This is a genomic window from Paenalicyclobacillus macrosporangiidus, assembly GCF_900116805.1.
Lineage (GTDB): Bacteria > Bacillota > Bacilli > Alicyclobacillales > Alicyclobacillaceae > Alicyclobacillus_H > Alicyclobacillus_H macrosporangiidus.
Window position 1 is genome coordinate 57,672 of the sequence record NZ_FPBV01000001.1, and the last position, 115,343, is coordinate 173,014.

The 115,343-nt window shown below is 65.0% G+C and carries 101 protein-coding genes, 3 pseudogenes and 1 riboswitch (1 of these 105 only partly in view); of the genes and pseudogenes, 82 read left to right on the forward strand and 22 right to left on the reverse strand.

Annotated elements, in window-relative coordinates; genetic code table 11:
- The 7 genes from gluQRS to BM357_RS00280 form a co-directional block, all read left to right on the forward strand.
- Nucleotides 1–767, forward strand: the 3' portion of a protein-coding gene (gene gluQRS, locus BM357_RS00250; protein ID WP_074948466.1) for a tRNA glutamyl-Q(34) synthetase GluQRS. The gene continues 202 nt to the left of window position 1, outside the view; 767 of the gene's 969 nt are visible here — the last part of the coding sequence; its start codon lies beyond the left edge, outside the window; its stop codon occupies nt 765–767.
- A gap of 133 nt (nt 768–900) precedes the next feature.
- Entirely contained in the window at nt 901–2,283 is a 1,383-nt protein-coding gene (locus tag BM357_RS00255; protein ID WP_074948468.1) for a cytochrome ubiquinol oxidase subunit I, read from the forward strand.
- A gap of 96 nt (nt 2,284–2,379) precedes the next feature.
- Nucleotides 2,380–3,393: a cytochrome d ubiquinol oxidase subunit II gene (gene cydB, locus BM357_RS00260; protein ID WP_074948470.1), complete on the forward strand. Its 1,014-nt coding sequence runs from the start codon at nt 2,380–2,382 to the stop codon at nt 3,391–3,393.
- Nucleotides 3,394–3,653: 260 nt separating this feature from the next.
- Nucleotides 3,654–6,578, forward strand: a complete 2,925-nt coding sequence (locus BM357_RS00265) for a 2-oxoglutarate dehydrogenase E1 component (RefSeq protein WP_074949181.1) — start codon at nt 3,654–3,656, stop codon at nt 6,576–6,578.
- Nucleotides 6,575–7,864 carry a 2-oxoglutarate dehydrogenase complex dihydrolipoyllysine-residue succinyltransferase gene (odhB, locus tag BM357_RS00270; protein WP_074948472.1) on the forward strand — a complete coding sequence of 430 codons (1,290 nt, stop codon included), beginning with the start codon at nt 6,575–6,577 and terminating at the stop codon, nt 7,862–7,864. Before BM357_RS00265 ends, odhB begins: the two co-directional genes overlap by 4 nt.
- A 202-nt stretch (nt 7,865–8,066) precedes the next feature.
- A complete protein-coding gene (locus BM357_RS00275; protein ID WP_074948474.1) occupies nt 8,067–8,750 on the forward strand; it encodes a response regulator in 684 nt (227 codons plus the stop codon).
- A 132-nt stretch (nt 8,751–8,882) separates the two neighbouring features.
- Nucleotides 8,883–9,977, forward strand: a complete 1,095-nt coding sequence (locus tag BM357_RS00280) for an ATP-binding protein (RefSeq protein WP_074948476.1) — start codon at nt 8,883–8,885, stop codon at nt 9,975–9,977.
- A 30-nt stretch (nt 9,978–10,007) separates the two neighbouring features.
- Here the strand turns inward: BM357_RS00280 and BM357_RS00285 are convergent, their stop codons facing one another.
- Nucleotides 10,008–10,541 carry a hypothetical protein gene (locus tag BM357_RS00285; RefSeq protein ID WP_139234488.1) on the reverse strand — a complete coding sequence of 178 codons (534 nt, stop codon included), beginning with the start codon at nt 10,539–10,541 and terminating at the stop codon, nt 10,008–10,010.
- A 409-nt stretch (nt 10,542–10,950) separates the two neighbouring features.
- On the opposite strand from BM357_RS00285, the gene coxB reads away from it, so the two are divergent.
- The 5 genes from coxB to BM357_RS00310 are packed head-to-tail and all read left to right on the forward strand — an operon-like array spanning nt 10,951 to nt 15,985.
- Nucleotides 10,951–11,943, forward strand: coding sequence for a cytochrome c oxidase subunit II (gene coxB / locus BM357_RS00290; protein ID WP_074948480.1), 993 nt, complete (start codon nt 10,951–10,953; stop codon nt 11,941–11,943).
- A 21-nt stretch (nt 11,944–11,964) separates the two neighbouring features.
- Complete coding sequence (gene qoxB, locus BM357_RS00295) at nt 11,965–13,935, forward strand: cytochrome aa3 quinol oxidase subunit I (RefSeq protein ID WP_074948482.1); 1,971 nt, start codon at nt 11,965–11,967, stop codon at nt 13,933–13,935.
- A 3-nt stretch (nt 13,936–13,938) separates the two neighbouring features.
- Entirely contained in the window at nt 13,939–14,583 is a 645-nt protein-coding gene (cyoC, locus tag BM357_RS00300) for a cytochrome o ubiquinol oxidase subunit III (RefSeq protein WP_074948484.1), read from the forward strand.
- 1 nt (nt 14,584) lies between these two features.
- On the forward strand, nt 14,585–14,929 hold the full coding sequence (locus BM357_RS00305) for a cytochrome o ubiquinol oxidase subunit IV (protein ID WP_074948486.1): 345 nt from the start codon (nt 14,585–14,587) through the stop codon (nt 14,927–14,929).
- 42 nt (nt 14,930–14,971) lie between these two features.
- Nucleotides 14,972–15,985 (forward strand): COX15/CtaA family protein, encoded by a 1,014-nt coding sequence (locus BM357_RS00310; RefSeq protein ID WP_074948488.1) that lies wholly within the window; start codon nt 14,972–14,974, stop codon nt 15,983–15,985.
- 155 nt (nt 15,986–16,140) lie between these two features.
- Here the strand turns inward: BM357_RS00310 and BM357_RS20415 are convergent, their stop codons facing one another.
- Nucleotides 16,141–16,275, reverse strand: coding sequence for a hypothetical protein (locus BM357_RS20415; protein ID WP_281245542.1), 135 nt, complete (start codon nt 16,273–16,275; stop codon nt 16,141–16,143).
- The gene (locus tag BM357_RS00315) at nt 16,262–16,567 is read right to left on the reverse strand and encodes a DUF2249 domain-containing protein (protein ID WP_083430033.1); all 306 of its coding nucleotides are present in this window, start codon (nt 16,565–16,567) and stop codon (nt 16,262–16,264) included. Before BM357_RS00315 ends, BM357_RS20415 begins: the two co-directional genes overlap by 14 nt.
- 173 nt (nt 16,568–16,740) lie before the next feature.
- Here BM357_RS00315 and BM357_RS00320 point away from each other — a divergent pair, with 173 nt between their 5' ends.
- From BM357_RS00320 to BM357_RS00340, 5 genes are read left to right on the forward strand one after another with little or no spacing between them, the layout of a single operon-like run.
- The gene (locus tag BM357_RS00320) at nt 16,741–17,412 is read left to right on the forward strand and encodes a Crp/Fnr family transcriptional regulator (RefSeq protein WP_083430034.1); all 672 of its coding nucleotides are present in this window, start codon (nt 16,741–16,743) and stop codon (nt 17,410–17,412) included.
- A 37-nt stretch (nt 17,413–17,449) separates the two neighbouring features.
- The gene (locus BM357_RS00325; RefSeq protein ID WP_074948490.1) at nt 17,450–18,751 is read left to right on the forward strand and encodes a hypothetical protein; all 1,302 of its coding nucleotides are present in this window, start codon (nt 17,450–17,452) and stop codon (nt 18,749–18,751) included.
- A gap of 47 nt (nt 18,752–18,798) precedes the next feature.
- Nucleotides 18,799–19,269 (forward strand): DUF2249 domain-containing protein, encoded by a 471-nt coding sequence (locus tag BM357_RS00330; protein WP_074948492.1) that lies wholly within the window; start codon nt 18,799–18,801, stop codon nt 19,267–19,269.
- A 21-nt stretch (nt 19,270–19,290) separates the two neighbouring features.
- Nucleotides 19,291–20,694 carry a hypothetical protein gene (locus tag BM357_RS00335; protein WP_074948494.1) on the forward strand — a complete coding sequence of 468 codons (1,404 nt, stop codon included), beginning with the start codon at nt 19,291–19,293 and terminating at the stop codon, nt 20,692–20,694.
- A complete protein-coding gene (locus tag BM357_RS00340; protein ID WP_074948496.1) occupies nt 20,687–20,989 on the forward strand; it encodes a metal-sulfur cluster assembly factor in 303 nt (100 codons plus the stop codon). Before BM357_RS00335 ends, BM357_RS00340 begins: the two co-directional genes overlap by 8 nt.
- 19 nt (nt 20,990–21,008) lie before the next feature.
- On the opposite strand, the gene BM357_RS00345 is transcribed toward BM357_RS00340, so the two are convergent.
- Nucleotides 21,009–22,328, reverse strand: coding sequence for a hypothetical protein (locus BM357_RS00345; protein ID WP_074948498.1), 1,320 nt, complete (start codon nt 22,326–22,328; stop codon nt 21,009–21,011).
- Nucleotides 22,329–22,455: 127 nt separating this feature from the next.
- On the opposite strand from BM357_RS00345, the pseudogene BM357_RS00350 reads away from it, so the two are divergent.
- The 19 genes and pseudogenes from BM357_RS00350 to BM357_RS00435 all read left to right on the forward strand — a co-directional run.
- A pseudogene (locus BM357_RS00350) lies at nt 22,456–26,085 on the forward strand (nitrate reductase subunit alpha); the annotation flags it as partial.
- Nucleotides 26,075–27,553 (forward strand): nitrate reductase subunit beta, encoded by a 1,479-nt coding sequence (narH, locus tag BM357_RS00355; protein ID WP_074948500.1) that lies wholly within the window; start codon nt 26,075–26,077, stop codon nt 27,551–27,553. The pseudogene BM357_RS00350 and the gene narH, both read left to right, overlap by 11 nt.
- 22 nt (nt 27,554–27,575) lie before the next feature.
- A complete protein-coding gene (narJ, locus tag BM357_RS00360; protein ID WP_074948502.1) occupies nt 27,576–28,154 on the forward strand; it encodes a nitrate reductase molybdenum cofactor assembly chaperone in 579 nt (192 codons plus the stop codon).
- A 32-nt stretch (nt 28,155–28,186) separates the two neighbouring features.
- Nucleotides 28,187–28,924, forward strand: a complete 738-nt coding sequence (gene narI / locus BM357_RS00365) for a respiratory nitrate reductase subunit gamma (RefSeq protein WP_074948504.1) — start codon at nt 28,187–28,189, stop codon at nt 28,922–28,924.
- A gap of 257 nt (nt 28,925–29,181) precedes the next feature.
- Entirely contained in the window at nt 29,182–31,431 is a 2,250-nt protein-coding gene (locus BM357_RS00370; RefSeq protein ID WP_074948506.1) for a nitric-oxide reductase large subunit, read from the forward strand.
- A gap of 56 nt (nt 31,432–31,487) precedes the next feature.
- Complete coding sequence (locus BM357_RS00375; RefSeq protein ID WP_074949185.1) at nt 31,488–32,588, forward strand: TIGR04053 family radical SAM/SPASM domain-containing protein; 1,101 nt, start codon at nt 31,488–31,490, stop codon at nt 32,586–32,588.
- Nucleotides 32,589–32,663: 75 nt separating this feature from the next.
- Nucleotides 32,664–33,758, forward strand: coding sequence for a sulfate adenylyltransferase (sat, locus tag BM357_RS00380; protein WP_245783774.1), 1,095 nt, complete (start codon nt 32,664–32,666; stop codon nt 33,756–33,758).
- 82 nt (nt 33,759–33,840) lie between these two features.
- Complete coding sequence (locus BM357_RS00385; RefSeq protein WP_074948508.1) at nt 33,841–34,536, forward strand: response regulator transcription factor; 696 nt, start codon at nt 33,841–33,843, stop codon at nt 34,534–34,536.
- A gap of 518 nt (nt 34,537–35,054) precedes the next feature.
- Nucleotides 35,055–35,159, forward strand: a pseudogene (locus BM357_RS20610) (HAMP domain-containing protein); the annotation flags it as partial.
- Nucleotides 35,157–35,939, forward strand: a pseudogene (locus BM357_RS20615) (HAMP domain-containing sensor histidine kinase); the annotation flags it as partial. The pseudogenes BM357_RS20610 and BM357_RS20615, both read left to right, overlap by 3 nt.
- 153 nt (nt 35,940–36,092) lie before the next feature.
- Complete coding sequence (locus tag BM357_RS00395) at nt 36,093–36,980, forward strand: sulfotransferase family protein (RefSeq protein ID WP_074948512.1); 888 nt, start codon at nt 36,093–36,095, stop codon at nt 36,978–36,980.
- An 87-nt stretch (nt 36,981–37,067) separates the two neighbouring features.
- Complete coding sequence (gene cysC / locus BM357_RS00400; protein ID WP_245783775.1) at nt 37,068–37,667, forward strand: adenylyl-sulfate kinase; 600 nt, start codon at nt 37,068–37,070, stop codon at nt 37,665–37,667.
- Between the two features lie 298 nt (nt 37,668–37,965).
- Nucleotides 37,966–38,391, forward strand: coding sequence for a universal stress protein (locus BM357_RS00405; RefSeq protein ID WP_074948516.1), 426 nt, complete (start codon nt 37,966–37,968; stop codon nt 38,389–38,391).
- 14 nt (nt 38,392–38,405) lie between these two features.
- Nucleotides 38,406–39,230, forward strand: a complete 825-nt coding sequence (locus BM357_RS00410) for an electron transfer flavoprotein subunit beta/FixA family protein (protein ID WP_074948518.1) — start codon at nt 38,406–38,408, stop codon at nt 39,228–39,230.
- Nucleotides 39,231–39,244: 14 nt separating this feature from the next.
- Nucleotides 39,245–40,315 carry an electron transfer flavoprotein subunit alpha/FixB family protein gene (locus BM357_RS00415; protein WP_074948520.1) on the forward strand — a complete coding sequence of 357 codons (1,071 nt, stop codon included), beginning with the start codon at nt 39,245–39,247 and terminating at the stop codon, nt 40,313–40,315.
- A gap of 9 nt (nt 40,316–40,324) precedes the next feature.
- Nucleotides 40,325–41,635 carry an FAD-dependent oxidoreductase gene (locus tag BM357_RS00420; protein ID WP_074948522.1) on the forward strand — a complete coding sequence of 437 codons (1,311 nt, stop codon included), beginning with the start codon at nt 40,325–40,327 and terminating at the stop codon, nt 41,633–41,635.
- The gene (locus tag BM357_RS00425; RefSeq protein ID WP_074948524.1) at nt 41,632–41,910 is read left to right on the forward strand and encodes a ferredoxin family protein; all 279 of its coding nucleotides are present in this window, start codon (nt 41,632–41,634) and stop codon (nt 41,908–41,910) included. The genes BM357_RS00420 and BM357_RS00425 overlap by 4 nt, the downstream gene beginning before the upstream one ends.
- 14 nt (nt 41,911–41,924) lie before the next feature.
- Nucleotides 41,925–42,323 carry a hypothetical protein gene (locus BM357_RS00430; protein ID WP_074948526.1) on the forward strand — a complete coding sequence of 133 codons (399 nt, stop codon included), beginning with the start codon at nt 41,925–41,927 and terminating at the stop codon, nt 42,321–42,323.
- A gap of 126 nt (nt 42,324–42,449) precedes the next feature.
- The gene (locus BM357_RS00435; protein WP_074948528.1) at nt 42,450–42,827 is read left to right on the forward strand and encodes a helix-turn-helix domain-containing protein; all 378 of its coding nucleotides are present in this window, start codon (nt 42,450–42,452) and stop codon (nt 42,825–42,827) included.
- 79 nt (nt 42,828–42,906) lie between these two features.
- On the opposite strand, the gene BM357_RS00440 is transcribed toward BM357_RS00435, so the two are convergent.
- Together BM357_RS00440 and BM357_RS00445 are read right to left on the reverse strand one after the other, a co-directional pair.
- Nucleotides 42,907–43,164 carry a hypothetical protein gene (locus BM357_RS00440; RefSeq protein WP_074948530.1) on the reverse strand — a complete coding sequence of 86 codons (258 nt, stop codon included), beginning with the start codon at nt 43,162–43,164 and terminating at the stop codon, nt 42,907–42,909.
- 48 nt (nt 43,165–43,212) lie between these two features.
- Nucleotides 43,213–43,539, reverse strand: a complete 327-nt coding sequence (locus tag BM357_RS00445) for a HesB/YadR/YfhF family protein (RefSeq protein WP_139234489.1) — start codon at nt 43,537–43,539, stop codon at nt 43,213–43,215.
- Nucleotides 43,540–43,824: 285 nt separating this feature from the next.
- On the opposite strand from BM357_RS00445, the gene BM357_RS00450 reads away from it, so the two are divergent.
- The 5 genes from BM357_RS00450 to BM357_RS00470 all read left to right on the forward strand — a co-directional run bounded on the left by BM357_RS00450 (nt 43,825) and on the right by BM357_RS00470 (nt 50,260).
- The gene (locus BM357_RS00450) at nt 43,825–44,244 is read left to right on the forward strand and encodes a universal stress protein (protein ID WP_074948532.1); all 420 of its coding nucleotides are present in this window, start codon (nt 43,825–43,827) and stop codon (nt 44,242–44,244) included.
- Between the two features lie 111 nt (nt 44,245–44,355).
- Complete coding sequence (locus tag BM357_RS00455; protein WP_074948534.1) at nt 44,356–45,675, forward strand: TrkH family potassium uptake protein; 1,320 nt, start codon at nt 44,356–44,358, stop codon at nt 45,673–45,675.
- Between the two features lie 12 nt (nt 45,676–45,687).
- Nucleotides 45,688–46,350: a potassium channel family protein gene (locus tag BM357_RS00460; RefSeq protein WP_139234490.1), complete on the forward strand. Its 663-nt coding sequence runs from the start codon at nt 45,688–45,690 to the stop codon at nt 46,348–46,350.
- Between the two features lie 151 nt (nt 46,351–46,501).
- Complete coding sequence (gdhA, locus tag BM357_RS00465; RefSeq protein ID WP_074948538.1) at nt 46,502–47,881, forward strand: NADP-specific glutamate dehydrogenase; 1,380 nt, start codon at nt 46,502–46,504, stop codon at nt 47,879–47,881.
- A 231-nt stretch (nt 47,882–48,112) separates the two neighbouring features.
- Nucleotides 48,113–50,260, forward strand: coding sequence for a HelD family protein (locus BM357_RS00470; RefSeq protein ID WP_083430037.1), 2,148 nt, complete (start codon nt 48,113–48,115; stop codon nt 50,258–50,260).
- 85 nt (nt 50,261–50,345) lie between these two features.
- On the opposite strand, the gene cbpB is transcribed toward BM357_RS00470, so the two are convergent.
- The gene (gene cbpB / locus BM357_RS00475; RefSeq protein WP_074948540.1) at nt 50,346–50,795 is read right to left on the reverse strand and encodes a cyclic-di-AMP-binding protein CbpB; all 450 of its coding nucleotides are present in this window, start codon (nt 50,793–50,795) and stop codon (nt 50,346–50,348) included.
- 227 nt (nt 50,796–51,022) lie between these two features.
- On the opposite strand from cbpB, the gene BM357_RS00480 reads away from it, so the two are divergent.
- The 14 genes from BM357_RS00480 (at nt 51,023) to pstA (ending at nt 67,398) form a co-directional block, all read left to right on the forward strand.
- A complete protein-coding gene (locus tag BM357_RS00480) occupies nt 51,023–52,612 on the forward strand; it encodes a methyl-accepting chemotaxis protein (protein ID WP_074948542.1) in 1,590 nt (529 codons plus the stop codon).
- Nucleotides 52,613–52,726: 114 nt separating this feature from the next.
- Entirely contained in the window at nt 52,727–54,526 is a 1,800-nt protein-coding gene (pepF, locus tag BM357_RS00485; RefSeq protein ID WP_074949193.1) for an oligoendopeptidase F, read from the forward strand.
- An 852-nt stretch (nt 54,527–55,378) separates the two neighbouring features.
- Nucleotides 55,379–55,903, forward strand: a complete 525-nt coding sequence (locus BM357_RS20620; protein ID WP_425426459.1) for a hypothetical protein — start codon at nt 55,379–55,381, stop codon at nt 55,901–55,903.
- Between the two features lie 13 nt (nt 55,904–55,916).
- Nucleotides 55,917–56,873 carry a DMT family transporter gene (locus BM357_RS00495; RefSeq protein ID WP_074949195.1) on the forward strand — a complete coding sequence of 319 codons (957 nt, stop codon included), beginning with the start codon at nt 55,917–55,919 and terminating at the stop codon, nt 56,871–56,873.
- A gap of 268 nt (nt 56,874–57,141) precedes the next feature.
- Entirely contained in the window at nt 57,142–57,807 is a 666-nt protein-coding gene (gene pcp, locus BM357_RS00500; RefSeq protein ID WP_074948546.1) for a pyroglutamyl-peptidase I, read from the forward strand.
- Between the two features lie 66 nt (nt 57,808–57,873).
- Nucleotides 57,874–59,031, forward strand: coding sequence for an amidohydrolase (locus BM357_RS00505; RefSeq protein WP_074948548.1), 1,158 nt, complete (start codon nt 57,874–57,876; stop codon nt 59,029–59,031).
- An 85-nt stretch (nt 59,032–59,116) separates the two neighbouring features.
- Complete coding sequence (locus BM357_RS00510; RefSeq protein WP_245783776.1) at nt 59,117–60,355, forward strand: MFS transporter; 1,239 nt, start codon at nt 59,117–59,119, stop codon at nt 60,353–60,355.
- 183 nt (nt 60,356–60,538) lie between these two features.
- Nucleotides 60,539–61,873 (forward strand): two-component system histidine kinase PnpS, encoded by a 1,335-nt coding sequence (gene pnpS / locus BM357_RS00515; protein WP_074949199.1) that lies wholly within the window; start codon nt 60,539–60,541, stop codon nt 61,871–61,873.
- 191 nt (nt 61,874–62,064) lie between these two features.
- Nucleotides 62,065–62,817, forward strand: coding sequence for a phosphate ABC transporter ATP-binding protein PstB (gene pstB, locus BM357_RS00520; RefSeq protein ID WP_074948550.1), 753 nt, complete (start codon nt 62,065–62,067; stop codon nt 62,815–62,817).
- Nucleotides 62,818–62,831: 14 nt separating this feature from the next.
- On the forward strand, nt 62,832–63,488 hold the full coding sequence (phoU, locus tag BM357_RS00525; RefSeq protein WP_074948552.1) for a phosphate signaling complex protein PhoU: 657 nt from the start codon (nt 62,832–62,834) through the stop codon (nt 63,486–63,488).
- Nucleotides 63,488–64,237 (forward strand): response regulator transcription factor, encoded by a 750-nt coding sequence (locus BM357_RS00530; RefSeq protein ID WP_074948554.1) that lies wholly within the window; start codon nt 63,488–63,490, stop codon nt 64,235–64,237. Before phoU ends, BM357_RS00530 begins: the two co-directional genes overlap by 1 nt.
- A gap of 153 nt (nt 64,238–64,390) precedes the next feature.
- Nucleotides 64,391–65,518, forward strand: a complete 1,128-nt coding sequence (gene pstS / locus BM357_RS00535; RefSeq protein WP_074948556.1) for a phosphate ABC transporter substrate-binding protein PstS — start codon at nt 64,391–64,393, stop codon at nt 65,516–65,518.
- 21 nt (nt 65,519–65,539) lie between these two features.
- Nucleotides 65,540–66,553, forward strand: coding sequence for a phosphate ABC transporter permease subunit PstC (gene pstC, locus BM357_RS00540; protein ID WP_074948558.1), 1,014 nt, complete (start codon nt 65,540–65,542; stop codon nt 66,551–66,553).
- Nucleotides 66,550–67,398, forward strand: a complete 849-nt coding sequence (gene pstA / locus BM357_RS00545) for a phosphate ABC transporter permease PstA (protein ID WP_245783777.1) — start codon at nt 66,550–66,552, stop codon at nt 67,396–67,398. Before pstC ends, pstA begins: the two co-directional genes overlap by 4 nt.
- Nucleotides 67,399–67,523: 125 nt before the next feature.
- Here pstA and BM357_RS00550 read toward each other — a convergent pair whose 3' ends face one another.
- Together BM357_RS00550 and moaA are read right to left on the reverse strand one after the other, a co-directional pair.
- Nucleotides 67,524–68,171, reverse strand: coding sequence for a nucleotidyltransferase family protein (locus tag BM357_RS00550; protein WP_083430042.1), 648 nt, complete (start codon nt 68,169–68,171; stop codon nt 67,524–67,526).
- 5 nt (nt 68,172–68,176) lie between these two features.
- Nucleotides 68,177–69,250, reverse strand: a complete 1,074-nt coding sequence (gene moaA / locus BM357_RS00555) for a GTP 3',8-cyclase MoaA (protein ID WP_175511385.1) — start codon at nt 69,248–69,250, stop codon at nt 68,177–68,179.
- Nucleotides 69,251–69,600: 350 nt separating this feature from the next.
- Here moaA and BM357_RS00560 point away from each other — a divergent pair, with 350 nt between their 5' ends.
- From BM357_RS00560 to BM357_RS00580, 5 genes are all read left to right on the forward strand, one after another.
- Nucleotides 69,601–70,128 carry a (2Fe-2S)-binding protein gene (locus BM357_RS00560; RefSeq protein WP_074948562.1) on the forward strand — a complete coding sequence of 176 codons (528 nt, stop codon included), beginning with the start codon at nt 69,601–69,603 and terminating at the stop codon, nt 70,126–70,128.
- Nucleotides 70,129–70,140: 12 nt separating this feature from the next.
- Nucleotides 70,141–72,489 (forward strand): xanthine dehydrogenase family protein molybdopterin-binding subunit, encoded by a 2,349-nt coding sequence (locus BM357_RS00565; RefSeq protein WP_074948565.1) that lies wholly within the window; start codon nt 70,141–70,143, stop codon nt 72,487–72,489.
- Entirely contained in the window at nt 72,486–73,343 is an 858-nt protein-coding gene (locus BM357_RS00570; protein WP_074948567.1) for an FAD binding domain-containing protein, read from the forward strand. Before BM357_RS00565 ends, BM357_RS00570 begins: the two co-directional genes overlap by 4 nt.
- A 133-nt stretch (nt 73,344–73,476) precedes the next feature.
- Nucleotides 73,477–74,412, forward strand: coding sequence for an AAA family ATPase (locus BM357_RS00575; protein WP_245783778.1), 936 nt, complete (start codon nt 73,477–73,479; stop codon nt 74,410–74,412).
- A gap of 1 nt (nt 74,413) precedes the next feature.
- Complete coding sequence (locus BM357_RS00580; protein ID WP_074948569.1) at nt 74,414–75,649, forward strand: vWA domain-containing protein; 1,236 nt, start codon at nt 74,414–74,416, stop codon at nt 75,647–75,649.
- A gap of 57 nt (nt 75,650–75,706) precedes the next feature.
- Here BM357_RS00580 and bshB2 read toward each other — a convergent pair whose 3' ends face one another.
- Nucleotides 75,707–76,363, reverse strand: a complete 657-nt coding sequence (gene bshB2 / locus BM357_RS00585) for a bacillithiol biosynthesis deacetylase BshB2 (protein WP_074948571.1) — start codon at nt 76,361–76,363, stop codon at nt 75,707–75,709.
- 16 nt (nt 76,364–76,379) lie between these two features.
- The gene (locus BM357_RS00590) at nt 76,380–76,730 is read right to left on the reverse strand and encodes a YojF family protein (protein WP_074948573.1); all 351 of its coding nucleotides are present in this window, start codon (nt 76,728–76,730) and stop codon (nt 76,380–76,382) included.
- A gap of 236 nt (nt 76,731–76,966) precedes the next feature.
- On the opposite strand from BM357_RS00590, the gene csaA reads away from it, so the two are divergent.
- The 3 genes from csaA to BM357_RS00605 all read left to right on the forward strand — a co-directional run bounded on the left by csaA (nt 76,967) and on the right by BM357_RS00605 (nt 81,116).
- Nucleotides 76,967–77,296: a chaperone CsaA gene (gene csaA / locus BM357_RS00595; protein WP_074948575.1), complete on the forward strand. Its 330-nt coding sequence runs from the start codon at nt 76,967–76,969 to the stop codon at nt 77,294–77,296.
- A gap of 94 nt (nt 77,297–77,390) precedes the next feature.
- Nucleotides 77,391–77,579 (forward strand): hypothetical protein, encoded by a 189-nt coding sequence (locus BM357_RS00600; RefSeq protein WP_074948577.1) that lies wholly within the window; start codon nt 77,391–77,393, stop codon nt 77,577–77,579.
- Between the two features lie 84 nt (nt 77,580–77,663).
- The gene (locus BM357_RS00605; protein WP_245783779.1) at nt 77,664–81,116 is read left to right on the forward strand and encodes a pyruvate carboxylase; all 3,453 of its coding nucleotides are present in this window, start codon (nt 77,664–77,666) and stop codon (nt 81,114–81,116) included.
- 98 nt (nt 81,117–81,214) lie between these two features.
- On the opposite strand, the gene BM357_RS00610 is transcribed toward BM357_RS00605, so the two are convergent.
- Complete coding sequence (locus BM357_RS00610) at nt 81,215–81,778, reverse strand: GNAT family N-acetyltransferase (RefSeq protein ID WP_074948581.1); 564 nt, start codon at nt 81,776–81,778, stop codon at nt 81,215–81,217.
- 184 nt (nt 81,779–81,962) lie between these two features.
- Here BM357_RS00610 and BM357_RS00615 point away from each other — a divergent pair, with 184 nt between their 5' ends.
- Nucleotides 81,963–82,943, forward strand: a complete 981-nt coding sequence (locus BM357_RS00615; RefSeq protein WP_083430043.1) for a cation diffusion facilitator family transporter — start codon at nt 81,963–81,965, stop codon at nt 82,941–82,943.
- Between the two features lie 9 nt (nt 82,944–82,952).
- Here the strand turns inward: BM357_RS00615 and BM357_RS00620 are convergent, their stop codons facing one another.
- The gene (locus BM357_RS00620; RefSeq protein ID WP_074948583.1) at nt 82,953–84,203 is read right to left on the reverse strand and encodes a glycosyltransferase family 39 protein; all 1,251 of its coding nucleotides are present in this window, start codon (nt 84,201–84,203) and stop codon (nt 82,953–82,955) included.
- A 294-nt stretch (nt 84,204–84,497) separates the two neighbouring features.
- On the opposite strand from BM357_RS00620, the gene BM357_RS00625 reads away from it, so the two are divergent.
- The 7 genes from BM357_RS00625 to BM357_RS00655 all read left to right on the forward strand — a co-directional run bounded on the left by BM357_RS00625 (nt 84,498) and on the right by BM357_RS00655 (nt 91,148).
- Nucleotides 84,498–85,217 carry an amino acid ABC transporter permease gene (locus BM357_RS00625; protein ID WP_083430044.1) on the forward strand — a complete coding sequence of 240 codons (720 nt, stop codon included), beginning with the start codon at nt 84,498–84,500 and terminating at the stop codon, nt 85,215–85,217.
- On the forward strand, nt 85,150–85,872 hold the full coding sequence (locus BM357_RS00630) for an amino acid ABC transporter ATP-binding protein (protein ID WP_074948585.1): 723 nt from the start codon (nt 85,150–85,152) through the stop codon (nt 85,870–85,872). The genes BM357_RS00625 and BM357_RS00630 overlap by 68 nt, the downstream gene beginning before the upstream one ends.
- A 159-nt stretch (nt 85,873–86,031) precedes the next feature.
- Nucleotides 86,032–86,151: riboswitch (ZMP/ZTP riboswitch) on the forward strand.
- 62 nt (nt 86,152–86,213) lie between these two features.
- Nucleotides 86,214–87,797 carry a phosphoglycerate dehydrogenase gene (gene serA / locus BM357_RS00635; RefSeq protein WP_074948587.1) on the forward strand — a complete coding sequence of 528 codons (1,584 nt, stop codon included), beginning with the start codon at nt 86,214–86,216 and terminating at the stop codon, nt 87,795–87,797.
- 20 nt (nt 87,798–87,817) lie between these two features.
- Nucleotides 87,818–88,936: a 3-phosphoserine/phosphohydroxythreonine transaminase gene (gene serC, locus BM357_RS00640; protein WP_074948589.1), complete on the forward strand. Its 1,119-nt coding sequence runs from the start codon at nt 87,818–87,820 to the stop codon at nt 88,934–88,936.
- A gap of 137 nt (nt 88,937–89,073) precedes the next feature.
- Nucleotides 89,074–90,228, forward strand: a complete 1,155-nt coding sequence (locus BM357_RS00645) for an HAD family hydrolase (protein ID WP_074948591.1) — start codon at nt 89,074–89,076, stop codon at nt 90,226–90,228.
- 80 nt (nt 90,229–90,308) lie between these two features.
- A complete protein-coding gene (locus BM357_RS00650) occupies nt 90,309–90,890 on the forward strand; it encodes a sulfocyanin-like copper-binding protein (protein ID WP_074948593.1) in 582 nt (193 codons plus the stop codon).
- A gap of 12 nt (nt 90,891–90,902) precedes the next feature.
- Nucleotides 90,903–91,148, forward strand: a complete 246-nt coding sequence (locus tag BM357_RS00655) for a hypothetical protein (RefSeq protein ID WP_074948595.1) — start codon at nt 90,903–90,905, stop codon at nt 91,146–91,148.
- A gap of 64 nt (nt 91,149–91,212) precedes the next feature.
- On the opposite strand, the gene BM357_RS00660 is transcribed toward BM357_RS00655, so the two are convergent.
- Genes BM357_RS00660 through BM357_RS00670 form a run of 3 tightly spaced genes read right to left on the reverse strand, consistent with a single transcriptional unit; the run spans nt 91,213 to nt 94,470 of the window.
- Complete coding sequence (locus BM357_RS00660) at nt 91,213–92,115, reverse strand: dihydrodipicolinate synthase family protein (RefSeq protein WP_074948597.1); 903 nt, start codon at nt 92,113–92,115, stop codon at nt 91,213–91,215.
- 36 nt (nt 92,116–92,151) lie between these two features.
- Nucleotides 92,152–93,438: an MFS transporter gene (locus BM357_RS00665; protein WP_074948600.1), complete on the reverse strand. Its 1,287-nt coding sequence runs from the start codon at nt 93,436–93,438 to the stop codon at nt 92,152–92,154.
- 15 nt (nt 93,439–93,453) lie between these two features.
- Nucleotides 93,454–94,470: a LacI family DNA-binding transcriptional regulator gene (locus BM357_RS00670; protein ID WP_139234491.1), complete on the reverse strand. Its 1,017-nt coding sequence runs from the start codon at nt 94,468–94,470 to the stop codon at nt 93,454–93,456.
- Nucleotides 94,471–94,694: 224 nt separating this feature from the next.
- Here BM357_RS00670 and hemQ point away from each other — a divergent pair, with 224 nt between their 5' ends.
- Both hemQ and BM357_RS00685 read left to right on the forward strand, forming a co-directional pair.
- Entirely contained in the window at nt 94,695–95,450 is a 756-nt protein-coding gene (hemQ, locus tag BM357_RS00680) for a hydrogen peroxide-dependent heme synthase (RefSeq protein ID WP_074948602.1), read from the forward strand.
- A 14-nt stretch (nt 95,451–95,464) separates the two neighbouring features.
- Nucleotides 95,465–95,839 (forward strand): DUF423 domain-containing protein, encoded by a 375-nt coding sequence (locus tag BM357_RS00685; protein ID WP_074948604.1) that lies wholly within the window; start codon nt 95,465–95,467, stop codon nt 95,837–95,839.
- A gap of 95 nt (nt 95,840–95,934) precedes the next feature.
- Here BM357_RS00685 and BM357_RS00690 read toward each other — a convergent pair whose 3' ends face one another.
- Both BM357_RS00690 and tlp read right to left on the reverse strand, forming a co-directional pair.
- Nucleotides 95,935–96,537 carry a Maf family protein gene (locus BM357_RS00690; RefSeq protein ID WP_245783780.1) on the reverse strand — a complete coding sequence of 201 codons (603 nt, stop codon included), beginning with the start codon at nt 96,535–96,537 and terminating at the stop codon, nt 95,935–95,937.
- Nucleotides 96,538–96,648: 111 nt separating this feature from the next.
- Nucleotides 96,649–96,876 carry a small acid-soluble spore protein Tlp gene (gene tlp / locus BM357_RS00695; RefSeq protein WP_074948608.1) on the reverse strand — a complete coding sequence of 76 codons (228 nt, stop codon included), beginning with the start codon at nt 96,874–96,876 and terminating at the stop codon, nt 96,649–96,651.
- A gap of 155 nt (nt 96,877–97,031) precedes the next feature.
- On the opposite strand from tlp, the gene BM357_RS00700 reads away from it, so the two are divergent.
- The 4 genes from BM357_RS00700 to BM357_RS00715 all read left to right on the forward strand — a co-directional run bounded on the left by BM357_RS00700 (nt 97,032) and on the right by BM357_RS00715 (nt 102,412).
- Nucleotides 97,032–98,336, forward strand: coding sequence for an MFS transporter (locus BM357_RS00700; protein ID WP_083430046.1), 1,305 nt, complete (start codon nt 97,032–97,034; stop codon nt 98,334–98,336).
- A gap of 213 nt (nt 98,337–98,549) precedes the next feature.
- Entirely contained in the window at nt 98,550–99,722 is a 1,173-nt protein-coding gene (locus BM357_RS00705) for a solute carrier family 23 protein (RefSeq protein ID WP_245783781.1), read from the forward strand.
- 165 nt (nt 99,723–99,887) lie between these two features.
- Nucleotides 99,888–101,243: a M20/M25/M40 family metallo-hydrolase gene (locus tag BM357_RS00710; protein WP_074948612.1), complete on the forward strand. Its 1,356-nt coding sequence runs from the start codon at nt 99,888–99,890 to the stop codon at nt 101,241–101,243.
- The gene (locus BM357_RS00715; protein ID WP_074948614.1) at nt 101,240–102,412 is read left to right on the forward strand and encodes an MFS transporter; all 1,173 of its coding nucleotides are present in this window, start codon (nt 101,240–101,242) and stop codon (nt 102,410–102,412) included. Before BM357_RS00710 ends, BM357_RS00715 begins: the two co-directional genes overlap by 4 nt.
- Before the next feature lie 19 nt (nt 102,413–102,431).
- Here BM357_RS00715 and BM357_RS00720 read toward each other — a convergent pair whose 3' ends face one another.
- Complete coding sequence (locus BM357_RS00720) at nt 102,432–103,733, reverse strand: BaiN/RdsA family NAD(P)/FAD-dependent oxidoreductase (protein ID WP_281245543.1); 1,302 nt, start codon at nt 103,731–103,733, stop codon at nt 102,432–102,434.
- A gap of 326 nt (nt 103,734–104,059) precedes the next feature.
- Between BM357_RS00720 and BM357_RS00725 the strand changes: the two genes are divergently transcribed.
- From BM357_RS00725 to BM357_RS00735, 3 genes are all read left to right on the forward strand, one after another.
- Complete coding sequence (locus tag BM357_RS00725) at nt 104,060–105,124, forward strand: LacI family DNA-binding transcriptional regulator (RefSeq protein ID WP_074948616.1); 1,065 nt, start codon at nt 104,060–104,062, stop codon at nt 105,122–105,124.
- 15 nt (nt 105,125–105,139) lie between these two features.
- On the forward strand, nt 105,140–106,426 hold the full coding sequence (locus BM357_RS00730) for an MFS transporter (RefSeq protein ID WP_074948618.1): 1,287 nt from the start codon (nt 105,140–105,142) through the stop codon (nt 106,424–106,426).
- A 136-nt stretch (nt 106,427–106,562) separates the two neighbouring features.
- Nucleotides 106,563–107,732, forward strand: coding sequence for an iron-containing alcohol dehydrogenase (locus BM357_RS00735; RefSeq protein WP_074948620.1), 1,170 nt, complete (start codon nt 106,563–106,565; stop codon nt 107,730–107,732).
- A 173-nt stretch (nt 107,733–107,905) separates the two neighbouring features.
- Here BM357_RS00735 and acnA read toward each other — a convergent pair whose 3' ends face one another.
- A complete protein-coding gene (gene acnA / locus BM357_RS00740) occupies nt 107,906–110,623 on the reverse strand; it encodes an aconitate hydratase AcnA (RefSeq protein ID WP_074948622.1) in 2,718 nt (905 codons plus the stop codon).
- A gap of 284 nt (nt 110,624–110,907) precedes the next feature.
- Here acnA and BM357_RS00745 point away from each other — a divergent pair, with 284 nt between their 5' ends.
- Nucleotides 110,908–112,137 carry an alanyl-tRNA editing protein gene (locus BM357_RS00745; RefSeq protein ID WP_074948624.1) on the forward strand — a complete coding sequence of 410 codons (1,230 nt, stop codon included), beginning with the start codon at nt 110,908–110,910 and terminating at the stop codon, nt 112,135–112,137.
- Nucleotides 112,138–112,210: 73 nt separating this feature from the next.
- Here the strand turns inward: BM357_RS00745 and BM357_RS00750 are convergent, their stop codons facing one another.
- Nucleotides 112,211–113,173 carry an MraY family glycosyltransferase gene (locus BM357_RS00750; protein WP_074948625.1) on the reverse strand — a complete coding sequence of 321 codons (963 nt, stop codon included), beginning with the start codon at nt 113,171–113,173 and terminating at the stop codon, nt 112,211–112,213.
- Nucleotides 113,174–113,185: 12 nt separating this feature from the next.
- Nucleotides 113,186–113,656, reverse strand: a complete 471-nt coding sequence (locus tag BM357_RS00755; RefSeq protein ID WP_074948626.1) for a hypothetical protein — start codon at nt 113,654–113,656, stop codon at nt 113,186–113,188.
- Between the two features lie 308 nt (nt 113,657–113,964).
- Here BM357_RS00755 and BM357_RS00760 point away from each other — a divergent pair, with 308 nt between their 5' ends.
- Nucleotides 113,965–115,167 (forward strand): MFS transporter, encoded by a 1,203-nt coding sequence (locus tag BM357_RS00760; RefSeq protein WP_245783782.1) that lies wholly within the window; start codon nt 113,965–113,967, stop codon nt 115,165–115,167.
- Nucleotides 115,168–115,343 lie beyond the last annotated feature (176 nt).

Sequence of the window (115,343 nt, forward strand, 5' to 3'; positions counted from 1 at the left end):
AGGGTCCGGACGTGGGCGGGCCGTTCGGCCCGTACCGCCAGAGCCAGCGCGGCAATCGGTACGAAGCGGCGCTGGCGCGGCTGCAGGCAGACGGGTGGCTGTACCCGTGTTACTGCAGCCGGGCGGAACTCTCCGCCATCGCCAGCGCACCGCACGGGTTGGCGTCGGAGGGTCCCGCGTATCCGGGCAGGTGCCGCCGCCTGAACGAGGCGGAACGGGCCCGCCGCGCCGCACGCAAGACCCCGGCGCTGCGCTTCGCGCTGCCGGAGGACGGCGGGGTGTCGTTCGTCGACGGGATCGCGGGGATTCAGACCTTTCCGCCGGGCGCCGGCGGAGATTTCATCGTGAAACGGGCCGACGGGGTGGTCGCGTACCAATTGGCGGTGGTGGTGGACGACGCGGACATGGCCATCACGGACGTCGTCCGCGGCTGGGACCTGCTCGATTCCACCCCGCGCCAACTGTATCTGTACCAGGCCCTCGGCCTGCGGGCGCCGCGGTTCGCGCACGTGCCGCTGTTGGTGAACCCGGACGGGACCCGGTTGGCGAAACGGGACGCCTTGTTGACTCTGGCGGGCATGCGCGCGGCGGGCGTGGCTCCGGAGACGGTTGTGGGTTGGCTGGCGCATCTGGCCGGGTGGATGGAGGAGCCGGAGCCGGTGCGTCCTGCCGAGTTGATGGGCCGCTTGCACCTCCAGAAGCTCCCCCGCGGGGAGGTCCGGTTGCCGGCGGAACTGCTCCGCCGGCTGCGTGCCGGCTCAGCATGAATTTTCCTGTGGCGGGAACCCTATTCCATGCATTTGCGGCGCACGGATGCCAACCGGGCAGCCGCGCAGCCCCGGACAGGGGCGGGCGCGGACGGGCCTGGCTGCGGCACCGCACATGGAAAGGGGTTCTCGCATGAGCAGTCTCATTCTCGCCCGCTGGCAGTTCGGCATCACCACCATCTACCACTTTTTCTTCGTGCCCATCACCATCGGACTCGCCTTTCTCATCGCCTTCATGGAGACGGCATACGCCGTCACGGGCAACCAGGCCTACCTGCGGATGACGAAGTTCTGGGGCAAGCTGTTCCTCATCAACTTCGCCGTCGGGGTCGTCACCGGCATCATGCAGGAGTTTCAGTTCGGCATGAATTGGTCGAGCTATTCCCGCTACGTCGGTGACGTGTTCGGCGCTCCGCTGGCCATCGAATCCCTGGCGGCGTTCTTCCTCGAATCGACCTTTCTCGCCGTGTGGCTGTTCGGTTGGGACAAGCTGTCCAAACGGGTGCACGTGCTGTCCATCTGGCTGGTCGCCATCGGCACCACCCTGTCGGCCTTCTGGATCCTGAGCGCCAATGCGTTCATGCAGGAGCCGGTCGGCCACGCGGTCCGGGGCGCACACGCAGAGATGGCCAGTTTTGGCCAGCTCATCACCAATCCGCAGCTGTGGCTGGAGTTTCCTCACGTCTGGCTGGGGGCGCTCAGCACCGGTGCGTTTTTCGTCGCCGGCGTCAGCGCCTACCAAATCCTCAAGCGCCGCAGCGTCGACATCTTCAAACGCTGCTTTACCATCGCCATTGTCGCCGCCACCGTCACCAGCATCCTGACGGCCGTCGTCGGGCACGACCAGGCCCAACACCTGATGCGTGCGCAGCCGATGAAGATGGCCGCGTCCGAGGCGCTCTGGGAGACCAGTCCGGAGGTGGCGCCGTGGGCGATTGTGGCGGGGATTGACTCCGCAAACCACCGCAACACCTTCGAAATTGAAATTCCCGGCCTGTTGAGCTTGCTGGCCTACAACCGCCTGCACGGCAGCGTGCCGGGCATCCACCAGCTTCAGGCCATGTACGAGGAGCAGTACGGACCGGGCAACTACATCCCGCCGGTGCGGACCACCTTCTGGAGCTTTCGCATCATGGTGGCCGCCGGCATCCTGATGATCCTGCTCGCGCTGTACGGGGTGTATCTGGCGATGCGCGATGGACTGGAGAAGCGGCCCGGGTACTTGAAGGCGATGGTGCCGGCCATCTTCCTGCCGCTCCTGGCGAACAGCGCGGGCTGGGTCATGACGGAGGTGGGCCGCCAGCCGTGGGTGGTGTTCGGCCTGCTGCGGACGGCCGACGGCGTCTCGCCCACGGTGCCGCCGAGCCTGGTGTGGACGACTCTCCTCGGATTCGGCGTGATCTACGGCGTCCTGGCGGTCATTGACCTGTACCTGTTCATGAAGGTGATCCGGGAGGGCCCCGTCCTCGAAGGGGAGCGAACCGACGACGAGGGCCTGGAGGTCGCACCGCTGTAAATGTGATGGTGTGCGGCCGGCGGATCGCCAGGCCCGTACGCTGGACGCCGCCGGTTCGCGCGGTGGCTGCGACGCTTTGGAAAGGAGATGCTGTCCATGGACTTGAACACCATCTGGTTCCTCATCATTGGCGCGCTGTTCACGGCGTTCTTCCTGTTGGAGGGATTCGATTACGGCGTCGGCATGTTGGTGCCGTTTCTCGGCCGGACCGATGAGGAGCGCCGCGTCATCATCAACACCATCGGGCCGTTCTGGGACGCCAACGAGGTCTGGTTCATCACCGCCGGCGCCTCCATGTTCGCGGCGTTCCCGAATTGGTACGCCACGCTGTTCAGCGGGTTTTACCTGGCGCTGTTCCTGTTGTTGATCGCCCTGATTGGCCGCGGGGTGTCCTTCGAGTTCCGCAGCAAGCTCACGCACGCCGGTTGGCGGCGGGGCTGGGATTGGGTCATCTTCTTCGGGAGCCTGCTGCCTCCCTTGCTCTGGGGGGTCGCCCTGGCCAACCTGATGCGCGGCGTGCCCATCGACCAGCACATGAACTACGTCGGAACCTTCTGGGACCTCATCAGCGTCTATTCGGTGGTGGGCGGGGCGAGCGTGGTCTTGCTGTTCCTGTTGCATGGGGCGCTCTTTCTCACCCTGCGCACGGAGGGCGCCATCCAGCGTCGGGCCCGCCGGCTGGCCTTGGCCATCGGCGCGTGGGCGACCGCGCTGACCTTCTTCTTTGTGATCCTCAGTTACTTCGAGACGGACATGTTCACGCGCCTCGGGGTCGATCCCGGTTCCATCCCCATCCTGGCCGGCCTCTCTCTCTTCTCCGTGCAGTTTTTCATCCGCGCCAAGCGCGACGCCTGGGCCTTCACGATGACTGCACTGACGATTGTCCTGTCGACCATCACGGTGTTCATGGACCTGTACCCGCGGGTGATGGTCAGTTCCCTCAACCCGGACTGGAGCCTCACCATCTACAACGCCGCTTCCAACCCGTATTCGCTGCGCGTGATGACCTTCATCGCCTTGACTGTGCTGCCCTTGGTGGTGCTCTATCAAATCTGGAGTTACTGGGTGTTCCGGCACCGGCTGAAGGCGTCCGAACATCTGGAGTACTGAGCAGGCGCGGCGCGGGCGCTCCCGCCCTTTTTATCCGCCCATTCTCCGCCGGCGGCCGGGGTTTGGCCGGCGGTGGACGGGGTGGGGGATGGGGTCAACTTCTTGCCAGATGATATGATCATGGTATGATGCCTTTGGCCGGGAACGTCCGGCGGGACGGCGGGGAGCCTTCCCGGCATGGCCGGGCACCGGACACACCGCCAGAGCATGCCTATCAGAGATTTCCGGATGGACCCGGAAGAAGAAAGCAGGGAGTGGACATGGCGACGAGAAGAAACAGACCTGCACCCGCCTCATGGCAGGCACTGTACGGGCCCAACCTGGGTTGGGCCCTGGAGCTGTATGAGCGGTATCAGGCCCATCCGCAATCCGTCGACGACCAGACGCGCGCCCTGTTCGAACGCCTGGGGCCGCCTCCTGCGGAGGTGCTCGCAGGTCGAGCAGCGGATGCGGACACCGATGGCCTGGCATCGGACAAGGCCGCGCAGGGACGGGCCGGGGACGCCGCGTGGCAGGCGCAACCGGGTACGGCTGCTGCGGTGGACACCCAGCGGATCGTGGCCGCGCAACGGTTGGCCCGCAACATCCGCATGTACGGCCATCTCGAGGCGCGCATCAATCCCATCGGAGAACCGCCTGCGCCGGCGGCCATCCTGGATTTGCAAAACTACGGGTTGACGGAGGAGGATCTCGCGCGCATCCCGGCCCACTGGGTGTGGGCGCACGCCCCCGCCGACGTGCGGGACGCGAAGACCGCGCTGCAACGTCTGCGGCGGGTGTACACGGGATCGCTCGCGTATGAGTTCGCACACGTGCACGACCCGGAGGAGCACGCGTGGTTGACCCGGCACGTGGAGTCCTCCGAATGGCCGCGCCCGCTGCCGGCGGAGCAGGCCAAGGCGCTGCTGCGCCGGTTGATTGAAGTCGACGAGTTCGAGAAGTTTTTGCACCGCACATTTGTCGGGCAGAAGCGCTTCTCCATCGAGGGCGTCGACATGCTGGTGCCGATGCTGGACCGGCTCATCTACCTCACCGTTCAGTCCGGGGCGAGGGATGTGATGATCGGTATGGCCCACCGCGGCCGCCTCAACGTGCTGGCACACGTCCTGGGCAAGCCGTATCAGGCCATCTTCTCGGAGTTCCACGCGGCGCCGAACAAGGAACTGGTGCCCTCCGAAGGTTCCATGGGCATCAACTATGGCTGGACGGGCGACGTCAAGTACCACCTGGGGGCCAGCCGCGACGTGGGCGATGGCCATGAGGTGCAGGCGCGTCTTCGCCTGGCCAACAATCCGAGCCATCTCGAGTTCGTCAACCCGGTGGTGGAAGGGTTCGCCCGCGCCGCCCAGGACGACCGCGGACAGGCCGGCGCACCCGGGCACGACATGGACGCCGCCGTGGCGGTGTTGGTCCACGGGGACGCCGCGTTCCCTGGCGAGGGCATCGTCGCGGAGACCCTCAACCTGTCGCGGCTGCCCGGTTACACGACGGGCGGAACGATTCACATCATCGCCAACAACCAGCTCGGGTTCACGGCCGTCCCGGAAGAGGGCCGTTCCACCCGCTACGCCAGCGACTTGGCCAAGGGCTTCGAGATCCCGATTGTCCACGTCAACGCGGACGATCCGGAGGCGTGCCTGGCCGCCATCGAGCTGGCGCACGCCTACCGGCAGGCATTTCACAAGGACTTCCTCATCGATCTCGTCGGTTACCGCCGGTGGGGGCACAACGAAGGCGACGATCCGGTGATGACCCAGCCGCGCATGTACGACGTCATTGCCCATCATCCCACCGTGCGCGAGCTGTACGCCAAGCGCCTGTTGGAAGCCGGCATGGTGCAGCCCGACGAGGTGGCGGAACTGGAGCGCCAGGTGCGGGATCGCCTGCGCCAAGCCTACAGCCAGGTCGGGGAAGAAAAGGACGAGGCGGAGCCGACGTGGAAGCACGCGGGCCCGATGCAGTCCGTGCAAGCGCAGCCGGTCCCCCGCGAACAGCTGCAGGCGCTCAACGAAGCCCTGCTGGCACGGCCGGAGGGGTTCACGGTGTATCCGAAGCTCGACCGGATCCTGCAGCGGCGGCGGACCGCGTTCACCGAACCCGACGGGCGCGTGGACTGGGCGCACGCGGAAGCGCTCGCGTTCGCCAGCGTGCTTGCGGAGGGCATTCCGGTCCGTCTGACCGGGCAGGACTCCGAGCGGGGCACCTTCAGCCAGCGCCACCTGGTCCTGCATGATCACCGGACCGGCCAGACCTACACGCCGTTGCAGCACCTTCCCCAGGCGCGCGCTTCGTTCGCTGTGCACAACTCTCCGCTGACGGAGGCGGCGGTCATCGGGTTTGAGTACGGGTACAACGTCCAGGCGCCGCAGACGTTGGTCTTGTGGGAGGCGCAGTTCGGCGACTTCGCGAATGCGGGACAGGTGTTGATTGACCAGTTCCTCTCGGCGGGCTTGGCCAAGTGGGGCCAGCCTTCGGGTCTGGTTCTCCTCCTGCCCCACGGATACGAAGGGCAGGGGCCGGAGCACTCCAGTGCGCGGCTCGAGCGGTACCTGCAGCTGTCGGCCGAGCACAATTGGCGGGTGGTGTACCCGACGACGGCGGCGCAGTACTTCCATCTGCTGCGCGACCAGGCGGCGCGCCTGACGGTCGACCCGCGGCCGCTGGTGGTGATGACGCCGAAGAGCTTGCTGCGCAATCCGCGCGCCGCTTCGACGGTGGACGAGTTGACGCAGGGCGGCTTCCAGCCGCTGTGGACGGAGCCACCGCGTCCCGGTGCCGATGCGGCAGCCGTGCGCCGTCTGATCCTGTGCACCGGGAAGGTCGGGGTCGATCTCGCGGCGGCCCTCGAGCAAGCCGGCCATCCGGAGTGGCTCGCCGTGGCGCGCGTCGAGCAACTGTATCCGTTCCCGGCCGATGCCGTGCGGCAGTGGGCGGCGTCGTTCCCGGGCGCGGCTGAACTGGTATGGCTGCAGGAGGAGCCGCAGAACATGGGGGCCTGGGGATATGTGCAGCCGCATCTGGCGGAGCTGTTCCCGGACCTGCCCATCCGCTACGTCGGCCGTCCTGCGCGGTCCAGCCCGGCCGAAGGTCTGGCGGATGCGCATGAGCAGATGCAACGACAGATCATCGCCCAGGCCGTCAGTGAGCAGGGCCTGAGCGTGCATGCGGGGAGGGAATCGCGGTGAGCGATGTAAAAGTTCCGGAGCTCGGCGAATCCATCGTCGAGGCGTCCATTCTCAACTGGTTGAAGCAAGAGGGAGATACCGTCCAGGAGGGCGACGCCCTCGCCGAGCTGGAGACGGACAAGGTGAACGTCGAGGTCATCGCCAACGAGAGCGGCGTGTTGCAGAAGATCCTCAAGGGGGCGGGGGAGACCGTCGCCGTCGGGGAGACCATCGCGGTCATCGCGGCGGCCGGGGCGGCTCCGGCACCGTCTCCTTCCCCTGCGGCAGCGCCCGCACCGGCGGCTGCACCGGCCAGCCCGGCGGCGTCCGCCGCACCGGAGCCTTCGGTCACCGGTCAGCCTGCGGCGACGCCGGCTTCCGCTAGCCCGGCCGCGGGCGGCGTTCAGGCGCCGCCGCCGGGGGCGGAGTTGATCCCGCCGCGGCCGACGCCGTCCATGCGCCGGATGCTTCGGGAACAGGGGGTCGATCCGGTGCAGATCACCGCCGCTCGCCCCGCCGCGGCACCCGTGCCTGAGGTCCGGCCGGCGCAAGCCGCCTCCGCGCCTGCGTCGTCCGTCGCGGAGGAGCAGGGTGCTCAAGACCTGCGGCCAGACGAGGAGCGCGTGCGGATGTCCCGCCGCCGTCTGACCATCGCGCGGCGACTGGTGGAGGCGCAGCACACCGCGGCGATGCTGACCACGTTCAACGAGGTCGACATGACCAAGGTGCTCGAGATCCGCAAGCGCCGCAAGGACCGGTTCAAGGAAGAACACGGGGTCAGCCTCGGATTCATGTCGTTCTTCACCAAGGCGGCGGTGGCGGCCCTCAAGGCGTTCCCGCGCCTGAACGCGGAGATTCAGGGCGAGGACATGATCCTCAAGTACCACTACGACATCGGCATCGCCGTGGCCACGGAGGGCGGACTGGTGGTGCCGGTCGTCCGGGACGCGGATCGGCTCAACTTTGCGGAGATTGAGCAGGCCATCGCCGATCTGGCGGACAAGGCACGCAACAACAAGCTGACGCTGGCAGATCTGCAGGGCGGGACGTTCACCATCACCAACGGCGGCGTGTTCGGGTCGCTGTTCTCGACGCCGTTGCTGAACGGGCCGCAGGTCGGCATCCTGGCGATGCACGGCATCCAGCAGCGTCCGGTGGCGGTGAACGGCCAGGTCGAGATCCGGCCGATGATGTACATTGCCCTGTCGTACGACCACCGGATTGTCGACGGCAGCGAGGCGGTGCGGTTCCTGGTCAAGATCAAGGAACTGATTGAGGATCCGGAGTCCTTGATGCTGGAAGGTTGAACGGCGGGCCCGCATCCTGCGGGCCCGTTTTTGACGCTGGGTTGGCGTTTTGCTCCGCTCCTGCTGCGCAAGACACTTCGCAAAACGCTCACGCACCAGGGGCGGAGCGGCGCGCCCGACCCCTCGATTTGACACGTGCACACAGGCCATCCCCTTGGTATGCTGGAGACAAACCGAAGTTGACATGAGGGGGCGAGTCAGGATGACCAACGCGAGCGGAACGCGTGGGCCGATTCGGGTGCTGGTGGTGGACGACCACGAGTTATTCCGCCAGGGTGTGTGCACTATCCTCAGCCGGGCCGGGGACCTGGAGGTGGTGGACCAGGCGGAGGACGGGCGCCAGGCGGTGGAGAAGTGCAGGCAGCACCTGCCGGATGTGGTGCTGATGGACATCAACATGCCGGTGTGCGACGGATTGGAGGCGACCCGTCAAATCAAGCGGGAGCATCCCTACGTCAAGATCCTGATCCTGACCGTGTCGGACGCGGAAGAATCGCTGTTTGAAGCGGTCAAGTCGGGAGCGTCCGGGTATGTGTTGAAGAATGCGAGTCCGACGGAAGTGATTGACAGCGTCCGCCGCGTGAGCGCCGGGGAGCCGGTGATCCCGGGCAACCTGGCGATGCAGATCATCACCGAGTTCTCCAAGCCGGTGGTTCGGCCCGTGCAGCAACAGGTCGAGCAGTTGACCGAGCGGGAGATTGAGGTGCTGCGCTATCTGAGTGCGGGCGCGACCAACAAGGACATCGCCAACGCCTTGTTCATCAGCGAGAACACCGTCCGCAACCACGTGCGCAACATCCTGGAGAAGCTTCACCTGAGCAATCGGGTGCAGGCCGCGGCCTATGCGGTGCGCGAAGGATATGTCATGAAAAAGGAGGAAAATTGAACGCAGAGGGGATTCCACGGTCCGCATGCAGGGTGTGGCAGGTGTGTGACAACCGAGTGAGCGGAATTGACGGAAGATCCCGGGGTGTGACATAGTGGTGGATGCGGTGGGGCATGTGGAGGTGAGCGGAACGTGTTCAAGGACGTGTTGAATGATCTGGAGAGCGCCCTCAAGGAGCTGTCGGACATCAACCGGGCGCTCGACGAGGCGCTCGTGGTGGCGGTCACGGATCACCGCGGCAATATCACGTTCGCCAACGAGAAGTTCTGCGAGATCTCCAAGTACTCACACGAAGAGCTTCTGGGGCAGAACCACCGCATCGTCAACTCGGGATACCACTCGAAAGAGTTCTTTCGTCAGATGTGGCGCACCATCGCGCGCGGGCAGGTGTGGCGGGGGGAGATCCGCAACCGGGCCAAGGACGGCACGTACTATTGGATGGACACCACCATCGTCCCGCTGTTGAACGAGCGCGGCAAACCGTACAAATACGTCTCCTTCCGCATCGACATCACTGAACGAAAGCGGGCGGAGGAGTTGCTCCGGCGGTCGGACAAGATTGAGGCTGCCGCCCAATTGGCTTCCAGCATCGCGCATGAGATCCGCAATCCGTTGGCCGCCATCAAGTGGTCGCTGCAGACGCTGCAGTTGGAAGGCGACGAGAACCGCAAGCAGGTGGATCTGATCCTCTCCGAGATCGATCGCATCGACGGCATTGTCGGCGACTTCTTGATGTTGGCCAAGCCGGGGGACTCCGCCGTACAGATGGGGGACATACGGACGCTGCTCGCCAGCACGGTGCAGCTTATGCAGATTCACGCGCGCAAACAAGGTGTCCGCATCGTCATGGACTTCGCGGACCCGCTCCCGTCTGTCCGCATGGCGGAGAGCCAGATGAAGCAGGTGTTCATCAATCTCATCAAGAACGCCATCGAGGCGATGCCGGGCGGCGGCCAGATCACGGTGCACGCAGAACCGCTGGAGCCCGGCCGCGTAAGGGTGCGCGTGGTGGACCAAGGGCCTGGCATCCCCGAAGATCAACTCGCGCGCCTCGGGGAACCGTTCTTCACGACGAAGGAAAAAGGAACCGGTCTGGGTCTCATGATCAGCGACAAAATTGTCAAGCAGCACGGCGGCACGCTGTCCATCCAAAGCCAGGTCGGCAAGGGGACGACGGTAGAAGTGGTGCTGCCGGCGGCGGGCGGTTCGACGTCGAGTGCATCGTGATGCTTCACACGGCAGGAGAGGGGGAAGCGCTCATTTGGCCCGGCGCTCGTGCTCCTCGCGGTCACGGGTGCGTTCTTCTTTTTCCATCTCCGTAAACAGCCGCTCCAAGCGGGACAGCTCGTCGGTGGCTCGGCGCACCTCTTGGTTACTTCCGTCCCCGTGCAGCGGAAACAGCAAAAACCGGATGGCGGCCAGGGACGTCCGCACTTCGTTCACCACGCTCCACGGCAAGACCTGCGGCTCGTGCACTTCCATCGCCAGCCGCTTCTGCCGTTCTTTCTGCTCCCGGTGGGAGTATCCGAGCCACGCGATACAGGAGTAGCCTATCATCTCCAGCAGCAGTGTGGACGGGACCACACCGGTGTGCATGGCGACGTACACGTCTACGGCGGTGAGGACGACGCCGAGCCCGATGGCGATGGTCAACCCCAAAAAGTATCCCACGGCACCCAGGATGATCATCCCCGCGGCGAAGCCGGCATGACCGGCGGACAGACCCCATACGCACAGGACCAGCGCCACCGCCGCCGCGAACAGGTGTGCGCGGTTCCGCACGAATCTCACCAGCCGCTTATCCCATTTCGAACACCAAGCGTGAATTCGGTCCACGGATTTCAACGCCATCGCCCCCTTATACCGGGCGCACGGAGCCGGTGCGCCGCTGGCCCGCGCGGGCCAGCGGACGTGCGTGGCCTGTTTGCCAGAATCTTTGCGGAAACAATCACTCGAGACCAGTGTGCACCCACGGCGGGGGGTTGCGCCAGCCCTTGCGGGACTATTCACATAGTCCGAACGGACTATTTTCAAATCCCATTGGTCCGATTGGATGATGTGTATAGTCCATCCGGACTATGTCGAATCGTGTCGAATGGTCCATGTGAGCTAGTTCCAAAATGAGCGGTCTAGGTCTGCCGAAGGGCTTGTCGACAGATGTACGGTTGTAACCGGAACTGCAGAAAGGAGTGGACCGCGCGTGAAGCGGACCCAATTGCGCAAGCCAAACCGTGTCTTGGCGCTCGCGGCGCTGACAGCGTTGCTGGTGTCGGGCTGCGGGCCTGAGTATCTGGTCCTTCATCCCGTTGGACCGGTTGGCCGGGAGGAACTGAACCTCATTGTCCTGTCCACCGTCCTGATCTTGATTGTCGTGATCCCTGTCCTCGCACTGTTGGTATACATTGTCTGGCGGTATCGCGACAAACCGGAGAACGACGCACCGTACACGCCGCAGTGGTCGGAGAGCAAACTGCTGGAGGCGGTCTGGTGGGGCATCCCGATTGTGATTGTCGCCATCTTGGGCTTCTACACCGGTAAGTCCACCTTCAAGCTGGTGGAACCGCCGCCGTCGGATGCCAAACCGTTGACCATTCAGGTCACGTCGCTCGACTGGAAGTGGCTGTTCCAGTATCCAGGGCAGAACGTGGCGACGGTCAATTACGTCGAGATCCCGGTTGGCGTTCCGATTCAATTCGAGTTGACGGCCGACGCGCCGATGAACTCGTTCTGGGTGCCGCAGTTGGGCGGCCAGGAGTACACCATGCCCGGAATGGCGATGCGGCTGTGGCTGGAAGCGGATCAGCCGGGAACGTACTACGGGCACGGCGCGAACTTCACAGGCAAAGGGTTTGCGCACATGGACTTCCAGGTCAAGGCGGTATCCCAGCAGGAATTTGACCAGTGGGTGCAACAGGTGAAGGCCAACTCGCCTGCGCTGACACTGGCGGGTTACCAGCAGCTCAAGCAGCCGAGCGTGGTCGGAACCGCTTCGTACTCGTCCTTCCCGCCCGGGTTGTTCAATGACACGGTGTGGGCGAACGGCGGCCGCTACATGCCGGAGATGATGGATGACATGACTGGTATGCAAGGCCATACGGCGGACGCCGGAAAGTCGGACCAGACGAGCGGGATGTCCTCCATGCCGGGGATGGAGATGGACGGCAAACAGACCGCTGACCATTCGGGACACTGAGCCGGAAAGGGGCGAAAGAAGATGCCGGATGCACTGCGCCAGTTCGCAGACACATACCTGATGTGGCAGGAAGGGCCCATGATCTGGATTTCGGACGTGCTCATCCTGCTCACGAGCATCGGGATCGTCGCCACCCTCACCTACTTTAAAAAATGGAAGTGGCTGTGGCGGGAGTGGCTGACCACGGTCGATCACAAGAAGATCGGCATCATGTACCTGATTGCGGCGCTCTTGATGATGTTCCGCGGCGGCGCGGACGGTCTGCTGATGCGCACGCAGTTGGCGGCGCCGGGCATGCACTTCCTGGACGCCGAGCACTACGATCAGATTTTCACCACGCACGGCACCATCATGATCCTGTTCATGGCGATGCCGTTCATCTTCGCGCTGTTCAACATCGTCGTGCCGTTGCAGATCGGCGCGCGCGACGTGGCGTTCCCGTACCTGAACGCCATCAGCTTCTGGCTGTTCTTCTTCGGGGCGCTGCTGTTGAACATCTCATTCGTGTTTGGCGGTTCGCCGGACGCCGGCTGGACCAGTTATCCACCGTTGTCCGAACTCGGGTTCGACAATGGACCCGGGGAGAACTTCTATCTCCTCGCGTTGCAGATTTCGGGTATCGGCAGCATTGCGACGGGCATCAACTTCCTGGTCACCATCTTGAGGATGCGCGCGCCGGGCATGACCTTGATGAAGATGCCGTTGTTCACCTGGTCCGTGTTGTCGGCCTGCATCATGATCATCTTCGCGTTCCCGGCGCTGACGGTGGCCTTGGCGTTGCTGATGCTGGACCGCATCGTGGGCACGCACTTTTTCACCATCCTGCAGGGCGGCAACCCGATGATGTTCATCAACCTCTTCTGGATTTGGGGTCACCCTGAGGTCTACATCGTCGTGGTTCCTGCGTTCGGCGTGTTCTCGGAAGTTGTGGCGACCTTTGCGCGCAAACGGATCTTCGGCTACACGTCGATGGTCGCTGCGCTTCTGTCCATCAGCGTGATCAGCTACTTCGTGTGGGCGCACCACTTCTTCACGATGGGCGCCGGCGCCGATGTGAACACCTTCTTCGCGGTGGCCACGATGGCTGTCGGCATTCCGACCGGCGTCAAGGTGTTCAACTGGCTCTTCACCATGTACCGCGGACGCATCCGGATGACGTTGCCGATGCTGTGGACCATCGCGTTCGTACCGTGCTTCGTCATCGGCGGCGCGACGGGCGTGATGCTGGCGGTCGCTCCGGCGGACTACCAGTACCACAACAGCTACTTCCTGATTGCACACTTCCACCAGGTGCTCATCGGCGGCGTGGTGTTCGGGATGCTGGCCGGCATGTACTACTGGTGGCCGAAGATGTTCGGTTTCAAGCTGGATGAACGGCTCGGCCGCTGGGCATTCTGGTTCTTCAACATCGGCTTTTACGTCTGCTTCATGCCGCAGTACGCGCTCGGCTTCATGGGCATGCAGCGGCGCATGTACACGTATCCGGCCGACATGGGTTGGGGCACGCTGAACTTTGTCTCGACCATCGGCGCGTACCTGATGGGCATCGGGTTCATCTTCATCGTCGCGCAGGTGCTGTACAGCATCAAGTACGGTGAACGGGACCTGACGGGCGATCCGTGGGACGGCCGCACGCTCGAGTGGTCGCTGCCGTCGCCGGTTCCGCACTACAACTTCGCGGTCATTCCGACGGTCACCAGCCGCGATTACTGGTGGACGCTGAAGGAAGAAGGCCGTACGGACGAGATCAAACCGAAACCGGAGGACATCCAGCCGATTCACATGCCGAAGAACTCCGGCCGTCCGTTCCTGATGGGCGTGTTGTTCTTCGTCGCCGGGCTCGGGTTTGTGTTCAACTGGCACGTCCTCGCCGTCCTCGGGTTGCTGGGCGTTGTGGTGACGATGTTGCGGCGGTCGTTCGAGTACGACGACGAGTACTACATCCAGCCGGAAGAGATTCAGCACGTCGAATCGGCACTGGGGAGGTTGTGAGCCATGGCGGTCGTTGAAAAGGCGCTCCGGGACGCGCACGGACACCTGTCCGGCGCGGACCCGGCCAAGCCGCTGGAGTACCAGGACCCCAATCAGTCCCTTCGCATCCTGGGATTCTGGCTGTTCCTCGCCACCGACATGCTGCTGTTCGGGTGCCTGTTCGCCACCTACCTGGTGCTGCGGACCCATACGGACGGCGGGCCGACGGCGCACGAGCTGTTCGATATCCCGGGCTTCACGGCGGAGACGTTCATTCTGTTGACGAGCAGCTTCACCGGCGGGCTCGCGACGCTGGCGATGCGCAACCGGAACCGCAAGCAGGTCCTGGCATGGCTCACCGTGACCATCCTGCTCGGACTCGCCTTCGTCGGCCTGGAAGCGCAGGAGTTCTACAAGGATGTCTTGGAAGGCGCCACGATGCAGCGCAGCGCGTTCTTGTCCGCGTTCTTCACCCTGGTCGGCACCCACGGCAGCCACGTGTCGCTCGGCATCGTGTGGATGTTCTCCATCCTGCTGCAGGTGGCGAAGCGCGGCTTGACGCAGGTGACCGCGCGCAAGGTGTTCATCGTGAACCTGTACTGGCACTTCCTCGACGTGGTGTGGGTGTTCATCTTCACGGTCGTATACCTGTTCGGGGTGGTGATGTGAGATGGCGGCACACGGACACGCGGAACAACATCACGGCGGGCCGGTGGCGGCGCACGAACACCACGGCGCGGGCAAGTACATCGTCGGCTACATCGCGTCGCTGGTGCTGACGGCCATCGCCTTCTGGCTGGCCCTCGGCCATCACATGGCGGGAGGTCCGCTGGCGCTGACGCTGCTCATCCTCGGCGGATTGCAGATCGTCGTGCAGCTGTTCTTCTTCATGCACGTGACGGAAGGGGATGGCCCTCCGTTCCACTCGGTGGGGCTGCTGTTGGGCCTGATCTTCACGTTCGCGATCGCGCTGATGTCCATCTGGATCATGAGCTTCCACTACCAGGTTCAGTGAGCCGGAGGGCCCGCACCCGGTGCAGAGAGGATGGTGAATGTCATGGGGGAGCAAGCGAATCAACCACGGACGCCGGGCCGGCTTTCCTTGACTTGCTGGCTGTCGTGGGCGACCCTCGTCGCCATGTTTCTCGGGAACACAATCGGCTTCACCGACGCTGTGACCGGGTCAGCCATGGGGTGCGGGTCCGACTGGCCGCTTTGCAACGGGCAATGGATCCCGTCTCACTGGACCATGGCGATGGTGATTGAGTACACCCACCGGGTGAGCATTCTGTTCACCAGCGTGTTTCTGCTGCCGCTGGCGGTCCTCGCCGGGTGGCGGTACGGCCGCCGCAGTGAGGTGCGCTGGCTGATTGGGTTCACGCTGGGCGGGGTCGTGGCGGAGAGCGTGCTGGGCGCGATGACGGTGCTGTTCCAGAACCCGCCCGCGGTGATCGCCGTTCACCTGGGCGTGGCCATCACCTCCTTCGTCGCCCTGTTCCTGCTCACGCTGACGATTCAACGGCTCGATCGCGCAGGAGGCCGCCCGGCTGTCCTCACGCCGCTTCGGCCGCTGGCCGCCAGCCGCCGGCTGTCGCGCTGGAGTTGGTTCGGCCTCGGATACGTGTACGTCGCCGCTTACATCGGGGCGTACGTGGCGAGCACGGGCTACGGTGCCCTGTTTGCGGGCTGGCCGTTGCCCGCGGAGCGGTACAGCGCCGTGGGTGCGGCGTTCTGGGTCGACCTGTTGCACCGGATGGCGGCGCTCGGCTTCCTCGTCCTCGCCGTGTGGTTGTACGCACTCGCCCGGCGGGAGCGCCTGCGCCGGCCGGATCTGTATCGGGCGAGCATGGTGGTCGTCGCTCTGGTCCTCCTGCAGGCGCTCAGTGGCGCGTTGCTCGTCTGGACGCACGTGAGCACACTGGCATTCCTGGTACACGTCACGCTCGTGACCGGCTTGTTCATGACGCTTGGGTATATGGCGATGCAGGTGTTGCCTGATCCCGCGGCTGTGCAGTCACAAGATCCGTCCACGCGGTGGGTGCGGACGGGCCGGCAGCGGGCCGGCGCGTGAAGCGTGTGAGGCAGGGATGAGATCGGGCCGGCCGGAGGATGTTCCTCCGGCCGGCCCGATCTCTGTTGCAGGGCCTGTAAAGATGTGGCTATGGCTGTTCGTCGCCGCTCTTGGCGCACGATTTGGCCTGATGGTATGCACCTCCCCTTTATCCCTCACGGCACCAACGGGTAGCGGCCCTGTTTCAAGGCCACCTGAAACACGTCCAGTGGCAACAGGTCCGCTTCGGACGGCATCGGCACCATCACCACCACATGGCGGAGTTCGCCGTCCTGTTCAACGACGAACACGCGCCGGTAACCGTGTGCGATGTGTCCGACCGGGAACCAGCGGACGACGGCGGTTATCCTCCACCCGTCCGATGCGGACGCGGAACGTTTCCGGCCCTCGCTCGACATACTCCCAGGCGAAGCGCCCCGGGCGTTCAAGTTCAAACTGATACCGGAGCGGCACAGGGTCATGGTCGTTGATCAGGAGCATGGCCTGGCCGGGTTGCAGCCTGTCGAAGGTTTCGAAGATGACCTGGTGTTTCATGTGTGGCGGATATTCGGTCGCGTTGACCGTATAGGCGAACTCGCTCATGCTTTCAACCTCCTGCGGCGTGTGTGAGATGGTACACACCGACTGTACCGTTTTGGTGACATCATATTCGTGATTCGACTCACACCCAGCTTTCATGCAAGGCTACACTGATCTTGGCAAGAGGTCAGGAACTCCATGGAAAACAGAGGGCCTGACGGGAAGAGGTGGTGTGGATGGACGCGCTGCAAATGCTGCGCGAAATCGAGTTGTTCCGCGGTCTCACCGCGGAAGAACTGCAACGTGTGCACGTCCTCGCGGCCGAACGAAGGTTTGAGCGCGGGGAGTACGTGTTCATGGAGGGCGATGAGCGGGAAGCGGTGTATTTCATCCGCCGCGGTCTGATCAAGATTTTCAAAGTGGACGAGCAAGGGCGGGAACACATCGTCAACATCCTCGGGGGGGGCCAGATGTTCCCGCACGTCGGCTTTTTCCAGGAGGGTCCTTATCCGGGCACCGCTCAGGCGATGGAGAGGAGCATCCTCCTGGCCATCCGTACGGCGGCGTTCGACAATCTCCTGGTCGAGTATCCGGACATCGCCCGCAAGGTCATGCGGGTGATGGGCCAGCGGATCCTCCAGCTTCAAGCAAAGTTGCAGGAGTTGGCGGTGTTCGACGCGCGCGAGCGGGTGGTCGCCCTCATCCGGCACTTCGCGGAAGAGCACGGCGAGGTGCGCCCGGACGGGGTGTATCTGAGGCTCCCGGTCACCCATGGAGAGATGGCCCGTATGGTCGGGATGACGCGGGAGTCGGTCAACCGCATCTGGAATCAGCTGCGGCGGGAAGGGGTTTTGCGCGGCCACCGGGACGAGTGGATGGTTCACCTGGACAGGCTCCGCCGCGCCTGAGCAGAGCGGCTGGCCGGGGAAGGAGGAGACGCGCGGCATGCGGTGCAAGCCTTGGATGGGGTGGTTGCCAGTGGCGTTCGTCGCGGCAGCCATCTTGAATTTTGCGGCCGGGGCCGCCCTGGGCGGGCTGATGGCCTTCGTCCCGAGGTGGTGGGCGCCCCTGGGAATGGTTCACGGAGAGATCAATCCATACGGCTGGCTGACGATGCTCATCTATGGGATGACCTATGCCGTCTTGTCGGTGTCGGCCGGACTCCGGCTGCCCTGGCCATGGCTGGGCTGGCTGCAGTGGGGGCTGGCCGAAGCGGGGGTGCTGGCGGTGGTGATGGGCTTGGCTCTGCCGGCATCCGGGTTTCTGGTGGCCGGGCTGTGGCTCCAGGCCCTCGCGCCCACGCTGTTTCTCATCAACATTCTCTCTGCGGTCGCGGCCCGCCGGAAAGGCACGGGGGCGGGTGAAACGACGGTTCCGCGGGCACTGCGCTTCATGGCCAAGTCTCCCCGATTTCAGGCCACGGATAGAATTGGACGGCGGGGGACCGACATCGCCCTGATGCTGTTCGTCCCAGCCGTGTGGTGGGCGGCCCTCGGCGCCACCGCGGGACGGCCGGCGGACGGCCGTGCGCTGATGTTGCTCGTCGGGTACGGGTGGATCGCCGGGACCGTGTTGGCCGTGGCGATTCACCTGTACCCGCGGTTCACCGATGATGCGGGGGTGCCGCCCTGGACGGTCACGACCAGCCAGGGCCTGTGGTTGGCGGGCGTGGTGCTGGCCACCGCCGGCGCAGTCGCCTGGCCGCCCGCGCTGGCGGTGGGCCAACGACTGCTCGGCGTGTCGTTCGCGCTCACAGCGGGGGTGTATCTGATACGCCTGCCACGGCGGCGCAGGGATGCGGAAGACGAGCGGCGGCTGCCGACACACGCGGCGTGGGCGTGGGCCATCGCGTGGGGGTTCGCCGGCGTGCTCGGCCTGGCGCTGTGCGCGGGCCTTCCCCCGGCATCGCTGGCGGGGCTGCACCTGCTCTTCTTGGGATGGATCACGACCCTCGTCTACGCGGTCGGATACGCGCTGTTCCCTGTCCTGCTCGAGGTGTCGCCGCCATCGCCCCGGTGGGCGTTTCCCCAGATCATGGCGGCCGCTGTCGGGGCGCTGTGCATGATCCTCGCCTTCGGCGCCGGGGAAGTGTCCCCGCGTCCGGCATGGCTCGATGCTTGGACGAACGGCCTATTTGCGGCCGGCGGCTCCTTCACCTCGCTCGCCTTTGCCGCATTTGCCGCTGTTTGGCTGCGTGCCATCGTCTGTGATACGGTTCACACTCCAGAAGGCCCCGGAACCGGATAATGGACGTGGAAACTGCGCGGGACCACCGCGCGAGGGAGGCGATCCCCATGGATCGAAAGATCACCGTGCTCGACGTGCGGGAGATGCTGCGCGCCAAACAGGAACCGTTTCAGGTCATCATGAGCACCGTGGCCACCCTCGGGCCTGCGGACGTGTTCGAACTGCACGCCACGTTCCGTCCGGACCCGCTCATCCGCGTCCTCGGGAAACAGGGGTTTCACGCGGCCGTCGTCCAGGAGACGGAGGATCACTTCATCGTGCAATTCTATAAGGAAGACATCGATATCCCCGTGTTCCACCTCGACAATCGCGGGTTGGAACCGCCGCAGCCCATGGTGCGAACCCTCGCGTTCCTCGATGGGCACGAGGGGATGAAGACCGGTGAGCTGGCGCTGGAGATCTGGAATGAACGGGTACCCGCCTTTCTCCTCCCGGAGCTCGAGGAACGAGGCTTTTCCTACGAGATCCAGGACGAAGACCATGGAACGGTCCGCGTGCGGATCCGGAGGGCCGGTTGACGGGATGAGGAGGGACCCGTGATGGAGCGAGGAATGCCCGCAGGCGGTCCGGGCGGGCCGGTGACCAGCCAAGCCCCGCCCTTCACCGTCCCGATGCGCTACATGCTGTTGGGTATGGCTGGGTTTGTCCTGTTCGCGTTCGATCTCGTGGCCCAATCCATCCACCTGAGCGGTGGAGGCGCCTTTCTGCCACAGGTGGTCGCCCTCACCCATCTGCTGACGCTCGGTTCGCTGCTGTCGTTCATCATGGGTGCGGTCTACCAACTCGTGACTGTGGCGTTTTTGGTCCCCATCGCATCCGAGCGCTGCGCGCGCTGGAACTTTTGGCTCTACGCCGCCTCTGCATTCGGCCTGATTGGCAGCATGGCCATCTGGTCCCTGACCGGGCTGTTGGTCTTTGGATCGCTGGCGACGGTGTCGTTGTACGTGTACGCCATCCTCATCATCGTGTCGGTGTCTCGCTCCAGGATCCGCGGCCCGATGCTGTGGTTCGTGATCTCTGCCCACGTCTATCTGATGGCCGCGGTGGCGGCCGCCTGGTTGATGATTGCGTCCATCTCCGGACTCAGGTTGGGCGGTGTCTTCCCACAGCTCCTGGCCACGCACATCCTGTTGGCCCTGGGCGGGTTTTTCACGTTCCTGGTGATGGGGTTCAGCTTCAAGTTGCTACCGATGTTCACCCTGTCCCACGGCTTTGCGACATGGCGCCAGAAGTGGACATGGGTGCTGGCGCACGCGGCCGTGTGTCTGGCGCTCATCGGCATTTGGGCGCAGCGCCCCGCCCTCGAATGGGCCGGCGGTGTGGCGGGCTGGATGGCGTTCGCGAGCCTTCTGTTCGATATCCGCGAGATCTTCCGGAAGCGCCTGCGCAAGAAGACCGAACCGCCCACCCGCATGGTCGTCGTCGCCGCGGTGGCGGGCATGGCCGGCGTGTTGTGGATGCTGGTGCAGCTCGGTTCTGGGCGCGAACAGGATGGATGGCAGGGCGTCGTCACGTTCTACCTGCTCGGCTGGGTGGTTCTGACCCTCATGGGCTATGCGTACAAGATCGTCCCGTTCCTCATCTGGACCCAGCGTTACAGCGCCAAGGCCGGCCGAAACGCCGGAGCGGGCGACCGCCCTGGGCCGGGGATGCGGGCGCACACGGCGGGCAGCGCGCCGGACGCCGTGACGGCATCGCCGCCGGTGAAACCGCAGAAAGTCCCGGTCATCGCGGACCTGATTCAGTTGGGCCGGTCGCGGCCCGTCCTGCAGAGTTTCGCCATCGGCGTGATGGTGCTGTCCTTCAGTGGGGTGGCCAGGTTCACGGCGGGGGCGGTCGCAGGCAGCATCATGATTGCCCTGTCCGTCCTCGGGTTCATATGGCAGTTGCAACGTGTGGTCGATCCGAAGCAAGTGGCGAAGGAGTTGAGGGGACATGATTGACCTCTGCGAGGTTCGCGAGGCCTTGCGCCAGAACGTGTATGACCCGGAGATTGGGATCAACGTGGTGGATCTCGGTTTGATCTACGACCTCCAGGAGCCCGAGGAGGGGACCCTGTACGTCAAGATGACCATGACGACGCCCGGTTGTCCGGCGCACGACAGCATCGCGGAGGCGGTGGAATGGGCGGCGGCCCAAGTGTTCGGCGTGGCTGAGGTGAAGGTCGACGTGGTCTGGGACCCGCCGTGGTCGCCGGAGAGGATGTCGGAGGAGGCCCGGCAGCAGTTGTATGGGTGAATGGCCCGCCCCCGGACGCTTACGCGCCATCCTCGGGGCGCGGCCCGCCGATGGTGAGGACGTGGCGGAGAGAGAAGAACAGCACCGCCGCGCCGCCGCTTTGAAGGATGGCGCCCCCCCACGCCAGGACCCTCAAGAACTCTTCTGTGCCCGCCCCACTCCCCTTTCCCAGGGTGCTCACCATCCCCGGGTCGGCGGCGCCCGCCGCCATCACGGCGAAGCCGACCAACACACCCAGGCCGTACAGACCCATCGCCACTTTGGCCGGCCGAGCTGGCACCATGTCGTCGATGAGGGGCGCCGTCTTACGCTCAGGGCGCTTGCTGAAGCGGTACTCGAACCACAAGAAGGGCACCATCTTCTGCATGTACGCGAACATCAACGGCAGCAGCCCGCCGAACCAGAGCAGGTAGCCGCCCGGGAGCAACCAGCGGGCGGATCCTGCGGCCAACGCCGCCATCCCCCAGGCGACTCCGATGCCGAGGACGACGTTCACCACCGCCGCCTCGTACACCGGCGGCACGACCCGCCGGCGTTTGCTGGCCTTCCAGACGGCCCGCATGTCACGGCCGAAGGAGATCACGGCGGCGACGATGGCCAGTGCGGCGAGGATGCGCACCGCCACGCGCCATGCGGAGGGTGGGATCCAGGCGTCCGCCACGAGCAGCGCGGCGCCCGGGTAGAACAGCGCCAGGGTGCGGGCGAGCGAGGCGTGGTAGCCGTGGCTGATGACGAACATGGGGAAGAGCTTGTATGAGAAAACGAGGACCAATCCCACCCAGAAGGCCAACACGCCGAAGAGGACATGCGTCTGCACGACGGGATCGCCCACCCGGCCGGGAAGCCAGGCCTGCCACAGGCCGACCAGCAACACCCCGGCGAGGCCCGCGAGCGGCAGGACGAGCGCCCGGTGCACCGCCGTCTTGTTGCGCGCCCTGCGGTAGCTGGAAAGGACAAAGCCGAGGTAAACGGCCAGCGTGGCGAACAGCGCCGAGCCGCCCCATGCGACCACGCGCCCATTCGCGGTGAGAAAGCCTGTGACCATGGTCATCACGCTGGCGACGTGCAAGGGCAGATGCCACGCGAGGACGTGGCGGCCGACGGGGGGCGCCTGGAATGCGATGGGCACGATCTGATACAACACCCCGCAGGCGATGGTCAACATGACGCCGAGAAACAGCAGGTGGATGTCGGCGAGCGACTGGGGCGTCATGGTGTCGCCCGCAGCCCAATCCGGCAGGACCACACCGCCGGCGAGGAGGGCCGGGACGGAGAGGCCGAGGCCGGTCAACAGGTAGGACACCGTGGCGGAGAGCCGTTTTTTCGTCGACGTGATCATCTTGCCGCCCCCGGAGCAGGGATGAAGTGCCTGTGGGCCACACGCCCCAACGGAAATGTAGATGCAACCCGTCAGACGCGGTGTGCGCTGGATCACATTTGTTGCCAAACGGGTGAGGGGATAGTCCAACCGGAACTGGTCTGAGCAGAGCCCGCGTTCCCGCGACTGGGAGGACCTGTACCGCAACCGCTGGCGGTTCGACAAGGTGGTCCGTTCGACCCACGGCGTCAACTGCACCGGCAGCTGCAGCTGGAAGATCCACGTCAAGGACGGCATCATCGCGTTCGAGACGCAACAGACCGACTACCCGTCGCTGGGGGCGGACGTTCCGGAGTACGAACCTCGTGGTTGCCCGCGCGGCGCCAGCTTTTCCTGGTACGAGTACAGCCCGCTGCGCGTGAAATACCCGTACGTCCGCGGTGATCTGCTTGAGTTGTGGCGGGCGGAGCGCCAGGCGGGCCGCGACCCCGTGAGCGCCTGGCGGGCGATTGTGAGCGACCCGGACAAGCGGGCGCGCTACCAGCGGGCACGCGGTAAAGGCGGCCTGGTGCGGGCCACCTGGGAAGAGGTCACCGAGCTCATCGCCGCGGCCTGTATCGACACCATCCGGACGTACGGCCCCGACCGGGTGACCGGATTCAGCCCCATCCCGGCGATGTCCCAGGTCAGCTACGCGGGGGGCGCCCGGTTCTTGTCGCTGATTGGCGGGACCCTGCTCAGTTTCTACGACTGGTACGCCGACCTGCCCCCGGCCTCGCCGCAGATCTGGGGAGATCAGACGGACGTGCCGGAGAGCGCCGACTGGTACAACGCGTCGTACTTCATCATCTGGGGCACCAACCTGCCGATGACCCGGACGCCCGACGCACACTTCATGGTGGAGGCGCGGTACAACGGCACCAAGGTGGTCGGGGTGAGCCCCGACTACGCGGAGTACGTGAAGTTCGCAGACGAGTGGCTGCCGGCCAAGGCCGGCACCGATGCCGCCTTGGCGATGGCGATGACCCACGTCATGCTGCAGGAGTTTTACGCCGACAGGCCCACCGAGTACTTCGAGCAGTATGTCAAGCAATACACGGACCTTCCGTTCCTGGTGGTGCTTGAACCGCATGGGGACGGGTTCGTCTCGGGCGCGTTCCTGCGCGCCGCCGACCTGGGATTGGCCCCGGCCGATGCCTTCGGGGAGTGGAAGACGGTGCTCTGGGACGAGGTGACCGGCGCTCCCGCCGTGCCCAAGGGCAGCATCGGCTTCCGCTACGACGGTTCCAAGCAGTGGAACCTGAAACTGGAGACGGCGGACGGCCGGCCCGTCTCGCCGCGCCTGAGCTTCCTCGGGGACGCGGACGAGGTGAAGATGGTCCAGTTCCCGTGTTTTGAAGACCAGGGAGCCAAGGTGTTGGTCCGCGGCGTGCCGGCCAAGCAGTTGCGCCGGGCGGACGGTTCGGCGGTCTGGGTGACCACCGTCTTCGACTTGATGATGGCCCACGTCGGGGTGCGGCGCGGGTTGCCGGGGGAATATCCTGCCTCCTATGACGATCCCGTGCCGTACACGCCCGCCTGGCAGGAGGCCATCACAGGCGTCGACCGCAAACAGGCCATCAAAATTGCCCGCGAGTTCGCGGACAACGCCGCGCGGACCCGGGGAAAGTCGATGATCGCGCTGGGTGCCGGCACCAACCACTGGTACCACAGCGACATGATCTACCGCTCCATCATCAATCTGGTGCTGCTCACCGGTTGCCAGGGGGTGAACGGCGGCGGCTGGGCGCACTACGTCGGCCAGGAGAAGGTGCGTCCCCTGGAAGGCTGGTCGACGGTGGCCTTCGCGACGGACTGGGTTCGCCCGCCACGGCAGCAGAACGGCACCTCGTTCTACTACTTCGCCACCGATCAGTTCCGGTATGAGGAACTGGATACCGGGACTATCGGATCGCCGCTCGGCGGCCGGTTTCATCACCTGCATCCGGCCGACATGAACGCTTTGGCGGTCCGCCTCGGTTGGTTGCCCTCGTTCCCGCAGTGGACGGAGAACTCGTTGCAGGTGGTGGCCGAGGCGAAGGCGGCAGGCATGCAGACGCCCGCGGAGATCACCGCTCACGTCGGCGAACGCCTGGCCAAGGGGGAACTGCACTTCGCTATCGAGGACCCGGACAACCCGAACAACTTCCCGCGCGTGTTCTTCGTGTGGCGCTCCAATCTGCTGGGCTCGAGCTCGAAAGGCCACGAGTACTTCCTCAAGCACCTGTTGGGGACGGACGGCCACGTGCTCGGCGAGGAGTCGGCCTGGCGGCCGAAGGACGTCCGGGTGGCGGATCCTGCGCCGAAGGGCAAGGTGGACCTGCTCGTCGACATCGACTTTCGCATGACCGGGACCGCGCTGTACTCGGACATCGTGCTGCCGGCGGCGACCTGGTACGAGAAGCACGACCTCAGCAGCACCGACATGCATCCGTTCATCCACCCGTTCAACCCGGCCATCTCGCCGCCGTGGGAGACACGGACAGACTGGAACACGTTTGTCAACATCGCCGAGGCGTTCTCCCGATTGGCGAAGGAGCACCTGCCGGCCCAGGACGACATCGTGATGGCTCCGCTCAGCCATGACTCCGTCGACGAACTGGCGCAGACGGGCGGCAAGGTGCGCGACTGGAGAGCGGGCGAGGTGGAGGCGATCCCGGGCAAGACCATGCCGAAGCTCATCCTGGTGCGGCGCGATTACCCGCACGTGATCGACATGATGACCACGATGGGCCCCCTGGCGGAGAAGGGGTACGGCGCGAAGGGCATCACCATCTCCGGCGAGCGGGCGTACCTGGAGCTGGCCGAGCGCGTCGGCGTGTCGGACCGGGAAGGGCCCGGGTTCGGGCGGCCCGAGATCCGCACGGAATTGCAGGTGGCGGAGGCCATCCTCACCCTCTCCGGGACGACCAACGGGCACCGGGCGAGCGAGGAGTGGCAGGCGTTCAGCGAAATCACCGGTCTGGACGAAGTGCGCGGCGTGATCGCCGGCCATGAGCACACCGCGTACACCTTCGACGACCTGACCGCGCAGCCCCGCCAGGCGCTTGCGACTCCGGTCTGGAGCGGTCTGGAGGGGGAAGGGCGGCGCTACTCGCCGTTCACCTCGAACGTCGAATACCGGATTCCCTGGCACACCTTGACCGGACGCCAGCACTTCTACCTGGACCACGAGGTGATGCTCGACTTCGGCGAGGGACTGCCTTTGTACCGGCCGCCGCTCGGCGTCCTGCCCTTCCACCAGGGGGACCGGCCGGTGGATGGCGGCAGCGGCCGAACCTTAATGGTGCGCTACCTGACCCCGCACCAAAAGTGGGGCATTCACTCGACGTACACGGACAACCACCGGATGCTGACCCTGTTCCGCGGCGGGCAGACCATCTGGATCAGCGAGGAGGATGCCAAGCAGCTCGGCATCCAGGACAACGACTGGGTGGAGGTGTACAACCGCAACGGCGCCATCGCCTGCCGCGCGGTGGTGAGCCACCGGTTGCCCATGGGGATCGCCATGATGTACCACGCGCAGGACCGGACCGTCGGCGTGCCGGGCAGCGCCATCACCGGCGACCGGGGTGGCACGCACAACAGCGTGACGCGCATCATTCCGAAGCCCACGCACATGATCGGCGGGTACGCGCAGCTCAGCTACGGATTCAACTATTACGGCCCGACGGGCCATCAGCGGGACGTGATGGCCTTCATCCGGCCGCTCAAAGAGGTGAACTGGCTTGAGGATTAAAGCACAGGTCGCGATGGTGATGAATCTCGACAAGTGCATCGGTTGCCACACCTGCAGCGTCACCTGCAAGAACACCTGGACCAACCGCCCCGGCGTCGAGTACGCGTGGTTCAACAACGTCGAGACCCGGCCGGGTCCCGGCTACCCGCAGCGGTGGGAGGACCAGGAGAAGTTTCGCGGCGGTTGGACCCTCGAGGACGGCCGGTTGAAGCTGCGCGCCGGGGGCGCCATCTCGAAGCTGGCGAACATTTTTCACAACCCGGATCTGCCGACCATCGACGACTACTACGAACCGTGGACGTATGACTACGAGCATTTGACCCACAGCCCGAAAAAACGGCACCAGCCTACGGCCCGGCCGCGCTCCCTGCTGACGGGGGAGTTCATCGACAAACCCGAGTGGGGGCCGAACTTCGACGACGATCTCGCCGGCGGCTCCAAGGTCGCCGCCCGCGACCCGAACCTGCGGGAGATGGAGGAGCACGTGGCGTTCACCTACCAGCAGGCGTTCCTGATGTACTTGCCGCGCATCTGCGAGCACTGCCTGAACCCGGCCTGCGTGGCGGCCTGCCCCTCGGGGGCCATCTACAAGCGGGACGAGGACGGCATCGTGCTGGTGGACCAGGACGCCTGCCGGGGTTGGCGCTTCTGCGTCAGCGCCTGCCCGTACAAGAAGGTGTATTTCAACTGGAACACCCACAAGGCCGAGAAGTGCCACTTTTGCTACCCGCGCATCGAGGCCGGCCTGCCGACGGTGTGTTCGGAGACCTGCGTCGGGCGCATCCGCTACCTCGGCGTGCTGTTCTACGACGCCGACCGGGTGCGCGAGGCGGCGTCCGTCCAAGACGAAACAGACCTCTACCCGGCGCAGCTGGACGTGTTTCTGAATCCGCACCATCCCGCGGTCATCGCCGCCGCCCGCGAGGCGGGCATCAACGATGCGTGGATCCTGGCGGCTCAGAACTCGCCCGTGTACAAGATGGCGGTGGAGTGGAAAGTGGCGCTGCCATTGCATCCTGAGTACCGCACCCTTCCAATGGTGTGGTACGTGCCGCCCCTGAGCCCGATGATGACCCACGTCCGGGACGAGGATCAGATGTCCGCCGACGCCTACCTGTCCGTCGTCGAAAAGATGCGCATCCCGGTCCAGTACCTGGCGTCCATTCTGTCGGCGGGGGACGAATCGGTCGTGCGCAGGGCGCTCATCCGTCTGACCGCCATGCGGGCGTACATGCGCGCCAAGCGCGTGGGCGATCTCGACGGCACCCGTCTGCTGGCGGAATCCGGCCTGACCGTCGAGCAAGTGGCGGACATGGCCCGCCTGTTCGGGGTGGCGAAGTACAAAGAGCGGTTCGTCATCCCAACCGCGCCGCGGGAGGCGAACCCGGATTTGGCCTATGCGCAGGGCGCCTGCAGCTTGGAGGGCATCGCGCCGCCGGAGGGCGTGCTCCCGCCGGTGCGCCGATGAAGGGGAAAGGGAGGTCATGGCGATGGATCGCGCGGATCGGCTGAAACTGGCTTCCGTCCTGTTGGCTTATCCAGGAGACGATTTTCCCGCATGGTTGGAAGAGGCGGCACGCTTGGCGGAGGAGACGGCGGACGCGGAAGTGTCCGCCGCGGTCGCTGCCCTGAGGGCGATGCCGATGGCGGAGTTGGCGCGATGTTACGTGGCGACGTTCGACATGCAGGAGACGACCGCCCTGTACCTCACTGCACATGAGCTGGGGGACAGCCGGGAGCGGGGCGCGGCGCTCCTGCGCCTGCATGCCATGCTGCGGGCTGCGGGGCTGGAACCTGTCCGCGGCGAGCTGCCCGACTATCTGCCGCTGCTGCTGGAGTTTTTGGCCGCAAAGCCCGCGGGTATGCCGACCGAGGCATTGGAGAAGCGGCTTGGTACCGTTTGCCGCGCCATCGCGGCGCGGTTGGCGGCGACACATCCGTACCGCCCCTTGTTCGTCTTGGTGGCTGCATGCCTGCCGGCGCAGGACACGGATGCGCCGTCCCTGTCGCCGGTGTGGGACCCGGACGCCGAATCGGACGCGCTGCCATATCCGTTGGTCTATGATTAAGCCCGACGATTCTGGAAAGGCGGGAATTCCCCATGTCCCTGTTCTTGTGGGTGATTTATCCTTATACCGCGTTGGCGGTCTGTATCGTGGGCACGGTGTACCGATTTGTCCACGGCGGGCGCGGCTGGGGGTCCAAGTCCAGTGAAATCCTGGAGAAGCGATGGTTGCGGGCCGGGAGCCTGCTGTTTCACTGGGGGATGCTGTTCGTCATCGGCGGACACGTGATGGGCCTTTTGATCCCATTGCGTGTCTACGAGGCCCTCGGGGTGTCGACGGAGGCGTATCACCTGTTGGCCAACGTGGCGGGCGGTCTGGCAGGTCTCTCCGCGACCGCCGGGTGCCTGATCCTGCTGCTGCGCCGGATCTTCAATAAACGGGTGCGCCGCAATTCAACGCCGTCGGACTTCGTGGCGCTGACCCTGCTGTTGCTCGTCATCGGCCTCGGGACGGCGCAGACGGTCATCTACAACAACGTCGTCGGGCCCTACGAATACCGCTTAACCGTGGGCCCCTGGACGCGCGGCCTGATTCTTTTGCATCCGGACCCGCAGCGAATGGCCGACGTGCCGTTGCTCCTGAAGATCCACGTGGCGCTGACGTTCCTGCTGTTTGCCGTGTCGCCGTTCACCCGGTTGGTACACGTGTGGAGCGCCCCGTTGCGCTATCCGACGCGGGCTCCGATTCAGTACCGAGCGCGCTGGGGTTCCTTTGTCGATGATGTGCGGATGGTGCAAGGCGGCGAGGCATCACAGTCCATCCACAGTGGGTGACACGAGTCTCTGGACCCTCAAACGGACCGGCAGAGGGGCGCAGACGGCCGAATTCGTCTGCGAGCCTCGTCACGCATCCTCCGTCCGGGGAATGAATACGAACGGGATCGACTAGTCCGAATGGACCATGCGGACGGTACGGATGGCGCATTCTGGGGAGCTCTTGTGACCGGACGCACACGGGACGTTGGCGGCGGTTGGCACCATGACGGTGATGATCCAGTCATGTTCGCCGTGTGGCAAGGGAGGAATCACCGATGGACCCGTTGACCAGAACGTTGAAACGGGTGTTTCTCGTGGTGCTGGCCGCGTGCGTGGCCATCTTCATATGGGGGACCGTCAAGACCTACCAGGGCGCGCCCCCGATTCCGGACAAGGTCGTGACCGCCAGCGGCCAGGTCTTGTTCACTGACCAGGACATCGTCGACGGCAAGGCCGGCTTCCAGGAGGCCGACCTGATGGACTACGGCACCGTGTACGGTAACGGATCGTATTTCGGGGAGGACTACACAGCGCTGCTGTTGCACCAACTGGCCACCGAAATGATGGACCGCTACGCCGAGGCCCAGTACCAGAAGCCATGGAGCCAGTTGGACAAAGGGCAGCAGACGGACATTCAGGACCGGGTGACCGCGGAGCTGCAGCATCCGAACCTGAAGGACGGGGTGCTGACGGTATCGGACACGGAGGCGGCGGCGATGCGGGACGTGCTCCAACAGACGCAGCAGGACCTGCTCAAGACGGACCCGGCGACGGGCTACAGCGCGCCGAGCGCGCTCGATGGCGCGAGAGCCGCGAAGGTGGCCGACTTCCTGATGTACACCGCATGGACGGCGGTGGCGCATCGGCCGGGCCTGGATTACTCGTACACCAACAACTGGCCGTACGATCCACTGGTCGGCAACACCCCGACAGCCGCCACGTTCACTTGGACCTGGGCGTCCATCGGCTTCCTGCTCGCCGGGATCGGGGTGACGGTGTGGTTTTACTTCGCGAAGGTCGCCGATCCGCTCGACGAGTTCGGCGAGATGGCCATCCGCGGGTTTCCCGAGCTCACGGTGAGCCAGCGCAAGACCGGCAAGTTCTTCGTAACGGTGGCGATCCTGTTCCTGATCCAGATCGGGGCCGGAGGCATCATGGCCCACTACTACTCGGACCGGGCCAGCTTTTTCGGCATCAATCTGCTGAACATCCTGCCGTTTAACGTACTCAAGGCGGTGCACATCCAGACGTCCATCTTCTGGATCGCCATCGCCTGGATTGGGGCCGGGGTGTTCCTGGCGCCATTCATCAGCGGCAAGGAGCCGCGCCACCAAGGGAAACTGGTGGACATCCTGTTCGGGGCCGTCTGGCTCGTGGGCCTGGCCACCCTGTTCGGCCTGTACGCAGGCATCAAGGGGTGGCTCCCGGGCAACAGCTGGTTCTGGTTCGGCAACCAAGGGTTGACGTACCTGCAGTTGGGCCGCTTCGACCAGCTGGCGCTGTTCGCAGGGTTGATTCTGTGGGTGTGGATCCTCGGCCGAGCCCTGTGGCCGGCGCTCAAGCGCCAACGGGGACTGGGCAGCCTGGAGCACCTGTTGCTGTACTCCGGCATCTCCATCGCGGCCATGTACGTGTTCGGGATGTTCCCGGTGACCTGGATTATGAACTCGTTCACCCTCACCGACTTCTGGCGCTGGTGGGTGGTGCACCTGTGGGTGGAAGGCACCTTTGAGTTCTTCACCGTGATCGCCGGCGCATACCTGCTGGTGGCGCTGGGGCTGGTCTCGCGCAAGACCGCGGAGCGGGCCACGTGGTTCGAGTTGATCCTAGTCTTCATGGGTGGCATCGTCGGCACCGGCCACCACATGTACTGGGTCGGCGAGCCGTGGATCTGGCTGAGCCTCGGCAGCATGTTCTCGTTCATCGAAGTGATGCCGCTGCTCTTGATGATCGTCGAGGCCATCGACAACCGGCGGCGCATTCAGGCGGCGCGCGACTTCAAGCACCGGGTGGCCCTGACGTACATCATGGGGGCTGGCGTGTGGAACTTCTTCGGTGCAGGCGTCCTGGGCGGGCTCATCAACGCCCCGCTCATCAACTACTACGAGCACGGCACCTTCCTGACCTTGGCGCACGCGCACACAGCCATGTTCGGCGCCTTCGGCCTGTTGGGCCTGGGGCTGGTGTACTTTGCCGTCCGGTACTTTGTCGGCGACGCCCATTGGTCGGACCGGCCGCCCCTGGTGGCGTTCTGGTTGTACAACATCGGGATGGTGCTGTGGTGCCTGTTGAATTTCTGGCCGATCGGCTTTGAACAACTGGCCGCCGTATACACCCACGACTACGTGTTCGCGCGCAGCATGGCGTTCTACAACACCACGACGCTGTGGCAGTGGCTGCGCTTCCCGGGCGACATCTTCTTCACGGCCGGTGCGCTTTTGATGTCCTTCGACATCGTACTTAAGCTGCGCACGGCCCGCCGGGCCCGGCAACGCGTGCCGCGAGGGAAGAACGTGGCGGCGTAAAGGAGGGAATCCGTGTGATTCCAAGCGGAACGCCGGTGGATCGAAAAACCCTGTTCATGCGTGACTTCGCGCAAAATCCGTTCATCGCCATTTGGGAAGTGACGCGCGCCTGCCAGTTGCACTGCCTGCACTGCCGCGCGAAGGCCCAGCGGCACCGGCACCCGTTGGAACTGACGACGGAGGAGGGCTGCCGGTTGATGGACCAGATTGCCGAGATGGACCGGCCGCTGCTGGTCTTCACCGGGGGCGATCCGCTGGAGCGAGAAGACCTGTTTGATTTCATCCGGTATGGGCGTGAGCGGGGGATGGAGGTGGCGATGACCCCCAGCGCGACCCCGCGCGTGACCAAGGAGGCGCTCCTGCGCGCAAAGGCAGCGGGCTTGGCCCGCTGCGCGTTCAGCCTCGACGGATCCACCCGGGAGGTGCACGACCACTTCCGGGGAACGCGCGGGAGCTACGACCTGACGGTCGGGGCGCTCGGGATGCTGCGGGAGATCGGGATGCCCATTCAGGTCAACACCACGGTGTCCCGCTACAACCTGGAGGATCTGCCGCATATTGCCGACGTGGTGGAGTCGTTCGGCGCCACGTTGTGGAGCGTCTTTTTCCTCGTGCCGACCGGGCGGGCGAGGGCGCAGGACATGATCGACGCGGACGAGGCGGAGCGGGTGATGGAATGGCTGTGGACGCAATCCCAGGTGCGTTCCTTCGACGTGAAGACCACCGCCGCGCCCCACTATCGGCGCGTGGTTTTGCAGCACCGTACACGAGGAGACGGCGGACCGCCGGGCACGGACCTGGCCCGGTGCGTTCCACCCGTTGGAGGGGTGGACTTCGCAGCGGGTGGCCCGGGACTTCGCGCTCCCAGAAGCGTCAACGACGGCAACGGGTTTGTGTTCATCTCGCACACGGGGGACGTGTACCCGAGCGGATTTCTGCCGGTGGTGGCCGGGAACGTGCGCCAGACCCGCTTGGCCGACATCTACCGGCACAGTCCGGTCTTTCGACAACTGCGCGACCCGGCCCTGCTCAAGGGCAAGTGCGGTGCCTGCGAGTTCAAGGCCGTGTGCGGTGGATCGCGCGCCCGCGCCTATGCGGTGACGGGAGATTTCCTCGAAAGCGATCCAGCGTGTGCGTACGCGGGATCGAGTTGCTGAACGGCGTTAAAACTGGTAAACCAGTCAATAGCCGATGTGGACAGTGTATGTCTGCGACGCAGGCGTGAAAGGGGCGTGCTGTGGTTGGTGAACACTTCGCTGAAGCAGGTGCACATCGATGATGTGGCGTTGTCCGATCTGCGCCAGTTGGCTATCGGCGCGTTCGCTCCCCTCAAGGGATTCATGGAGGAGGCCGATTATGATTCGGTCTGTGATCACATGCGATTACGTGACGGTTCACCGTGGCCAATCCCGGTGACGTTGCCGACCTCCTCGGACATCGCCGCCACTTTGCATCTGGATGAACGAATTGCGCTCATTGGGCCCGATGGCCGGATGCACGGTACGCTGACGGTGACCAGCATCTACAAGCCTGATTTGGAACGGGAAGCCCATCGTGTTTACCGGACCAACGACCTCCGGCATCCCGGTGTGAAGCGGTTGTTACAACGCGGTGACGTCTATCTGGGTGGTCCCGTGGAACTCCTCGTCCCGGACGATGATCCCCTGTTCGCCCCGTACCTGTTCACTCCCGAGCAGACGCGCGCCGAGTTCGCCCGGCGCGGCTGGAAAACCGTCGTCGGTTTCCAAACCCGAAATCCCGTCCACCGTGCCCACGAGTACATTCAAAAATGCGCTCTCGAAACCGTTGACGGGCTGTACTTGAACCCGTTGGTCGGCCCCACGAAACAGGACGACATCCCTGCGCCGGTACGCCTCAAGGCATACCTGGCCATCTTGGAACACTATTATCCCCGTGACAAAGTGTTCTTCGGCGTCTACAAGGCTGCGATGCGTTACGCCGGTCCGCGCGAGGCCGTGATGCACGCGCTGGTACGCAGGAACTTTGGTTGCACGCACTTTATTGTCGGGCGCGATCACGCGGGTGTGGGTGACTACTACGGTCCCTACGACGCGCAGCATATCTTCTCGGAGTTTGCTCCAGGTGAACTGGGTATCACGCCGGTCTTTTTCGAAAACGCGTTCTACTGCAAGGCGTGCAGCGGCATGGCCACGTCCAAGACGTGCCCGCATGGGGACGACCAACGGATCATCCTCTCCGGTACCAGGGTGCGCCAGATGTTATCGGAGGGAATCGCGCCGCCGCCGGAATTCAGCCGGCCAGAAGTGGTCAAGGTTCTGATGGCGTATTATGCGCAGCGCACCTGACGCAAAGCGTCTGAAACCGGAAAACATTGCGGGGGATGTTTGAAAACCAAACGATGACTCATCAAAAGGCAGGGGAAATGGGATGGCGGCAACCATCCTCATCGTCGACGATGAACCGATGGTGATTGATGTCATGCGCCCGTTCTTCGAACGGGAAGGCTTTACCGTATACACGGCAGCCAGCGGACCGGAGGCCTTGGAGCGGGCCGAGGAAGTCCATCCGGATCTGTTGATCTTGGATTGGATGCTGCCTGGGAAAAGCGGTCTCGATGTGTGCAAAGAGATTCGCGGCTCTTCCCGCAAGGTGGGAATCATCATGTTAACGGCCCGGGCGGACGAAACCGACCGAGTGTTGGGATTGGAGATGGGCGCGGATGACTACATTCCCAAACCGTTCAGCTTTCGTGAGCTACTGGCTCGGGTCCGCGCTGTGCTGCGGCGCATTGACGACAATTCGGGCGAAGAGGAGACGGGTGTCCTGTACCGCGGGGACTTGGTGATTGATCCGCAAAAATTTCAGGTCTGGAAGCGCGGTGAGGAGGTCTCCTTAACGCCCGCAGAATTTCAGATCCTGCAGACGCTTGCCGAACGTCCCGGCGTGGTCTACAGCCGGCTTCAGTTGTTGCGGGCCACGCTGGGCAACGCTTATCTGAATTACGAAAGAACGGTGGACAGCCATATCAGTCATTTGAGAAAAAAGATTGAGGACGATCCCGCCAATCCGCAGTACATTCAGACCGTACACGGAGTGGGCTATCGGTTTGGTGAATTCCGGTGAATGTTCGCAAAAAGGTGTTCCTTGCCATCGCGTCGCTGGTCATTTTGACGAGTCTCGCCTTTTTCACCCTTTCGCAGGGATACCTCTCCAACCTGTTTCGCCAGTACAGCGCCGCCGCCGCGGAGAGCGATGCCGAGCAGTGGGCGGAGATGCTGGAGTATTACTACCAGACCCACCATAACTCCTGGTGGGGTGTGGACCAGTACATCGCGACCATTCTCGGCGAGCACGCCATCACTGCGGGAGACGTTGTGTACATCATCATCTACGACCAGCACGGCGTGCCGGTGGTTCAAGTGGGCAGGAACCGGCGTAGCCGTACAGATACACCGCTGAGTGTGACCACCCAGTCCGGGATGGTGACCGTGCCCCTCGATGTCAACGGTCACCCCATCGGGTCCCTGCAGATCTGGGATCGTGCGATTGAACAACTGCACCGCCTTGAACAGACCGTCTTGCATACGGCCATGGTCGCCGCGATGTGGAGCACGGTCATCACGGCCGCCGTAGGGGTGATGATGGGCGCCTGGTTCGCACGCTGGACTACCAAACCGTTGCACAACATCATCCGTGGATTACGAAGACTCAAGGAGGGCGATTTAGAGACGCGTCTCCCGGCGTCATCCGCCGATGAGTTTGGAGAAGTGGCCCGCACCTTTAACGAAATGACGGACAGGCTGTCCAAGGCCGAACAGGCACGCAAACATCTGGTCGCCGACGTGGCGCATGAACTGCGCATGCCTTTAACCATCATACAGGGGCAGTTGGAGTTGATTCAACAAGGGGTCAAGCAGGCTCGCCCGGAAACGCTGTTGCCGATTTACGACGAGGTCGTGCGGCTGTCCCGCCTGGTGGAAGATCTGCACCAGTTGAGCTTGGCCGAAGTCGGGAAACTGTCCCTGGTCTTGCAAACGGTCGATCCCGTGGATCTGATTGAAGGGATTGCGAATCACTTCGACATGGAATTTGAGGAACGAGGGATTCGGTTTTCCCTGCTGAAGGACGTTTCGGACGGGGTTCGCATCCGCGTCGATCCGGATCGCATCACGCAGGTCGTGGTCAACCTGCTTGGCAATGCCATCCGCTACACGCCCTCCGGGGGAACTGTATCGCTGAGGCTGTATGACTCCTCGACCGAGTTCTGTTTGGAACTGGCGGATTCCGGTCCCGGCATTTCAGCGGCCCACCTGCCACACGTGTTCGACCGTTTTTACCGTGCAGATGATGATCGCTCGCGCGAGACCGGAGGCACCGGGTTGGGGTTGGCCATCGCGAAGGAATTTGTGGAGGCGCACGGCGGCCGCATATCGGCAGAGAGCGAACCTGGCAAGGGCTCGGTCTTCAAGGTCTGTCTGCCTGTCGTCGACACGGCCGAGAATCCAGGAACCCGTTCCCCCAGTTGAAGCGATTGGAAAATAATATATACTCCACAAAATCTCCAAATCCAGTCCACACCTCCTCCACCAATTTGCGTTTTGGCGCAAGTACCATAACGAACGTGGCAACCCGCAGCGCTCCCGTGCTGGCAAGGACAGACCCATAGGAGCAAAGGCTACATGATACCCAATTTCTTTATCATTGGAAGCGCTAAAGCCGGAACCAGCTCGTTACAGCAGTACTTGAGCCAACATCCTCAAGTATTCATGAGCGCCATCAAGGAGCCCCATTATCTGTGTGCGGAGCACTTTCCGCCGAAATTCACCGGTCCTGGTGACGAAGGGTTCAGTGAGCATATCACTCGCACCCGTGAACAATACCTGAGTTTGTTCGCAAAGGCGGACGGATATCGAGTGATTGGGGAAGCTTCTGTTTATTACCTGAGCTTCCCTTCCACCGCACAGCGGATCAAGGAACTCAACCCGGCGGCGAAACTGGTGGCGGTGTTGAGGAATCCCGTCGACCGTGCCTTTTCGGCATATCTGCACACGGTTCGCGATGGCCGGGAAACCCTGACGTTCGAGGAAGCCCTCGCGGCTGAACCGGATCGAAAGCAACGGGGCTATCAACCCTTGTGGTGGTATCGTGAAATCGGCCTGTACAGCAAAGGCGTGGCGGAGTACCTGCGCGTGTTCGGACCGGATCAAATCAAGGTGTATCTCTATGAAGACCTCAAGAACATCGCTCGGGTGTTGCACGAGATTTTTCACTTTATGGGAATCGAGCCGCTGACCATCGATACGTCCATTCGGTACAACGTTTCGGGAATACCGAAGTCAAGGTTCCTGTACACGTTTTTTGCCCAGCCGAATTGGTTCAAGAATGCGTTGAAACCCTTGTTCCCCACCGCTTTGCGGCAGCGTTTGGGGCATCGGGCAAAGGCGTTGACCCTGCGCAAGGTTGAGATGCGGCCCGAGACCAAAAGGGAACTGCAGGAGTACTACAGGGACGATATCCTCGCACTGCAGGAGCTTCTGCATCGCGATCTGTCGCACTGGTTAACGTAGTCTCATGTACCCGTGCCGCCGACTCCGGCCCGTGCGAATTTCATGCCATTCGAAGGGATTTGAGGCGAAGTGGGAGAGAGGTACATTGTGCCCTATCAAGGTACGATTGGCAGAACGGAACGGGAGCGACTGCATGGACACAAGGGCATGTGCATTTGGTTCACAGGATTGTCCGGGTCGGGCAAGTCCACGCTGGCCAGCCGCGTCGAGGAGGAGTTACACCGCAGGGGCGTCTCCACATATCTCCTGGATGGAGACCATTTGCGACGCGGGTTGAGCGCTGACCTTGGGTTTTCCGACCAGGACAGGCGCGAACAAATTCGGCGCGCCGCGCACGTGGCACGGTTGTTTGTCGATGCCGGCATTGTCGTTTTGTCGGCTTTCATCTCCCCATTCGAGGCAGAACGGGAAATGGCGCGGGCCCAGTTTGATCCCGACTCGTTTGTGGAGGTATTTGTGGACTGTCCGTTGGAAGTGTGCGCACAGCGTGATCCAAAGGGCCTGTACGTCAAGGCCAGACAGGGCGTGATCCCGCAATTCACCGGCATTTCTTCCCCGTATGAAAGACCGCTTTCACCGGACGTGACCGTCGAGACGGCGAAGCTGTCTGTGTGTGAATGCACGGGCCGGATTCTGGATGCGGTCATTCCGCGCCTGCGCCACGATTCCTCGTTGGGCATCACTTGAATCCGGTCGTCCGCTGGTTGCATCCCGCCCGCTCCACTAAGATGTCCGCAAAACATGCTTGATGTGCCGCGGCTTCCCGGATGTCCGGGAAGCTTTTTTGTCGTACGGGGGGACTAGTCCGTTCAGGTGACACCGGGTGGTTCAAATCACCGTGTTCAGAAAGGTCCGTTCAGATCTGCAGCCAGACGCCGAATTCTTGGATGATGAGAGCAGGAAAGCACAATGCCTTCCAAGGGCCCGAACCGGAAGGAGATCGCACCCATCCCGCAAGGGCCGTTTTGAAAGGAGGGTGACGAAGATGAAAAAGATTGTGCTGGCGACCGATGGATCCCCGTCCGCACACAAGGCGGCAGACATGGTCAACCACCTGTGCAGTGCCTGGCCGGATACGGAGGTCGTCGCCGTCTACGTGTCACCGGAGTTGCCGTATCCGTACGCCATGTCGCTGGAGGACTACCGCCGCGAGGAGAACCTGTACGCGCTCGACGTGCGGCAGGACCTGATGCAACACCTCACGCCGGCGGTGCGGCCGTCCGTCACGTTCCGCCACATGTTCGGGGATCCGTGCCGCTGCATCTGTGAGGTGGCAGAAGAGGAGACGGCGGACGTCGTGGTGATGGGATCCAACGGCAAGGGGGTACTGGATCGCCTGCTGATGGGCAGTGTCAGCCGCGGCGTGGTCGACCGATCCAAGGTGCCCGTGCTGGTGGTCCGCGCCAGTTGAGAGGAGGACGCACGATGCTGCACATGGTGGTCTGCATCAAGCAGGTGCCAGACAGCCGCGAGATCCGGATTGATCCCAAGACGAATACGCTGATTCGCCAAGGCGTCCCCGCCATCGTCAATCCGTACGATTTGAACGGTGTCGAAGCGGCCTTGCAGATTAAGGAACAGGTCGGCGGACGGGTCACCGTCATCACCATGGGTCCGCCTTCGGCGGACAAGGCGTTGAAATCGTGCGTGGCGATGGGGGCGGACGAAGGGATCCTGATCAGCGATCGCGCTTTCGCCGGCGCCGATACGCTGGCCACCTCCTACGTGTTGGCGAAAGCGATTGAGAAGGCCGGAGCGCTGTGGGGGGCACCGGGCATCGTCTTCTGCGGCAAGCAGACCCTGGACGGGGACACCGGTCAGGTGGGGCCGGGCATCGCCTGCCGTCTCGACTACGAACAGTTGACGTACGTCGAACACATCGAATCGGTGGACGTGGAGCGCGGCGTGGTGGTGGTGCATCGCCATCTGGAGGACGGGGTGGAGCGCATCCGGGCGCCGTTGCCGGTGTTGATCACGGTGGTGTCCGAGATCAACAAACCGCGCCGCGCTAGCCTGCCAGGCCTGCTGCGCGCGCAAGCCTACCAGCCCATCGTGTGGTCGACCGCAGATTTTGAGGATCTCGACCGCAGCAAGATTGGCCTGCGCGGGTCGCCCACCATCGTGTCGAAGACGTGGGTGCCCGAACCCCGGCAGGTGGATACCGAATTTTTGCGCGGCACACCCGCGGAGGTCGCGGGTCGGCTCACCCCGGTGCTGTTGGAACGCCTGCGCATGACCCAGGGCGCCTGAAGGAGGGATGGCAGATGGCAGAGACCAAACGAAAGCCGGCGGTCGGGCTGCAACCCGAGGGGGACGTGGACTGGTCGGCGTACCGCGGGGTCATGGTGGTCTTGGAACAGCGCCGCGGCAAGGTGGCCAAAGTGTCGTGGCAGCTGCTCGGGGAGTCGAGGAGGCTGGCGGACAAGTTGGACGCTCCGCTGATGGCGCTGGTCATCGGGCACGACGTCGAGGATATCGCCCGTCAGGCCATCGGGTACGGGGCGGAGCGCGTCTACCTGTGCGACGCGCCGGAGCTGGCCGACTACCGCACGCGCCCGTACAGCCGAGTGTGCCTGCACGTCATTCGCACCGTAAAACCGGAGATCGTCCTGTTCGGGGCCACCTATACGGGGCGCGATCTCGCCGGCGCCATCGCGACGCACCTTCCGACCGGGCTGACGGCGGACTGCACCCAACTGGACGTGGACGACAACCGGCTCCTTTTGGCCAGCCGCCCGGCCTTCTCCGAGAAGATGGTGGCGACCATCCTGTGCAAGCAGTTCAAGCCCCAGATGGCGACGGTCCGCCCCGGGGTGTTTCAGGCCCTCCCCTTCGACGAACGGCGGATGGGAGAGATCATCCGCGTGACGCCCCCGCTGGATCCGGGCAGCATCCGGACCGAGGTGCTGGGGTTTGTCGAAGCTGTCAACCGGGTCAACCTGGAGGACGCCGATGTCATCGTCGCCGGCGGTCGGGGCGTGGGCGGCAAGGCCGGGTTCGAGTTGCTCGCGCAGCTCGCGGCAGCGCTGGGTGGCCAGGTCGGCGCCTCCCGCGCCGCGGTGGACCTGGGTTGGATCAGCCACGACCACCAGGTCGGCCAAACCGGCACCACGGTTCGGCCCAAGGTCTACATCGCCGCCGGGATCTCCGGCGCCGTACAGCACGTCGTCGGGATGCAGAACGCGGAGTTGATTGTCAGTGTCAACAAGGACCCGGATGCGCCGATCCACCAGATCGCCCATTATGCCATCGTCGGCGATCTGTTTGAGGTGATTCCGGCGTTGACCGAAGCCGTGCGAGCGGCCCGGACGAAGGAACACGTCCCGGTCGTGTGAGGGGAGGGGATGCGCGTGAGTGCACCGCGATTCGACGCCATTGTCGTCGGCGCCGGACCTGCCGGCAGCGTCGCCGCTTACACCATGGCCAGCCAAGGCATGCGCGTCGCGTTGATTGAACGGGGGGAGTTTCCGGGCGCCAAGAACGTGTTTGGAGGCGTCCTGTATCGCAAACCGCTGGAAGACATCCTTCCGGAGTTTTGGAAAGAGGCGCCCTTGGAGCGCAAGGTCGTGGAGCAACGCCTGTGGGTGCTCGGGAAAGACAGCGTCGTGAGCCTGGGGTACCGGTCGGCGCGGTTCAAGGAACCGCCCAACGCGTGGACGGGACAGCGCGCCAAGTTCGACGCCTGGCTGGCCGGCAAGGCGGAGCGCGCGGGCGCCATCCCCATCTATGAAACGGTCGCCACGAGCCTCATCCGTGACGGGGACAAGGTGGTGGGCGTCCAGACGGACCGGGAGGAGGGCGATCTCTACGCGTCTGTGGTCATCATCGCCGACGGGGTCAACTCCCTTCTCGCCAAATCGTTAGGGGTGCACCGGGAGTGGAAACCGGACCAGGTGTCCTTGGCGGTGAAGGAGGTGCTCGCCCTTCCCAAAGACGTCATTCAAGAGCGGTTCGGTGTGGAAGAGGGCGAGGGGGTGACCATCGAGCTGATTGGCGAGACCTGCGGCATGGCCGGACTCGGGTTCCTCTACACCAATCAAGATACGCTCTCCATCGGAGTCGGCGTCATGGTGAGCGACCTGCAGAAGAAGAAGGTCAAACCGTACCAGGTGCTCGATAGCATCAAGCAGCATCCCGAGATACAGCGTCTCATCGCCGGGGGAGAGACGAAGGAGTATGCGGCGCACCTCATCCCGGAAGGCGGATTCGACGCCATGCCGCCTCTGTCAGGGGACGGCTGGATGATCTGCGGTGACGCGGCGCAGATGGTCAACGCCGCGCACCGGGAGGGGACGGACCTGGCGATGTTGTCCGGCCGCCTGGCGGGAGAGACCGCGGTGGCCTGCCACGCCACAGGCGATTGGTCCGCCGGGGGCCTCGGAGCCTACACCCAGGCGGTGAAGGAATCCATCATCCATCGCGATTTGAAAAAATACCGCGGCCTGCACAGCCTGCTGTCGGGACCTCAGGCGGAGTTGCTGTTCGGTGCGCTGCCGCAGGCGCTGAACGACGCCGCGTACGAGATGCTGTCGGTGGACGGGGAGAGCAAGCGGGACAAACAAAAACGCGCCGCTGCGCTGTTGCGCGAGGCGGCCGGAGGAACGGCCGGGCTCATCGGCATCGGCTGGCGGGGATGGAGGGCGATGAACGGATGAGTATCGAGAATCGTCTGTACGCGGTTCGCTACCGGGTCGATGACAAGAGCCACCTGACCATCCGCGACCAGGCCGTTTGTCAGACGTGCCCGACCAGGGCGTGCGAGTGGTTTTGTCCCGCGGATGTGTACGCGTGGGACGAGGGCGAGGGGCGCATTCTCGTCGCCTATGAGAACTGCCTCGAGTGCGGGACGTGCCGCATCGCCTGCGCCGAGCACAACATCGAGTGGACGTATCCGACAGGCGGCTATGGCATCGCCTACAAGTTTGGTTGATGGGAGGGGTTCCTGTGTTGTCCCGCCGTTCTCCAACTCCCGAATCCAAGGGTGTCCGGTTCCCCGCGCGGATCGAGTTTTCGAGCATCGATCACTTCATCGACGACGTGCGGCGGGAAGGGATTCGGCGCGTGCACCTCGACCTGTTCGAGGATGCGCGGCAGAGCGAATTGTCGTTCGTGTATTACGTCGGGCTGGACTGCGTGGTGACCGCGCGCGATCCCGCCGGAGACACCACCTATGAGTATATCCACCGGGTCTCTGTGGTGACGGAGACGGAACCGCACTGCACGGACCCCAACGCGATGGAGCTGGCGCGCAAACGCCTGGCGGAGCTGGAGGAGACCCTGCGTGCCGCGGGGTTCGATGTCCGGCACGGCCGCGTCGCGGAACCACGGCTGAATACACAGTGAGGCTGAATACACAGTGACGTGGGCGTCCGTCCCACCGTGACGTGTCGACCCGTCACAGAAGGATATGCCCGCCCGTCCGGCGGCCGCCGGACGGGCGGGGACCGGGGAGCCTGGAGGTGATGTACGGTGCGTGAACACCATCGAGCGGACGCAGGGCAGGAGACCCGGCCGGTGCGGCATTTTGTGCGGCACGGCCGGGTGATGTGCCCGCGCCGCGGACTGATTGACGTAGACGTGTGCTTCTACTGTTCGTATCTGCATCAGGTGGAGCTGGACAAACCGGGACCGTTCATCACGTGCACCGCGCCGCCCCCGGCCACGGAAGCGGAGCGTGTGGCGTATGAACGCCTCGGCATCCTCGAGTTGGCGGAAGCCATCGGAAATGTCAGCGAGGCGTGCCGGGAGCGCGGGATCTCGCGCAAGTGGTTCTACCAACTCAAACACCGGTTTGAGCAGGAGGGATTGCAGGGGTTGGCGGGGCGCAGCCGGCGACCGAAGAAATAGGCGAACCAACCGGCATCGGCGGCTTCCGGTTCGGTCAGGGGTCTTTCCGCGCGCCACGCCGCCGATGGTTCCGCACGGTTTACGCTTTCGAATCCGGACCGGATGTGTTCCAACACGAATCTTCCGGCCGCAACCGCCATGCAGGCCGGGAGAGATCGGCGTCCGCCAGGGACTGTGCCAAGCGCTTGCGCGCATCGGACCCAAACTCTTCCTCGTACCGGGCCAGCAGGGCCAGAACCGCGAACTCGAACAAGCGAGGCCGCGTGAGATCGGTCTTTGCGGTGACAGAGAGGGTCACCTCGTCTGTGCCGAGCAGAACGTGCTCGCGCCGCCGCATCGGGACACCTTCTTTCCTGTGCGGTGCCTGCCCCGTCGCGCGAACGTGTCACAGCGCGCGATGGTCCCCGTGGGCTTGTGCAGGGACGGCTTGGGGCACCGCTTCGTCGAGGACCGGATCGTACTGGATGTACAGGTCCATGCCATCAAAATACCACAGATCCGCCTCGTGGACGCAGATCCGCACGCCGTGGTGCTCTTCGGCCACGACCGGGCCTGCCGGCACTTCCTTGCTCATTCCGAGCGAGAATCCAGGGTGAATGTCAGATTGGCCTCCGTAGCGGGCAAATACGCGCACCGCGTCGTTTGGTCCCAAATTCAGTTCACGCTTCAGCCACTGGGCGGCCTCCGCTGAAACCATCATCCTCACGGCCATCCATCCCCTCTCGTCTGGCGGCGGGACACCCGCCCGATGACCAAGTTCAAGCGGGCCCCACTCCCATTATCGCCGCCGGCGCGGAGAAAGGTATCGTCCATTTGGATCATGCCACGGTCCTCTGTTCGGACCTGCCCGACCCTTCCGCACGGTTCACGAAAATGAGTGCTTTTTGCGCATGTGTCCAGCGTCCCGAATGCGATACGATGGAGTCGCCAAGGGAAGGACCGCTGAAAACGGGTGGGTTTCGGGCACCGGCCCATCCTTTAAGGAGGAGGAGCAAGCGTGAAAAAGGTGTTGTTTGCGACGGACGGATCGGCCCCTTCGGAAAAGGCGGGGCGCGTGGTGCGGTCGCTGCTCGATGCCAGGCCGGACGTGGAGGTCGTGATCCTGTATGTGACCCCCATTCCGCCGTACCCGGCAGAAACGATGGTCACGGAGGCGGTGTTCCGGGCGGAGGAGGAGTTCGCGCGGGAACTCGAAGCGACCAGCCGGTCCTGGTTTGCGGGGTATGAGGATCGCATCCGTTTTCGCAACCTCCGGGGTGTCCCCGTGCGCGTCATCTGCGATCTCGCGGAAGCAGAGGGGGTCGACCTGATTGTCGTGGGCCGGCGCGGACGCGGCGCCCTCAATCACCTGTTGATGGGCAGCGTCAGCCAAGGGGTTTTGGACCACGCGAAGGTACCGGTCTTGGTGGTGCCCTGACGGGTTTGCCGCAACGTCGTATGCACTTTCCCCCACGCGCGGGTATAATGAGGTCTGTATCCCGGCGTGTGCCGGTGGAACCGCCCTGCATACGGAGGCTGGCTCGCTACGGTGAACAAGCATTCGTCAGGACTCAGCCCTGCCCGGAAGATTGCGCTCGGCTATGCGGCGCTGGCCGTGGCAGGTTCTCTTTTGTTGATGATGCCGTGGTGTCGGCGCGTACCCGTGCATTACACGGACGCGCTGTTCACCGCGGCGAGCGCAAGCTATGTCACCGGGCTGACCACCGTCACTCCGGCGACGACGTGGACGCCCCTGGGGGCGGTGGTCATCGCGCTGCTCATCCAAATCGGCGGGGCGGGCATCACGTTCGTCACGACCCTGGTGTATTTGGCCCTGGGCCGCAAGATCAACCTGGGAGAACGGAAATTCATCGCGGAGGACAAAAACTTCGGGGTGCACGGGATCGTGCGGCTCATCAAGAGCGTGCTTCACTTCAGCCTGGCAATTGAAGGGATGGCGGCTGTGGTGTTCGCGCTCTATTTTCACTTTCACTACGGATATCCCTGGGTGCGCGCGGCGGGATTCGCGGCGTTTCACGCCATCTCGGCGTTCAACAACGCCGGGTTTGACCTGTGGGGAAGTTCCCTCGACGGGTTTCAGACGGACGCGGTGGTGCTCTTGCTCACCAGCGTCCTCATCATCCTCGGCGGGTTGGGCTTCGTGGTCCTGGCGGAGCTGTACTCGTATCGCCGCCACAGGACGCTGACCTTGCACACGCGCATCGTGCTGTCGGTGACCACGGTCCTGCTGTTGTCCGGGACGGCGCTGACCTTGTTGTTTGAAGCCGGCCACTCCATGGCCCATCTGAGCTGGCCATACAAGGTGCTCAATGCGTGGTTCTCGTCCGTCACATTGCGCACCTGCGGTTTCGAATCGGTGCCCATCGGCCACATGCGCGACGTGACCTGGTTCGTTTTCGTCCTGTACATGTTTATCGGTGCGTCGCCGGGATCGACCGGAGGCGGCATCAAGACGACCACCACGTACACCATGGTTAAGGCCGCCCTGGCGACCATCCGCGGCCGGGCGGACATCGTCGCCTGGGAGCGGACCATTCCGTGGGATATCGCCATCAAGTCGTTGGTGATCTTCATGCTGTCGCTGGGCGTGGTCATAGCCGGGACGCTGGTGGCGGCCGTGTTCGAGCCGAACATCGAGTTCATCCGGCTCCTGTTTGAGGTGGTCTCGGCGTTTGGGACGGTGGGGCTGACCACCGGGATCACCGGCGTCATCGGCGAACCGATGAAGTGGGTCCTGATAGTGACCATGTACATCGGGCGCATCGGGATTTTGACCTTCCTCGTCAGCTTGTCGGAACGCGTGCGTTCGCACGCGCGCTATGTCGAGGAGCGAATTCTGATTGGATAGAGGGATGACAGCGTGGCACGCAAAATGAAGACCATCGGCATCATCGGCGCGGGGCGGTTTGGGACCGGCGCGGCCAGGGAATTGATCCGATTGGGACATGAGGTGTTGGTGGTCGACCGGGATCCCGACGCGCTGGATCCGCTGGCTGAAATGTGTCACACCGCCATCGGCAACGCGGAGAGCATGGAGTTTCTGGTGGAGGTCGGATTCAAGGACGTGGACGCGGCCATCGTCGCCATCGGCGACGATCAGACCGCATCCAACTACGCCACCATCAACTGCAAAGACCTCGGGCTGTACGTGGTGGCGAAGGCCACGAATGTCACTCACGGCAAGATCCTGGAGCGTCTCGGCGCGGATCGGGTGATGTACCCCGAATACGATTCAGGCATCCGTTTGGCGCGGTTGCTGACGCGTTCGAGCATCCTGGAGATGGTGGAGCTGTACGAGGAGATCTTCACCATGGAGTTGCAGGCGGGGCCGCAGATGATCAACCATACCTTGGCAGAGCTGAACCTGACGGGGCGCTTTGGTGTGCAGGTGGTCCTGATTGTGCGCGGCAAGCACAAACTGTTCCCCGTCTCCGCTCAAGACCGCGTCCTCGAAGGCGACAAGCTGATGTGCATTGGAACATCGGACTCACTCAACCAGTTGGCGCGCCGGTACCAAAAGTGACGCTGCGGGCGCACGGGTGCCCGCCTGCGCGAGGGTGCCCGTGCGCAGCTCGCAACTTATAATGACATAAAATTGACGCAATTTGCTCCAGGAGGAGATGGGGGATCTGTCGTATCATCGCAGTAAATTCGTTTGAAAAGGGAGACGCATCATGACCATGTCTGCCGTTCGGACGGCCGAACAAGAGGTTGCACAGCAATACGCGGCGTCGGTGTTTGCAGAAGTTCAAAGGCGTAACCCCAACGAGCCCGAGTTTCTCCAAGCCGTGAAAGAGGTGTTTGATTCCCTCGTGCCCGTGCTCGCCTGCCGTCCGGAGTACATGGAGCAGGCCATCCTGGAACGGTTGGTGGAACCGGAGCGGATGGTGACCTTTCGCGTTCCGTGGACGGACGACGCGGGGCGCATCCACGTGAACCGTGGCTTTCGCGTCCAGTTCAACAGCGCGCTCGGTCCCTACAAAGGCGGGCTGCGGTTCCACCCGTCGGTCAATGCCAGCATCGTGAAGTTCCTGGGGTTTGAACAGATCTTCAAGAATGCCCTGACGGGTCAGCCCATCGGAGGCGGCAAGGGCGGAGCCGACTTCGATCCGAAGGGAAAATCGGATCAGGAGATCATGCGCTTCGCGCAGAGCTTCATGACGGAATTGTACCGTCACATCGGCCCGGACGTCGATGTCCCGGCGGGAGACATCGGCGTCGGCGCGCGAGAGATTGGCTATTTGTTCGGCCAGTACAAGCGGATTCGGGGAGCCCATGAGGCCGGGGTGCTGACCGGAAAGGGGATGGGTTACGGCGGCAGCCTGGTGCGCAAGGAGGCCACCGGTTTTGGCGTGGTGTACTTCGTCGAAGAAATGCTCCGCGACGCGGGAACCAGTTTCGACGGCAAGACGGTGGTGGTGTCCGGTTCCGGCAATGTGGCAATGTACGCCATGCAGAAGGCGGCCGAGCTGGGGGCAACGGTGGTGGCCTGCAGCGACTCCGACGGGTTCATCCACGACCGCCGCGGCATCCGTTTGGAAACGGTCAAGCGGCTGAAGGAAGTGGAACGGAAGCGAATTCAGGAGTACGTGAAGGAGCATCCCGGCGCGGAGTACCACGAGGGCTCATCGGGCATCTGGTCCATTCCGTGCGACATCGCGCTGCCCTGCGCGACGCAGAACGAATTGGACCTGGCAGCGGCGGAGACCTTGGTGCGAAACGGCGTGCTGGCCGTCGGCGAAGGGGCCAACATGCCCTGCACCCTGGAGGCGGCGCGTCTGTTTCAGGCGCACGGCGTGCACTTTGCGCCCGCCAAGGCGGCCAACGCCGGCGGTGTGGCGGTATCCGCGCTGGAGATGGCGCAAAACCGTATGGGCGCCAGTTGGAGTTTTGCGGAAGTGGACGCCAAACTGCGCGCCATCATGCAGGACATCTACCGCCAGAGCGTGCAGGCCGCAGAAGCGTTCGGCCGCGCCGGCGACCTGGGGGCGGGGGCGAACATCGCTGCGTTCCTCCGGGTGGCCGACGCCATGGTGGCGCAAGGATTGGTGTGAGCTTCTAAGTCTCCGCTCCGATTGCCGGCCAGGGGACGGCCACGCGGAACCCGGCCCGTGGCGCACCATTTGCATTCCCTCGCAACATTGGTAAAATAATAGTCTGCCCAAAAGCTCCGCGGTGGGGCTCCCGCGTGCCGGACGCCCACCGCGGATCGTTTTGAAATCGCCAAGGGCTGGAGGGATGCCGGCGTGCCTCCCCATGCTTCGAATATCAGGCTGGGAGATCCGATGCACGAGGAAAACGAGCATCTGCGCCAGGTGCTGTCCCGCATTGCCGAGATGTCCGAGCGGCTGCACGAACGAATTCAGGCCAGGGAGGCCGTGGACGAATCGGACCGGGACGAGGCGCAGACCGCAGAGCAGGTGGCTGAATCGGTCGTCTCGGGGTTGCGGGAAGAACAGTTGAAGGTGTTGGCGGCCGCGGCCCGAGAGCCGTACTTCGGGCGGATCGATTTTCGGGAGGAGGGGGTGCAGGACCCCGTTCCCTTGTACATCGGCAAGCGCGGGCTCGAGGACAGCGCCTCCGGCGAACGGATGGTCATCGACTGGCGGGCGCCTGTGGCGAGCCTGTTTTATTCTTTCTCCGGCCAGGACCGCGCCTCGTATGAATCGCCTGACGGCGAGATCACCGGCGAGGTGTATCTCAAACGGAACATCGCGGTGCGCGACGGCCGGTTGCAGCGCGTGGTCGACAGCTACGTCAAGGGCCAGGAGAATCTGAACGTCGCCGACGAGTTTCTGCTCTACCGCCTGGCCGAAAACAAGGACAACCGCCTGCGCGACATCGTCTCCACCATCCAGGCGGAGCAGGATCGCATCATCCGTGCGGAGCGGGACCGGGCCATCGTCATCCAAGGGGTGGCCGGGAGCGGGAAGACGACCGTTGCGCTCCACCGGATCGCCTATCTTCTCTATCGCCACGCGGACCGGTTGCGGCCGGAGCGGATGGTGATCTTCGCCCCCAACGCGATGTTCGTCGATTACATCTCGGAGGTTCTCCCCGAACTCGGGGTGGGCAACATCCAGCAGACCACCTTCACCAAGTGGGCGTTGGATTTGCTCGATCACGCCGTCGCCGTGCGCGACCCGGGGGATCGCTTGGCGCGCTGGTTCGCGCCCCGGACGTCCCCGGCGGCCCGGCGCGAGTTCGATCTCGCCCGCACCAAGGGCTCCGTCCGCTTTCAGGAGGCCATCGACGAGCGCCTGCGCGCGCTGGAGGGCCGGTTGGTGCCGGAGGGGGACTTTGAGCCCTGGGAGGGGGCGCGCCTGGACGAGGCGACCATCCGCGGCTGGTACGAGCAGGACTACGCGCACTATCCTCCGGGGCAGCGGCGGGATCGCGTCCTCGCGCGTGTCAAGCGGTGGATGGACATGATGTACAAACGGGTGAAGGAGCAGGATCGGACGGGGGCGGTGCGGAAACGCGCGCAGTCGCGGCTGCGCGCGTATCAGAGCCGGTGGCCCCAGTGGACGCCGCTCGACATCTACGAACAGGTGCTGGCGGAGGTATTGCCGGACGCGCCCGCGTGGGAGGCGCAGACGGTTTCCGGCCGGCGCGGACGGCGGAAACGGCCGCTCGTGGAGCCGGAGGACCTGGCGCCCCTGGTGTACATTCACGCGCGATGGAACGGGATGGAGCCGCATCAACGGTTCGATCACGTGGTCATCGACGAAGCCCAGGACTTCTCCCCGTTTCAGATCCGGGTGCTGCAGCTGTTCTGCCCGGGCCAGTCGTTCACCATCCTCGGCGATTTGTCGCAGAGCATCCACACGTACCAGGGCATCACCGACTGGTCGGCCTTCTTGGAGTTGTTCGATGAGGGGAAGCGGGCATTCTTCCAGCTCGACGTGAGCTACCGGTCCACGATGGAGATCATCGATTTCGCCAACGAGATCATCCGCCCGTTCGACCAGTTCGTGCTGGCCAAACCGGTGTTCCGCAGCGGTGATCCGGTGGTCGTCGAACGCGTCGCCGAACGGGAGCAGGAGGAACGGGCGGTCCAGGCAGTGCAGGCCTTGTCTCGCCACGCGGCGACGGTGGCGGTGATGGCGCGGACGGAGGAACTGTGCGAACGCGTGCACCGGGCGCTGGTGGCGGCGGGGATCCAGGCGCACCGGATCCACGCCAAGGACGAGCAGTACGAAGGCGGCGTGTCGGTGTTGCCGGTGTATCTGGCCAAGGGGCTGGAGTTCGACGCGGTGCTCCTGGTCGGGGCGGACGCGCGCCACTACGACGATTCGCCGTTGAGCGCCAAGCTGCTGTACGTGGGGTGCACGCGTGCCCTGCACCGGCTGTGGGTGCAGTACGCGGGCGAGGCGTCGCCCCTGTTGCGCCACCGCGCATCGGCAGAACGCGAGGCGGGGGGCATCGCCTGAGTCAGCGGGAGGCCGCCGGAGGCCGTCGGCGCCACCGGCGCTGTGGGCGCCGCCCCGGCCCGGGTGTGCGGGGCTGGGGGCGGCGTCAGCGGCCCAGCCCGCGTTCCCGCACGTATTGGTACAGTTTTCCGAGCAGCGCCTTGCGCGTGATGATGCCCGCCAGGCGCCCGTCTTCTTCCACGACGCAGATGAACGTGTGGTTGATGGCCAGTTCGAGGGCCTTGAGCAGCGGCTCGCTCCGTCGAAGGGTCGGTACGCGGTCACTCATGACGGAGCCCACGGTCTGATGGCTGAGAGATTCCATATGGTAGCCGTCAAGGCCGGCGACCGTATTGATGACGAGGTTGGTGTGGATCAGCCCGCGCACCGCCGATTGGGTGTCGAGCACCGGGATGGCGGAGTACCCGGAGTGGGTGAGGACGAGCAGGGCGTGTTCGAGCGTGTGATCGACATATACACACGCCACGTTGTCTGCCGCAATCATCAGGGATTCGGCCGGTTGACTGAGGAACTGGCTGACATCCACCGTTGCCACGTTTGACACATCCTTCCCTGCATTGACCCCGCTATTGTACCGCAAAATCCACCCCCGTTGCTCGCGTGGCACGGGTGACCGCCCAACGGGCGATAGCAGGAATTTCATCCTTGGCCGCGAAGATTCAGTTGAACTTTTGCGAATTCATGGAACCCTGAGAAGATGCAGGGTGTGGCTGATGCGAACGGGGGATGGGAGCTGTGGCAGAGAGGAGATTGCCGAGGCGGATGGTACGGCGGCAGCGCGAGGCGGTGGAGCGCGCCGCACGCGACGTGGAACGGTGTCTGGCGCGGCACGGGGGCCTGACGGACGCGGCCCGGCAGGAGATCCGCGCGGTGATGGACCGCTGGCTCGGCGACCTGGAGTACTTCAACCTCATGCGCGAGGACGGTTTCTCGGAGCTTCACACGAACCACCTGCGCGAGGCGGTGTACTACCTCGATCCGGTCGGGCGCAAGACAGCCGCCGTGACCCGCACGGAGGTATTCTACTATCCGCGCAACACGGGAGAGCGGTTGATTGATGTCACGACGCCGGTGCACCTGAACGGGAAGAAGGTGTACGTCCTGCGGTCCGGCCAGATTCTGCACGGCATGAGCCGCCATGTCAAGGTGGGCGTGCCCTTTGCCGTGCTGCAAGCGGCCGGGTGGGCCGGTCTGGCGGCGGGGCACGGATGGCAGCGGATCGCGGCGCAGGTCTGCCTGGCTCTGGCCATTCTGGTGGTGGCGTGGGACCGGGTGGCGTTCGCCCGAACCTACCGCGCTTGGGTGCGCCACCTGCGGGAGATCGGCCGGGGTAACCTCCAGTATCGGATTCAGCCAAAGCGGCGGGACGAGTTCGGGCAGGTCCAATTTGAACTGAACAAGATGAGCCTCGGCATGGCGGACATGCTGCGGCAGGTGGAGGAGAGCGCCGCCAAGGTCGTGCGGGCGGTGGCCGAGCTGCAGGCCAACGCGGAAGGGACGGCGAGGGCGTCGGAGCAGATCGCGACGCGGATGCAGGAGGTGAGCGCGGGCGCGGAGCGGCAGGCCATCGACGCGCGCGAGGGGAGCGCGGCCATCCAGGCGGTGATGGGCGAGGTGAAGGACGGGCGATCACGCGCGCGGATCGCCGCCGAGGTATCCGAACGGATGGCGGAGACCTCCGCGGCGGGGCAAGGCCGGATTGAAGCGGCGGTCACCCAGTTCAATGCCATCCGGGAGGCGGTGGGGCGACTGGCCGACGTCGTGCACGGCTTGGCGGAGCAGTCGAAGTCCATCGGACAAATTGTCGACGTGATCTCGCATATCGCGGAGCAGACCAACCTGCTCGCGCTCAACACGGCCATCGAGGCGGCCCGCGCCGGGGAGCACGGGCGCGGTTTCGCGGTGGTCGCGGCCGAGGTCAGGACGCTGGCGGAGCAGTCGGGGCGGGCGGCCGGCGAGATCGACGAGTTGATCCGGGGCGTGCAGCGCGAGCTGGCGGATCTGGTGCAGGCGGCGAAGGCCGCGGCCGGGGAGGTCGCGGCGGGCGTGGCGACGGTGGAGGCGGCGGGGTTGGCGTTCGCCGACATCCGGTCGGGCGTGGAGGGCGTGGCGGGGCACGTCCGGGAGATCTCGGCCGCGATGGACCACCTGGCCGCGAGCGCCGACGCGGTGGTGGAGCGCGTGGCGCACATCTCGGCGGTGGTGGCCGGCATGCAAGCGCATACGGAAGACGTCGCGGCAGCGGCGGAAGAGCAGATGGCGGCCATGCAGGAGGTGTCTTCGTCAGTGGGCGTGCTGTCCGACATGGCGGGGGCCCTGCAGCGCCTGGTCGGCCGGTTCCACACGGGTTGAGCGGTCTACCAGAGGGCGGGGAAAGTTTGCTATGCTATGATTGATTTCGCCTATCGAAAGATTCACAGGCGGCCGCAGGGGCGTCTGTGGATGCATGAAGGGAGTTTTGAGCGCATGGCCAAACGATGGACCCGTGCCGAAGTGCCCGTCGAACAGACGTGGCGGCTGGAGGATCTGTTCGCGACCCCCGAGGCTTGGGAGGCTGAGGTGGAAGCCATTCGGCGGGATGTCGACACGGTGACACAGTATCGAGGGAAGCTCGCCGGCGGGGCGAAGGTTCTGCTCGCCTGCCTGGAGGCGAGAGAGAAGCTGATGGAGCGCGTGGTCCGCGCGTCGACGTACGCGCATCTGCGGGTGTCGGAGGATTCCACGAACCCGGTCAACCAGGCCAATGCCGGCAAGGCGGCGGCGATGAACGCGGCTGTCGCGGCCGCGCTGTCGTTCGTGGATTCCGAGATCCTGGCTCTGCCCCAAGGTACGGTGGAGCGGTATCTGGCGGAGGAACCGGGTCTGGCCGACTTCCGCAAGGCCCTGGAAGATCTGTTGGCGACGCGTCCGCACCGGCTGTCTCCCGAGACGGAGAACGTGTTGGCGGCGCTCGGCGAGGTGTTCGGGGCCCCGTACAACGTCTACCAGCGGAGCAAGCTGTCGGACATGCAGTTCGATCCGGTCACCGACGCCGACGGCAACGAACATCCGGTCTCCTTCGCCCTCTACGAGGACCACTACGAACTGTTGCCGGACACCGATCTCCGCCGGAAGGCGTACCGGTCATTCGTCAAGACGCTGCATCAGTACAAGAACACTTTCGCGGCCGCCTATGCGGCGGAGGTGCAGCGCCAAGTGGTGCTGGCCCGGGTCCGCGGGTACGAATCGGTCACCCACATGCTGCTCGAGCCGCAGCAGGTGACCATCGAGATGTACGAGAACCTCCTGAACATCATCCAGGCTGAGCTGGCCCCGCACATGCGGCGACTGGCCAAACTGCGCCAGCGGGTGCTCGGTCTCGACAAGATGCTCCATTGCGATCTCAAGGTTCCGCTGGACGCCGAGTTCACGCCGAAGACCACGGTGGAGGAGGCCGGGAAGCTGATCCTCGAGGCGCTCTCCATCCTCGGGCCCGAGTACACCGACGTGATTCGCACGGCGTTGTCGGAGCGCTGGGTCGATCTCGCCGACAACGTCGGCAAGAGCACAGGCGCCTTCTGCTCGAGCCCGTACGGCGCGCATCCCTTCATCCTCATCACCTGGACGGACACGATGCGCGGGGCGTTCGTGCTGGCGCATGAACTGGGCCACGCCGGCCACTTCGCGCTGGCGCAGCGCAACCAGCGCTTCACCAACACACGGCCGTCGATGTACTTCATCGAGGCGCCGTCGACGATGAACGAGATGCTGCTCGGCCGGCACATCCTGTCCCGCTCGGATGATCCCAGGATGCGCCGCTGGGTCATCCTGCAGATGCTCGGCACCTACTACCACAACTTCGTGACGCACCTGCTCGAGGCGGAGCTGCAGCGGCGCGTGTACGCCCTCGCCGAGGCCGGCAAGCCCATCACGGCGAGTGTGCTGTGCGAGCAGAAAGGCGAGGTGCTGGCGAACTTCTGGGGAGACGCGGTGGAGATCGACGACGGGGCGCAGTTGGTGTGGATGCGCCAGCCGCACTACTACATGGGCCTGTACCCGTACACGTACTCCGCCGGTCTGACGGCGTCGACCGCCATCTCCAAGCGCATCTTCGAGGAAGGTCAACCCGCCGTCGACCGCTGGCTGCAGGCGCTGAAGGCGGGCGGCACCCTGCGGCCGCTGGAGCTGCTGCAATTGGCCGGCGTCGACATGTCCAAGCCGGAGCCCATCCGCGAGGCGGTCGCCTTCGTCGGCTCGCTGGTGGACGAGTTGGAACGCAGCTTCTGAGTTGTGGCGTTGGGGCGGTGTTGGTCGGCCGTCGACGTCCGTGGCATGGCCTGGGTGCGAGGCTCGGCACGGCGGTTGACCTGGGTGGCATCGCCCGGGACGGCGGTTGACGCGCGTGGCATCGCCTGGGTGGCATCCCCCGGGCGTTCCTGTCCGCCGGGCCGGTTGGCCTGGCGGGCAGCCGTCGTTTAGAGATTCGGCGGGCAGTGTCTCGTGGCGAAGAGCCGGTCGGCGCGGGCAGAACAGCCGTGAGGTGGGGGATCCGTGACCGAGTCGTGTCGGTTCCCCGCATTCCATCTATTTTGACGTTAACCGGAGCCTGGTTGGGGCGGTTACATAACAGGATGTTGCAATCCGGGCCCGTGGTCCTGGCTGTAAATACAAACTTTTTCGTTATCGGGATCGCATCAGGGGCTGAGTTGGGCGGATAAATTCGAGATGTACACTATCATGTGTCGACGGTGTCGCGATAAATCAAAAACGATTGCTATTCCGCAACGGGACAGGATCTTTTGGATGCAAAATGTTTGTTAGGGGGAAGCGAGCGGCTGCGACAGTCCGGCGGGGGAGGGGCTGCCATGTTTGGGATCAGCGGAATCATCAATACCATTGTCATCGTTGGTCTTATCGTCCTCCTTGTCATCCTCATCAAGAAGGCGTATTGGAAAAAGTGACCCCATAGACCCGCCTCGGGCCGCTGGCGAATCCGCTCCTCTGGCTCCTGTTCCGGTTCCCGGATTCTGCAACACCGGACCTCCGGCCGGCGGTGAAGATGCCGCGTTGTTTCGCCACGCACCCGCCGCGTCTCCGCTCCATACCGTGTAGTGAACGGGGGAGAGGGAGGCGCCGGTCATGCAATCCGACGCGCTGCGGAGGGTGATCGCGCAGGGGGTCGAGGCCCTGCTGCAACGTCAACGCGCGGACGGTGTGTTCGACTTTTGCTGCGAGGTGAACCCGCTGCCGGACGCCATGATGGCGCTGTGCCTTCGGCTCATGGGAACCCTGGCGCACCATCCGGCGCAGACGAACCCTGGAGCCCAGGCGGACGCTGCCACTTCCTCCGTCCGCACACCTGACACGCCCCGGTTGATCCGTTGGCCGACGCGCTCTGCCGGCGGATCGAATCCCTCCAGGACGAGGACGGATCGTGGCGCGGGCGGTGGGGCATCTGCTTCCTGTACGGCACCTGGGCCGCCGTTTCGGGCCTGGCGGCCGCCGGGGTGCCGCGGAAGGACCCCGTCATGCGCCGTGCAGCCGCCTGGCTGTGCCGCGTTCAGCACGCCGACGGGGGGATTCGGGGAGTCATGCCGCCGTTCCTTTGGTGACGAAAAGGTATCGTATCCGGAATTTTCGCCGCCCCTGTCGCTCGAAATGTGATATCCTTTTGAACATGAACCGGGGATTTGTGTACCTGGCGTTGGCGACGCTGGGATGGAGCGGAAACTACATCGCAGGAAGGTACCTGGCCGGAGCGATGCCAGCGCTGTTCCTCAACGGCGTGCGCTGGGCAATATCGGCCTTGATCCTGCTCGCGATCGCGCGGCTGACCCGGCGGCGGGTCGGGTTGCGCCGCCACGCCCGGGAACTGGTGCTCCTCGGCCTGGTCGGGATGTTTCTGTTCTCCTCGCTGACCTACATCGGTCTGCGCACCGTCCCGGCGTCGCAGGCGGGCCTCATCAGCGGGACATCGCCGATGTTCATTCTCCTGCTCGGTGTCGCCGCGCTGCGCGAGCGGCCCGGTTGGACGGCGTGGATCGGGGTGCTTCTGTCGATGGCCGGTGTCGCCATCTTGATGGGGGCCACGGCATCGCCGGACGGGGCGGCGCACGGCGGGCCTTCCGGCACGGCGTCCGCCGCTTCCGCGGCCGGTGACTGGTTCAGCCAAGGGCCGTTGGTCCTGTTGCTTGCGTCCTTCACGTGGGCGCTGTACACCGTCCTCGGCAAACGCTGGGGCGGCCGGCTCACCCCGTTTGAGGTCACCGCCGGGGCCGCCGTGTACGGCGCCATCCCCAGCCTCGCGTTTGGGCTGTGGTCGCTGCGCGGCCAGACGCTGCACATGACGCCAATGGCATGGGTGGCCCTGGTGTACGTCAGCACCGTGGCGTCGGTGGCTGCGTACTTCGTGTGGACGAGCGGGGTGGAACGCGTCGGCGCAGGCCGGGCCGCGCCGTGGATGAACCTGCTGCCGGTGTGGAGCGTCGTCCTGGGTGTCCTGCTGCTGCACGAGCACCTCACCGTGCGGGCGCTCATTGGCGGCGCCGTGATCCTGGCCGGGGCCCTGTTGACCGGGGTGCGCAGCGGAAAACGTCCGTCCGCCGCGGCCGCGTCCGAGCGGCCAGGCATGTAGGCCCCCGGCGTCCGCGGGTCCGGTATCCGCCGATGTGCGGTGGCATGCACAAGACCGCGGGGTGTCCGGACGGTGCCGGGCGAAGTGAGACCGGGAGCGGTGTTCCGACGGGACACCGCTCCCCTGCTGCACGGCGCAAGCGGTCTTTGTACGCCTCACGCGGCCCCTGTGTGGCGCAACCGGCGTCGTGTCACGGCGCCCCAAGGGGCCGCGGGCGCGTCTCGCAACCCTATTATCCATTCACGAAGAAACGAGAGGAGAGCGCACCATGGACAAGCGCGTCTTGATGACCGGATTCGATCCGTTCGGCGGCGAAACCGTCAACCCCGCCTGGGAAGCGGTGCACCGCTTGGACGGCCGCGCGCTGCAGGGCGGGTGGACCATCGTCTCGCAGCAGGTACCGACGGTGTTCGACCGATCCATCGCCGTGTTGCGCGAGGCCATGGGCCGGGTACGGCCCCAGGTGGTGATCTGCGTCGGACAAGCCGGCGGGCGGGCGCAGATCACCCCGGAGCGGGTGGCCATCAACGTGAACGACGCCCGCATCCCGGACAACGCCGGGCAGCAGCCCATCGACACGCCGGTCGTCCCGGGCGGGCCGGCGGCTTATTTCACCAAGCTGCCCATCAAACGGATTGTGGCCGCCCTGCGGGAAGCCGGCATTCCGGCCGCCGTGTCGAACACCGCCGGGACATACGTGTGCAACCACATCTTCTACGGACTCATGCACCTGATTGCGACCGAGCACCCGCAGGTGCAGGGCGGGTTCGTTCACATTCCGTATCTGCCCGAGCAGGTCGCTGGAAAGACGGAACCCAGCATGGCGCTGGATCTCATCGTCCGCGGCCTGGAACTGGTCGCGGCGGTGGCCGCGGCGGCGTCCGACGCGGGCGGCGAGGCGGATCTGGCGGTGACGGCCGGGCAGGAGTGCTAGCCCGCCGCGGCCGCATGACAAGTGGCCATCCGCGCATGTACATACCACAGCAAGGGGGAGACCAGCATGGCGGACAAGATCCTCATTACCAACGGACGCGTTCTCGCCCCCACCGGGGAGTGGGTGGACGGGCAGGATATCGTGATCGAAGGCGGGAAGGTCCAGGCGGTGACGCGCGAGGCCGGGCGCCCGGAGGGGGCGCGGGTCATCGACGCGAGCGGAAAGTGGGTGACGCCGGGGCTGATTGACGTGCACACCCACCTGGGGGTGCACGAGCTGGGCGTCGGTCGCGAGGGGGCCGACTTCAACGAGACGAGCAGCCCGGTGACGCCGGAGGTGCGGGCCATCGACGGCATCAACCCGATGGACAGCGGATTCCAGGACGCCGTTCGGGCCGGCGTGACGACCGTGCAGGTGATGCCCGGCAGCGCCAACGTAATTGGCGGCGAGATGGCCGTCCTCAAGACGCGCGGGCGCGTTGTCGACGAGATGGTGGTGCGCGCGCCCTCGGGCATGAAGGCGGCGTTTGGCGAGAACCCCAAGCGGGTGTACGGGGGCAAGGACAAGGCGCCGGTGACGCGCATGGGCGTCGCGGCCCTGTTCCGCCAGCAGCTCATGAAGGCCCAGGATTACCTGCGCCAGCGCGAGCAGGGTCAGGTGGCGGCGCGCGATCTCGGCCTGGAGAACCTGGCCAAGGTGCTGCGCGGGGAGATTCCGCTGCGCGTGCACGCGCACCGGGCCGACGACATCGCGACCGTGCTGCGGTTGGCCCGGGAGTTTGGCGTGACCCTCACCATTGAGCACTGCACGGAGGGGCATCTCATCGCGGACCGCATCGCCGAAGCGGGCGTGCGGGTGTCGGTCGGTCCGACCATGTCCGCCCGTTCCAAGGTGGAGCTGGCGAACAAGGGGTGGCACACGGTGGCGGCCCTGGCGCGCGCGGGGGTGCCGGTGTCCATCACCACGGATCACCCGGTGGTTGCCATCGATTACCTGCTCACGGCTGTGGTGCACGCGGTGCGAAACGGTCTTGACGAGCGGACGGCCTGGCAGGCGGTCACCATCAACGCCGCGCATCACCTGGGGGTCGCGGACCGGGTCGGGTCGCTGGAGGCCGGCAAGGATGCGGACGTGGTGATTTGGTCCGGCGATCCGCTGGATCTGCGCAACCGCGTGGAGATGACGTTGATTGAAGGGGAAGTGGTGTACCGCGCCGAGGCGTGACACGGCGTTCGGTGGGACGGCGGGGGTTCTCCCCCGCCTTTCATCGCTTCTCGGCAGGTGTGATCACGGAAGGAGGGGGAAGCGGATGGAGCGGGCGCACGCAGCGCCGGCGGCGAGCCCCTGGCAGCGCACCCTCTGGGTGATGTGCGCCGTGCAGGGCATCATGATGATGGCGTTCTCCAGCATGAGCCCGTTTCTCCCGCTGTATATCGAGGAGCTCGGGGTGCGGGACCCGCGCGCGGTGGACCTGTGGGCCGGCGTCATTGCCTCGTCCAACTTCCTCATCATGGCCTTGGTGTCCCCGTTGTGGGGCGCCATCGCCGATCGCAGAGGGCGCAAGCTGATGGTGCTCCGGACGACGGTCGCCATCTCCTTTTTCACCTTCGTGATGGGATGGGTGCACAACGTCTGGGAACTGCTCGGCGCCCGTGTCCTTCAGGGCGCTTTCAGCGGATACTCGGCGTCCGCCACGGCGCTGGTGGCGACCGTCGTGCCGGAGGAGAAGCTCGGCACCGCGCTCGGGTGGATGCAATCGTCCGCGATGATCGGTGCGCTCGTCGGGCCGCTCGCCGGCGGTTTGGTATCCGATCACGTGCACAGCTACCGGGTGGTCTTCTACCTGACGTCGGCCTTTGCGATGACCGCGTTTCTCATCACGTTCTTCCTCGTCAAAGAAGGCTTCCACAAACCGGCCGCGGCGCCGGCGAACAAGCGGTCGTTCATCGGCCAGTTCCGCGCCGTGCGCGCCTTGAAGCCGGTTCAGGCCATGTTCTTGGTGCTCTTTTTGGCGCAGTTCTCCGTCATGAACGTACAGCCGGTGCTTCCGGTATACATCAAAGAGCTGGCAGCCCACAGCCAGCATGTGGCCACGTATTCCGGCTTGGCGTTCGCGGTCACCGGTCTGGCCGGCCTGGTGGCGGCGCCCATCATCGGAAACCGCAGCGACCGCCTGGGGTACCGCCGGACGCTGGTGATCGCGATGTTCGGCGCCGGCCTGTTTTACATTCCGCAGGCGCTGGCGCAGAACATCTGGGTGTTCATCTTCTCCCGTTTCGGCCTGGGGCTGTTCGTCGGCGGCATCCTCCCGACCGCCAATGCGCTGGTGGGACGGCTTGCGCCCAAAGACCAGCGGGGGCAGATCTACGGGTTCACGTCCAGTTCCACGTTTCTTGGCAGTTTCGCCGGGCCGCTGCTGGGCGGCTTCGGTTCGGCCCTGTTCGGCATCCGGACCATGCTCGGGCTGACGGCCGCCCTGTACCTGCTGAACATGCTGTGGGTGTATTGGAAGGTACAGGATCCGCCCGCGATGGATCACACCCCTTGAGCGCCGCCGGTCGTCCTTCACGAGGCGGAACGCCTTCATACGCTCTTTACACCGTCTTTACACCACGTTTCATAAATGTTCACATCCCTCCGCTATGATGTGTTCCGTGAAGGGGGATTCGTATCGGGGAAGCGTGGAAGAGCGTCACCTGGATCTGTCCGGAGAAGGGTCTGATTTCGATTGATGGGCAATGGACCGGTGGGGTTTGCGCTCGGGTTGTTGACGGCGGCCGGCGGGATGCTGGGCTATTGGGGCATCAGAACACGACGGGGCCGGTTGTTCTGGGAACACGTCCGCGACGTGGTCACCCGCGTCCGCCAGGGGGATCGGCAGGCGCGGGTGCTCAGCTACGCGGGAGAGGTCCGGCCGGATGTCGCGCAGATGTTGAATGACATGCTGGACGCGCTCGAGGATCAGGTGAACCGCCAGTCCGAGGAACAGCGCCTCTTGCAGTACGTCCTGAACGCCATGACGACGGGCGTGGTGTACGTCGACGCCTTCGGGAACGTTCAAATGTTGAATCCCGTGGCAGCGCGCATTCTGCGGAAGGATGCCGACGAGGCCCGGGGCCGGCCGTACTGGGAAGTGTTCCCTGACTATGCCTTAAATGCCGCTATCTGCCGGACGCTGTTGATCGGTTCGCCGTGGCGGAATGAAATCCGGCTCCCGGGCGATGTGGTGGTGGATGTTCACGTCATCCGTCTTGAAGACGCCGGTGCGTCCCGGGACACTTGGCAAGAGGGTTTCCACGTTCTGGTCCTTTGTAACGATGTGACCCAATGGCATCGCATGGCCCGCATGCGCAGCGACTTCATCGCGAATGTCTCCCATGAGTTGAAAACCCCCATCACCGCCATCCGGGGCTTTGCGGAGACCCTCGTGGGGGAGGACGTGGACGAATCCACCCGGGATTCGTTTTTGCAGGTCATCTACGAGGAATCCCTGCGCATGAGCCGCTTGGTGGAGGACCTGTTGACGCTGTCCAGGCTGGAGACGCAGGAAATGCATCTGGAATGGCATCCCGTGCAGCTCTCGGCCGTCGTGGAGATGGCCGTGGACCGGCTGCAACCACAACTGCAAGCACGCCATCTGACGTTGCGGGTGCAGTCAGAGGGCGACGTCACCGTCTGTGGGGACGAGGACAAACTCCTGCAGGTGATGCTCAACCTGCTCACCAATGCGATGCGGTACACGCCGCCCGGCGGGTGCGTTTCCGTCACATGGGAGACGTTCCCCGACCAGGTCAAGGTGCATGTGGCCGACACCGGTATCGGGATACCGGAAGAGGAACAGAAACGGGTCTTTGAACGCTTTTATCGGGTGAACGCCGACCGCAGCCGGGCAAGTGGCGGAACGGGTCTCGGCCTCGCGATTGTGAAACATATCGTCCGCTCGTACGGTGGAGAGGTTGGCGTCCGCAGCCGTGTGGGGTTTGGCAGCGACTTCTGGTTCACGTTGCAGCGGTGCAAGGATCCCGCGTCCAGCGACACGGCGTCCGGTCATGCGGTTGCGCCTTAAGCGCGTCTCGTCCTGGCGCCCGAAGGCGCCTGGTGAAGCCCGCCACATGTTTAGGTGACGTTTACATTCCCTTTATACGGCCTTTACAGATCTCCGCTATCATGTCCACCGAGTGGAATCCCCCTCAGGCAGTCCGGGGCAACCCTCTCCAGAATCAGATTCGATCTTAACGCCGAGGACGTGGTTTCGGAATGAGTCAATCCATATCGGTCGAGAACCTTCGTGCATGGTACGGGGATCACTTGACGCTCAAGGGCATCACCATGGAGCTGGAGGCCAATCGGGCGACGGCCATCATCGGTCCGTCCGGATGCGGGAAGTCCACCTTCATCCGGTGTCTGAACCGGCTGCACGAGACCATACCGCACGGCAGGGTCAGCGGCAGCATCAAGCTTGGGGACGAAGACCTGTACCGCATGGATCCGGTGGACGTGCGGCGCGTGGTCGGCATGGTGTTTCAGAAGGCCAACCCTTTTCCCACGATGTCGATCTTCGAAAACGTGGCGCTGGGCCTGCGGATTGGCGGCGTGCGGAGCAAGGCGGAAATCATCGAACGTGTGGAGAAGAGCCTTCGGATGGCGGCGTTGTGGGACGAGGTGAAGGACCGGTTGCGGGAGCCTGCGACCGCCCTGTCCGGCGGCCAGCAACAACGCCTGTGCATCGCGCGCGCTTTGGCGATTGAGCCGGAAGTCCTGTTGATGGATGAACCCACCTCGGCGCTGGATCCGGGTTCCACGCTGCGCGTCGAAGAGCTGGTGCAGGCGCTCAAGTCTTCGTACACCATCGTGATCGTCACCCACAACATGCAGCAGGCGGCCCGGGTCGCGGACAAGACGGCGTTCTTTCTCAACGGCGAGCTGATTGAATACGCCGACACCGCCATCATCTTCACCAAGCCGTCCGACAAGCGGACGGAAGACTACGTCACCGGGCGGTTCGGATAAGGAGGACATCCCGCATGCAGAAACGTCAGGCTTTCGACATCGCGCTTCGTCAACTGCAGTTGAAACTGCTCGAGATGGGCGAGCGGGTGCAGCAGGCCGTGCGGGGCGCGATGGATGCCCTGAAGACGCTCGATCCGGTCAAAGGCCAGCGCGTGGTCGACGGAGACCAGGACATCAACCTGCAGGAAAACGAGATTGTGGATTTGTGCGTCCGGCTGATTGCCACGCAGCAACCTGTGGCCGGCGACCTGCGCAAGATCGTGGCGGGGATGCGGATTGCGGGGGATTTGGAGCGAATGGGGGACCTGGCGGTGGACGTGGCCAAGACCGCCGTTCGGTTGCAGGGCCAACCGCTCATCAAGCCGCTCATCGACATCCCGCGCATGGCCGAGCTGTGTGATCAAATGGTGTCCGACGCACTGCACGCGTATGTGCAGGGCAACGTCGCCTTGGCCCGCAAGCTGGCCGAGCAGGACGACGAAATTGACCATATCTACCGCAAGGTGGTCGAAGATCTGTTCGCCCTCAGCGCGGATGAGCCGGACGCGGTCTCGCAGGCCATGTCGCTGGCGTTTGTCGGCCGGTATTTGGAGCGGATTGGCGATCACGCGACCAACATCGGGGAGAGCGTGATCTACATCGTCTCCGGTGAAAGGTCTGACCTGAATTGATGGACGCGGGCGGTAAGCCACCGAAGGTGTTGATTGTGGATGACGAGGAGTCGATTCAACAACTGGTGGCCTACAACTTTCGGAGCGCGGGGTTCGATACGGAAATCGTGGGCAATGGGCGCGACGCGTACGAGCGGATGCGGGCGGACGACGGGACGGTGGCCCTCGTGATCCTGGACATCAGCCTGCCCGGTATGGACGGGATGGAGGTGTGCAAACACCTGCGCCAGGAGCACGTGTGGACGCCCATCATCCTGTTGACGGCGAGGGATGACGAATTGGACCGCGTCCTCGGTCTGGAACTGGGCGCGGACGATTACGTGACAAAACCGTTCAGCCCGCGCGAACTGGTGGCGCGGGCTCGTGCCGTACTGCGCCGCGTTGAGGACCGGCGGGACGATGCGCCGGATGCCGGCCCGATGGACGATTGCGTGTCCGCGGGCGACATCGTCCTGTGTGTGTCGCGTCACGAGGTGACGGTTTCCGGCCGGCCGGTGGAACTCACGCCGAAGGAGTTCGAATTGCTGCGCTATTTGATCCTCCATCAGGACCACGTGTTGGCGCGAGAGCAACTGCTGCAACAGGTGTGGGGATACGCGTACACCCCGGATACCCGGATTGTGGACGTCCACATCTCTCACCTGCGCGACAAGATTGAGCCCAATCCCAAGCACCCGGTCTATATCCGGACCGTGCGCGGGGTCGGTTACCGGTTCACCGGCGGGTTCAGGCCCCGCCGTGAATCCTGAGCCGTGCGCGGGCACGGGCGGGCGAATCTTTACAAAGCCTTAATGAGGGCTTCACCCTGAATTCAACACGCGCTGATAAGCTGAATCCTGCAAGGGCCCTTGAATGAAAGAAGTGAAAAGAGATAGCCCGATAGGGTGGGGAGGATGTGGAACATGTTGAAGTCTCGTTGGGCCGGTGCAGCCCTGGCGTTGTCGGCGGTCATTGCCACGGCTGGCTGTGGAGCGGCCACCAACAATACGGCGAACGCAGGGAACGCAGTGCAGAACACGGCGGGAGCGACGACGGCGACGGCACCAATCACCATCAATGAGACGGGTTCATCCCTGCTGTATCCCCTGTTCAACGGCCAATGGATTGAAGCGTACAAGTCGGTCGATCCGAACGTCAGCATCACGGCCGCGTCGACCGGCAGCGGCACGGGGATTGCGCAAGCCATCGCCGGAACGGTCCAAATCGGCGCTTCGGATGCGTACCTGTCCGACGCCCAGATGCAGCAGAACCCGTCCATGGTAAACATCCCGTTGGCCATCTCGGCACAGCAAGTCATGTACAACGTCCCGGGCCTGACGGGGGACCAGCATCTGAAACTGAGCGGCGACGTCCTCGCGAAAATCTTTTCGGGGAAGATCAAAGTCTGGGATGACGCGGCCATCACCAGCCTGAACCCGGGCGTGAAACTGCCGCATCAGCCAATCATTCCGGTGCACCGCTCGGACAGCAGCGGCGACACGTTCCTGTTCACGCAGTTCTTGTCGGATACCAGCGCGGACTGGAAAAACGCCGTGGGCTTCGGCACCTCGGTGTCCTGGCCGGCCGTTGCGGGCGCCATCGGCGTCAAGGGCAACGACGGTGTCGTTCAGGCGCTCGCCAGCAACAAGTACAGCATCGGCTATGTGGGCATCAGCTGGCTGGACAAGGCGACGCAGCAAGGCTTGGGCTACGCCGCGCTGAAGAACAAGGACGGGAACTTTGTCCTGCCCGCGAAGGAGAACATTCAGGCGGCGGCACAGGCCGGGGTCAGCAACGTGCCGGACGATGAGCGCATTTCGCTGATTGACGAGCCGGGCGCCAATTCGTACCCCATCATCAACTTTGAGTACGCGATTGTCAACACGAAGCAGCCGGCCGACATGGCGGCGGCATTGAAGAAGTTCTTGAACTGGGCCATCGATCCGAATGGCGGCAACAAAGACCAATACCTGTCTCCGGTGCACTTCCTGCCGCTACCGGCAGAGATTGAGTCCAAGAGCCAGGCGCAGATCAACAAGATTGGCGGTTGACCGATTGGACGGAGTGATGTCATGAAACGGGTGAGTTCCCGTTCCAAGATTGCGGATCAAGTGTTTTTGGTCGCTACTGGCCTCTGTGCCAGTAGCCCCATCTTGTTTCTCCTGGTGATCACCGGCATCGTCGTGGTTCAGTCCATCCCCAGCATTCGGCTGATGGGTTGGGACTTTCTCACCAGTGTGACCTGGAACATGGGGAGCACGTACGGTGCGATGACCGTGAAAAACGGCGTCCCGGTGCCTGCCGGCGCCTCCTATGGCGCCCTGCCGTTCATCGTGGGGACGCTGGCTTCCTCGGTCATTGCGCTGCTGATTGCGGTGCCGATCTCGCTGTTGACCGCCATGATCTTGGCGTATCGGGTCCGCGGGGTGGTGAAATCCGCCCTGTCCATCGTGGTGGAGCTGCTCGCGGGGATTCCCAGCGTGGTGATTGGCCTGTGGGGCATCGTCGTCCTCGCGCCGTGGGTGTCCTCCTCGCTGGGGCCGCTTCTGACGCATGTCGGCTGGGTGATTCCGTTTTTCAGCGGCCCGGTGGGCACCGGCATGGGGCTGTTGACCAGTGGCCTGGTGCTGGCGTTGATGGTGGTACCCATCATCACGGCCACCACCCGCGACCTGTTGGAACAGGTCCCCATCCTGTACCGGGAAGGCGGGATCGCGCTGGGCATGACGAGCTGGGAAGTCGTCCGCTTGATCTGTCTGCCCTATATCAAGGAAGGCATGATCGGCGCCGTGGCCCTGGGATGGGGGCGCGCCATGGGGGAGACGATGGCGGTGCTGATGGTCAGCGGCAGTGCCATCAACTATCTGCCGCAGAACCTCTACAGCCCGATTTCCACCATGGCCGCCGTGATTGCGGACCAACTCGACAGCGCGATGACCGACGCGTCCCACATGGCGGTTCACGCCCTGTCCGAACTCGCCCTGGTCCTGCTGGTCCTGACGTTGCTGACCAACCTCGTCGCACGCCTGTTGGTGAATCGCTCCCGCGGGACACGGCGGGCCGGCATGGGGGTGAAGGCGGGATGACTATCCGCAGCCAAATGCGCAAGTGGAAGTCGAACCTCGGATGGGGGGTTGCCTGGTTCGGCACCGCACTCGTCCTGTTCGGGCTGTTTCACCTGCTCTGGACCGTGCTCTCCAAAGGCATCACATCGTTCCGATGGGACATGTTGACCACCGTGACGCACGGCGTTGCGGGGGGCCTGCAGAACGCCATCCTGGGCACCTTTGAACTGATCCTCATTTCGACCGTCATCGCGGCACCGCTCGGAATCCTCGGGGGCGTGTACGTCTCGGAGTTTGCGCACACTAAGGTCGCCAGCGTGATTCGGTTCTTGACCGAGGTGCTCTCCGGGGTGCCCTCCATCGTGATAGGCTACTTCGGATACCTGCTGATGGTGCTGAACTGGGGTTGGGGATTCTCCGCCTTGGCGGGCGGCATTGCGCTGACCATCATCATGCTGCCTTATATCCTGCGGACCACGGAATCCAGTCTGCAACAGGTTCCGCTGGCTCAGCGAGAAGGGGCGTGGGCGCTCGGGATGACTCGGTTCCAGGCCATCTCCCGGGTGGTTTGGAGACCGGCAGCCGGCGGGATTGCCACCGGCGTATTGATGGCCGTGGCCATCGGCATGGGGGAAACGGCACCGTTGCTGTACACGGCCGGATGGTCCTCCCTGAACCCCACGTGGCATCTGACCGGGCACCAGGTCGGGTACTTGACCTACGTGGTGTGGACGTATATCGAACAGCCGTATCCCGAGGCGCATGCGCTCGCCTACAGCGCCGCGTTCCTCCTGTTGGTGATCATTCTCGTCATTCACCTGGTGGTGCGGATCCTGGTGAAACGCGCCACAGTGGCGGCAAAATAACCAGGCGACGTCTCCGGCGTCGCCTGTCCGCGCGCTTCGTGCATCCCGGCCGCGCAGCCGGCACGACACGGTGGATCCGCCGTGCGCAGACACGGTCGGGACGCCGTGCCCCGGTGCGCGGTCGTTCACCAAGGTCTCATCGCGCTGTACGCCTCTTCGATTCGCCGCCAGTCGGCGGGCGTGTCCGCGTCCAGTGCCCACAAGGGATTCTCGGCGTCGACCCAGTGAACGCGTGCCGGATGGCGCTGAAGGACGCCGCGGGCGCCCTGGTCGCCCTCGATCTGCATCAGTTCCTGGAACAGGTCGGCCGGAAACAGCACCGGATGGCCCGGCGTGCCGTCATAGCGAGGGCGGACAATCGGCAAGGGAAGGGATCCAGCCGACCACGCCGCCCAAAACGCTTCCGCCAGTGCCCGCACGAGGGACGGGGGGAGGAGCGGTTGATCGCCCAACAGGATCATGGCGGCCTCCGTCCCAGCGGGCAGCGCGGTGACGCCCAGGCGCAGCGAGGACGCCATCCCGCACAGGTAGTCGGGGTTGTGCACAACAGACACCGGCAAACCGCTCAGGGCGCTGCTGACCTCTGCGTGCTGGCTGCCGGTCACCACCACGACCGGCGACACTCCGCCCTGCACGGCGGTCTGCGCTGCGATTCGCACCAGCGGCCGGCCGCCCAAGCGCAGCAACTGCTTGGGTTGTCCCATGCGTGAGGATGCCCCGGCTGCCAGCACGATGCCGGCGATGGGGGGCATGAAGGGATTTTTGCCACCCATGCTCTTCATCCCCCGATGAAAGACATTTCGACCTTCGGCCGTTTGGGCGTCGCCTGGCTGCGGAGTTCCGAATACCGGTCGTCGCGCCGGCGCCACAGGCCGGTGATGGCGTCGAACAGCTCGTCGTCCGTCGCCCCGCTGCGAAGCAGGGCTCGGAGGTCATGTCCCCGCCCCGCGAACAGGCAGGTGAAAAGCCGTCCGTCCGCCGACAGGCGGGCACGGTTGCACGTCCCGCAGAACGCCTGCGTGACCGACGCAATCACGCCGATCTCCCCCTGCCCGTCCTGGTACCGAAAGCGCGTGGCGACTTCACCCGGATGCTCCGGAGGAACCGGTTCGATGGGCCACTCGGCGTGAATACGGCGGAGGATTTCGGCGGCCGGCACCACGTCGTCCATCCGCCATCCGTTGCTGTTGCCCACGTCCATATACTCGATGAAGCGCAACACGTGTCCCGTGCCGCGAAAGTGACGGGCCATCTCCACCACGTCGTCCTCGTTGACGCCCCGCTTGACGACCATGTTCACTTTCACCGGCGCGAGTCCCGCCCCCGCGGCGGCCTCGATGGCGTCGAGCACCTTGCGCACGGGAAAATGCACGTCATTGAGTGCCATGAATACCTCGTCGCGCAGCGAGTCGAGGCTCACCGTAATGCGGCGCAGACCTGCCTCCTTGAGCGCAACCGCTTTCTTCGGGGTGAGTAACGATCCGTTGGTCGTCAACGCCAGGTCCTCGACGCCCTCAATGGCGGCGAGCATGGCGATGAGGCGCTCGATGTCGCGGCGCAACAGGGGTTCACCCCCGGTCAGCCTGAGTTTTCGCACACCGGCGCGGACGAACACCCGCGCCAGGCGTGCGATCTCTTCAAAGGTCAACAACTGCTCGTGCGGCAAAAAGGCGAAATTCGGACCGAACACCTCTTTGGGCATGCAGTAGGTGCAGCGGAAATTGCAGCGGTCGGTCACCGAAATGCGCAGGTCACGAAGCGGCCTTCGCAGTTGGTCTTGGACGACGGCGCTCGCCGCGCTCTGCGGGGCGCCGGGGACTGCCGCATGGGTTCCGGAGCGGTTCTCGTCCATCTTCTTCATCCCTCCGGTCGGTGGACACTGGGTGAGCGGAGGCCGTTCATGCCGGCTTCTCCAGCGCGTCCTGCCTTCAGTATACCGCCTCGCAGCTCCCTGGGCCATCCTCGTCATATTTCGTGACGACAACCATAGGTTAGACATCGGGAAGGGCCGGACATTTCCATTTTTCAACCGATTGTGTTACTCTGAATGTACGAAATCTTCTTGTCCACGTCGATGGCGCCTGCGTGCCAGGGGGAGGGGTGCGGCCGAGGATTGAGGAAGCGATTTCAAAGAATACCGGTGGGCCGCGAGCCGCGCGGCGGCTCGCAGACATGGGAAGCGCACGCTCTGGAGGTGGATGGATGGTGAAACACAGCAAAGTGACGGTGACCCTCACGGTCAACGGTGTCCAGCGCACGGCGGAGGTGGAGCCGAGGACCCTGTTGGTGCATTTTCTGCGTGACGAGCTCGGCCTGACGGGTACGCACATCGGCTGCGATACCAGCCAGTGCGGAGCGTGCACCGTGTTGTTGAATGGCGATGCGGTCAAGTCGTGCACCGTCCTGGCGGTGCAGGCGGACGGCGCCGAGGTGACCACCGTGGAGGGGCTCGGCACGCTGGAGGCATTGCACCCCGTGCAGGCTGGGTTCTGGGAGAAGCATGGCCTGCAGTGCGGCTTCTGCACTCCGGGTGTCATGATGGCCGCGGTAGCGCTGCTGAAGCAGAACCCCAACCCCACCGAGGAGGAGATCCGGGAAGGTTTGGAAGGGGTCCTGTGCCGGTGCACGGGCTATCAGAACATCGTCCGCGCGGTGCAGTACGCGGCACAACAGCTGGCGTCCGAAGGAGAGCCGGGCGAACAGGTGGCCGCCACGGGCGGCGGCGCGTGAGGAGGGAAGACGATGGCGAGTGTGTTTGGAGCGGCGGTCAAACGGCGGGAGGACGCGCGCCTCATCACCGGGCGCGGCCGTTACACGGACGACGTGCAGCTGCCGGGGATGCTGTACGCGAGCATCCTGCGCAGTCCGCACGCGCATGCGCGCATCAAGCGGATCGACGTCAGCGCCGCGAGAGCGGCCAGCGGCGTGGTGGCGGTATTCACCGGCCAGGACCTCGCCGGGAAGATGGGCCTGATCCCGACGGCGTGGCTGCCTCCGGATTCCGGCATTCGCACGACGGCCCACCCGGCCCTCGCGGTGGACAAGGTCCGCTACGTGGGCGACGGCGTGGCGATGGTGGTGGCCGAGGACCGATACGCGGCGCGGGACGCGATCGATCTCATCCGCGTCGAGTACGAGGTCCTGCCAGCGGTCGTCGACCAGGAGCAGGCCCTGGAGGACGGGGCGCCGCTGGTGCATGACGACGCGCCGGGGAACCTCGCGTTCCACTGGAAGGCGGGCAATGCGACGGACGAGGTGTTCACCCAGGCTGAGGTCGTCGTCCGGCAGCGGTTCCGCCAGCAGCGCCTGATCCCGAACCCGATGGAGCCGCGCAGCGCCGTGGCCGACTACAACGCCTCGACGGGCGAGCTGACGATGTGGCTGACCTCGCAGAACCCGCACATCCATCGCCTGTTGCTCTCCGGCATTCTCGGCATCCCGGAGCACAAGCTGCGCGTGGTTGCGGTGGACGTCGGCGGCGGGTTCGGCGCCAAGATCGCCTGTTACCCGGACGAAGCGCTGGTCGGCTTCGCGTCTCTGCAGCTCGGGCGCCCGGTCAAATGGACGGAGGACCGGCGGGAGAACTTCATGGCCACCACCCACGGGCGGGACATGGTGCTCGATGTGGAGCTGGCCGGGACGCGAGACGGCACGTTGACCGCCATCCGCGTGCGCAACGTCGCCAACATGGGGGCGTACCTGTCGACGGCGGCGCCCGGCGTTCCGACCATCCTGTTCGGGCTCATCGTCCCCGGGCCGTACCGCATCCCGTACGCGGGCGTGGACGTGCGCGGCGTGTTCACCAACACCACCCCGACGGACGCCTACCGCGGGGCGGGGCGTCCGGAGGCCACCTATCTCCTGGAGCGGATGGTGGACCTGTTCGCTCGCGAGATCGGCATGGATCCGGTGGAGGTCCGGCGGCAAAACCTCATCCGGGCCGATGAGTTCCCGTACAACACCGCGATGGGCCTGCAGTACGACAGCGGCGATTACGAGCAAGCGCTGGACAAGGCGCTGGCCATGCTCGGATACGAAGAATTCCGGGAACAGCAGGAGAAGCTGCGCCAGCAAGGCCGGTATCTCGGCGTCGGCGTGACGACCTACGTCGAGATTTGCGGCCTCGGGCCTTCGCAGGTGGCGGGCGCCGTGGGGTTCCAAGGGGGCCTGTGGGAGAGCGCCACGGTGCGCGTCCATCCGAGCGGCAAGGTGACCGCCTTCACGGGCACGTCCCCGCACGGGCAGGGCGAGGAGACGACGTTTGCCCAGATTGTCTCCGCCAAACTCGGGGTGCCGGTCGAGGACGTCGAGGTGGTCCACGGCGACACGAACCGCATCGCGATGGGGTGGGGGACGTACGGATCGCGCACCACGCCGGTCGGCGGCAGCGCGTTGGCGGTTGCGGCGGACCGCGTCATTGAAAAGGCGAAGAAGATTGCGGCGCACATGCTGGAGGTGGCGGAGGAAGACGTGTCCTTCGCGGACGGGGTGTTCTCCGTCCAGGGGGCGCCCAGCCGCCAGGTGACCTTCCAGGAGGTGGCGCTGCAGGCGTATTTGGCTTGGAACCTGCCCGCCGGGGTGGAGCCCGCCCTGGAGGGCAGCGCGTTCTACGACCCGACCAACTTTGTCTATCCCTTCGGCACGCACATCTGCGTCGTGGAGGTGCTGCCGGACACGGGAGAGGTGAAGATCCTGCGCTACGTGGCGGTGGACGACCCAGGCCCGGTGATCAATCCGATGATTGCGGAGGGGCAAGTCCACGGGGGCATCGTTCAGGGCATCGGGCAGGCGCTGTGGGAAGGCGCGCTGTACGACGAGCAGGGCCAACTGGTCTCCGGAACCTTCATGGACTACGCGATGCCCAAGGCGCGCTTTTTCCCGACGTTCGAGACGGCGTTCACCGAGACACCCTCACCGCACACCCCGCTGGGCGTCAAGGGCATCGGGGAGACGGGGACGATTGCCGCGACGCCGACGGTGGTCAACGCCGTCCTGGACGCGTTGGCGCCGTTCGGGGTGCGCGACATCGACATGCCGCTGACGCCGGAGCGCGTGTGGCGGGCGATTCGGAACGGGAGGGATGGGGCGTGATTCCGAGCGCATTCGCATATGAACGGGCGGAGTCGGTGGAACAGGCGCTCGCGTTGCTGCAGGCCTCCGGCGGGGAGGCGAAGTGGCTGGCGGGCGGGCACAGCCTGCTGCCGTTGATGAAACTGCGCCTGAGCACGCCGCCCAAGCTGATAGACATCAGCCGCATCCCGGAGCTGCGCGGGGTGGCCCGCGTCGGCGACCGCTTGGTGATTGGGGCGTTGACGACGCACAGGGAGCTGGCCGCGCACCCGCTCATCCGGGAGCAACTGCCGGCGCTGGCGGACGCGGCGCGCCAGGTGGGCGATCTCCAGGTGCGCAACCGGGGCACCCTCGGCGGCAACCTGGCTCACGCGGACACGGCGTCCGACCTTCCGGCGGTGGCGGTGTCGCTCGGGGCGGAGTTGCTGGTGGTGACACCGGACGGGGATGTGGTCCTCCCGGCGGAGGAGTTCTTCCTCGGACCTTTGGTAACGGCGATGCCGGAGAACGGGCTGTTGAAGGCGGTCTCCTTCCCGGTGCCGCCGGGGCACACCCGCGGGGTGTACGAGAAGTTCCCGCACCCGGCCTCCGGCTACGCGGTGGCGGGGGTGGCGGTCACCGCCGGGGTGAACGCGGACGGCGTCGTGGACTATATCCGTGTCGGCGTCACGGGTGCGGCGGACGCGGCGTACCGCGCGAAAGCGGTGGAGGACGCCTTGGCCGGGCGCGCTCCGACACAGGAGGCGCTGCGGGAGGCGGCTGCACGGGCCGCGGACGACGGGGTCATCGCCGGGGACGCGTTCGCGTCGGAGGAGTACCGGCGGCACCTGTGCACGGTGCTCGCCGAGCGCGCCCTGCGACGGGCGCTGGCGTGACCGCCGTCCGCCGGTTCGGCTTGTGCCGGCGTGCGGAGACGGCGGTGCGGGGGCAGGAGAGGGGGCGGCCGGGGGGCCGCCCCCTTCCGCCCTCCGTATCTTGACGAGGACGGCGGACAGACCGCGAAGAGGGGTGACGACGCTGAACAATCCGTTTGCCGATGTGGCGGCGGTCCAGGCCGCCCTTGCGGACCAGGGCTACGTGGCGGACCGGGCGCTGGCGACGGCGGTGTTCCTGACCATGGCGCTGGAGCGGCCGCTGTTTCTCGAAGGGGAGGCGGGGGTCGGCAAGACCGAACTGGCGAAGGCCTTGGCGAAAGCCGTCGGGCGGCCGCTTGTCCGCCTGCAGTGTTACGAAGGAATGGATCGGGAGCACGCCCTGTACGAATGGAACTACCCGCGCCAACTGCTGCACATCCGGATTCGCGAAGCCACCGGCCTGCAGGCAGACGGCGAACGGGCCGTCACCGGATTGGAGGAGGAGATCTTCAGTCCGGCGTTCCTGCTTCGCCGCCCGCTCCTGCAGGCGGTCGATCCGGACGGCCCGGCGCCGGTCCTGCTGATTGACGAGGTGGACCGCAGCGACGAGGAATTCGAAGCCTTCCTGCTGGAACTGTTGGGGGAGTTCCAGGTGACCATTCCCGAGCTGGGGACCATTCGCGCGGAGGAGATTCCGCTGGTCTTGCTCACCTCCAACCGGACCCGTGAGGTCCACGACGCGCTCAAGCGCCGTTGCCTGTACCACTGGGTGGAGTATCCGGACTTCGAGCGGGAATACACCATCCTCACCACCCGCGTGCCCGCGTTGGCGCGGGAGGTCGCGGAGGCCGTGTGCCGCTTCGTGCAGCGGCTGCGCCAGGAACCGTTGATGAAACGCCCCGGCGTGGCGGAGACCCTCCATTGGGGCGCGGCGCTGGCCGCGCTCTCCGCCACCGAACTGGATCCGGGCCGCGTGGAAGAGACCATCGGCTGCCTCATCAAGTACAAGGACGATCTCGATCTCCTCCTCACCCCGCAACAGGGCAGAAAACCGCTGGCGCGGCTGTTGGCGGAAGCGGGAGGGATCTGACGTGTCCCGCGAAGAAGGGCGGACCGGGGCCGGGTGGGCGAAATCTGGCCGCGACCTCGCGGCGGACGGGACGGCGGGGGAGGAGCGGCAGCCGTTCGTCTCCAACCTGCTCGCGTTTCTGCGCGGCCTGCGGCGCCTGGGGTTTTCCGTCGGCCCGGAAGAGGCCCGCCTGGTCCTGTCGGCCCTGGGGCGGCTGGGGGTGACCGACGCCCGGACGTGCCGCGACGCGGTGCAGGCGGTGGTGGTCAAGCATGCGCACGAGGTCCCGCTGTTTCGGGCCGCCTGGCAGGTGTTCTTCCAGAACGCCCGCGGCGTGCAGGACGCTTGGCTCGCGCTCAACACCCTCTCGGCCCAGGTGGCGCGCGGCTGGCAGGAGCGGCACCGCCATCTGCAGGTGATCTGGATGGGCCGTCATCCGGCGGCGGATGCGGACCACGCGGGCGCGGACGAGGCGGGGCCCCAGGTGTGGATCCGCACGGGGGCGAGTGCGCAAGAGCGGCTGCGGCGGCGGGACGCCGCCCGCATCACCCCGGCGGAGTGGGAACAAGTCAAGCGTTGGCGGGTGCGGGCAGCGCCCCTGTGGCGTCCGAGCCGGCGCCGGATGGCGGTGCGGCGGGGCGGGCCGTTGGACCTCGGGCGAACCATTCGGCGGGCGGCCGCAGAGACCGGCGGTGAGTGTATCGACTGGGTCTGCACCAAGGTGCGGAAGAAGCAGCGCCCAGTGGTGCTGCTGTGCGACGTCAGCGGATCGATGGACCCGTACAGCCGCATGGCGCTGCGTTTCGCGCACGCCCTGATGCAGGCCGGCGTGCGGGTCGACGTATACGTGTTCAGCACGCGCCTGACGCGGATCACGGACCGGTTGCGGCTGCGCGACGCGGATCGGGCGCTGCAGGAAGCGGTGTGGGCCGTCCCCGACATGTCGGGCGGCACCCGGTTGGCGGAAGCATTGGCCTTGTTCCGGCAGCGGTACGCTGTGCGTGCGCTGCGCGGGGGCGCGGTCGTGGTGCTGTTGTCGGATGGACTCGACGCGGGGGAACCCGGAGTGCTGGAGGCAGAGGTCGTGCGGCTGCGCCGGCTGGCGCGGCGCTTGGTGTGGTGGAATCCTCTTCTCGGGGACTCGTCGTACCAGCCATTGGCGCGCGGTGCCGCGGTGTTGGCCCGGCACGCGGACGGGGTCCGGCCCGCCCACACCTGGGCAGGCCTCGAGGCGGCATGGGCCGACTTGGTGAAATGACAGGCTGCGCAGCGCGCGGAGGGGGCGTCCGGGTCACACCGGATCCGTCCATCCGGGTCACACCCGGTACGTCCAATACACCTCCTGCCGTAAGGTCGCCTCTCGCACGGCGCGGAAGGCGGGGTCGCGCTCCATGCGGGCGAGCATGGCTTCGGATTGCGAGCGGTGGGCCCGGATGGCGGCCATTTTGACGTCGCGCACGCTGGTGATGTCGATGATCACGTCCGGATCGCCCAGCTTCTCGCGGCAGTCCCGGGAGAAGGCGGAGCAATGCACCACGGGCCGCTCGTCTGCGGGCAGCTTCTCGACGGCGCGGATGGCGGCGGCGCCGAGGGCGTTGTGATCCGGATGCACGGCGAAACCGGGGTAGTAGGTGATGAGCAGGCTCGGCCGCACCTCCTTCATGACGGCGAGAATGCGGTCGGCCAATGCTTCTGGATCCTCGAATTCCACCGTCTTGTCGCGCAGCCCGAGCAACCGGAGATCCTGGATGCCGAGCGCGGCGCAGGCGGCGCGCAGCTCCTTTTCGCGCACGTCGGGCAAGGTCTCTCGGTTGGCGAAGAACGGTTTGCCCATGTTCCGGCCCATCTGCCCGAGCGTTCCGCAGAGGTAGGTGACGGGAGTGCCCGCCCGGGTGTGCAGGGCGATGGTCCCGCCGCTGGCAAACGTCTCGTCGTCCGGGTGGGGATAAACCACCAATACGTGTCGTTCCATGCGGATCCTCCTCTCGTCACATCCGGAAGGGCGTCTCGCTCAGCTCCAGGGCGATGGCGAGCCGGCCCTCCGCGTCATGCCCGGCCATCAGCAGCCGGCCCTCGGCGTCGATTTCCCAATCCGTCAGCCCCTCGGCGTAGATCCAGCCGTTCTCCATCTTCAATCCCACGCGGTACGGTCCGTCGCCGCGGATCACCCCGCGCTCGTACCGCACCAACCCATTGCGGATGTATGCGCAGATGGCCATGGCGTTCTCCGAGTCGCGCGCCGCGTAGGCGCCGTTGGTGGTCTCCAGATGCAGGTACACATCCTTGCCGGCGAACCGGTCGAGCGCCGACTGCACCGCCGCACGGTCGATAGGCCCCATCGTTCAGCCTCCATTCCGAGTGGCTCGAATCGGTGAGCCATTTCTTCCCTCTCACCGGTCCATTATAGACGATGCGTCCCGGTGTGTGCATGAGCGCGCACACCGTCGAATGGGTACGGGCACGCGGAGGAGGCGCGCGAGTGGGACCTTGCCGGACGTTCGACAGTACGCTGGAAAAGTGAAAACGGTTGTGGTATACGAAACCATATGGATATCTCACCGCGGGGGGCTTGGACATGGCCACGTTGGAGGATTTCGAAAAACTGGATCTGCGCGTCGGCACCGTGATTGCCGCGGAACCGTTTCCGGAGGCGCGCAAACCGGCCATCAAGCTGCGCATCGACTTCGGTCCCCTCGGCGTCAAGCAATCCAGCGCCCAGATCACGCGGCGCTACGATCCCGCGGGGCTCGTCGGGCGCCAGGTGGTGGCGGTGGTGAACTTTCCGCCGCGGCGCATCGCCGGGTTTTCGTCGGAGGTGCTGGTGCTCGGGGGCATTCCGGAAGAGGGAGACGTGGTGTTGCTGAGGCCGGACGAACCGGTGGCCAACGGGACCCCGATTGCCTGAGGGGCCGGGGATTCGGGCCGGAGCGCATTTCCCGGCCGCCGCGGAGATGGCGAAGGACACCGGTTTCGCTAGAATGGGAATTGGGTGAGACGGCATGGTGAGACGTTTGGCGCACTGGCTGTACGGGGACTGGAGCACCCACAAGGCGTTGCGGATTGGGATGGAGTGGCTCAACCTGTCCTACGCCATCCTCCACGGGTGGGAGCGCTCCTGGCCGGACATGAGCCTCGATCTGTCGTTCCTCCTGTTCTGGGTATGGTTGCGCACCCGCTATGACTGGTGATCCACCCGAACGAAGCCGCGGCCATGCGGGTGCGGATTCAGAGTACGCGGCGCCAGACCAATGGATCCGAAAAGAGGTGACGGCGTGAAAAATTTCACGAAGATTCTGGTGGCCAACCGGGGCGAGATCGCCATCCGCGTGTGCCGCGCGGCCACGGAACTCGGCATCCGCACCGTGGCCATCTACGCGGAAGAAGACAAGCTGTCCCTGCATCGGTACAAGGCGGATGAGGCGTACCGCGTCGGCGCCGGCAAGGGACCGGTGGAGGCGTACCTCGACATCGACAGCATCATCGACGTGGCGCTGCGCGCCGAGTGCGATGCCATCCATCCCGGCTACGGGTTTCTGTCGGAGAACGAAGGGTTCGCCCGCGCCTGCCAGCAGGCGGGCATCACGTTCATCGGGCCGAAGCCGGAACACCTGCGCATGTTCGGGGACAAGGTGAGTGCCCGTGAGGTGGCCGTGGCGGCCGGGGTGCCCGTCATTCCCGGGACGGACGGCCCGGTCGATCTCGCCGGCGCCCGCGCCTTCGCGGCGGAGGCGGGGTACCCGGTGATCATCAAGGCCGTCGCGGGCGGCGGCGGCCGCGGCATGCGCGTGGTGAGGAGCGAGGCAGAACTGGTGGAGGCCTTTTCCCGCGCCAGTTCGGAGGCGCAGGCCGCCTTCGGGGAGGGCGGGGTGTACGTGGAGAAGTACCTGGAGGCTCCGCGTCACATCGAGGTGCAGATCCTGGGCGATCAGCATGGCAACCTGGTCCACCTGTTCGAGCGCGATTGCTCCATCCAGCGCCGGCACCAGAAGTTGGTGGAGATTGCCCCGTCGCGCCTCGACGCCTCCCTGCGCCAGCGCATCTGCGAGACGGCCGTCCGCCTGATGCGCCACGCGCGCTACGAGAACGCGGGAACCGTGGAGTTTTTGCTGGCCCCGGACGGGCAGTTCTACTTCATCGAGGTCAATCCGCGCATCCAGGTCGAGCACACCGTGACCGAGCTGGTCACCGGGATTGACCTCGTCCAGGCCCAGATCCGCGTGGCGGAAGGGTATCCGCTCTCGGCGCCGGAGATCGGCATCCACCGTCAGGAGGACATCCAGACCCGCGGCTATGCCATCCAGTGCCGGGTGACGACGGAGGACCCGCGCAACGGGTTCTTGCCGGACACCGGGCGCATCACCACGTACCGTTCAGCGGTGGGCTTCGGCATTCGCCTCGACAGCGGCAACGGCTACGCCGGGGCGCGGGTGCTGCCCTACTATGACTCGCTCTTGGTCAAGATCACCGCCTTCGCCCTGACCTTCGAGGCGGCGGCCGCCAAGATGCACCGCTCGCTCCAGGAGTTCCGCATTCGCGGCGTGAAGACGAACATCCCGTTCCTCGCCAACGTGGTGCGCCATCCGAAGTTCCTCGCCGGCGAATGCGACGTGACGTTCATCGACCACCATCCGGAGCTCTTCCGCTTCCCGCAGCGGCTCGACCGGGGGACGAAGCTGCTCACCTACATCGCCGAGGTGACGGTGAACGGCCAGGGGGACGCGGGCCCGCAGTCAAAGCCGGACCTGCCCGCGCCGCCGGTGCCGGTGTACCGGTACGGGGAACCCCGCCCGCGCGGCACCCGCGATTTGCTGCACGAGCTGGGCCCAGAGGGGCTGTTGCGCCGGGTGCGCCAGGACCGCCGCCTGTGGCTGACCGACACCACCTTCCGCGACGCCCATCAGTCGCTGCTGGCGACCCGCGTGCGCACGCACGATCTCCTCGCCATCGCCGAGGCCACGTCCCGCATCGGGGCGGGCCTCTTCTCGATGGAGGTCTGGGGCGGGGCGACCTTCGATGCCAGCATGCGCTTCTTGCATGAGGATCCCTGGCAGCGCCTCGCGGACCTGCGGGCCGCCATCCCGAACATCCTGTTCCAGATGCTGCTGCGTGGCGCCAATGCGGTCGGGTACAAGAATTACCCGGACAATGTGGTGCGGCGGTTCGTGCAGTTGGCGGCCGAAAGCGGGATCGACGTGTTCAGGATCTTCGACAGCCTGAACTGGCTGCCGAATATGCAGGTGGCCATCGACGAGGTGCGGCAGGCGGGCAAGATCGCCGAGGCGGCCATCTGCTACACGGGCGACATCTTGAACCCCGCTCGCAGCAAATACGACCTCGCCTACTACGTCCGCCTGGCTCAGGACCTGGAGCGGGCGGGAGCGCAGATCCTGGCCATCAAGGACATGGCGGGGCTGTTGCGGCCGTACGCGGCGGTCAAGCTGGTCAAGGCGTTGCGGGATCACGTGGGCATCCCCATCCACCTGCACACCCACGACACCAGCGGCAACGGGATTGCCACGTATCTCATGGCGGCAGAAGCGGGGGTCGACGTGGTGGACGTCGCCATCAGCTCCATGTCGGGCCTCACGTCGCAGCCGAGCTGGAACGCCTTGGTTGCCGCGCTGGAGCGCACGCCGCGGGCGATCCCGGACGACCTGGCGGAACTGCAGCGCCTGTCCGACTACTGGGAGGTGGTCCGGCAGTACTACGGGCGGTTCGAGTCGGACATGAAGACCTCCACGGCGGAGGTGTACCTGCACGAGATGCCGGGCGGCCAGTACACCAACCTCCGGGAACAGGCGCTGGCGTTGGGCATCGGCGACCGTTTCGACGAGGTGAAGCGGGCGTACCAGGAGGTCAACCGGATGCTGGGGGACATCGTCAAGGTGACCCCGTCCTCGAAGATGGTCGGCGATTTCGCCCTGTTCATGGTGCAAAACGGCCTGAGGACCGCCGAAGAGGTGTTGGAGAAGGCGGAGGCGCTCGACTTCCCGGCCAGCGTCGTCGACTTCTTTCTCGGGCACATGGGCCAACCGCCGGGCGGTTTCCCGGAGGACCTCCGGCGGGCGGTGCTCAAGGGCCGCGAGCCTTTGGCGGGCCGCCCGGGGGCGGTGTTGCCCGAGGTGGACCTGGAGGCGGAGCGCGCCGCGTTCGCCAAGCGGATGGGCGTGGCGCCGGATGATCGGCGGCTGATGTCGTACGTGATGTACCCAAAGGTGACGGAGGACCTGTACCATCACCGGGCCCGGTACGGGGATCTCACGCCGCTCGACACGCTGACGTTCTTCTACGGGATGCGGCCGGGTGAGGAGATCACCGTCTCCATCGAGCGCGGCAAGACCCTCGTCATCAAACTGTTGTCGGTGGGCGAGTTGCACCCGGACGGACGGCGAACCGTGTTCTTCGAGCTCAACGGCCAGCCGCGCGACGTGGAGGTGATGGACCGCAGCGCGCCGCAGGCCGCGTTGCAACGGCGCAAGGCCGGGGACGATCCGCATGAAGTGGGCGCCAGCATGCCGGGTACGGTGCTCGCGGTGACGGTGAAACCTGGAGACGCGGTATCGCGCGGGGACCTGTTGCTGGTCACCGAGGCGATGAAGATGGAGATGCAGGTGCAGGCACCCTTCGACGGGGTGGTCGAGGAGGTCTGCTGCCGTCCGGGCGAGGCCGTGCAGCCGGGGGATCTGCTGGTGGTGCTGCGGGATCGGGGGCCGGGAGAGGAATGAGCGAACGGCGCCCGGGACAGACCCTGGCCGGGCGTCCCGGGGGCCTGCGGGGGCGGGGGCGGTCTGCCCCCCAGGCGTCCGCTCCGGCTTTCGCTGGGTCAGTCCGCCAGGCCGGCGGTGTGCGCCCGGCCTGGCTCCGCGTGTTCGGATGTCGCGGTCTCCGATGCGGCATCCGGCACGATGTACTGATAGATGAGGACGTCCTGCCACTGCCCGAACTTGTGTCCCACTTCACGCAGGCATCCGACGTATGTGAATCCGAACCGTTCGTGCAACCGCAGGCTGGCGTCGTTGCCCCGGGAGATGTGGGCCAAGATGGCGTGCAGCCCGATCCGCTGTGCCCGATCCAGGATGTGCTGCATCAATTGGCGGCCCACCCCGCGCCCGCGCTGCTGATGGTCGATGTAGATGGAGATCTCGGCGGTGTACCGGTAACCGGCTTTGCCGCCGTACGGGGACAGCCCGCAATAGCCGAGGACGTGCCCGTCTTCCTCGGCGACCACCAGCGGATAGCGGGGGCCGTGATGCGCGAACCAAATCCGCCGCTGTTCCAACGTCTGCACCTCGAGATCGAAGGTGGCGGTCGTCTCCAGCACGGCTTGGTTATAGATGTTGAGCATCGTCAGCAGATCGTGATAGTGGGCGTCGCGGATGCGCAACACGGTGAGCCCTCCTCGTTCAAGCCTCCAGTTTCACACTACGCCGGAAACGGAAGAGCGTCAACCATTCTTGTGAATTTACTGACCATCATCTTGCTGACCTACGTCGCCGCCCCGGACGGACATCGGCGCAGCCGTGCGCGTGTTCGGTTATAATGACCCCAAAAGGGACGAAGGAGAGAGGAGCATGCCGGGGAGCGGATCCCCTGCGGTCAAACCGGCGCACGGCCACACGGATGCGCATGGGCACCACCACGACGACGTCTTTCACACCCACGCGCCGGCGGGCAAGATGCGGCGCGCGTTCTGGCTGACGGCCATCATCCTGGCGGCGGAGGTGGCCGGCGGTTGGCTCTCGCACAGCTTGGCGCTGTTGTCGGACGCCGGCCACGTCCTCACGGACATCGCCGCCATCGGCCTCGCCTGGTATGCGCTCAATCAGGCGCAGCGCCCGGCCAATGCCCGGATGACCTTCGGCTATCACCGGTCGGGGATCCTGGCCGCGTTGATCAACGCCGTCACGCTGTGGGGTGTGGCCATCGTGATCCTGTTGGAGGCGTACCAACGGTTGCGCCAACCGCAACCCATCATCGGCGGCTGGCTGTTCGCCAGCGCCGCCGTAGGGCTGGCGTTGAATCTGTATTTGGCCTGGGGGATGCGGGACGACCATCAGCTGAATGTGCGCAGCGCCGTCTTGCACATGATCGGCGATGCGGCGGCGTCGGCCGCGGTCATTGTGGGCGGGGCGGTCATGGCCCTCACCGGTTGGTACGTGATCGATCCGCTGCTCAGCGCCGCCATCGCCCTGCTCATCGCCTTCGGCGCGTGGCGCATCGTGCGCCAGACGGTGAACATCCTCATGGAGGGGATCCCGCTAGGCATCGAGCTGGACCGAGTGGTTCAGGAGATGCTCGCGGTGGACGGCGTCCGCTCGGTGCACGACGTGCACATCTGGAGCATCACCAGCGGCCGCAACGCCCTTTCCTGCCACGTGGTGATGGACGGGGACCTGACCATCCGGGAGAGCCAGGCCATCCTCCGTGACATGGAACACCGCTTGGAACACCTGGGCATAGGCCATGTCACCATCCAGACGGAGGACGCCGCCCATCCCCACGAGTCGTCCGTCCTCTGCTGCGGCGGTCAGCGGGAGCATCCTCCCCACTGACCGCCGTCCTCATGCGACCCAGGGTCTCTCCGGCGCCATGCGCCGGGACATCCACTCCGTCAACCGGTACCCGAACACCGCCGTCCCCAAAAACGCCACCGGCATCACCGGGAAGACATACCGGGGAAGCGGGATGAACGGCAGTTGCAAGCCCGCGAGAACGAGCGGAAACCACAGGAGCCACCGGACGTGACGGGCGGCCAGGGTGGCCCACACCAGGCCGGCCGCGCCGAGGCCAACCCACAGGAGATGGAGATTCGCCCACCACTGGTACGGCTCCGTATCGGGGTACCAGGGGGCGCCGAACATCCGCCACAGCTTGTCCACCGTCAACCACTTGAGATACGCCAACGGGTGTTGGGAAAACCCACGGGCCATGTCGTTCAGTGCGAGTTTCACCTGTTCCTGCGCCGTTAGTCCCGGTGGCACGGGCCAGTCGGCCCAATCGGGGATGACGCCGTTCAGCAGCGGGTTCCCCGCGTCATCGCTCGTCAAGATAAGGCGGTGAAAGGTTCGCCAATTGCGGATCCACCACGGCGCCAAGCAGAGCAAAAAGCCAACCAGGGCGCCGCCGAACCGCCGGACCGTCTCCGTCAGGGTGGCTTGCCCGGTGCGCCATCTCCAGCCCAGACACAGGGCGATGGCCGCCAGGTAGGGCAGCGGCGTCGGCCGGACGAGTACGCCCAGCCCCAGCAGCAGCCCCGCAACAAACCATCTCGGGAGGGTGCTGCGCTCCATCGCGCGGCAGAAGGACAGGACAAAAGACCAGAACAGAAAATTGAACAACGTCTCGGTCAGGACAAAGGATGCCGCCTTCACCTGGGGCAGGTACAGCGTCCACAACAGCGCGGCGAGCATCGCCCAGCGCGGCGGACAGAGGCGCATCGCGACCCGGTACAGAAGGAGACTGGTCACGATGGCGAGAGCGGCTTGCACCAATATGGTCATGTGCAATCCAGGCAGACCGAACTCGCCCCATCGCGGGTACACGTGACCCGCCAGCCATTTGCACAAGGCGACGAACAGGGGGTAACCCGGCATCACCTGCGCAGCCGGCGCGGTCGACCAGTAGGTGAGGACGTGCCTTTGCAGCAGCAGATCGGCGGCGTGGTTGTAGTGCACCATGTCCCCCGTCAAGGGCACGTACCGGCTCCGCAGATACATCCAAGCGTGCACGGCGCAGCCGACAGCGACAATCCAGAGAGGCCCGACCGCCTCCCGGAGGCGTGCGGCGCGGACGCGCAGACGCGGCAGGGGCAAGGTGGGTTCCTCCTTCCCGTCCGGATGGATGTTCAAAGATCATGCACAGGTATGGATAAAAATACATAGCACCCCTTCGTGCCGATTTGCTATAGTAATTGGGCGGAATGCAGGCGGCACGCCGTTTCAGGTGCCCATGCAACCCATTCGCTAACCATGTCGAAGTCTACCATACCTTGCATCGTTCGGGAAATCTGCAGGGACCGGCCGGCCCTGGTGTGATACGCCTTGTGTCCGCCGGCCGCTCCCGTTCAGCAGGGAAGGCGACAACCGAGAAGAGGGGGCGTCGGCATCATGAATCTCGATTTCAGCATCATCGCCCCTAGCATCCCGTTTATCTTGAAGGGGATCCTGGTCACGCTTGAGTTCACGCTGACCTCCGCCGTGATTGGGTTTTTGTGGGGGACGTTCCTGTCGATTTTCAAGATTTCGCGATGGCGCTTGCTGCGCGGATTCGGCGTGGTGTACACGTCGATCTTCCGCGGTACGCCGCTGCTGGTGCAGCTCAGCATCGTCTATTTCGCGACGCCGCAGCTGACGGGGTACAACATCTCGCCGTACATGGCCGGCGTCATCACCTTCGGTCTCAACTCTGCCGCCTACATCTCGGAGACCATCCGAGCGGGCATCCTTTCGGTCGACCGCGGCCAGCGCGAAGCGGCCCTCTCCCTGGGGGTGCCCTACCGCCGGATGATGATGGACATCATTCTTCCCCAGGCGGTGAAGAACATCCTGCCCGCGCTGGTCAACGAGAGCATCGCCCTGTTGAAGGACTCGACCCTGGTGTCGACCATCGGCGCCGGCGATCTGCTGAGGCGGGCGGACATCGTGTCGGCCGACACGTACCGGTATTTCGAACCGCTGATCATCGTGGCGGCCATCTACTACGTCATGGTCATCGGTCTCACGTGGGCCGGCAGGCGGTTGGAGAGGAGGTTGCAGCGCAGTGATCGCGGTGAAGAACGTGTCGAAGTCGTTCGGGGCGCTGAAGGTGCTCCGCAACGTGTCGCTTGAGGTGGCCAAGGGCGAAGTCGTCGCCATCATCGGTCCTTCCGGGTCCGGCAAATCCACGCTGTTGCGCTGCATCAACCTGTTGGAGCGGCCCACAGCGGGGCAGGTGTTCGTCGGCGGGGTCGAGCTGACCCACCCGAAGGCCAACGTGATGAAAGTGCGCCAGAACATCGGGATGGTGTTCCAGCATTTTCACCTGTTTCCGCATCTGCGCATGATCGACAACCTGACGTACGCGCCGGTGACGGTCAAGGGGTTGTCGAAGGAAGAGGCCCGCGCGAAGGCGATGGACCTGTTGCGGCGCGTCGGCCTGGAGGACAAGGCGGAGGTCTACCCCGCCACGCTCTCGGGCGGCCAGAAGCAGCGGGTTGCCATCGCCCGCGCGCTGGCGATGGAGCCCGAGGTGATGTTGTTCGACGAGCCGACCTCGGCGCTCGATCCGGAGATGGTCAAGGAGGTCCTCGAGGTCATCCGCTCGTTCGCCCACACGGGCATCACGATGGCCATCGTCACCCACGAGATGGGTTTCGCTCGGGAAGTGGCGGACCGGATCTGCTTCCTCGACGACGGCCAGTTGATTGAGCAGGCGCCGCCGGCGGAGTTTTTCAGCCGGCCGCAGAGCGAGCGCGCCAAGGCGTTCCTGGAGAAATTGTTGTGAGGCGGGTGCCGCCTGCGCGGAGCGCTCGCGTTAGCGCACGACCGGAGCGCAGGCTGTCCTCACCGCCGTCACAGTTCTGTAACATTCGCAGCGCTTTCATCAGGATCGTGCGGATTGACGGAATTCACAGACGTGGGGTACCCTGTACAAAAATCCATATCGGATTCGCATGACTGGCGGGATTGCGAGGGGAACCTCGGGGGAGTGCGAATCTTCACGGGCCATGGGGGGCGGCCGTCTTCGCCCCGGGCCCGTCAGCCGGCCGCCTGGGCGCTCTGACTTGCGAAAGAGGAGTGTTCGGGCGGCTTTTTGCATCCATCACCACGACGGGGGGACACGCGATGAAGGTGTTGGTCGCCGACGACATCTCGAGGCAGGGCCTGGAGAAACTGCGGATTGTGCCGGACATCGAGATTGAGGTGAGGACCGGTTTGTCCGAGGCCGAGCTTGCGCAAGCGGTCCGCGCTGCGGACGCGCTGTTGGTGCGCTCCCAGTCCAAAGTGACGGAACGGGTACTGGAGTCGGCCGGCCGGCTGAAGGTCATCGGCCGGGCGGGTGTCGGCGTCGACAACATCGACGTGGCGGCGGCGACGCGGCGCGGCATCGTCGTGGTCAACGCACCGGATGGCAATACCATCTCGGCGTGCGAGCACACGTTTGCCATGATGATTGGCCTGGCGCGCCATATTCCGAGGGCGCACGCATCGGTCAAGGCGGGCGTGTGGGACCGCAAATCATTCGTCGGGGTCGAGCTGATGGGCAAGACGCTCGCGGTCATCGGGATGGGCCGCATCGGCACCGAGGTCGCCAAGCGGGCCAAGGCGTTCGGCATGAAGGTCGTGGGGTACGATCCGTTTCTGACCGACGACCGGGCAAAGGAGCTCGGCATCGTCAAGGCGGCGCTGGAGGACGCGGTGGCGGCGGCCGATTTCATCACCGTGCACACCCCGCTGACGAAGGAGACGCGCCACTTGATTGACGCGGCGATGTTCGCCCGCATGAAGGATGGCGTGCGCATCGTCAACTGCGCGCGCGGGGGCATCATCGACGAACAGGCGCTGTGCGACGCGCTGGCCGCGGGGAAGGTGGCGGGCGCGGCGTTGGACGTGTACGAGCAGGAGCCGTTGCCGGCGGATCACCCGCTGCGCCGTTTCGACAACGTGATCTTCACGCCGCACCTGGGGGCCTCGACGGAGGAGGCGCAGTTGAACGTCGCCATCGTCGTCGCCGAGGAGGTCGCCAACGTGCTGTTGGGCCGGCCTTTCCGCAATGCGGTCAACCTGCCCTCGCTGGACAAGGAGCTCTCGGACTATCTCGCGCCATACCTGGTGTTGGGTGAGAAGCTGGGCGCCCTGTTGGGGCAGCTCTCGCCGCAGTCCATGGCGGACATCGAGATCGCCTACGGCGGCGAACTCGCCCTCCAGGATGTGTCTTTTCTGTCGCGCACGGTGCTCAAAGGATTGCTCAGCCAGCGGTTCGCGGACGAGGTCAACTACGTCAACGCCCCGACGCTGGCCCAGGAGGCGGGCATCAATGTGCGCGAGGTGAAGCAGCCGAAGAGCACCGTGTTCACGAGCCTGCTGTCCGTCTCCGCCGTCACGCCCCAGGGGCGGCGGCGCGTCGCCGGGACGCTGTACAACGGGGCGGGGGCGCGCATCGTGCAGATTGACGACTACCGCATCGACATGCTGCCCGAAGGGCGGATGATCTACACCGAGCACGTGGATCGCCCGGGCATGATTGGCCGCATCGGCATGATCCTGGGCGAGGCGGACATCAACATCGGCTCCATGCAGGTCGGCCGGCGGGACACCGGCGGCCAGGCGGTGATGCTGCTCTCCGTCGACAAGCCGGTGCCGTCCGAGGTGTTGGACGCCATCGGTCAGATTGCGGGCATTCATACCATCCGCAGCATCGAGCTGTGACGGCTGGGGGAGGAATGGAGATGGCTTGGGAAGACAGGCGCGGGGTGTACAATTTCAATCCGGGGCCGGCGGCGCTGCCGGAAGAGGTGTTGCGCCGGGCGCAGGAGGAGCTGCCGAGTTACGGCGGGGGCGGCCTGTCGGTCCTGGAGATGAGCCACCGCAGCAAGGCGTACGACGAGATCCAAGCCCGGGCGGAGCTGGGGCTGCGGCGGCTGCTCGGGATCCCGGACAGCCACAGGGTGCTGTTCCTGCAGGGAGGCGCGAGCCTGCAGTTCGCGATGGTGCCGCTCAACTTCATCCCCGAGGGCGGTGCGGCCGGGTACGTCGTGACCGGCAGTTGGGCCGAAAAGGCGTATCAGGAGGCGGACAAGGTCGGCTGCCGGGCGGTCGTCGCCGCGAGCACCAAGGAGGAGGGATACCGCCGGATCCCGTCGTGGACCGAGGTGCAGGCGGACGCCGCCTGGGCTTACGTGCACATCACCACCAACAACACCATCGTCGGATCCCAGTGGCAGGATTTGCGCCACTCGTTGTCGATCCCGCTGGTCGCCGACATGTCGAGCGACATCTGCTCCCGCCCGGTGCGGGTCGAGGACTTTCACCTGATCTACGCCGGGGCTCAGAAGAACATCGGGCCGGCCGGGGTGACGGTCGTGATTGTCCGCGAGGACTGGCTGGCGCAGGCGGAGGAGATCGCCAAAGCGCGCAAACTGCCGACGATGCTGCGGTACGCGGTGCATGCCAAGAACGATTCGCGCTACAACACCCCGCCGGTGTTCGCCGTGTATCTGGTGGCGCTGGTGGCGGAGTGGACCCTGGAGCAGGGCGGGCTGACGGCGATGGAGGCGCGCAACCGGGAGAAGGCGGCGCTGGTGTACGGGGCCATCGACGAGAGCGACGGGTTCTACCAGGGCGTGATTGATCCCCCGAGCCGCTCGTGGATGAACGCCACCTTCCGCATCGCCGACGCGGAGGTGAAGAAGCGGTTCCTGGAGGAGGCGAAGGAACAGGGCTTCATCGGCCTGAACGGTCACCGGTCGGTGGGCGGTATCCGTGTGTCGATGTACAACGCCGTCCCAGTGGAGGCGTGCGCGAAGCTGCGCACATTCATGGACGACTTCCGCCGCCGGTATCGCTGAGCAAGCGTACGGCTCAGGGGGCTCAGGCCCGGGACCTTGTGTACGCGGCGGACGCGGGCCGGGGTCGGTCGAAGCGGATCGCATCCGCCACGGCGCGGCGCATGCCCGGTCCGCGTGAAAAAGGGAGGTACCCCCGTTTGTACAAAACCATCCTGTTTGACGTCGACGGCGTCATGCTGTCAGAGGAACACTACTTCAACGCATCCGCGCTGACGGTGTGGGAGCTGCTCTGTTCTCCCCGCTTCCTCGGTCTGCCCGCCGGTGCGCTGCCCGCGCCGGTGCCCGATCCGGCATCCGAAGTGGTGCGCCAGGTGCGCCAGGCCGTGTTCGCCGGGGACGAGGTGCTCGACTTCATGAAGCGCATGGGCGTCAATTCCAACTGGGACATGGTGTTCTTTCAGTTCTCGTGCCAGTTGCTCGACGTGCTCGAGCGGGCCGCGGCGAGCGGCCGTCCGGTGAAGGCGTGGCTGCCGGATCACTGGGACGAAGCGGCCGTACGGGCCTTGGGTGAGCGATTGTCTGAGCTGCCCGCGGCGTGGCGAGCGCTGGACTACACCTCCTTCCTGCGGCGATTCGCGCGCTGCCAGGGAAGTGCCGACCTATTCGCAGCCATCGGGGGCGCCTTCGCGCGTCTGAAGGGGCAGGACGTCTGGCCGCAGGCGGAGATGCGGTCCCTGTGGCAGGTGGCTCGGCACACCTTCCAGGAGTGGTACCTGGGCGACGAGTACAACGACGGGGCGCCGACGGGCAAACGGGGATTCGTCACCCAGGAGGTGCCGTTGGCGGACCCGGACGCGATGCGCCGGCTGTTCACGCGCCTGCGCGACGCGGGGGTGCGCCTCGGCATTGCGACCGGCCGCCCACACATCGAGACGCATGTACCGCTGACGCAGCTCGGTCTGTTGCCCCTGTTCGATCCCGCCGGTGTCACGACAGCCACCGATGTGGTGGCGGCGGAGGAGCGGTACCCGGGCGCGCGGCCTTTGTCCAAGCCGAACCCGTTCTCCTATCTGCGCAGCTATCTGGGCACGGCGGACTCCGGTCTGGTCATCGGGTGTCCGCTACCGCTGCCGGAGCCGGCCGCGAAGTCGGTCCTGGTGGTCGGCGATTCGGTGGCGGACTGGATGGCTGCCCGCACGGCGGGGTTCGATTTCGCGGCCGTCCTGACGGGGCTGACCGGGCAGGCGGCGCGAAAGAAATTCGAAGAACTCGGCTGCGAGTACATTCTCGACGACATCCTGGGCTTGGAGCGAGCGTTGTTGGATTCTGCGCATACGGATGCCGTGCACTGACCACGCTACCCTCAGGAACGATCCGCCGTGCGCCGGGGACACATCCGGCGGAACGGAGCGGATGGCCGGGAGGGGTCGTCATGCGCAGGCTTTCCATGACCGTGACCGGCGCCCTGTGCGCCGCTTTGTTGTGTCTGACGTGCGGCTGCCAGACGCACAGCCCGAGCGCGATGCGGGCATGGAACTCCGTGGGAGCCACCGGTACCCGGGCGGGCGGGGCGAACATCCTCGCGACGTCACAGTGGATGCAATCGGATCCGGCTCACCGGACGGTGGACCTGACGCTGGTGGCGGGGCGAAACCGGGAGAACAACTTCAACGGCTATCCCAACGGGACGATGACCGTCGCTATCCCACCGGGCTGGACGGTGCGCGTGCACTACCGCAACGAGAGCAAGACCGCGCCGCACAGTGCCGTCGTGGTGCCGTTCGCGGAGCGGACGGGGGGCTGGAAGCCGGCGTTTCCGGGAGCGCACACGCCGAGCTTCGCCGTCGGCACTCCGCCGGGCGGCGCCGCGGACTTTCGCTTCATCGCCAATCGCCCCGGCCGGTACGCCGTGGTGTGCGGGGTGGCCGGGCACCGGGACAAGGGCATGTGGGCGGCGCTGACGGTCGCCAACGACGTGGTGACGCCGCGCATCTACGTGTCGTTCGAGGGATAGGAGGGACGGCCAATGGACCCAACGGAGCCGATGGGACGTACGGACGGAAGGGATGCCGTCACGGAGGATAGGCCGCTGTCGCCAGGTGATCGCGAGCCATTACGCGCCCGTCCTCCTTTGGACCTGCCGGCCGAGCGGCGGGTGTCGGTGACGCTCGAGGAGCTGCAGGCGCTCGATGAAGTGGCGCCGTGGGAAGAGTACCTGTTCACGCCGACGGGTGAGCGGATTCCGAAGGAGGTCACGGACGAGGACGTATGAGTACAGCAACGTGAGGGACGTGGCCTGCCGGACGGCGGCACGTCCCTCTTGGCGATCTCGGGGGTTACCATTTGTACCGCTCGGCCAGCGACTCCAACTGTTCAAACAGGACACGCTGTTCGTCGGCTGACAACGGACCGAGCGGGGCACGCACATGTCCGCCTGTCAGTCCGCGAAACGCCAAGGCCTCTTTGAACAGGGACAGTCGGGCACCGGCGCGGAAGATGCGCACCAATTCCGCGATGATCTTCTGCTGTCTCTGCGCCTCCTGCAATTGCCCCGCCCAATACGCGTGGAACAGGCGCACGTACGGTTCAGGAAAGACGTTGGAGCACCCCGATACGCTGCCTTGGATGCCAAGCGTCAGACCGGGCAGGACGAGGTGGTCCGGGCCGAGCATGACGGTCAGGTCGTCCCCTGCGGTGAGCAGGATGTCCTGCAGTTCTGTCAGTTGATCGGAGCTGTATTTCAGCCCTCGGATGTTCGGTGTCTCATCGAGCAGACGTTTGATCAATTCCGGCGTGACGGCGTTTCTCGCGTTGGACGGGATGTGGTACGTGAAGATAGGGAAGTCTTCCGGCACAGCCTGGGACAATGCGACGTAGTGTTGGAACAGTTCCGACGGTCCCAAATGAAAGTAGTACGGGGTGACCGCGGCGACCGCCGAGGCTCCGACAGATGCCGCGTGGCGCGCCAGTTCTATGGTCTCCTCCGTGCGCACGTGTCCGACGTGCACGATGACCGGGACGCGGTTGTTGGCGGCGCGTACGACAAACTGCGCGACTTGTTTGCGCTCCTCGACGGACATCAGAATGCCCTCGCCCGTCGTCCCCAACGGGAACAGCCCGTGTACCCCTTTGTCGATCAGGAACTCCAGCAGCGCTTCAAAAGCGGTGTAATCGACTTTCCCATCCGCCGTGAACGGGGTGATCAGCGCCGTGTACACGCCGCGGTGATTCAGGTCCATGTCGTATCCTCCTCGTGTGGTGGGTTGCGGTTTATCTCATGCGTGGTCTTCAATCGGACGTCTCAAGAACACACCATAACTGATGGCGGCCACCACGAGCAGACATGCCCCCACGACGAACACCAGATTGAAGGAATCCGTCGCTTGGACGATGAGGCCCGTCACAATGGGCGCTAGCGAGGCACCCAGAAATCCGCCGAAGTTCTGGATGGCACCGAGAGACGCCACCTGCTCCGACGGCGCGATGTCGGCGGCCAGTGTCCATATCACCCCGGATGGCAGGGCGGCCGCGAAGTAACCGATGGCCAGCAGCACGATGCACATGACGATGTCGGATACGAACGGCACCGGAGCGACGGCCAGCGCAGCCAGCACAGCACCGCCCACAATCGGGATCTTCCGGGCCGTGACCGGTGGATAGCCGCGGCGAATGAATGCGTCGGAGATCACCCCGCCCAATGGCACGCCGACGATGCCGCACAAAAACGGGATGGACGCTACCCAGCCGGTGTGCAGAATGCGCAGATGCCGGCTCTTCTCCAAATAGCCGGGCAACCACGTGAGGTACACCCAAACCGTGAACACCACGCCGAAGTTGCCGATGATCATGAACCAGGTGGACGGATGGCGGAAGAGGGAAAGCCAGCTGCGCCGGGTCGAAGGTGCGGGCGCGGACACCGCCGGATCGGACGCCGGCGACGGTTCGGCAGGCATGCCGGGGCGGTCGCGGTACACGAGCAGCCAGGCGATCATCACGACAAACCCCACTGCCCCGATGCACATGAACATGCCGCGCCAACCCAACGACAACATCAAGAGGGTCAGCAGTGGCGGGGCAATGCCGTTGGCGATCTGCGACCCGGTGTTAAACATGGAGGTCGGCAGGCCGCGTTCTTCCTTCGAAAACCAGCGCTCGGTCACCTTGAGGCCGCAGGTGAAGAAGGGGGACTCCGATATGCCGAGCAGGATGCGCATGGTCAACAGGAACGAAGGCGTCCTGGAGAATCCGCTGATGAAGGTGACGAGCGACCAGAGACCGGAAGCCCACGCAAACAACCGGCGTGGACCGAGCCGGTCGACCAGCCAACCGGCGGGCAGGTTGGCCAAGGCGTACGGCCACAGAAACGCGGAGAGCAGGACGCCCATCTCTGCCGGGGAAAGATGAAACTCTTTCGAGATCAGCGGATTGGCGATGCTCAGATTGGCGCGATCCAGATAGTTGACCACCGCGCCGACCAGCAGCAACACGACGAACCACCATCGCAACGTGGACGGCCGTCTGTGCAGGACGAGGTGCTCCTCAGTTGGATGCAATGCCCTCATTTGGCCACCATCCTCCTAGCCTTGCCGGGTCGTGTCCCTGTGCACGATCCGCAGGGGATGTTCAATGGACATGAGTTCTTGCGAGGGATGCAGAATCTTCTGTAGCAGCATGTCGGCCGCTTGTGCGGCCATCGTCTCGACAGGCAGATCCACCGTCGACAGGCTGGGCACCGTGAACTGGGTGAACTCCTGGTTGTCGAATCCAATGACTTCACAGTGCTCAGGGACTTTCATTCCACATGTGTTCAAGGCGCACAAGGCGCCCATAGCGACCTGGTCGCTCAGACAGAGGAGCGCCGTGGGCCGAAGGCCCGATTGAACCAATTGCATGACGGCTTCGTACCCGCCGACCTCATGAAACGGGCAGTAGATCAACGAGTGCCTGGGCGCGTCGGGAGCAGAGTGAAGAAAGTGCACGATGCCATGCACACGGTCTTGGATGGCTTGTGATGAGACGTCAGGAACGAGGACGGTCAGCTGCTCATGGCCATGGGCGGTCAGTTGTCGGGCCATCTCGCAGCCGGCGCCGAAATTGTCTGCCGTGACGTACGGGTACTTCTGGGAGTGCCGATGGAACAACACCACTGGAACGGCCGGATCGAGGCTGTGTATGTACGCGTCGTCCTCTCTCGTCGTGTTGGCCAAGATGGCGCCGTTGAACGTGCTCGCTTCGACCAGCCCCCGAACGTCGCGGAGCCTCCCGCTTTCATAGGTTTCGACCATCAATTCCACACGTGGTTCCGAGATCGTCCGGATATGTTCCTGAATGCCGGTCAGAATCCGGCCAATCAAGCCGACGCGGGTGTCCACCGGCCACAATACAGCGATGGTGACCGTCCGTCCGGCGTTTCCGCGTAGCCTGCGCGCCGCCATGTTCGGCACGTAACCGACTTCTTGGGCGGCCTGAAGCACTCGTTCCCGTGTCCTGACGGAGATCTGCACGCTCCCAGCTTTTTGGTTGAGCACGAGCGACGCCGTCGCTACAGAGACGTTTGCGGCCTTCGCGACATCCCGGATGGTCGGCGATGTCACCACCTCCTCGCCGTGAATCGTTCTACGTAAATCGTTTTAGGTCGCCTTCATGATAAATAGGATTTGAATGAATTGTCAATGGATTTCGACGTATACGATGGAGGTTTGTACCTGGGCGGCGATTGCGTTAGTGTATGAGTAGCTTGGACGGCGCGCGGTTGCGCTGTATCTGCATCCAATCCCTCCGGCGGGGGGCGCCGGATTGAAAAAGGAGTCGCGGATCGATGAACGAAGCGGTTGAGACGTTGGAAGGTTGGTACGCGCTGCACGACATGCGGCGGATCGATTGGAAGGCGTGGCGGTCCGTCTCCGCCCAGGAGCGCGCCCGGGCGGTGGACGAGCTCATCGCCCTGACGCGGGCGTTCGCCGAGGTGGAAGGACAGCGCAAGGGGGCGTATGGCCAGTATCACATGGCCGGACACAAGGCGGACCTGATGTTCTTGCACATGCGCCCGACCATTCAGGAGTTGAACGAGGTCAAGGCGCGCTTTCAGAAGAGCCGGTTCGCCGATTTTACCGAACCCACCTATTCCTATGTGTCGGTCGTCGAGCTTTCCAGCTATCTGGCCAAGCCGGGGGTGGATCCCGACACGGACCCTTACCTGCAGGGACGCCTCAAGCCGGTCCTGCCGAAGACGGAATACGTCTGTTTCTATCCCATGAACAAGCGCCGGCAGGGCGAGGACAACTGGTACATGCTTCCGATGGAACAACGGCGGGAGATGATGAAGAGCCACGGCTTGATTGGCCGCAAATACCACGGGAAGGTGACGCAGATCATCACCGGATCGGTGGGCCTGGACGACTGGGAGTGGGGAGTCACGCTGTTCGCGGACGATCCGCTGCAGTTCAAGAAACTCGTCTACGAGATGCGCTTCGACGAGGCCAGCGCCCGGTTCGGGGAGTTCGGCGGCTTCTACGTCGGAAACCGCCTGGGCGACGAAGGGCTGGCGCGGCTGCTCCACCTGGAAGCGCGCTGAAAGGGGAGAGGGGGATGTACCGAGGTTTCATCGTCGCCGGCGGGATCTTCGGATTCCTGGCGGTCGCTCTGGGGGCGTTCGCGGCCCACGCGCTCAAGCAGCGCCTGAGCCCGGACCGGCTCGACGTCTTTCAGACCGGTGTCCACTACCAGGCGACGCACGCGCTGGCGTTGCTCTTGGTCGCCGCGCTCGCCGCCGTGCTCGGCGGGTCCAGCCTGTTGATGTGGGCCGGGTGGCTGTTCGTCGCCGGCATCATCCTGTTCTCCGGCAGCCTGTATGCGCTCACCCTGACGGGCGTCGGGGCCTTCGGCGCCATCACCCCGGTGGGCGGGCTGTGTTTCCTCGCCGGATGGCTGATGGTTGTCCTCGCCGGCCTGCGCGCCGGCTGATGGAGTCCGGCAGGGAGCGACGGCATGGGGGCGCCGCTCCGGCCCGTCCCGGGCACCGGCATGGGGGCCGTCCGGCCCGCTCGCCGGTCGCCCGGTCAGAAGACGGGCACCCCGAAGCGCTCCAGCAGGTCGGCCAGGAGGCCAACGGGCAGCCCGACCACGGTGAAGTAGTCTCCTTCAATGCGCTGGACGAGCGTCGCTCCATACCCCTGAATGGCGTACGCGCCCGCCTTGTCCATCGGTTCGCCGGTTCGGACGTAGCGGCGGATGCGCTCCTCCGGGAGAGGCCGCATGGTCACCTGCGTGACGGAGTGGGCGATCTCCTCCCGGCCGCTGGGGTGGTGGCGGACACACAGGCCGGTGTACACCTCGTGGGTGCCGCCCTGCAGCCGTGACAACATGGCGATGGCCTCGGCCTCGTCTGCCGGTTTGTTCAAGTATGTTCCGTCGATCACGACGGTGGTGTCCGACCCGATGACCAGGGCCGGGGCCTCGCCCCGTGTCGCCAGACGGGCGGCCACGGCCCGCGCCTTGCGCGCGGCCAGGGTTTCCACGTACTGGGCGGGCGGGATGCCCGCGGAGACATCTTCGTCCACGTGGCTCGGCATGACCTCGAACTGGAGGCCGAGGGATGCGAGCAACTCCTGGCGCCGGGGCGACCCGGAGGCGAGGATGATCGGGATCGTGGGTGTGGACAATACGGGCATCGGCATCACCTGGGATTTCGTTGCGTTTGAACTGAGCATACCACATTGGGGAAAAAACGGGCCGCCCGGCGAACGCCGCCGGACGGCCCCGGTGGGCGATGTTCACGTGCGGCGCTGAAACGCCGACTCGTCCTGGATCTCTTCGTGGAAACCCTCGATGGCGGCTTCGCGGCGCTCGTTCTTCGCTTCCAACGCCGCCTTGTCCCCGGGTCGCATCTGTTCTCCGTGGGCCTTCAAGAAGTCGCGGGTCTCGCGGAGATTGGCCATGGTGTTCTGAATGGCATCGGCGATGCGCTCGACATTGTCCGAACGATCATCCGGTTTCGGCATCTTTTGGACCTCCTCGCTGTTGGGTGAACACGCGTATTCTGTGCACCCGGGGCCGGGTTATGCGAAGCCGGTGAACCGGGACCCCTCGGACCCTTCCCAAGCCGGGGACCTTGTGTTATGCTCTCTGAACTGAGGAAATTGCACAGGAGGTCATCATGCAGACACTGCTTCGGATGGCCGTCGATTACCGGGATGCCATCACAGGCGCGCACCGCAATGTCCGCCTGTTCTTTTTGGCTGCTTTTTTGTCGCAAATGAGCGGCGGTTTCACCAGCATTCTGTACAACTTGTATATCAAGAGTCTGGGCCTCCCGGACACGGTCGCGGGTGCGTACGTGTCGGCCTCGTCTCTGGCGGGGGTTATCTCTCTGGTGCCCGCGGGGATCATCAGCGATCGCCTGGGCCGCAAACGCACCATTGTCGGTGCGGGCCTGATCAGCGCGGTGGTATCCGTCGGGCAGGTGTTCGTGACGGACCCGTTTTGGATCGTTGCAAGCGCTTTTGTGAACGGCATGGTGCAGTCGGTGATCTGGGTCTCCATCCTGCCGTTTCTCGCCGAGAACACGGCGCAGGAGGAGCGCTTTCATCTGTTCAGCGTGAACTTCGCCATCGGGTTGGTCGCGCAGGTGCTCGGCAGTTTTGTCGCTGGCTCCCTCGCGCAGGGATTGGGCGGGTATCTCGGGCCGGTGTGGTCGATTCGCGCCGCGCTGTTGGTAGGCGGGGTGTTCGCCATTGCCGCCGTCATCCCGTTCTCGCGCACGGAGGAAACGAGGCGTTCCGACCAAACGGTGGCGGGTCATTCGGCACGCCGCGCCGGATTGCGGGAGATGTGGCCGCGTCTCGTGGCGGAGCGGGAGCAGCTCGCGCTGATTGTGAAATTCAGCATTTGCGCCGCGCTGATTGGGTTTGGCGCGGGCCTCGTGATTCCGTATCTCAACCTGTACTTCGCCGAGCGGTTTCATATGGCCAAGGCCGGGATCGGCCTGGTCATCGGCTTGGCGCAGGCGTGCACCGCGCTGGCGATGTTCGTCGGGCCCGCCTTGGCCAAGCGCTTCGGACCCGTTCGCGCGGCGGTGGGATTGCAGATGGCCTCTATCCCGTTTCTGCTCATCACCGGGTGGGCGTCCAACGTCTGGCTGGCCTCGGGTGCGGTCATTATCCGAAATGCCCTCATGAACTCCGCCAGCCCCATCCAGGACTCGGTGATGATGGCGTTGGTTCACGAGGACGTCCGCGGCCTGGCCGTCAGTCTGGGACAGACGTTGTGGACGCTGGGCTGGGCGGTGATGGGACCGGTGAGCACCCAGATGGTGCACCTGTACGGCCCGTACACGGGCTACGCCATCGCGTTCAGCGGGACGGCCCTGCTCTACCTGCTGGGATCGGCCCTGTACCGGGTCTGGTTCGGTCGGTACGAATCCAAGGTGTACGCGCCTGCGGCCGACGCCGCGGCACTGTGACGGAAGGCGGCCCGACGTTCCGACGTCCGTCGGGTGCCGTTCGACGAGCTCAGGCGGCTCGTGGGACGGGCCCGGCGGGCGCTTCGCAGGCATTGGCCTCAGTCAACGTCGCTCGTGCATAACGATGCCCCTCACGCGGTGAAGATACCCTTGTCGGTTTCCTGGATTCGTGATAGATACAAGAGGGTATGTCTTGACGTGAGGGGGATGCACGTGCGCCTGTTGCGCGCAATTCCACTGTCCGTTCAGCACGTGTTCGCGATGTTCGGATCGACGGTCCTGGTCCCGTATCTGACCGGGCTCGATCCCGGTTCCGCCCTGATTGCCAGCGGCGTCGGCACCCTGGTGTTCCACGGGATCACGCGAGGCAAGGTGCCGACGTACCTGGGTTCTTCGTTCGCTTTCATCGCCCCGTTGACGTTATTTGTGAGCAAGCATCACTCGCCCGGCCAGGCGGTGGCCGGGTTGCTCGCCGTGGCCGTCATGTACGCGCTGGTGTCGTTGCTCGTGACCGCGGTCGGCTTTCAGCGGATCCGCCGGGCGATTCCGCCGGTGGTCGTCGGTCCGGTGGTGTCCATCATCGGCCTGGCCCTAGCCAATACGGCGGTCTCACAGATGGCGGCCGTCCGCTGGGACGTGGCCCTGGTCAGCCTCCTCGCGGCCATTGTCGCGTCGCTGGCGGGGACGCGCCAGATGCGCATCGTTCCGATTCTGGTCGGCATCTTCATCGGGTACATCTACGCCTGGGTGCGCGGCGCGGTCGACTTTTCTCCGCTGCACGCGGCGCCGGTGGTGGCCCTGCCGCATTTCACCGCGCCGGACGTGACGCTCGAAGCCATCCTGGCGATGGCCCCCATCGCGCTCGTGACCATGATTGAGGATCTCGGCCATATGTTCGTGTTGAACGAAATCGTCGGCCGGGACGTCACGAAGGATCCGGGCTTTCCGCGCATCCTCATCGGCAACGGGGTGGCGACGGCGCTTTCGGCGTTCCTCGGGGGCCCCGCACAGACCACCTACGCAGAGAACCTCGGCGTGCTGGCCATCACGCGCCAGTTCTCCAGCCGCATCATCCAGGGGGCGGCGGTCATCGCCATCCTGCTCGGACTGTTCGGGAAGGTGGGGGCGCTCATCCACACCATCCCGGTTCCCGTGATGGGCGGGATCAGCATCCTGTTGTTCGGGATGATTGCGGCGATGGGCATCCGCCACGTGATTGAAGAGAAGGTCGACCTGACGAACATGAAGAACCTCATCGTCGTCGCCGTGATCTTCATCGTCGGCGTCGGGTATCCGAACAACGGGATCGCGTACGCCACGCTGGCCGGGCTGCTGGTGCACTGGCTCTTGCCCGATTTCAACCGCAGGTCCCAAGACGCCCGTTGAGGCGGGCCGCCGCGACGCGATCCCGGCTGCCATGACACATATGCGTTCACCGAAGGGGCGGGCGCCTCAACGCCGCCCCTCCTCTCTACTTTTCGGAAGCCTTCTGGTATTCTAACCGTTGGATGTTCCGTCATCCGAAACGATGGGGGCTGAGGAGGCTCAGGTATGAACTGGAGAGCACAGGTACAGGACAAGTTGCCAGAAGCCATCGCGATGCTGCAGCGCTACTGCCGGCAGCCGAGCATCTCGGCGCAGGGGGTGGGCATTGCCGAGACGGTCGCCATGGTTCGCGAGATGATTGAGAACCTGGGCGGAGAATGCCGGGTCCTCGACGACTGCGGGGGCAATCCGGTGGTGTACGCCAGTTTCGAACCGGGGCCGAACGGGAACCCGAACCGGACGCTGTTGTTTTACAACCACTACGACGTGCAGCCGCCCGAACCGGTGGAGGAGTGGACGGTGCCGCCGTTCGGGGCCGAGATTGTGGACGGGAAGCTGTACGCCCGCGGGGCGGCCGACAACAAAGGGGAGTTGGTCGCGCGGCTGAACGCCATCGCCCTGCTGAAGGAGAACGGGGGCCTGCCTTGCCGGGTGAAGTTCCTCATCGAGGGCGAGGAGGAGATCGGATCGCCCGCGCTGCCCAGGTATCTGGAGAAATACGCCGATCTGTTCCGGGCGGACGCCTGCATCTGGGAGTTCGGCGGCAAGAACCAGTATGAGCAGGTGGAGCTGGTGGCGGGCATCAAGGGCATGTGCTACCTGCAGTTCTGGTGCTACGGGGCGGACGTGGATGTGCACTCGTCCATGGGGGCGGTGCTCGACAACGCGGCGTGGCGCCTGGTACACGCCCTGGCGACCCTGAAGTCGGCGGACAACCGAATCCTGGTGGAAGGTTTCTACGACGACGTGGTGCCCCCGACCGAGGCGCTCAAGCGCATCGCGGACGAGCTGCCGGTCGAGGACTTGAAGTCCCTCTACGGTCTGCGCCGACCGCTCATCACCGGAGACGCCAACCCGAACTACGCGCTGCTGTTCGAGCCCACCATGACCATCTGCGGGATTGAGAGCGGCTACACGGGCGAGGGCAGCAAGACGGTGCTGCCCAAGCGGGCCCAGGCGAAGGTGGACTGCCGCCTGGTGCCGAACCAGGACCCGGACGACATCCTGCGCAAGGTGCGGCGCCACCTGGACAAGCACGGGTTCACGGACGTCGAAGTGACGCAGATCAACGGCGAGCGGGCGTACCGCTCGAACCTGGATCACCCGTTCGTCCAGATGGTGGTCGACACCGCCAAGGCGGCGTACGAGACGGAGGTCGTCCTGCACCCGAACTCGGCCGGGACGGGGCCGATGTACCCGTTCGGTGAGTTCCTGGGCATGGATCTGCCGATTGTCTCCACGGGCTGCGGCTGGTGGAACTCGCGCGCGCACGCGCCGGACGAGTCCATCCGCGTCGCCGATTTTGAACGCGGCATCCTGCACATGGTGCTGCTGATGGAGCGGTTTGGCGCGGACGTATGAGCCGCTCCCTGTGGTTGTACTACATCAGCGAAGTGTTTCTCAGCGCCGGCATCGGCGGCGTGGGGTTCGCTCAGCCGTTCTTTTTCCGCGCGCAGGGGTTGGATGATGCGCACATCGGCCTGCTCTTCGCCACGACCTCGTTCTCCGCGGGGCTGTGCGGGCTGTTGCTGGGATCGGTGGCCGACTGGCTGGGCGCCTCCCGGGTCTTTAAGCTGGCGACGCTCATCATCCCGCTCTCCTACGTCCTGACGGGGATCAGCCAGGGGTGGGCCGCGTGGCTCGTCTGCGCGGCCTTCACGGGGCTTGGCAACGCCCTGTTGACGACGACCGAGAACGTGGTGTTGACCTCGCTTCAACGGGGCAAGGAGCGGGCCGGGGTCCTCAGCCGTTTCGTCGCGCTGTACATGGGCGCCATGGGGTTCGGGGCGGTCGCGGGCGGGTTTCTCAGCGCCTGGACCTCCTATCGCACGGCGTTGCTCGGGGCGGCGGGCGTGGCGATGGCGGCGCCCGTCCTCCGTGCCTTCGTCCGCGCGCCGGACGCCCGGGCGCCGCACGCGTTCCGCCTGCCGAACGGCCGGATCCTGGCGATGAGCGTGTATACCCTCCTGTTTGGGATTGCGTTCGGCCTGTTCAACCCGTTCGCGACCCTGGTGTTGAACGGTGTGTTCCACGCGGGGGACCGGCTGACGTCCACGGTGTCGGCCCTGTCCACGTTCATGATCTCGGCGAGTGCCCTGGCGGTCGCGGGCTTGGTGCGCCGGCTGCGGTACGGGAACACGCTCGCCCTGAGCTTCGGTTTGGCCGCCGGGCTGACGCTGGCCCTGTCGTTCGCGGGGCAGCCGCTGGTCTTCAGCGCCCTCTTTCTGCTCCGGGCCGGGGTCATGAACATTCCCGGGCCGCTGGTCGACGCGGTATTCCTCGAGCACACCCCGCCCACGGAGCACGCGCAGATGTTCGGGGTGCGGGTGTTTGGCAACAGCCTCGGGAATGCCATCGGATCGTCTCTCGGCGGCGTGGTCCTCTCGACCTCCGGGCACCGGGGGATGCTCTGGGCCTCCTCGGCCATGCTGGCGGCGGCCGGCGGCTACGCCCTGTGGCTGCTGCGCCGCGTGACGCGGGGCGCGCCTCGGCGTGCGCCGGTGCCGGAGCGGCCGGCGGGATCGGCGTGAGCGCAGGAGATGCGGGAGTTCAGGCCCGCAGCGACAGGGCGCGCCCGGCGGCACACGTGCCCGCCAGATGGCCGGTGGAGAAGGCGACGGTAATGTTGTAGCCGCCGGTGTGCGCGTGGACGTCCATCACCTCGCCCGCGAAGAACAGCCCCCGGCAGATCTTGGATTCCATCGTGCGCGGGTCAATCTCTTTCACCGACACGCCGCCGCCGGTCACGGTCGCCTGCGCCAGCGGCAGCGTCCCGGTGACGCGGACCGGAAACGCCTTGAGCAGCCGGGCCAGGCGCTCGAGGTCGGCGTTGCGGGCATTGGCCAACACTTGGTCGGCCGGGATCCCCGCCCGCTCGACCATCACCTCGGCCAGCCGGTCCGGGAGAAGGGATTCCATCACGGTGCGAACCCGTCTGCGGGGTTCCGCCTGGCGGCGATCCGCCCAATCCGACATCAGATCGGCCATGGACCGCGCCGGCAGGGTGTCGATCTCGACGGTCAATGCCACCCCCGGGGCGCGCCGGCGGGCCGTGGAGACGTAGTGGCTGCACCGCAGCGCCACCGGGCCGCTGAGGCCGAAGTGGGTGAAGAGGAGGTCTCCTTGTTCCTCCGTCAGGCGCTTGCCGCGGCCATCGCGCACGGTCGCGGTGATGCCGCGCAGGGAGATGCCCTGCAGACGGCGTTCGCGGATGAACGGCTCGTCGCTGGTGAGCGGGACCTCGGTGGGATACGGATCGACAATCGTGTGGCCGAGGCGGCGGGCCCACGGGTAGGCGTCGCCGGTGCTGCCCGTCTTCGGCACGCTGCAGCCGCCGGTGGCCACGACCACCGACCGTGCGCGCACCTCGCCGCCGCTGCGCAGACGCACCCCCCGGATCTCGCCGTCCTCCGCCAGCAACCCGCTGACCGGACAATCTTCCCACACCTCGGCCCCTGCGTCATAGACCTTGTTCACCAACGCCTTCACGACCGTCTCCGCCTTGTCCGAGACGGGGAACACGCGCCCTCGGTCCTCCACTTTGAGCCGGATGCCCAGGGATTCGAAGAAGCGCCGCACGTCTTCGTTGGAAAACCGGTGCAGGGCGGAGTACAGGAAGCGCCCGTTGCCGGGGATGTTCTTCATCAGTTCCGGCAGAGGCTTGGCGTTCGTCACGTTGCAGCGGCCGCCGCCGGAGATGCCCAGTTTGCGCCCGAGGCGGTGGCCTTTTTCAATCAAGAGCGTGTCGGCGCCGGCTTCGCACGCGGCGATGGCGGCCATGAGTCCGGCCGGGCCGCCGCCGACCACGACGACGTCGCGTACGGATGCGGATGAGGCAGATGGCAAGGACACGGTGTCACCTCGTCGACGTATCGGTGTCGATTCCGTCCCCGGTATCGGGCACGGATCGATTTGTGGTCTGTGCAATGCCCGCGGTCTTCCAAAAGTCTACGTGTTCGAACCGAACCGCGATCCGGTGCACGGCAAGAGGGCCGCGCCGCCGGGGGATCGGGCACACGTCGAGTGTACGGGACGCGCCAAGGCGAATCAAATCTTCTCTCTTGCCGGGACACGACGGGCCTGATATTCTAATGATAGAAACCGGTTTCAGGGAACGGTTTCAATTTCATCGCGCCTGCTTGTCCGGATGGCGCGGCCGTTCGGAGAGGAGGGAGCATGTGGCGGATCGTCCCAGGGGTGACAGCAACAAGCCGATCACGATTCTGCACGTGGCACGCGCGGCAGGCGTGTCCAAAACGACGGTGTCGCGTTATCTGAGCGGGCAATACCACCTCTTGTCCGAGGAGACCCGGCAAAAAATCGAGTCCGCCATTGCGGCGCTCGACTATCGGCCCAACCAAATGGCGCGCGGCCTGAAGCGGGGGCGCAGCGGACTGGTGGGGATGGTGGTGGCGGACATCGCGAATCCGTTCACCGTGGATGTCCTGCGCGGCGTGGAGGACGAGTGCAAACGCTGCAGCATGAATGTGCTGTTGTGCAACACGGGCAACGATCCGGAGCAGGAGCGGGAATACATTTTCATGCTGCAGGCGCACCGCATCGACGGCCTGATCATCAACACGACCGGGCAAAACAACGCCTTTCTCAAGGCGTTGGCACACGACCGCACTCCCATCGTGTTGATGGACCGCAAGGTGCCTGCGCTGCCTTTTGACACCGTGTGCGTGGACAACCGGCAGGCCACCCGGGCGGGCCTGATGCACCTGTTGGAACAGGGGTACCGGCGCATCGCCTGGTTCACCGAGCCGGTGGACGGGATCAGTTCGCGCGCGGAGCGAGTCGGCACCTATCGAAGGGTGATGGAGCAGCACACAAAAGGGGGAACGGACGATGTGTTCGTGGTGAACGTCCGCGTCCCTGGAGAGGTGGAAACGGCATTGGCGACGTTTCTGTCGAAGGCGGCAGGGGAGGCGCCCGCCGTATGCTGTGCCAACGCGGTGGTGGCCCTGCGGGTGGTCGAGGGGCTGAACACCCTCGGGGTGCGCGTCCCGGAGGACGTGGGTCTCGTGTCGTTCGACAATCCGGATTGGGCGGGGTTGGTGTGTGGCGGCATCACTGCGATTGAACAACCCACCTACGCTCTGGGGGTCACCGCGATGCGCCGGGTGTGGGCGCGCATGCAAGCACCGCAAGAGATGCCGCCGGAGTTGATTGAACTTCCGGCGCGTCTGGTCGCCCGCGGTTCGACGGTCAGGGCGGCCATCCGACCTGAATCTGGTTAATGAGGAGGCGTGAAGATGGACATTCAGGCGAACCTGCCTGGCGCGCGCTGGGCACGTCTCATCCCGCTCGCATTTATCACGTACAGTTTGGCCTATTTGGATCGCTCCAACTACGGATTCGGCGCCGCGTCCGGCATGGCCAAGGCGCTGCACATCACGCAGGGGGCCTCATCTCTGCTGGCCGCCCTGTTCTTCCTCGGCTACTTTTTCTTTCAAATCCCGGGCGCCCACTATGCGGAGCGCCGGAGTGCGAAGCGGTTGATCTTCTGGAGCCTCATCCTGTGGGGGGTGTTGGCGTCCCTGCAAGGGGTGATCACGAACATCCCGCTTCTGTTCGCCGATCGTTTCCTGCTCGGCGTGGTGGAGAGCGCGGTCATGCCCGCCATGCTGATCTTCCTGAGTCACTGGTTCACCAAGGCGGAGCGCTCCCGCGCCAACACGTTCCTCATCCTCGGCAATCCGGTCACCGTGCTGTGGATGTCCGTCCTCTCCGGTTACCTGGTGCATTGGTTCAACTGGCAGGGGATGTTCATCATCGAGGGGATCCCGTCCATCCTGTGGGCGTTCATCTGGTGGAAGCTCGTCGATGATGAGCCCGCTCAGGCGCGGTGGCTGACGGAGGCCGAGAAGCGGGCTGTGACGGACGCGCTGCAGGCCGAACAAAAGGAACTGAAGGCCGTTCGCAACTACCGGGAGGCGTTCCGCACCCCGTCCGTCGTCCTGCTGGCAGCTCAGTACTTCTTCTGGAGCATCGGGGTGTACGGGTTTGTCATCTGGCTGCCTTCCATCATCAAGGCGGCTTCTAACGCGGGGATCGTTGCCACCGGTTGGCTGTCTTCGCTGCCGTACCTGCTGGCGGCCATCCTGATGTTGATTGCGTCCCAGTATTCCGACCGCACGTTGAACCGAAAGGGCTTCGTGTGGCCGTTCCTGTTGGCGGGCGCCGTCTGTTTCTACGCCTCGTATGTCCTCGGTCCGTCACATTTTTGGATCGCCTACGTGCTGCTCGTCCTCGCGGGCGGCATGATGTACGCGCCGTACGGGCCTTTCTTCGCCATCATTCCGGAGATTCTTCCGAGAAATGTGGCCGGCGGGGCCACGGCGCTGATCAACAGCATGGGGGCGCTCGGTTCGTTTGTGGGGTCGTACTTTGTCGGTTACCTGAACGGTGTGACCGGCGGACCGGGGGCATCCTACATCTTCATGGCGCTGTCGTTGGTCCTGGCGGTGATCCTCACGCTCCTGGTCCGCGCGCCGCGGCATCGCGCACAGGCCGTCGCGGCGGGGACGGCCACCCGTTGAGACCGGACCGCCGAGACCGGCCGGCCGCGGTTGGCATGGCGCGATTTCACTTTGGCCCTCCGGTTTCGGTACAATGGGGGAGGTTGGGTCGGCGAAGCCATGCCGCCGGCCCGCTCACCGAAAAGGAGGCCGAGACGTGAATCCTTTCCGCTTTCACAATCCCACAGTCCTGTATTACGGCAAGGGCCAGATAGAACAGCATCTGGCGGCTGAGGTCACGCGTTATGGCAAGCGGGTGCTGTTGGTGTACGGGGGCGGCAGCATCAAGCGAAACGGCCTGTACGACAAGGTGATGGGCATTTTGACGGAGGCGGGCGTGCAGGTGTTCGAGCTGCCCGGTGTGGAGCCGAACCCGCGGCTCACCACGGTCTACAGGGGGATCCAGATCTGCCGCTACGAGCAGATTGACCTGATTTTGGCCGTCGGCGGCGGGTCCGTGATCGACTGCGCCAAAGGCATCGCCATGGGGGCGAAGTTCGACGGCGACATCTGGGACGTCTATCAGCGCAAGGCGAAGGCCAACGATGCGTTGCCGCTGGGCGCTATCTTGACGCTGTCCGCCACCGGATCGGAGATGAACGCCGGCGGCGTCATCACCAACTGGGAGACGAAGGAGAAACTCGGGGGCAGCGCGCCGCCGCACACGTTCCCGCGCTTTTCCTTCTGCGATCCGGAGAACACCTTCACCGTCCCGCGCGACCAGACGGTGTACGGCACGTGCGACATGCTGGCGCACTGCTTCGAGCATTATTTCCACCCGACCCACAACACGCCGCTGCAGCAGCGGCTGATTGAGTCGGTGATCGCCACCATCATCGAGACGGCGCCGAAGGCGCTGGAGAACCCGACCGATTACGACGCGCGCGAGACCTTGATGTACTGCAGCACGATGGCGCTCAACGGGATGATCAACATGGGCGTCGAGGGCGACTGGGCGTGCCATGCCATCGAGCACGAGATCAGCGCCATCTACGACATCCCGCACGGCGGCGGGCTGGCCATCGTGTTCCCGAACTGGATGGACTACGTGGTCGACGCCGGGCCAGAGCGGTTCGCGCAGTTGGGGACGCGGGTGTTCGGGATCGATCCCGCCGGAAAGTCCGTGGACGAGCTGGCCCGCGAGGCTATCGCCGAGGTCCGCGCCTTCTTCCGGCGGATCGGGGCGCCGCAGCGGCTGGCGGACTACGGCATTGGCGACGAGCACATCGAGCGGATGGCAGAGCAGGCGGTGCGCTTCCGCAAGCTCGGCTCGTTCAAGAAGTTGGACAAGGAAGACGTGGCCGAGATTCTGCGGCGTTGTCTGTGACGGGTTTCGCACCCGTGTGGCCACCCCGGGCGGGGTGGCCTTCGTCGTGTCTTTCGGGCGATACGTGCCAAACTGCACACCGGGGGACATGCCGACAAAAAAGGCGGTCCCGGAAGTGCCGAAGCACTTCGGGACCTCCTCTTTCCATGCCGCCCGAGCGTGGCGGACGTCCATCAGGCGCCGGCGTGCAGGTTGCGCAACACCGTCTGCAGGATGCCGCCGTTGCGGTAGTAGTCAATCTCCACCTGGCTGTCGAGGCGCAGCACCACGTCGAACGAGAACTGGCTGCCGTCTTCGCGGGTGGCGGTGACCTTCAGCGTCTGGCGCGGCGTCAATTCGCCCGCGAGCCCCTCGATGGTGAAGGTCTCACGGCCGGTAATGCCGAGCGACCGCCAGGAGTCCCCTTCCTTGAACTGCAGCGGCAGCACGCCCATGCCGACGAGGTTGCTGCGGTGGATGCGCTCGAAGCTCTCCGCGATGACCGCCTTGACGCCGAGCAGGTTGGTCCCCTTCGCCGCCCAGTCGCGGGAACTGCCGGTGCCGTACTCCTTGCCGGCGATGACGACCAGCGGCGTGCCGTCCGCCTGGTACTTCATGGCCGCGTCGTAGATCGGCACCACCTCGCCGGTCGGCAGGTAGGTGGTGACGCCGCCCTCGGTGCCCGGTGCCACCTGGTTGCGGATGCGGATGTTGGCGAACGTGCCGCGCATCATCACCTCATGGTTGCCGCGGCGGGACCCGTACGAGTTGAAGTCGACCGGGTTGACGCCGTGCTCGATGAGGTACTTGCCGGCCGGGCTGTTTGCCGCGATGCTGCCCGCGGGCGAGATGTGGTCGGTCGTCACCGAGTCGCCCAGCAGGGCCAGCACCCGGGCCGACCGGATGTCGCCCGTCTCCGGCAAATCGGCCGTGATGCCGACGAAGAACGGCGGCTCCTGGATATAGGTGGACGCCTCGTCCCACTCGTACAGCTCGCCCTCCGGCGTCTCCAGCGCATTCCAGCGCTCGTTGGCGCTGAACACGTGCTCGTACTCGGCCCGGAACATCTCCGGCGTGATGACCGAGCGGATGGTCTCCTGGACCTCCTGGGAGGTCGGCCAGATGTCCTTCAGATACACGGGCTTGCCGTCCTTGTCCGTGCCGAGCGGCTCGCGGGCGAGGTCGATGTCGACCGTCCCCGCCAGCGCGTATGCGATGACCAGCGGCGGCGAGGCCAGGTAGTTGGCGCGCACCAGCGAGTGGATGCGGCCTTCGAAGTTGCGGTTGCCGGAGAGCACCGCGGACACCAACAGGTCGTTTTCGCGGATGGTGTTCGCCACTTCGTCCGGAAGCGGGCCGCTGTTGCCGATGCAGGTGGTGCAGCCGTAGCCGACCACGTCAAAGCCGAGCTGGGACAGCGGCTCGAGCAGACCGGCCTTCTCCAGGTAGTCCGTCACCACGCGGGAGCCGGGCGCCAGGCTGGTCTTGACGTACCGCGGCGGCGTCAGGCCGCGCTCGGCCGCCTTTTTCGCCAACAGGCCCGCGCCGACCATGACCGACGGGTTGGAGGTGTTGGTGCAGCTGGTGATGGCGGCGATCACGACGGACCCCGTCTTCATCACCTCGGTCGCGCCGTCCTGGAAGCGGACGGTGGCCTCCTTCGCCACCTGCTCGTCGGACAGGCCGAAGCCGCCCTTGTCGATGGGCTTCCGCAGCGCGTCTTCGAACGTCGCCTTCATGTCCTGCAGGGCGATGCGGTCCTGCGGCCGCTTCGGACCCGCCATCGTCGGCGAGACGGTCGACAGGTCGAGCTCGATGGTGTCGGTGAACACCGGATCCGGCGTGTCGTCGGTGCGGAAGATGCCCTGTGCCTTCGTGTACGCCTCCACCAGGGCGACGAGCTCCTCGCTGCGGCCGGTGCTGCGCAGATAGTTCAACGTCTCCTCGTCGACCGGGAAGAAGCCCATGGTCGCGCCGTACTCCGGCGCCATGTTGGCCACCGTCGCACGGTCCGCCAGGCTGATGTTCGACAGGCCCGGGCCGTAGAATTCGACGAACTTGCCGACGACGCCCTTCTTGCGCAGCAGATGGGTCACCGTCAACGCCAGGTCGGTCGCCGTCGCGCCTTCCGGCAGTTGGCCGGTCAGTTTGAAGCCGATGACCTCCGGCATCAACATGTACAGCGGCTGGCCGAGCATGCACGCCTCCGCTTCGATGCCGCCGACCCCCCAGCCGAGGACACCGATGCCGTTGATCATCGTCGTGTGCGAGTCGGTGCCGACGAGGCTGTCCGGGAACACCACGACTTCGCCGTCGATCTCCTTCTGCTGGACGACGGTCGCCAGGTACTCCAGGTTGACCTGGTGGACGATGCCGGTACCGGGCGGCACGACGCGGAAGTTGTCGAACGCCTTCTGCGCCCAGCGCAGGAACTTGTAGCGCTCCTCGTTGCGCTCGAACTCCTTGTTGATGTTGAACTGCAGCGCCTCGCGCGAGCCGAACGCGTCCACCTGAACCGAGTGGTCGATGACGAGATCGACCGGGACGAGCGGGTTGATGCGCTTCGGGTCGCCGCCGAGGCGCTTCATCGCGGCGCGCATGGCGGCGAGATCGACCACCGCCGGCACGCCGGTGAAGTCCTGCAGCAAAATGCGGGCCGGCTTGAACGGGATCTCGTTTTGCGCCGGAGCCGCCGCGTTCCAGTTGGCGAGCAGGCGGACGTGGTCCTCCGTCACCGCTCGCTGGTCGATCTGGCGCAGCACGGCCTCGAGCAGGATCTTAATAGAGAAAGGAAGGCGGGAGACCTGTCCCACTCCCTTTTCTTCGAGGGCGTTCAGATGCGCGTACGTGAACGTTTGCCCGTTCACGGTCAGCGTGCGCTTCACGCCAAACGGATCGTGAAACACTGGCATGATAGTTCCCCCACTCTCTGTTCGATTTCTGAACCACATTTTCGCAGAACACGGGGCCTGTGTCGAATGGGAATCCAAAAACGCGATGAGTGCATGCGGATTCTCTATATCCCCGCGTGCCGCCGCGCCGCCGGAGAAGACGAAAGCGGGCGCCCGGCGGGCCCAGATGAGGCCGAGGCAGTCACCTGTCACTCTACTATCAACCCTGCATCGTTGCAAGTTGAAGCGGTTGGAATTGTCCTCCCAGGCTTCCGGCGGCTACAATCAGGGCGGAGGTGGGCGGCATGTCCCTGGCGGAGAAGAGGCTCTACTACCACGACAGCTATTGCACGCGGTTCACCGGGGTGGTCACAAGTTGCCGGGAGGCGGAGGGACGATGGCTTGTCCGCCTGGATCAGACGGCGTTCTATCCGACGTCGGGCGGCCAGCCGCACGACACGGGGCGGCTGGGAGACGCGCGGGTGCTCGACGTGTTTGTGGAGAACGGAGAGGTCGTTCACGCCACCGACCGGCCGCTCCCCGAGGGAGAGGCCGTCGAAGGCGAGATCGACTGGGTGCGGCGGCACGATTTCATGCAGCAGCACTGCGGGCAGCACGTGCTGTCGGCCAGCTTCGAGCAATTGTACGGCATGGACACGGTCGGGTTTCACCTGGGCGCCGAGTGGGTCACCGTCGATCTCGATGCCGAACCCACCTGGGACCAGGTGGCGGAGGCGGAGCGGCTGGCGAATCAAGTGGTGTGGGAGGACCGGCCGGTGTACGCGCGTTTCGTCACGAAGGAGGAACTGGCCGCCCTGCCGCTGCGGCGTGCGCCCAAGGTGAACGAGGATGTGCGCGTCGTGACCATCGAAGGGTTCGATCACAATCCGTGCGGCGGAACCCACCCGCACCGGACGGGGGAGATTGGGCTCATCAAAGTGGTGAAGACGGAGCGGATGCGGGGCGGCACGCGGCTGACCTTCGTCTGTGGGAAACGGGCCCTGCGCGTGGTGCAGGCGCGCTTTGAGGCGGTGAACGAGCTGGCGCGGCGCCTCTCGGTGTCCGTCGAGGACCTGCCCGCGGCGGTGGAGAAGCTGTCGCAGGAGGCGCAGGGCGCGCAGAAGCGGATGCGGGTCCTGCAGGACCAGTGGCTGGACCTGCGGGCGGAGGCGCTCGTTCGGCGCGCCGCGCCGGAAGGCGGGGATGTGCAGGGGGGGCCGTGGATCTGCGATGCGGTGGAGGACGTGGACACGGCGGACGCGCTGCGGGGATTGGCCCAACGGGTGACCGGGCGGGAAGGCGGCGCCACCGTGTGCGCCCTCGCGGCGGACACGGGTGAGCGCGTGTCCTTGGTGGTGGTGAGCCGCGATCCGCGGGTGGACGCGGGCACCGTGGTCCGCGCCGCGCTCGCGGCGCACGCCGGCAGAGGCGGCGGCAACGCGAAGCAGGGCCAAGGTTCGGCGCCACTGGTACCCGGGACGGATGCGTCCACCGTCTGCGAGACGGTGCGCCGGGTCCTCGCATCCTTGGCCTGACGCGGAAGACGGCGGGATCCGATGCGCTTCGCCCGGGCGCAGGGCCGGGGCGCATCCGGGATCGCCGCATCGCTCAGCGTTGCAGGAGCACCAGGATCATGGACGCCAGGGAGAAACAGGCGCTCAGCAGATACATGAACGTCACCGCCTGGACCTGGGAGAAGCCGTAGCTGAGCAGACGGTGATGACCGTGCGACTTGTCCGGCTTGTACACCGGCCGGCCCTCCAGGGCGCGCCGGATGACGACCCGCAGCCCGTCGAGGATGGGCACCCCGAGCGCGAGCACGGGGACGAAGATGGAGATGACGGTGGCGGATTTGAACGCGCCGATCACCGCGATGGAAGCCAGGAGAAATCCGAGCAACGTGGATCCGGCGTCGCCCATGATGATGCGGGCCGGGTAGAAGTTGTGGCGCAAAAACCCGAGGGCGGCACCGGTCAACGCGGCCGCCCACAGGGCCGAGGCCGCGTCTCCCTTGATGATGGCGATGAATAAGAGGGTCCCCGCCGAGATGCTGGCGATCCCGGCGGCCAATCCGTCCAGCCCGTCCAGGAAATTGAATACGTTGATGACCCCGACGATCCACACCAAGGTCACCAGGATGGAGACAAACGCGGGAAACTGGACAAAGTGGGGGTGGCCGAACGGCATGGAAAAACCGCGGACCGTGCCGCCACAGCCGGCCACGACCGCCGCGGCAATGAGCTGTGCGACGAACCGCGGGGACGCCGGGAAGTCCCGGCCGCGGGTCTTGTAGTAGTCGTCCACGAGCCCGATGGTGAACAAGAGCGCCGAGCCGGCGAGCATGCCCCAGTACACGCGCGGCACGTGTCCCAAGTGTATGGAGCCCGCCAGGCTGGCCGCCACAAAGCCGGCCAGGATGGCCGCACCGCCCAGCAGGGGCAGAGGTTGTTTGTGCACTTTTCGCGCGTTGGGCAGATCGACGAATCGCCAACGCAGCGCCAGCCGGCGCAGCGGCGGCACCAGAAGCCAGCTGACCGAGAACGCGGCCAGCGCAACGGTCAGATCCGTCAACGTTGTCGCCTCCTACCAATTGACCGGCTGCTTCACGGTGTGCATGCTGCCCTGATCATCCGCCCACAGGACCGTCAACTGACGCGCCTGCGCGTCGTACTGGGTCTCGGCCAGCGTCTGCTGGCGCTTGGTCGCGGGATCGGCGAAGACGATGGTCAGCGATTGGCCGTGATCGTACAGGGCGTACAGCCGGGCCATCTCCACAGCGAACGACAGGCGCTGATCCACCGGGAGCGGATGTCCGAGCGTGAGCACGTACGACATCGGCTCAATGCCGGTGCCGGTGTCGATGTCGGTCAACTGCCCGATGTGGTGCGTGACCACGTATTCATAGAACGAGTGCTTGTGCGCCGCCGCACGGGCGGCCGCGACCTGGCGCATGTAAGCGTACAGGCCGAGCATCATGAGCGCAAGGACCGCGATGGCGATGGCCAGGTACACCTGGCTGCGCGCCTTGCGCCGCTTGACATCGGTGGTGTGCACTCGGACCCCTCCGCACCGGCAGCGTCCAAGCGCCGCCGCTTTCACATGCGATTATACCGGAGGGTGGACGCAGGCGACCAGTCTGTCCGCGGATTGGAGCGGGAAAGACGGCAAACCGACACCGATTCGCCACAGGACGGTCACACCTACGGGTCAGGGCAGCTTTTGTCCGGGGTCCGCGCACGTGCTATGCTTGATTCCGTGTGAGCTCGGGAACAGCGAATGGGTGCTGTCGGGATGTTGTCCACATGTTGTCCACGCGATGGCGGACCGCCCGGCGGGCGGACAGCGAAGGGGGGACGGACCCAATGGGGAAGGAGAATAAGGAGAATATCATCAAACGACTCAGCGTGATCCTCGTCACGCTCGTCACGGTGTTCATCGGATTCGGGCTCATCATCCCGGTCATGCCGCTCGTGGTGCAAGGGACGGGTGCGCGTCCCATCCACCTCGGGATGATGTTGGCGGTGTACTCGGCCGTGGCGTTCTTCATCTCTCCGTGGTGGGGGCGCCTCAGCGACCGGATCGGCCGCAAACCGGTGCTGATCACGGGGCTCATCGGCTTCGCGGTCAGTTTCGCCGTCTTCGGCCTGGCGAAAGACTGGCTCTGGCTGATGTATGTCGCCCGCCTCATCGGCGGCGGCTTCTCCGGGGCGGTGACGGCCACCGCCATGGCGTACATCGCCGACGTCACGACCGCCGAGGAGCGGACCAAGGGCATGGCGTTTGCGGGCATGTCCATCGGGGTCGGATTCATCTTCGGCCCGGCCCTCGGCGGGATGCTCAGCACCTTCGGTGTCGCCGTGCCGTTTTTCGCTGCCGCGGCCCTGGCCCTGCTCAACGCCCTGTGGGCCGCGGCCGGATTGAAGGAGTCCGTGGCGCGGCGCCCGGCGCAAGCCGAGGACGGCGAGACGTCCCGCCGGTCTCGGTGGGCGGCGTTCACCGGCCCGTTGAAGTACTTGTACATCGTCGATTTTGTGGCCCAGTTTTCCATCGCCTCGCTGGAAGGTTGCCTGCAGTATTTCGAGATGGCCCGCATCCACGCCACCTCGCAGCAGATCGGCTGGATGTTTTTCATCTCCGGGGTCGTCGGCGCCCTCATCCAGGGCGGCATTGTCCAGCGCTACGTGAAGCACGGCCGCGAGGTGCCGACGATGTACATCGGCCTCGCGGTGTCGGCCGTCGGATTGTTCCTGATCCTGCTGTCGCGGGATTTCACGACGGCGGTCCTGTTCACGGCCATCTTCGGGGCGGGCAACACGGTCATCAAACCGACGCTGCAGTCCGTCGTCACCAAGGAGACGACCGTCGGACAGGGACTGGCGGCGGGCCTCATCTCGTCGATGGACAGCCTGGCCCGCGTGGTCGGTCCCCTGTTGGCGACGGCCCTGTTTCAGGTTCACGCAAATCTGCCGTTCGTCGTGACGGGCATCATCGCGCTGGCGGCCATCGGACTGGTGTACGCGTACCAACATACGAAACGCGAAAGAATTGTGACGGAGCCCGTGTGACGGAGATCGCCGCGGGCTCCTTCGCTTGACTGTCCAGATGCAAACTATGGTACACTGTAACCGGATCTTGGGGTGCGCCAGCTCGTTTTGGCCTCATTCGATTGTATGAGCGGCTGATGGTCCAGGCAGGGCATGGAAGACGGGGCGTTGGTGCATTCTATCATACGGAGAATTTG

Excerpts from the sequence above, each read along its gene's own strand:
- BM357_RS00255 (WP_074948468.1), top strand. The coding sequence starts at position 901 with ATGAGCAGTCTCATTCTCGCCCGCTGGCAGTTCGGCATCACCACCATC.
- cydB (WP_074948470.1), top strand. The coding sequence starts at position 2,380 with ATGGACTTGAACACCATCTGGTTCCTCATCATTGGCGCGCTGTTCACG.
- BM357_RS00265 (WP_074949181.1), top strand. The coding sequence starts at position 3,654 with ATGGCGACGAGAAGAAACAGACCTGCACCCGCCTCATGGCAGGCACTG.
- BM357_RS00275 (WP_074948474.1), top strand. The coding sequence starts at position 8,067 with ATGACCAACGCGAGCGGAACGCGTGGGCCGATTCGGGTGCTGGTGGTG.
- qoxB (WP_074948482.1), top strand. The coding sequence starts at position 11,965 with ATGCCGGATGCACTGCGCCAGTTCGCAGACACATACCTGATGTGGCAG.
- cyoC (WP_074948484.1), top strand. The coding sequence starts at position 13,939 with ATGGCGGTCGTTGAAAAGGCGCTCCGGGACGCGCACGGACACCTGTCC.
- BM357_RS00305 (WP_074948486.1), top strand. The coding sequence starts at position 14,585 with ATGGCGGCACACGGACACGCGGAACAACATCACGGCGGGCCGGTGGCG.
- BM357_RS00310 (WP_074948488.1), top strand. The coding sequence starts at position 14,972 with ATGGGGGAGCAAGCGAATCAACCACGGACGCCGGGCCGGCTTTCCTTG.
- BM357_RS00315 (WP_083430033.1), bottom strand. The coding sequence starts at position 16,567 with ATGAGCGAGTTCGCCTATACGGTCAACGCGACCGAATATCCGCCACAC.
- BM357_RS00320 (WP_083430034.1), top strand. The coding sequence starts at position 16,741 with ATGGACGCGCTGCAAATGCTGCGCGAAATCGAGTTGTTCCGCGGTCTC.
- BM357_RS00325 (WP_074948490.1), top strand. The coding sequence starts at position 17,450 with ATGCGGTGCAAGCCTTGGATGGGGTGGTTGCCAGTGGCGTTCGTCGCG.
- BM357_RS00330 (WP_074948492.1), top strand. The coding sequence starts at position 18,799 with ATGGATCGAAAGATCACCGTGCTCGACGTGCGGGAGATGCTGCGCGCC.
- BM357_RS00335 (WP_074948494.1), top strand. The coding sequence starts at position 19,291 with ATGGAGCGAGGAATGCCCGCAGGCGGTCCGGGCGGGCCGGTGACCAGC.
- BM357_RS00340 (WP_074948496.1), top strand. The coding sequence starts at position 20,687 with ATGATTGACCTCTGCGAGGTTCGCGAGGCCTTGCGCCAGAACGTGTAT.
- BM357_RS00345 (WP_074948498.1), bottom strand. The coding sequence starts at position 22,328 with ATGATCACGTCGACGAAAAAACGGCTCTCCGCCACGGTGTCCTACCTG.
- narJ (WP_074948502.1), top strand. The coding sequence starts at position 27,576 with ATGGATCGCGCGGATCGGCTGAAACTGGCTTCCGTCCTGTTGGCTTAT.
- narI (WP_074948504.1), top strand. The coding sequence starts at position 28,187 with ATGTCCCTGTTCTTGTGGGTGATTTATCCTTATACCGCGTTGGCGGTC.
- BM357_RS00370 (WP_074948506.1), top strand. The coding sequence starts at position 29,182 with ATGGACCCGTTGACCAGAACGTTGAAACGGGTGTTTCTCGTGGTGCTG.
- BM357_RS00375 (WP_074949185.1), top strand. The coding sequence starts at position 31,488 with ATGCGTGACTTCGCGCAAAATCCGTTCATCGCCATTTGGGAAGTGACG.
- BM357_RS00385 (WP_074948508.1), top strand. The coding sequence starts at position 33,841 with ATGGCGGCAACCATCCTCATCGTCGACGATGAACCGATGGTGATTGAT.
- BM357_RS00395 (WP_074948512.1), top strand. The coding sequence starts at position 36,093 with ATGATACCCAATTTCTTTATCATTGGAAGCGCTAAAGCCGGAACCAGC.
- BM357_RS00405 (WP_074948516.1), top strand. The coding sequence starts at position 37,966 with ATGAAAAAGATTGTGCTGGCGACCGATGGATCCCCGTCCGCACACAAG.
- BM357_RS00410 (WP_074948518.1), top strand. The coding sequence starts at position 38,406 with ATGCTGCACATGGTGGTCTGCATCAAGCAGGTGCCAGACAGCCGCGAG.
- BM357_RS00415 (WP_074948520.1), top strand. The coding sequence starts at position 39,245 with ATGGCAGAGACCAAACGAAAGCCGGCGGTCGGGCTGCAACCCGAGGGG.
- BM357_RS00420 (WP_074948522.1), top strand. The coding sequence starts at position 40,325 with ATGCGCGTGAGTGCACCGCGATTCGACGCCATTGTCGTCGGCGCCGGA.
- BM357_RS00425 (WP_074948524.1), top strand. The coding sequence starts at position 41,632 with ATGAGTATCGAGAATCGTCTGTACGCGGTTCGCTACCGGGTCGATGAC.
- BM357_RS00440 (WP_074948530.1), bottom strand. The coding sequence starts at position 43,164 with ATGCGGCGGCGCGAGCACGTTCTGCTCGGCACAGACGAGGTGACCCTC.
- BM357_RS00445 (WP_139234489.1), bottom strand. The coding sequence starts at position 43,539 with ATGGCCGTGAGGATGATGGTTTCAGCGGAGGCCGCCCAGTGGCTGAAG.
- gdhA (WP_074948538.1), top strand. The coding sequence starts at position 46,502 with ATGACCATGTCTGCCGTTCGGACGGCCGAACAAGAGGTTGCACAGCAA.
- BM357_RS00470 (WP_083430037.1), top strand. The coding sequence starts at position 48,113 with ATGCACGAGGAAAACGAGCATCTGCGCCAGGTGCTGTCCCGCATTGCC.
- BM357_RS00480 (WP_074948542.1), top strand. The coding sequence starts at position 51,023 with ATGGTACGGCGGCAGCGCGAGGCGGTGGAGCGCGCCGCACGCGACGTG.
- pepF (WP_074949193.1), top strand. The coding sequence starts at position 52,727 with ATGGCCAAACGATGGACCCGTGCCGAAGTGCCCGTCGAACAGACGTGG.
- BM357_RS20620 (WP_425426459.1), top strand. The coding sequence starts at position 55,379 with ATGCAATCCGACGCGCTGCGGAGGGTGATCGCGCAGGGGGTCGAGGCC.
- BM357_RS00495 (WP_074949195.1), top strand. The coding sequence starts at position 55,917 with ATGAACCGGGGATTTGTGTACCTGGCGTTGGCGACGCTGGGATGGAGC.
- pcp (WP_074948546.1), top strand. The coding sequence starts at position 57,142 with ATGGACAAGCGCGTCTTGATGACCGGATTCGATCCGTTCGGCGGCGAA.
- BM357_RS00505 (WP_074948548.1), top strand. The coding sequence starts at position 57,874 with ATGGCGGACAAGATCCTCATTACCAACGGACGCGTTCTCGCCCCCACC.
- BM357_RS00510 (WP_245783776.1), top strand. The coding sequence starts at position 59,117 with ATGGAGCGGGCGCACGCAGCGCCGGCGGCGAGCCCCTGGCAGCGCACC.
- pnpS (WP_074949199.1), top strand. The coding sequence starts at position 60,539 with ATGGGCAATGGACCGGTGGGGTTTGCGCTCGGGTTGTTGACGGCGGCC.
- pstB (WP_074948550.1), top strand. The coding sequence starts at position 62,065 with ATGAGTCAATCCATATCGGTCGAGAACCTTCGTGCATGGTACGGGGAT.
- phoU (WP_074948552.1), top strand. The coding sequence starts at position 62,832 with ATGCAGAAACGTCAGGCTTTCGACATCGCGCTTCGTCAACTGCAGTTG.
- BM357_RS00530 (WP_074948554.1), top strand. The coding sequence starts at position 63,488 with ATGGACGCGGGCGGTAAGCCACCGAAGGTGTTGATTGTGGATGACGAG.
- pstS (WP_074948556.1), top strand. The coding sequence starts at position 64,391 with ATGTTGAAGTCTCGTTGGGCCGGTGCAGCCCTGGCGTTGTCGGCGGTC.
- pstC (WP_074948558.1), top strand. The coding sequence starts at position 65,540 with ATGAAACGGGTGAGTTCCCGTTCCAAGATTGCGGATCAAGTGTTTTTG.
- pstA (WP_245783777.1), top strand. The coding sequence starts at position 66,550 with ATGACTATCCGCAGCCAAATGCGCAAGTGGAAGTCGAACCTCGGATGG.
- BM357_RS00550 (WP_083430042.1), bottom strand. The coding sequence starts at position 68,171 with ATGGGTGGCAAAAATCCCTTCATGCCCCCCATCGCCGGCATCGTGCTG.
- moaA (WP_175511385.1), bottom strand. The coding sequence starts at position 69,250 with ATGGACGAGAACCGCTCCGGAACCCATGCGGCAGTCCCCGGCGCCCCG.
- BM357_RS00560 (WP_074948562.1), top strand. The coding sequence starts at position 69,601 with ATGGTGAAACACAGCAAAGTGACGGTGACCCTCACGGTCAACGGTGTC.
- BM357_RS00565 (WP_074948565.1), top strand. The coding sequence starts at position 70,141 with ATGGCGAGTGTGTTTGGAGCGGCGGTCAAACGGCGGGAGGACGCGCGC.
- bshB2 (WP_074948571.1), bottom strand. The coding sequence starts at position 76,363 with ATGGAACGACACGTATTGGTGGTTTATCCCCACCCGGACGACGAGACG.
- BM357_RS00590 (WP_074948573.1), bottom strand. The coding sequence starts at position 76,730 with ATGGGGCCTATCGACCGTGCGGCGGTGCAGTCGGCGCTCGACCGGTTC.
- csaA (WP_074948575.1), top strand. The coding sequence starts at position 76,967 with ATGGCCACGTTGGAGGATTTCGAAAAACTGGATCTGCGCGTCGGCACC.
- BM357_RS00600 (WP_074948577.1), top strand. The coding sequence starts at position 77,391 with ATGGTGAGACGTTTGGCGCACTGGCTGTACGGGGACTGGAGCACCCAC.
- BM357_RS00615 (WP_083430043.1), top strand. The coding sequence starts at position 81,963 with ATGCCGGGGAGCGGATCCCCTGCGGTCAAACCGGCGCACGGCCACACG.
- BM357_RS00625 (WP_083430044.1), top strand. The coding sequence starts at position 84,498 with ATGAATCTCGATTTCAGCATCATCGCCCCTAGCATCCCGTTTATCTTG.
- serA (WP_074948587.1), top strand. The coding sequence starts at position 86,214 with ATGAAGGTGTTGGTCGCCGACGACATCTCGAGGCAGGGCCTGGAGAAA.
- serC (WP_074948589.1), top strand. The coding sequence starts at position 87,818 with ATGGCTTGGGAAGACAGGCGCGGGGTGTACAATTTCAATCCGGGGCCG.
- BM357_RS00650 (WP_074948593.1), top strand. The coding sequence starts at position 90,309 with ATGCGCAGGCTTTCCATGACCGTGACCGGCGCCCTGTGCGCCGCTTTG.
- BM357_RS00655 (WP_074948595.1), top strand. The coding sequence starts at position 90,903 with ATGGACCCAACGGAGCCGATGGGACGTACGGACGGAAGGGATGCCGTC.
- BM357_RS00660 (WP_074948597.1), bottom strand. The coding sequence starts at position 92,115 with ATGGACCTGAATCACCGCGGCGTGTACACGGCGCTGATCACCCCGTTC.
- BM357_RS00665 (WP_074948600.1), bottom strand. The coding sequence starts at position 93,438 with ATGAGGGCATTGCATCCAACTGAGGAGCACCTCGTCCTGCACAGACGG.
- hemQ (WP_074948602.1), top strand. The coding sequence starts at position 94,695 with ATGAACGAAGCGGTTGAGACGTTGGAAGGTTGGTACGCGCTGCACGAC.
- BM357_RS00685 (WP_074948604.1), top strand. The coding sequence starts at position 95,465 with ATGTACCGAGGTTTCATCGTCGCCGGCGGGATCTTCGGATTCCTGGCG.
- tlp (WP_074948608.1), bottom strand. The coding sequence starts at position 96,876 with ATGCCGAAACCGGATGATCGTTCGGACAATGTCGAGCGCATCGCCGAT.
- BM357_RS00700 (WP_083430046.1), top strand. The coding sequence starts at position 97,032 with ATGCAGACACTGCTTCGGATGGCCGTCGATTACCGGGATGCCATCACA.
- BM357_RS00710 (WP_074948612.1), top strand. The coding sequence starts at position 99,888 with ATGAACTGGAGAGCACAGGTACAGGACAAGTTGCCAGAAGCCATCGCG.
- BM357_RS00715 (WP_074948614.1), top strand. The coding sequence starts at position 101,240 with ATGAGCCGCTCCCTGTGGTTGTACTACATCAGCGAAGTGTTTCTCAGC.
- BM357_RS00730 (WP_074948618.1), top strand. The coding sequence starts at position 105,140 with ATGGACATTCAGGCGAACCTGCCTGGCGCGCGCTGGGCACGTCTCATC.
- acnA (WP_074948622.1), bottom strand. The coding sequence starts at position 110,623 with ATGCCAGTGTTTCACGATCCGTTTGGCGTGAAGCGCACGCTGACCGTG.
- BM357_RS00745 (WP_074948624.1), top strand. The coding sequence starts at position 110,908 with ATGTCCCTGGCGGAGAAGAGGCTCTACTACCACGACAGCTATTGCACG.
- BM357_RS00760 (WP_245783782.1), top strand. The coding sequence starts at position 113,965 with ATGGGGAAGGAGAATAAGGAGAATATCATCAAACGACTCAGCGTGATC.